This window comes from Nitrogeniibacter aestuarii (assembly GCF_017309585.1).
Taxonomy (GTDB): Bacteria; Pseudomonadota; Gammaproteobacteria; order Burkholderiales; family Rhodocyclaceae; genus Nitrogeniibacter; species Nitrogeniibacter aestuarii.
Window position 1 is genome coordinate 2,352,160 of sequence record NZ_CP071321.1, and the last position, 113,964, is coordinate 2,466,123.

Annotated in this window: 106 protein-coding genes and 1 pseudogene (2 of these 107 cut by a window edge); 59 read left to right on the forward strand and 48 right to left on the reverse strand. The window is 61.3% G+C overall.

Going from position 1 to position 113,964, the window contains the following annotated elements:
* Positions 1 to 1,551, forward strand: the end of a protein-coding gene (gene purL / locus J0W34_RS10755) for a phosphoribosylformylglycinamidine synthase (RefSeq protein ID WP_230968797.1). The gene continues 2,373 nt to the left of window position 1, outside the view; only the last 1,551 of its 3,924 coding nucleotides appear in the window; its start codon lies off the left edge, out of view; it ends in the stop codon at positions 1,549 to 1,551.
* Positions 1,552 to 1,609: 58 nt separating this feature from the next.
* Here purL and J0W34_RS10760 read toward each other — a convergent pair whose 3' ends face one another.
* Both J0W34_RS10760 and J0W34_RS10765 read right to left on the reverse strand, forming a co-directional pair.
* On the reverse strand, positions 1,610 to 2,125 hold the full coding sequence (locus J0W34_RS10760; protein ID WP_227814531.1) for an invasion associated locus B family protein: 516 nt from the start codon (positions 2,123 to 2,125) through the stop codon (positions 1,610 to 1,612).
* A gap of 54 nt (positions 2,126 to 2,179) precedes the next feature.
* Complete coding sequence (locus J0W34_RS10765; protein WP_227814530.1) at positions 2,180 to 3,823, reverse strand: electron transfer flavoprotein-ubiquinone oxidoreductase; 1,644 nt, start codon at positions 3,821 to 3,823, stop codon at positions 2,180 to 2,182.
* A gap of 166 nt (positions 3,824 to 3,989) precedes the next feature.
* On the opposite strand from J0W34_RS10765, the gene J0W34_RS10770 reads away from it, so the two are divergent.
* The 4 genes from J0W34_RS10770 (at position 3,990) to J0W34_RS10785 (ending at position 7,329) form a co-directional block, all read left to right on the forward strand.
* Positions 3,990 to 4,403, forward strand: coding sequence for an acyl-CoA thioesterase (locus tag J0W34_RS10770; protein WP_230968798.1), 414 nt, complete (start codon positions 3,990 to 3,992; stop codon positions 4,401 to 4,403).
* A 30-nt stretch (positions 4,404 to 4,433) separates the two neighbouring features.
* A complete protein-coding gene (locus J0W34_RS10775) occupies positions 4,434 to 6,404 on the forward strand; it encodes an acetoacetate--CoA ligase (protein WP_230968799.1) in 1,971 nt (656 codons plus the stop codon).
* Positions 6,404 to 6,961 (forward strand): isochorismatase family protein, encoded by a 558-nt coding sequence (locus J0W34_RS10780; protein ID WP_230968800.1) that lies wholly within the window; start codon positions 6,404 to 6,406, stop codon positions 6,959 to 6,961. The genes J0W34_RS10775 and J0W34_RS10780 overlap by 1 nt, the downstream gene beginning before the upstream one ends.
* A gap of 98 nt (positions 6,962 to 7,059) precedes the next feature.
* Complete coding sequence (locus tag J0W34_RS10785; protein WP_230968801.1) at positions 7,060 to 7,329, forward strand: hypothetical protein; 270 nt, start codon at positions 7,060 to 7,062, stop codon at positions 7,327 to 7,329.
* A gap of 44 nt (positions 7,330 to 7,373) precedes the next feature.
* Here the strand turns inward: J0W34_RS10785 and J0W34_RS10790 are convergent, their stop codons facing one another.
* Entirely contained in the window at positions 7,374 to 8,114 is a 741-nt protein-coding gene (locus J0W34_RS10790) for a dinitrogenase iron-molybdenum cofactor biosynthesis protein (protein WP_230968802.1), read from the reverse strand.
* A gap of 239 nt (positions 8,115 to 8,353) precedes the next feature.
* Between J0W34_RS10790 and J0W34_RS10795 the strand changes: the two genes are divergently transcribed.
* From J0W34_RS10795 to ftsB, 4 genes are all read left to right on the forward strand, one after another.
* Complete coding sequence (locus tag J0W34_RS10795; RefSeq protein ID WP_227814525.1) at positions 8,354 to 9,994, forward strand: CTP synthase; 1,641 nt, start codon at positions 8,354 to 8,356, stop codon at positions 9,992 to 9,994.
* Positions 9,991 to 10,827: a 3-deoxy-8-phosphooctulonate synthase gene (kdsA, locus tag J0W34_RS10800; protein WP_230968803.1), complete on the forward strand. Its 837-nt coding sequence runs from the start codon at positions 9,991 to 9,993 to the stop codon at positions 10,825 to 10,827. Before J0W34_RS10795 ends, kdsA begins: the two co-directional genes overlap by 4 nt.
* A gap of 50 nt (positions 10,828 to 10,877) precedes the next feature.
* On the forward strand, positions 10,878 to 12,167 hold the full coding sequence (gene eno, locus J0W34_RS10805; protein ID WP_230968804.1) for a phosphopyruvate hydratase: 1,290 nt from the start codon (positions 10,878 to 10,880) through the stop codon (positions 12,165 to 12,167).
* A 101-nt stretch (positions 12,168 to 12,268) separates the two neighbouring features.
* Positions 12,269 to 12,544: a cell division protein FtsB gene (ftsB, locus tag J0W34_RS10810; RefSeq protein WP_227814522.1), complete on the forward strand. Its 276-nt coding sequence runs from the start codon at positions 12,269 to 12,271 to the stop codon at positions 12,542 to 12,544.
* Positions 12,545 to 12,571: 27 nt separating this feature from the next.
* Here ftsB and J0W34_RS10815 read toward each other — a convergent pair whose 3' ends face one another.
* From J0W34_RS10815 to J0W34_RS10830, 4 genes are read right to left on the reverse strand one after another with little or no spacing between them, the layout of a single operon-like run.
* Positions 12,572 to 13,108, reverse strand: coding sequence for a C40 family peptidase (locus tag J0W34_RS10815; protein ID WP_230968805.1), 537 nt, complete (start codon positions 13,106 to 13,108; stop codon positions 12,572 to 12,574).
* 45 nt (positions 13,109 to 13,153) lie between these two features.
* Entirely contained in the window at positions 13,154 to 13,591 is a 438-nt protein-coding gene (dtd, locus tag J0W34_RS10820; protein ID WP_230968806.1) for a D-aminoacyl-tRNA deacylase, read from the reverse strand.
* Positions 13,588 to 13,920 (reverse strand): hypothetical protein, encoded by a 333-nt coding sequence (locus J0W34_RS10825; RefSeq protein WP_230968807.1) that lies wholly within the window; start codon positions 13,918 to 13,920, stop codon positions 13,588 to 13,590. Before J0W34_RS10825 ends, dtd begins: the two co-directional genes overlap by 4 nt.
* The gene (locus tag J0W34_RS10830; RefSeq protein ID WP_227814518.1) at positions 13,913 to 14,692 is read right to left on the reverse strand and encodes an SIMPL domain-containing protein; all 780 of its coding nucleotides are present in this window, start codon (positions 14,690 to 14,692) and stop codon (positions 13,913 to 13,915) included. Before J0W34_RS10830 ends, J0W34_RS10825 begins: the two co-directional genes overlap by 8 nt.
* 68 nt (positions 14,693 to 14,760) lie before the next feature.
* Here J0W34_RS10830 and J0W34_RS10835 point away from each other — a divergent pair, with 68 nt between their 5' ends.
* Entirely contained in the window at positions 14,761 to 15,651 is an 891-nt protein-coding gene (locus tag J0W34_RS10835; protein ID WP_230968808.1) for a DMT family transporter, read from the forward strand.
* A 132-nt stretch (positions 15,652 to 15,783) separates the two neighbouring features.
* Here J0W34_RS10835 and J0W34_RS10840 read toward each other — a convergent pair whose 3' ends face one another.
* Positions 15,784 to 16,338: a gamma carbonic anhydrase family protein gene (locus J0W34_RS10840; protein ID WP_227814516.1), complete on the reverse strand. Its 555-nt coding sequence runs from the start codon at positions 16,336 to 16,338 to the stop codon at positions 15,784 to 15,786.
* 204 nt (positions 16,339 to 16,542) lie between these two features.
* Between J0W34_RS10840 and J0W34_RS10845 the strand changes: the two genes are divergently transcribed.
* From J0W34_RS10845 to J0W34_RS10855, 3 genes are read left to right on the forward strand one after another with little or no spacing between them, the layout of a single operon-like run.
* Positions 16,543 to 17,385 carry a 23S rRNA (adenine(2030)-N(6))-methyltransferase RlmJ gene (locus tag J0W34_RS10845; protein WP_230968809.1) on the forward strand — a complete coding sequence of 281 codons (843 nt, stop codon included), beginning with the start codon at positions 16,543 to 16,545 and terminating at the stop codon, positions 17,383 to 17,385.
* Positions 17,382 to 17,768 carry a nucleotide pyrophosphohydrolase gene (locus J0W34_RS10850; protein WP_230968810.1) on the forward strand — a complete coding sequence of 129 codons (387 nt, stop codon included), beginning with the start codon at positions 17,382 to 17,384 and terminating at the stop codon, positions 17,766 to 17,768. The genes J0W34_RS10845 and J0W34_RS10850 overlap by 4 nt, the downstream gene beginning before the upstream one ends.
* Entirely contained in the window at positions 17,761 to 18,543 is a 783-nt protein-coding gene (locus tag J0W34_RS10855) for a crotonase/enoyl-CoA hydratase family protein (RefSeq protein WP_230968811.1), read from the forward strand. Before J0W34_RS10850 ends, J0W34_RS10855 begins: the two co-directional genes overlap by 8 nt.
* On the opposite strand, the gene J0W34_RS10860 is transcribed toward J0W34_RS10855, so the two are convergent.
* Positions 18,540 to 19,064, reverse strand: coding sequence for a glycine cleavage system protein R (locus tag J0W34_RS10860; protein WP_230968812.1), 525 nt, complete (start codon positions 19,062 to 19,064; stop codon positions 18,540 to 18,542). The two genes, J0W34_RS10855 and J0W34_RS10860, sit on opposite strands and share 4 nt — an antisense overlap.
* A gap of 102 nt (positions 19,065 to 19,166) precedes the next feature.
* On the opposite strand from J0W34_RS10860, the gene J0W34_RS10865 reads away from it, so the two are divergent.
* Positions 19,167 to 19,538 carry a DUF3301 domain-containing protein gene (locus J0W34_RS10865; protein ID WP_230968813.1) on the forward strand — a complete coding sequence of 124 codons (372 nt, stop codon included), beginning with the start codon at positions 19,167 to 19,169 and terminating at the stop codon, positions 19,536 to 19,538.
* Here the strand turns inward: J0W34_RS10865 and J0W34_RS10870 are convergent.
* A complete protein-coding gene (locus tag J0W34_RS10870; RefSeq protein ID WP_230968814.1) occupies positions 19,524 to 20,354 on the reverse strand; it encodes a UDP-2,3-diacylglucosamine diphosphatase in 831 nt (276 codons plus the stop codon). The two genes, J0W34_RS10865 and J0W34_RS10870, sit on opposite strands and share 15 nt — an antisense overlap.
* A gap of 79 nt (positions 20,355 to 20,433) precedes the next feature.
* The gene (locus tag J0W34_RS10875) at positions 20,434 to 21,636 is read right to left on the reverse strand and encodes a BaiN/RdsA family NAD(P)/FAD-dependent oxidoreductase (RefSeq protein ID WP_230968815.1); all 1,203 of its coding nucleotides are present in this window, start codon (positions 21,634 to 21,636) and stop codon (positions 20,434 to 20,436) included.
* A 123-nt stretch (positions 21,637 to 21,759) separates the two neighbouring features.
* On the opposite strand from J0W34_RS10875, the gene J0W34_RS10880 reads away from it, so the two are divergent.
* The 3 genes from J0W34_RS10880 (at position 21,760) to J0W34_RS10890 (ending at position 26,660) form a co-directional block, all read left to right on the forward strand.
* On the forward strand, positions 21,760 to 25,347 hold the full coding sequence (locus J0W34_RS10880) for a DUF748 domain-containing protein (RefSeq protein WP_230968816.1): 3,588 nt from the start codon (positions 21,760 to 21,762) through the stop codon (positions 25,345 to 25,347).
* Positions 25,348 to 25,378: 31 nt separating this feature from the next.
* Positions 25,379 to 25,669, forward strand: coding sequence for a 4a-hydroxytetrahydrobiopterin dehydratase (locus J0W34_RS10885; protein ID WP_227814507.1), 291 nt, complete (start codon positions 25,379 to 25,381; stop codon positions 25,667 to 25,669).
* Positions 25,670 to 25,805: 136 nt separating this feature from the next.
* Positions 25,806 to 26,660: a tetratricopeptide repeat protein gene (locus J0W34_RS10890; RefSeq protein ID WP_230968817.1), complete on the forward strand. Its 855-nt coding sequence runs from the start codon at positions 25,806 to 25,808 to the stop codon at positions 26,658 to 26,660.
* Positions 26,661 to 26,722: 62 nt separating this feature from the next.
* Here the strand turns inward: J0W34_RS10890 and J0W34_RS10895 are convergent, their stop codons facing one another.
* Positions 26,723 to 27,994 carry a bifunctional O-acetylhomoserine aminocarboxypropyltransferase/cysteine synthase gene (locus J0W34_RS10895; RefSeq protein WP_230968818.1) on the reverse strand — a complete coding sequence of 424 codons (1,272 nt, stop codon included), beginning with the start codon at positions 27,992 to 27,994 and terminating at the stop codon, positions 26,723 to 26,725.
* A gap of 298 nt (positions 27,995 to 28,292) precedes the next feature.
* Here J0W34_RS10895 and J0W34_RS10900 point away from each other — a divergent pair, with 298 nt between their 5' ends.
* Positions 28,293 to 28,640, forward strand: coding sequence for a hypothetical protein (locus tag J0W34_RS10900; RefSeq protein WP_227814504.1), 348 nt, complete (start codon positions 28,293 to 28,295; stop codon positions 28,638 to 28,640).
* Between the two features lie 50 nt (positions 28,641 to 28,690).
* Here J0W34_RS10900 and J0W34_RS10905 read toward each other — a convergent pair whose 3' ends face one another.
* The gene (locus J0W34_RS10905) at positions 28,691 to 29,209 is read right to left on the reverse strand and encodes an O-acetyl-ADP-ribose deacetylase (RefSeq protein WP_230968819.1); all 519 of its coding nucleotides are present in this window, start codon (positions 29,207 to 29,209) and stop codon (positions 28,691 to 28,693) included.
* Between the two features lie 99 nt (positions 29,210 to 29,308).
* Here J0W34_RS10905 and J0W34_RS10910 point away from each other — a divergent pair, with 99 nt between their 5' ends.
* Positions 29,309 to 29,977 (forward strand): ParA family protein, encoded by a 669-nt coding sequence (locus tag J0W34_RS10910; protein WP_227814502.1) that lies wholly within the window; start codon positions 29,309 to 29,311, stop codon positions 29,975 to 29,977.
* Positions 29,974 to 30,348: a hypothetical protein gene (locus J0W34_RS10915; protein WP_230968820.1), complete on the forward strand. Its 375-nt coding sequence runs from the start codon at positions 29,974 to 29,976 to the stop codon at positions 30,346 to 30,348. The genes J0W34_RS10910 and J0W34_RS10915 overlap by 4 nt, the downstream gene beginning before the upstream one ends.
* Here the strand turns inward: J0W34_RS10915 and fdhF are convergent.
* Both fdhF and J0W34_RS10925 read right to left on the reverse strand, forming a co-directional pair.
* Positions 30,329 to 33,082: a formate dehydrogenase subunit alpha gene (fdhF, locus tag J0W34_RS10920; protein ID WP_230971664.1), complete on the reverse strand. Its 2,754-nt coding sequence runs from the start codon at positions 33,080 to 33,082 to the stop codon at positions 30,329 to 30,331. The two genes, J0W34_RS10915 and fdhF, sit on opposite strands and share 20 nt — an antisense overlap.
* Position 33,083: 1 nt before the next feature.
* On the reverse strand, positions 33,084 to 34,760 hold the full coding sequence (locus J0W34_RS10925) for an NAD(P)H-dependent oxidoreductase subunit E (protein ID WP_230968821.1): 1,677 nt from the start codon (positions 34,758 to 34,760) through the stop codon (positions 33,084 to 33,086).
* Positions 34,761 to 34,913: 153 nt separating this feature from the next.
* Between J0W34_RS10925 and J0W34_RS10930 the strand changes: the two genes are divergently transcribed.
* Complete coding sequence (locus tag J0W34_RS10930) at positions 34,914 to 35,276, forward strand: translation initiation factor Sui1 (protein ID WP_230968822.1); 363 nt, start codon at positions 34,914 to 34,916, stop codon at positions 35,274 to 35,276.
* Here J0W34_RS10930 and J0W34_RS10935 read toward each other — a convergent pair.
* The 4 genes from J0W34_RS10935 to J0W34_RS10950 are packed head-to-tail and all read right to left on the reverse strand — an operon-like array spanning position 35,251 to position 39,576.
* Entirely contained in the window at positions 35,251 to 35,859 is a 609-nt protein-coding gene (locus tag J0W34_RS10935) for a nucleotidyltransferase family protein (protein ID WP_230968823.1), read from the reverse strand. The two genes, J0W34_RS10930 and J0W34_RS10935, sit on opposite strands and share 26 nt — an antisense overlap.
* Positions 35,856 to 36,881, reverse strand: a complete 1,026-nt coding sequence (locus J0W34_RS10940; protein WP_227814497.1) for an XdhC family protein — start codon at positions 36,879 to 36,881, stop codon at positions 35,856 to 35,858. Before J0W34_RS10940 ends, J0W34_RS10935 begins: the two co-directional genes overlap by 4 nt.
* Positions 36,882 to 36,884: 3 nt before the next feature.
* A complete protein-coding gene (locus tag J0W34_RS10945; protein WP_230968824.1) occupies positions 36,885 to 39,107 on the reverse strand; it encodes a xanthine dehydrogenase family protein molybdopterin-binding subunit in 2,223 nt (740 codons plus the stop codon).
* A gap of 10 nt (positions 39,108 to 39,117) precedes the next feature.
* A complete protein-coding gene (locus tag J0W34_RS10950; protein ID WP_230968825.1) occupies positions 39,118 to 39,576 on the reverse strand; it encodes a (2Fe-2S)-binding protein in 459 nt (152 codons plus the stop codon).
* Between the two features lie 132 nt (positions 39,577 to 39,708).
* Here J0W34_RS10950 and J0W34_RS10955 point away from each other — a divergent pair, with 132 nt between their 5' ends.
* The 4 genes from J0W34_RS10955 to J0W34_RS10970 all read left to right on the forward strand — a co-directional run bounded on the left by J0W34_RS10955 (position 39,709) and on the right by J0W34_RS10970 (position 48,650).
* Positions 39,709 to 40,620: a LysR family transcriptional regulator gene (locus J0W34_RS10955; RefSeq protein ID WP_269144615.1), complete on the forward strand. Its 912-nt coding sequence runs from the start codon at positions 39,709 to 39,711 to the stop codon at positions 40,618 to 40,620.
* A 210-nt stretch (positions 40,621 to 40,830) separates the two neighbouring features.
* Positions 40,831 to 45,402, forward strand: a complete 4,572-nt coding sequence (locus J0W34_RS10960; protein WP_230968827.1) for a PAS domain S-box protein — start codon at positions 40,831 to 40,833, stop codon at positions 45,400 to 45,402.
* 1,547 nt (positions 45,403 to 46,949) lie between these two features.
* Positions 46,950 to 48,041 carry an IS5 family transposase gene (locus J0W34_RS10965; RefSeq protein WP_230968828.1) on the forward strand — a complete coding sequence of 364 codons (1,092 nt, stop codon included), beginning with the start codon at positions 46,950 to 46,952 and terminating at the stop codon, positions 48,039 to 48,041.
* 30 nt (positions 48,042 to 48,071) lie between these two features.
* Positions 48,072 to 48,650, forward strand: a complete 579-nt coding sequence (locus J0W34_RS10970) for a hypothetical protein (protein ID WP_230968829.1) — start codon at positions 48,072 to 48,074, stop codon at positions 48,648 to 48,650.
* A 264-nt stretch (positions 48,651 to 48,914) separates the two neighbouring features.
* Here J0W34_RS10970 and J0W34_RS10975 read toward each other — a convergent pair whose 3' ends face one another.
* The 8 genes and pseudogenes from J0W34_RS10975 to mltG form a co-directional block, all read right to left on the reverse strand.
* Positions 48,915 to 50,648, reverse strand: a complete 1,734-nt coding sequence (locus tag J0W34_RS10975) for an amidohydrolase family protein (protein ID WP_230968830.1) — start codon at positions 50,646 to 50,648, stop codon at positions 48,915 to 48,917.
* 316 nt (positions 50,649 to 50,964) lie between these two features.
* Positions 50,965 to 51,828 (reverse strand): annotated as a pseudogene (locus J0W34_RS10980) (IS3 family transposase); the annotation flags it as partial.
* A gap of 859 nt (positions 51,829 to 52,687) precedes the next feature.
* Positions 52,688 to 53,368, reverse strand: coding sequence for an ankyrin repeat domain-containing protein (locus J0W34_RS10985; RefSeq protein ID WP_230968831.1), 681 nt, complete (start codon positions 53,366 to 53,368; stop codon positions 52,688 to 52,690).
* Positions 53,369 to 53,371: 3 nt separating this feature from the next.
* A complete protein-coding gene (locus J0W34_RS10990; RefSeq protein WP_230968832.1) occupies positions 53,372 to 54,139 on the reverse strand; it encodes a TatD family hydrolase in 768 nt (255 codons plus the stop codon).
* A gap of 5 nt (positions 54,140 to 54,144) precedes the next feature.
* On the reverse strand, positions 54,145 to 54,504 hold the full coding sequence (locus tag J0W34_RS10995) for a PilZ domain-containing protein (RefSeq protein ID WP_227814480.1): 360 nt from the start codon (positions 54,502 to 54,504) through the stop codon (positions 54,145 to 54,147).
* 59 nt (positions 54,505 to 54,563) lie between these two features.
* Positions 54,564 to 55,616, reverse strand: coding sequence for a DNA polymerase III subunit delta' (gene holB / locus J0W34_RS11000; RefSeq protein WP_230968833.1), 1,053 nt, complete (start codon positions 55,614 to 55,616; stop codon positions 54,564 to 54,566).
* Positions 55,613 to 56,245 carry a dTMP kinase gene (tmk, locus tag J0W34_RS11005; protein WP_230968834.1) on the reverse strand — a complete coding sequence of 211 codons (633 nt, stop codon included), beginning with the start codon at positions 56,243 to 56,245 and terminating at the stop codon, positions 55,613 to 55,615. The genes holB and tmk overlap by 4 nt, the downstream gene beginning before the upstream one ends.
* Positions 56,246 to 56,250: 5 nt before the next feature.
* Entirely contained in the window at positions 56,251 to 57,249 is a 999-nt protein-coding gene (gene mltG, locus J0W34_RS11010) for an endolytic transglycosylase MltG (protein ID WP_230968835.1), read from the reverse strand.
* A 103-nt stretch (positions 57,250 to 57,352) separates the two neighbouring features.
* Between mltG and ygfZ the strand changes: the two genes are divergently transcribed.
* Genes ygfZ through J0W34_RS11025 form a run of 3 tightly spaced genes read left to right on the forward strand, consistent with a single transcriptional unit; the run spans position 57,353 to position 59,429 of the window.
* Positions 57,353 to 58,396, forward strand: coding sequence for a CAF17-like 4Fe-4S cluster assembly/insertion protein YgfZ (ygfZ, locus tag J0W34_RS11015; RefSeq protein WP_230968836.1), 1,044 nt, complete (start codon positions 57,353 to 57,355; stop codon positions 58,394 to 58,396).
* The gene (locus J0W34_RS11020; protein ID WP_230968837.1) at positions 58,393 to 58,671 is read left to right on the forward strand and encodes a DUF4936 family protein; all 279 of its coding nucleotides are present in this window, start codon (positions 58,393 to 58,395) and stop codon (positions 58,669 to 58,671) included. Before ygfZ ends, J0W34_RS11020 begins: the two co-directional genes overlap by 4 nt.
* Complete coding sequence (locus J0W34_RS11025) at positions 58,662 to 59,429, forward strand: NRDE family protein (RefSeq protein WP_230968838.1); 768 nt, start codon at positions 58,662 to 58,664, stop codon at positions 59,427 to 59,429. The genes J0W34_RS11020 and J0W34_RS11025 overlap by 10 nt, the downstream gene beginning before the upstream one ends.
* Here J0W34_RS11025 and J0W34_RS11030 read toward each other — a convergent pair.
* The 3 genes from J0W34_RS11030 to tadA are packed head-to-tail and all read right to left on the reverse strand — an operon-like array spanning position 59,407 to position 60,775.
* Positions 59,407 to 59,826: a GNAT family N-acetyltransferase gene (locus J0W34_RS11030; RefSeq protein ID WP_230968839.1), complete on the reverse strand. Its 420-nt coding sequence runs from the start codon at positions 59,824 to 59,826 to the stop codon at positions 59,407 to 59,409. The genes J0W34_RS11025 and J0W34_RS11030 overlap by 23 nt on opposite strands.
* On the reverse strand, positions 59,823 to 60,302 hold the full coding sequence (locus J0W34_RS11035; RefSeq protein WP_230968840.1) for a L,D-transpeptidase: 480 nt from the start codon (positions 60,300 to 60,302) through the stop codon (positions 59,823 to 59,825). The genes J0W34_RS11030 and J0W34_RS11035 overlap by 4 nt, the downstream gene beginning before the upstream one ends.
* Entirely contained in the window at positions 60,299 to 60,775 is a 477-nt protein-coding gene (tadA, locus tag J0W34_RS11040) for a tRNA adenosine(34) deaminase TadA (protein WP_230968841.1), read from the reverse strand. The genes J0W34_RS11035 and tadA overlap by 4 nt, the downstream gene beginning before the upstream one ends.
* Positions 60,776 to 60,938: 163 nt before the next feature.
* Here tadA and J0W34_RS11045 point away from each other — a divergent pair, with 163 nt between their 5' ends.
* Complete coding sequence (locus tag J0W34_RS11045) at positions 60,939 to 64,061, forward strand: PAS domain S-box protein (RefSeq protein ID WP_230968842.1); 3,123 nt, start codon at positions 60,939 to 60,941, stop codon at positions 64,059 to 64,061.
* Here the strand turns inward: J0W34_RS11045 and J0W34_RS11050 are convergent.
* The 3 genes from J0W34_RS11050 to guaB all read right to left on the reverse strand — a co-directional run bounded on the left by J0W34_RS11050 (position 64,045) and on the right by guaB (position 67,326).
* Positions 64,045 to 64,230 carry a DUF6116 family protein gene (locus J0W34_RS11050; RefSeq protein ID WP_227814469.1) on the reverse strand — a complete coding sequence of 62 codons (186 nt, stop codon included), beginning with the start codon at positions 64,228 to 64,230 and terminating at the stop codon, positions 64,045 to 64,047. The genes J0W34_RS11045 and J0W34_RS11050 overlap by 17 nt on opposite strands.
* A gap of 7 nt (positions 64,231 to 64,237) precedes the next feature.
* On the reverse strand, positions 64,238 to 65,800 hold the full coding sequence (gene guaA / locus J0W34_RS11055) for a glutamine-hydrolyzing GMP synthase (RefSeq protein WP_230968843.1): 1,563 nt from the start codon (positions 65,798 to 65,800) through the stop codon (positions 64,238 to 64,240).
* 65 nt (positions 65,801 to 65,865) lie between these two features.
* Positions 65,866 to 67,326 (reverse strand): IMP dehydrogenase, encoded by a 1,461-nt coding sequence (gene guaB, locus J0W34_RS11060; RefSeq protein ID WP_227814467.1) that lies wholly within the window; start codon positions 67,324 to 67,326, stop codon positions 65,866 to 65,868.
* A gap of 82 nt (positions 67,327 to 67,408) precedes the next feature.
* On the opposite strand from guaB, the gene J0W34_RS11065 reads away from it, so the two are divergent.
* Complete coding sequence (locus tag J0W34_RS11065; protein WP_227814466.1) at positions 67,409 to 67,885, forward strand: DUF4124 domain-containing protein; 477 nt, start codon at positions 67,409 to 67,411, stop codon at positions 67,883 to 67,885.
* A gap of 11 nt (positions 67,886 to 67,896) precedes the next feature.
* On the opposite strand, the gene J0W34_RS11070 is transcribed toward J0W34_RS11065, so the two are convergent.
* Entirely contained in the window at positions 67,897 to 68,241 is a 345-nt protein-coding gene (locus J0W34_RS11070; RefSeq protein WP_230968844.1) for an RnfH family protein, read from the reverse strand.
* A 3-nt stretch (positions 68,242 to 68,244) separates the two neighbouring features.
* Positions 68,245 to 68,679: a type II toxin-antitoxin system RatA family toxin gene (locus tag J0W34_RS11075; protein ID WP_227815092.1), complete on the reverse strand. Its 435-nt coding sequence runs from the start codon at positions 68,677 to 68,679 to the stop codon at positions 68,245 to 68,247.
* Between the two features lie 77 nt (positions 68,680 to 68,756).
* On the opposite strand from J0W34_RS11075, the gene smpB reads away from it, so the two are divergent.
* From smpB to J0W34_RS11105, 6 genes are all read left to right on the forward strand, one after another.
* Positions 68,757 to 69,203 (forward strand): SsrA-binding protein SmpB, encoded by a 447-nt coding sequence (smpB, locus tag J0W34_RS11080; protein ID WP_227814464.1) that lies wholly within the window; start codon positions 68,757 to 68,759, stop codon positions 69,201 to 69,203.
* Between the two features lie 18 nt (positions 69,204 to 69,221).
* Entirely contained in the window at positions 69,222 to 71,099 is a 1,878-nt protein-coding gene (locus J0W34_RS11085; protein ID WP_230968845.1) for a sensor histidine kinase, read from the forward strand.
* Positions 71,092 to 72,474: a sigma-54-dependent transcriptional regulator gene (locus J0W34_RS11090; protein WP_230968846.1), complete on the forward strand. Its 1,383-nt coding sequence runs from the start codon at positions 71,092 to 71,094 to the stop codon at positions 72,472 to 72,474. Before J0W34_RS11085 ends, J0W34_RS11090 begins: the two co-directional genes overlap by 8 nt.
* A gap of 222 nt (positions 72,475 to 72,696) precedes the next feature.
* A complete protein-coding gene (locus tag J0W34_RS11095) occupies positions 72,697 to 73,716 on the forward strand; it encodes a TAXI family TRAP transporter solute-binding subunit (protein ID WP_227814461.1) in 1,020 nt (339 codons plus the stop codon).
* Between the two features lie 85 nt (positions 73,717 to 73,801).
* Positions 73,802 to 75,943, forward strand: coding sequence for a TRAP transporter permease (locus tag J0W34_RS11100; RefSeq protein WP_230968847.1), 2,142 nt, complete (start codon positions 73,802 to 73,804; stop codon positions 75,941 to 75,943).
* Between the two features lie 171 nt (positions 75,944 to 76,114).
* Complete coding sequence (locus tag J0W34_RS11105; RefSeq protein ID WP_230968848.1) at positions 76,115 to 76,531, forward strand: VOC family protein; 417 nt, start codon at positions 76,115 to 76,117, stop codon at positions 76,529 to 76,531.
* Positions 76,532 to 76,576: 45 nt separating this feature from the next.
* Here the strand turns inward: J0W34_RS11105 and J0W34_RS11110 are convergent, their stop codons facing one another.
* Both J0W34_RS11110 and J0W34_RS11115 read right to left on the reverse strand, forming a co-directional pair.
* Positions 76,577 to 77,902 (reverse strand): dicarboxylate/amino acid:cation symporter, encoded by a 1,326-nt coding sequence (locus J0W34_RS11110; RefSeq protein ID WP_227814458.1) that lies wholly within the window; start codon positions 77,900 to 77,902, stop codon positions 76,577 to 76,579.
* 323 nt (positions 77,903 to 78,225) lie between these two features.
* Positions 78,226 to 78,693 carry a hypothetical protein gene (locus J0W34_RS11115; RefSeq protein WP_230968849.1) on the reverse strand — a complete coding sequence of 156 codons (468 nt, stop codon included), beginning with the start codon at positions 78,691 to 78,693 and terminating at the stop codon, positions 78,226 to 78,228.
* 439 nt (positions 78,694 to 79,132) lie between these two features.
* Between J0W34_RS11115 and imuA the strand changes: the two genes are divergently transcribed.
* The 9 genes from imuA to J0W34_RS11160 all read left to right on the forward strand — a co-directional run bounded on the left by imuA (position 79,133) and on the right by J0W34_RS11160 (position 87,708).
* Positions 79,133 to 79,858: a translesion DNA synthesis-associated protein ImuA gene (gene imuA / locus J0W34_RS11120; protein ID WP_230968850.1), complete on the forward strand. Its 726-nt coding sequence runs from the start codon at positions 79,133 to 79,135 to the stop codon at positions 79,856 to 79,858.
* An 8-nt stretch (positions 79,859 to 79,866) separates the two neighbouring features.
* Positions 79,867 to 81,273, forward strand: a complete 1,407-nt coding sequence (locus tag J0W34_RS11125; protein ID WP_230968851.1) for a Y-family DNA polymerase — start codon at positions 79,867 to 79,869, stop codon at positions 81,271 to 81,273.
* 100 nt (positions 81,274 to 81,373) lie between these two features.
* Positions 81,374 to 84,526, forward strand: a complete 3,153-nt coding sequence (locus J0W34_RS11130) for an error-prone DNA polymerase (RefSeq protein ID WP_230968852.1) — start codon at positions 81,374 to 81,376, stop codon at positions 84,524 to 84,526.
* Positions 84,527 to 84,756: 230 nt separating this feature from the next.
* On the forward strand, positions 84,757 to 85,500 hold the full coding sequence (locus J0W34_RS11135) for a hypothetical protein (RefSeq protein WP_227814453.1): 744 nt from the start codon (positions 84,757 to 84,759) through the stop codon (positions 85,498 to 85,500).
* Positions 85,501 to 85,502: 2 nt separating this feature from the next.
* On the forward strand, positions 85,503 to 86,030 hold the full coding sequence (locus J0W34_RS11140; protein WP_227814452.1) for a GTP-binding protein: 528 nt from the start codon (positions 85,503 to 85,505) through the stop codon (positions 86,028 to 86,030).
* A 10-nt stretch (positions 86,031 to 86,040) separates the two neighbouring features.
* Positions 86,041 to 86,430 (forward strand): roadblock/LC7 domain-containing protein, encoded by a 390-nt coding sequence (locus J0W34_RS11145; protein ID WP_227814451.1) that lies wholly within the window; start codon positions 86,041 to 86,043, stop codon positions 86,428 to 86,430.
* 7 nt (positions 86,431 to 86,437) lie between these two features.
* Entirely contained in the window at positions 86,438 to 86,815 is a 378-nt protein-coding gene (locus J0W34_RS11150; protein ID WP_230968853.1) for a roadblock/LC7 domain-containing protein, read from the forward strand.
* A gap of 44 nt (positions 86,816 to 86,859) precedes the next feature.
* Positions 86,860 to 87,219 carry a hypothetical protein gene (locus J0W34_RS11155; RefSeq protein WP_227814449.1) on the forward strand — a complete coding sequence of 120 codons (360 nt, stop codon included), beginning with the start codon at positions 86,860 to 86,862 and terminating at the stop codon, positions 87,217 to 87,219.
* Positions 87,220 to 87,399: 180 nt separating this feature from the next.
* Positions 87,400 to 87,708 carry a hypothetical protein gene (locus tag J0W34_RS11160; RefSeq protein WP_227814448.1) on the forward strand — a complete coding sequence of 103 codons (309 nt, stop codon included), beginning with the start codon at positions 87,400 to 87,402 and terminating at the stop codon, positions 87,706 to 87,708.
* Between the two features lie 33 nt (positions 87,709 to 87,741).
* Here J0W34_RS11160 and J0W34_RS11165 read toward each other — a convergent pair whose 3' ends face one another.
* The 3 genes from J0W34_RS11165 to J0W34_RS11175 form a co-directional block, all read right to left on the reverse strand.
* Positions 87,742 to 88,050 (reverse strand): hypothetical protein, encoded by a 309-nt coding sequence (locus J0W34_RS11165; protein WP_227814447.1) that lies wholly within the window; start codon positions 88,048 to 88,050, stop codon positions 87,742 to 87,744.
* 161 nt (positions 88,051 to 88,211) lie between these two features.
* On the reverse strand, positions 88,212 to 88,994 hold the full coding sequence (locus tag J0W34_RS11170) for an immunoglobulin-like domain-containing protein (RefSeq protein ID WP_227814446.1): 783 nt from the start codon (positions 88,992 to 88,994) through the stop codon (positions 88,212 to 88,214).
* Complete coding sequence (locus tag J0W34_RS11175) at positions 88,991 to 89,599, reverse strand: hypothetical protein (RefSeq protein ID WP_230968854.1); 609 nt, start codon at positions 89,597 to 89,599, stop codon at positions 88,991 to 88,993. Before J0W34_RS11175 ends, J0W34_RS11170 begins: the two co-directional genes overlap by 4 nt.
* A 563-nt stretch (positions 89,600 to 90,162) precedes the next feature.
* Here J0W34_RS11175 and mfd point away from each other — a divergent pair.
* Entirely contained in the window at positions 90,163 to 93,597 is a 3,435-nt protein-coding gene (gene mfd / locus J0W34_RS11180; RefSeq protein ID WP_230968855.1) for a transcription-repair coupling factor, read from the forward strand.
* Here the strand turns inward: mfd and J0W34_RS11185 are convergent, their stop codons facing one another.
* Positions 93,598 to 94,395 carry an AraC family transcriptional regulator gene (locus J0W34_RS11185; RefSeq protein ID WP_230968856.1) on the reverse strand — a complete coding sequence of 266 codons (798 nt, stop codon included), beginning with the start codon at positions 94,393 to 94,395 and terminating at the stop codon, positions 93,598 to 93,600.
* Positions 94,396 to 94,496: 101 nt separating this feature from the next.
* Here J0W34_RS11185 and J0W34_RS11190 point away from each other — a divergent pair, with 101 nt between their 5' ends.
* From J0W34_RS11190 to pabB, 4 genes are all read left to right on the forward strand, one after another.
* Positions 94,497 to 95,033 carry a peroxiredoxin-like family protein gene (locus J0W34_RS11190; protein ID WP_230968857.1) on the forward strand — a complete coding sequence of 179 codons (537 nt, stop codon included), beginning with the start codon at positions 94,497 to 94,499 and terminating at the stop codon, positions 95,031 to 95,033.
* 106 nt (positions 95,034 to 95,139) lie between these two features.
* Complete coding sequence (locus J0W34_RS11195) at positions 95,140 to 96,219, forward strand: 3-deoxy-7-phosphoheptulonate synthase (protein ID WP_227814441.1); 1,080 nt, start codon at positions 95,140 to 95,142, stop codon at positions 96,217 to 96,219.
* Entirely contained in the window at positions 96,216 to 97,046 is an 831-nt protein-coding gene (serB, locus tag J0W34_RS11200; protein WP_230968858.1) for a phosphoserine phosphatase SerB, read from the forward strand. Before J0W34_RS11195 ends, serB begins: the two co-directional genes overlap by 4 nt.
* A gap of 5 nt (positions 97,047 to 97,051) precedes the next feature.
* A complete protein-coding gene (pabB, locus tag J0W34_RS11205; protein WP_230968859.1) occupies positions 97,052 to 98,809 on the forward strand; it encodes an aminodeoxychorismate synthase component I in 1,758 nt (585 codons plus the stop codon).
* 108 nt (positions 98,810 to 98,917) lie between these two features.
* Here the strand turns inward: pabB and J0W34_RS11210 are convergent, their stop codons facing one another.
* On the reverse strand, positions 98,918 to 99,844 hold the full coding sequence (locus J0W34_RS11210; protein WP_230968860.1) for a LysR family transcriptional regulator: 927 nt from the start codon (positions 99,842 to 99,844) through the stop codon (positions 98,918 to 98,920).
* A gap of 119 nt (positions 99,845 to 99,963) precedes the next feature.
* Here J0W34_RS11210 and J0W34_RS11215 point away from each other — a divergent pair, with 119 nt between their 5' ends.
* From J0W34_RS11215 to J0W34_RS11240, 6 genes are all read left to right on the forward strand, one after another.
* Entirely contained in the window at positions 99,964 to 100,800 is an 837-nt protein-coding gene (locus J0W34_RS11215; RefSeq protein ID WP_230968861.1) for a DODA-type extradiol aromatic ring-opening family dioxygenase, read from the forward strand.
* Positions 100,797 to 101,351 (forward strand): cytochrome b, encoded by a 555-nt coding sequence (locus tag J0W34_RS11220; protein ID WP_227814436.1) that lies wholly within the window; start codon positions 100,797 to 100,799, stop codon positions 101,349 to 101,351. Before J0W34_RS11215 ends, J0W34_RS11220 begins: the two co-directional genes overlap by 4 nt.
* The gene (locus J0W34_RS11225) at positions 101,348 to 101,917 is read left to right on the forward strand and encodes a YceI family protein (protein ID WP_230968862.1); all 570 of its coding nucleotides are present in this window, start codon (positions 101,348 to 101,350) and stop codon (positions 101,915 to 101,917) included. Before J0W34_RS11220 ends, J0W34_RS11225 begins: the two co-directional genes overlap by 4 nt.
* 49 nt (positions 101,918 to 101,966) lie before the next feature.
* A complete protein-coding gene (locus tag J0W34_RS11230) occupies positions 101,967 to 102,539 on the forward strand; it encodes a YceI family protein (RefSeq protein ID WP_227814434.1) in 573 nt (190 codons plus the stop codon).
* Positions 102,540 to 102,602: 63 nt separating this feature from the next.
* A complete protein-coding gene (locus tag J0W34_RS11235) occupies positions 102,603 to 103,553 on the forward strand; it encodes a glutathione S-transferase family protein (RefSeq protein ID WP_230968863.1) in 951 nt (316 codons plus the stop codon).
* 173 nt (positions 103,554 to 103,726) lie between these two features.
* Positions 103,727 to 103,999, forward strand: a complete 273-nt coding sequence (locus tag J0W34_RS11240) for a hypothetical protein (RefSeq protein WP_227814432.1) — start codon at positions 103,727 to 103,729, stop codon at positions 103,997 to 103,999.
* A 20-nt stretch (positions 104,000 to 104,019) separates the two neighbouring features.
* Here J0W34_RS11240 and J0W34_RS11245 read toward each other — a convergent pair whose 3' ends face one another.
* The 6 genes from J0W34_RS11245 to J0W34_RS11270 all read right to left on the reverse strand — a co-directional run bounded on the left by J0W34_RS11245 (position 104,020) and on the right by J0W34_RS11270 (position 109,310).
* Positions 104,020 to 104,259: a thioredoxin family protein gene (locus J0W34_RS11245; protein ID WP_230968864.1), complete on the reverse strand. Its 240-nt coding sequence runs from the start codon at positions 104,257 to 104,259 to the stop codon at positions 104,020 to 104,022.
* 11 nt (positions 104,260 to 104,270) lie between these two features.
* Positions 104,271 to 105,257, reverse strand: a complete 987-nt coding sequence (locus tag J0W34_RS11250; protein WP_230968865.1) for a permease — start codon at positions 105,255 to 105,257, stop codon at positions 104,271 to 104,273.
* Between the two features lie 170 nt (positions 105,258 to 105,427).
* On the reverse strand, positions 105,428 to 105,766 hold the full coding sequence (locus J0W34_RS11255; RefSeq protein WP_227814429.1) for a BON domain-containing protein: 339 nt from the start codon (positions 105,764 to 105,766) through the stop codon (positions 105,428 to 105,430).
* A 219-nt stretch (positions 105,767 to 105,985) separates the two neighbouring features.
* Positions 105,986 to 107,392, reverse strand: coding sequence for a sigma 54-interacting transcriptional regulator (locus J0W34_RS11260; protein ID WP_227814428.1), 1,407 nt, complete (start codon positions 107,390 to 107,392; stop codon positions 105,986 to 105,988).
* A gap of 16 nt (positions 107,393 to 107,408) precedes the next feature.
* Complete coding sequence (locus tag J0W34_RS11265; RefSeq protein ID WP_230968866.1) at positions 107,409 to 107,933, reverse strand: hypothetical protein; 525 nt, start codon at positions 107,931 to 107,933, stop codon at positions 107,409 to 107,411.
* A gap of 3 nt (positions 107,934 to 107,936) precedes the next feature.
* On the reverse strand, positions 107,937 to 109,310 hold the full coding sequence (locus tag J0W34_RS11270) for a sensor histidine kinase (RefSeq protein ID WP_230968867.1): 1,374 nt from the start codon (positions 109,308 to 109,310) through the stop codon (positions 107,937 to 107,939).
* 386 nt (positions 109,311 to 109,696) lie between these two features.
* Between J0W34_RS11270 and J0W34_RS11275 the strand changes: the two genes are divergently transcribed.
* From J0W34_RS11275 to J0W34_RS11295, 3 genes are all read left to right on the forward strand, one after another.
* Entirely contained in the window at positions 109,697 to 110,320 is a 624-nt protein-coding gene (locus J0W34_RS11275; protein WP_227814425.1) for a bactofilin family protein, read from the forward strand.
* A gap of 154 nt (positions 110,321 to 110,474) precedes the next feature.
* Positions 110,475 to 112,139: an energy-dependent translational throttle protein EttA gene (ettA, locus tag J0W34_RS11280; RefSeq protein ID WP_230968868.1), complete on the forward strand. Its 1,665-nt coding sequence runs from the start codon at positions 110,475 to 110,477 to the stop codon at positions 112,137 to 112,139.
* 196 nt (positions 112,140 to 112,335) lie between these two features.
* A protein-coding gene (locus tag J0W34_RS11295) for a TonB-dependent receptor plug domain-containing protein (RefSeq protein WP_269144616.1) crosses the window boundary here: on the forward strand, positions 112,336 to 113,964 show its 5' portion. 366 nt of this gene lie beyond the right edge of the window; only the first 1,629 of its 1,995 coding nucleotides appear in the window; its start codon is at positions 112,336 to 112,338; its stop codon lies beyond the right edge, outside the window.

Sequence of the window (113,964 nt, forward strand, 5' to 3'; positions counted from 1 at the left end):
CCACTGTCGCTCATCGTGACCGCCTTTGCGCCGGTCCAGGATGTTCGTCGCACGCTGACGCCTCAACTGCAATTGGGCCACGAGGATACCGAGCTGGTCCTCATCGATCTGGGCAACAACCAGAACCGCCTGGGTGGATCGGCTCTCACGCAGGCCTACAACTCGGTTGGCGAGCACGCGCCTGACGTGGATGCGCGACAGCTGGCGGTCTACTTCAACACGATCCAGCGTCTGCGCAGCAGCGAACTTCTGCTGGCGTATCACGATCGTGGCGACGGTGGTCTGTGGGCCACGGTATGCGAGATGGCCTTTGCCTCGCGCTGCGGCATTTCGCTGACGCTCGATACCGTCTGCTACGACCCGTGGGCGAATGATGTGGACGGGCTCGAGAAGAAGCCGGATACGCTCAAGGGGCGCTTCAACGACATGGCGTTCGCCGGGCTGTTCGCGGAAGAACTTGGCGCCGTCGTGCAGATTCGTCGCAAGGATCGCGAGCATGTCACCGAGCAGTTGCGCGAGGCCGGTCTCGTGTATCACTTCATTGGAGAACCCAACGACAAGAACGAAGTGCGCGCGTGGCGCAATGCCAAGCTGCTCTTCGGCGCGCCGGTGTCGGAGTTGCTCCAGCTGTGGTCTGAAACCAGCTATCAGATCGCACTCCTGCGTGACGACGCGAGCTGTGCGGACGAAGAATTCGCCGCGCTGGCAGAGACTGACGACCCGGGCCTGTCAGTGCGTCTGAGTTTTGATCCGTCGGAAGACGTCGCGGCGCCCATGATCGCCACTGGCGCGCGGCCACGAGTGGCCATTTTGCGAGAGCAGGGCGTCAACTCCCATGTGGAGATGGCGGCTGCCTTCGAACGGGCCGGCTTCGAACCGTTCGATGTGCATATGTCCGACCTGCAGAATGGACGGCGCAAACTTGAAGAGTTCATCGGTCTGGCCGCCTGCGGGGGCTTCTCGTACGGAGACGTGCTCGGTGCCGGTCAGGGCTGGGCGAAATCGATTCTGTTCAATCCGCGGCTGTACGACATGTTCAGCGCCTTCTTCCAGCGTGACGACACGTTTGCGCTGGGTGTTTGTAACGGTTGCCAGATGATGTCGCACCTGGCGCCGATCATCCCCGGTGCTGATGCCTGGCCAACGTTCCAGCGCAACCGCAGCGAGCAGTTCGAGGCACGTTTCAGTCTGGTCGAGGTGCTTGAGAGTCCGTCGATCTTCTTCCAGGACATGGCGGGCAGCCACATGCCGATCGTGGTGTCGCACGGCGAGGGGCGTGCCGTCTTCCGTGAAGGCACCATGGAAGCGGTCCGGCGTGCCGTCCGCTATATCGACCATCACGGCAACGCGACTGAAGCCTATCCGCGGAACCCCAACGGCTCGCCTGAGGGCATTACCGGTGTAACGACTCAGGATGGTCGCTTCACCATCATGATGCCGCATCCGGAGCGCACCTTCCGGACCACCCAGATGTCCTGGTCTCCGAACACGCTGGGTGAGGATTCCCCCTGGATGCGAATGTTCCGGAATGCCCGCCGTCAGGTGGGGTAAAAAAAAAGGGGCGCCAGACTGGCGCCCCTTTTTACTGAGTACCGAGCTGGTCGATGACTTACTTTTCGACCGACTTGAGTGCTGCCGTCAGGCCTTTGAGCGAAACGGGCACATTCAGGCCCTGACGCTTGAGATTGCCGAAGGTCACCGTCATGGCGTTACCCATCTTGAGCTCTTCAAGTGAAGCCGCGTCGAGTTTGACGGCAGCCTGACAGCCGTTGTTGTTGCAGACGTTGAAGGCGATGCCCTTGGGCTCCTTGTCGTCGATCTTGATCTGAACACCCGCCTGAAGGGCGACGCCCAGCGGCGTGGTGAAAATGGCGATCGGATCCGGCTGGTCAGGCGGATAGCCGATGGCCACATGCAGCACCCGCTTGTCCGAGTCCTTCATGGTGACCAGTTGAAAGGCATGACACAGCTCGGCCGGAGCGCCTTCCTGTTTTTCGCACTCGATCTTCCAGTCGTCGAACGTATCGCCGCTCTTGGCGGCGAAGGCGCCGGAAGTGAACAGCGTTGCGGCAGCGATGCCGGCAACGAGTGAGGCGCGTGCAATGAAGCTACGGTTACTGACCACCCTGAAATCTCCTTAGATCGAATGAAAACGGCAGGCCATGCCTGCCGTCCTATTCTACATGCCTTGGTAGATCGGTCCTTCGCCACCTTGGGGGACAACCCAATTGATGTTCTGGGTCGGGTCCTTGATGTCGCAGGTTTTGCAATGCACACAGTTCTGCGCATTGATCTGCAGGCGCGGATTGCTGCCCGATTCGTCCTTCACGATTTCATACACCCCTGCAGGGCAGTAACGCTGCTCTGGGGCGTCGAACCGGGCGAGGTTGATCTCGATCGGCACGTCGTCGTCCTTGAGTTGCAGGTGACACGGCTGCTCTTCTTCGTGGTTGGTGTTCGACAGAAACACCGACGAGAGCCGGTCAAAGGTCAGCTTGCCGTCAGGTTTCGGGTAGTCGATCGGCGTGCATTCGGAGGCGAGTTTGAGCGTCGTGTGATCAGCCGAGTTGCTCAGCGTCCAGGGGACTTTTCCGCCAAAGAGCTTTTGATCGATGCCGAACAGCAATGACCCCAGCACCAGGCCTTTTTTCATGTACGGCTTGAAATTTCGCGTCTTGTGGAGCTCTTCGTGCAGCCAGCTGTTTTCGAAAGCTTCCGGATATGCCGTCAGTTCATCTCGCTCACGCGCCTCGGCCAGGGCCGCAAACGCTGCTTCGGCCGCAAGCATGCCGCTCTTGATGGCGGCGTGGCTCCCCTTGATGCGTGCCGCATTCAGGAAACCGGCGTCATCGCCAATCAGACCACCACCGGGGAAGGTGAGCTTGGGCAGGCTTTGCAGGCCGCCCGCCGTAATGGCGCGCGCACCGTAGGCGAGGCGCTTGCCACCTTCGATGTAGCCGCGAATCATCGGGTGCGTCTTGTAACGCTGGAACTCTTCAAACGGCGAGAGGTACGGATTGCTGTAGTTCAGACCCACCACATAGCCAATGGCGACCAGGTTTTCTTCCAGGTGATAGACGAAGCCGCCGCCGTAGGTGGCGTTGTCCATCGGCCAGCCTGCGGTATGGACGACCAGTCCGGGCTGGTGCTGCTCCGGGGAAACCTCCCACAGTTCCTTGATGCCGATGCCGTAGGTCTGCGGGTCGGACTCCTTGCGCAGCTCGAATTTCGCCTCCAGCTGTTTGCCCAGATGCCCACGACAGCCCTCAGCAAAGAGCGTGTACTTCGCGTGCAACTCCATGCCCGGCTGGAAGTTAGGGCCTTGTTCCCCCTCGCGGGTCAGGCCCATGTCACCGGTGGCAACGCCTTTGACCGCACCGTTCTCATCAAACAGGATTTCGGCGCCGGCAAAGCCGGGATAGACCTCAATCCCCATGGCTTCAGCTTGCTCGCCAAGCCATTTGACGACGTTGCCCAGGCGCACGATGTAGTTGCCGTGGTTGACGAAGCAGTCGGGCAGCAAGGCGTTGGGTGTCGCGCGGCCGCCGGTTTCGGTCAGGAACAGCACCTTATCTTCGGAAACTTCGGTATTGAGCGGTGCGCCTTTTTCCTTCCAGTCGGGAATCAGCTCGGTCAGCGCGCGCGGATCCATCACGGCACCGGACAGGATGTGAGCACCGATTTCGGCGGCCTTTTCGATCAGACAGATAGCGAGCTCGGTGCCGGCGGCGTCTGCCATCTGTTTGAGCCGGATCGCGGCAGCAAGGCCCGCTGGCCCACCGCCGACAATCAGCACGTCAAATTCCATGGACTCGCGTTCCATTCGAGATCTCCTTCACCGCTTGGTGTTGTGTGACGCCCTTTTGCGTGTTGCAGAAGTTGGGGCGTACCCTGTTATCGAAAGCAGAATTTGGGGGTAATGCCCAACATACGGTAGCGTATGTTACCCAACCCGTTCAAAAAAGAGAATAGTTTCTCCGGAGCACGCCATGTCGGACACGCCTCGTACCCTGTTGCACACCACCTCATTCCCCGTTCGGTGGGGCGACATGGACGCCTATGCCCATGTTAACAACACGGTGTACTTCAGGTATTGCGAGCAGGCGCGTGTCGAATGGGTCGAGGCCCTCGGTTTTCCTGTCCACAGTGAAGCCGGGCAAGGCCCCGTTATCATCAACGCGGCGTGCACCTTTCTTGTGCCGATCACATACCCTGCGACGGTGATCGTCAAGCTGTATGCTGGCGATCCCGGTCGCAGCAGCGTGATGACCTGGTATGAGATTCTGGTCGAAGGCGATGACCGGATATTCGCCGAGGGCAGTGCAAAGGTGGTCTGGATGGACCATGAGACGGGCCGCTCGGTGCCCATTCCGGATGAACTGCGGCACACACTCGTTGCCTGAGATTGGAACTGTGTAATTTCGGAGCTGAACATGGCGGAAGCAAGAAACCTCGATCAACCCCTGTGGAGCCCTTCGGCCGAGCAGGTGGCAGCAGCCAATATCACGACCTTTCGTGAGCAGATCAATGCGCAACTGGGTCTTGAACTGCAGGATTTCGCTCAGCTTCACGAATGGAGCGTCGCACAGCCTGAACACTTCTGGCGTTCGCTGTGGGACTACGGCGGGGTTATCGGCACGCCGGGCAATGTGGTGCTCGAAGAGCGGGAGAAGATGCCCGGTGCCCGCTGGTTTCCGGAGGCCCGGCTGAATTTTGCCGAAAATCTGCTTCGTCGGCGTGACGCGGAAGATGCGTTGGTGTTCTGGGGCGAAGACCATGTGAAACAGCGCATGACTCATGCCGAACTCTATCGGGAGGTCGCCCACCTGGCGGCAGCACTGCGGGATATGGGGGTCGTCCAGGGGGATCGGGTGGCGGCCTACATGCCCAACATGCCACAGACCATCATCGCCATGCTTGCGACCACGAGCATCGGCGCGATCTTCACATCGGCCTCGCCGGACTTCGGCACTCAAGGGGTGCTGGACCGCTTTGGCCAGACGGAACCGAAAGTCCTGATCACCGTCGACGGCTACTACTATGCGGGCAAGCACGTGGACATCCGCGACAAGGTCGCCGAAGTGGCAGCCGGCTTGCCCTCGCTCAAGCGTGTCGTGGTCGCGCCATACCTGACCGCGCATCCCGATATCTCGACCATCCAGCATGCCCGCGTCTGGGGTGATGTCGTTTCGCCGTTCGCGCATGTCACCGAGATCACGTTCGAGCGTCTGCCCTTCGATCATCCGCTGTATGTGATGTACTCGTCCGGCACCACGGGCGTGCCCAAATGCATTGTTCACTGCGCCGGTGGCGCCTTGTTGCAGCATCTGAAAGAACACAAGCTCCACAGTGATGTCAGGCCGGGCGACCGGGTGTTCTACTTCACCACCTGCGGCTGGATGATGTGGAACTGGCTGGTTTCCGGCCTCGCCGCTGACGCGACCCTGCTCCTTTACGATGGCTCGCCGTTCGTGGGCGAAGGCGACATCCTCTTCGATTTCGCCGATGCCGAGAAAATGACGCATTTCGGCACCTCGGCCAAATTCATCGATCACCTCGGCAAGCTCGGCCGGCGGCCGATGGATACGCACAATCTGTCCACGGTGCGGGCCATGATGTCCACCGGCAGCCCGCTGGTCATCGAGGGCTTCGAATACGTGTACGACGCCATCAAGAAGGACCTGTGTCTCTCGTCCATCTCCGGTGGGACAGACATTCTGTCGTGTTTCGTGCTCGGCAACCCGGTGCTTCCTGTCTGGCGTGGAGAAATCCAGTGCAAGGGCCTCGGGATGGCGGTCGAGATCTACGACGACGACGGCAAGCCGATTCGGGGTGAGAAGGGCGAACTGGTGTGTACGAAACCCTTCCCTGTGATGCCCATCGGTTTCTGGAATGATCCCGACGGCGAGAAGTATCACGCGGCCTACTTCGATCGCTTCGACAACGTGTGGTGTCACGGTGATTTCTGTGAAGAGACGGACCACGGCGGATTCATCATTCACGGACGTTCCGACGCAACGCTCAACCCGGGCGGCGTGCGCATCGGCACGGCAGAGATCTATCGCCAGGTGGAAAAGCTCGATGAAGTGCTCGAATCGCTTGTGATCGGCCAGGATTGGGACCACGACGTGCGCGTGGTGCTTTTCGTGAAACTGCGTGAAGGCTTGAGCCTTGACGATGCACTCGTCGACAAGATCAAGAAGACGATCCGCGCCAACACCACGCCGCGCCACGTCCCGGCGAAAGTGGTCGAAGTGCAGGACATTCCGCGCACGCGCAGCGGCAAGATTGTTGAATTGGCGGTTCGCAACGTCGTTCATGGTCGGCCCGTCAAGAACGTCGAGGCGCTCGCAAATCCAGAGGCCCTTGACCAATACCGCGCCCGAACGGAGCTTGACGGCTGATGAAACACTCGACATTGCTTGTGGATGCGCAGCGAAGTGCGCTGTTGATGGTCGATCTTCAGGCCGGGCTGCTCCCCGTGATCGAAGGCGCTGAATCGGTTGTCGCCGCAGCACGCAAGCTGCTTGGCGCAGCCGGGGAACTCGACATACCGTGCGTGTTTTCGGAACAGTATCCGGATGGCCTGGGGCATACGGAACCGAAGGTGATCGAGGCCGCTCGCCATCCGCGCGTCGTCGGCAAGATGCACTTTTCGTGTGTGGCCGACGGATGCCTCGAGGGGACGGCAATCGACAGCGCCGACCAGGTTGTCGTTTGCGGCACCGAGGCCCATGTCTGCGTGCTGCAGACGGTGCTTGATCTGATTGTTGCCGGTAAGCAGGTCTTTGTCGTTGCCGATGCGGTCGGCTCGCGCGTCGAGGCGAACAGGCAGCTTGCGCTCACGCGCATGCAGCAGGCTGGGGCGCAGATCGTGAGTGTGGAGATGGTGATCTTCGAATGGCTTCACGTTGCCGGAACCGACCGGTTCCGGCAGGTGCATAAAGCCTTTCTCCGTTAACCCGCAGCGCTTGGCATGCAGATTGCACCGGATGAGCCGAAGCGCTTGTTGTGTGACCAATACGACAAGCAGCCCCCCCAGACCGATGGAGATTTGCCATGCCCGCTGCTTCACTGCTCAGCACGAAAGATCACAAAGGCCGCCCGGTCATGGCCGGCGATGAGATCCGTATTCTCGATGTCACGCCGGACCCGGACATGGACGAAGACGACCTGGACATGTTCATGGGTATGGTCGGCTCAACCTGTGCGATTGACGCCATCGACCATGACGGCCTTGCCTGGGTGACGGTGTGGTGGAACACCGGGGAGGGGTCGATGACCACCACGGTCGGGCTCGATTCCAGCCAATTCACCCGTACGGACTGAACGACAGCAACGCCCGGGCCGTCCGGGCTCGCTGTCCGGGTCTTTCAGTCATCGAGATCCGAAGCGTCGTAGTTTCGCAAACGTTTTTCGGCCGCGACCCCGAGGATCTTCAGCAACCATGGGGGCGGAGAACTGGTCATCGCCTGTTGGAACCGCGCCAGCACCTCAAGTGCCGGCCCGCCTTCTGGCAGTTTGATGGGGTAGATGTCCTGGCGAATCACCTTGGCGGCGGCCGGACCGCCAATGGAGACGAAATAGGCGACATGACAGTCGCCGATCAATCGCGCCCGCCACAGGTTCTTGTCGTCGGAAAACTCCGCGTCCATGGTGTCGCGAATATCGACCAGCCGGATCTCTTCCGGACTGACCTGATACACAAGAAAGCGCAGACAGGAGCCGAAGTGGCCTGAGAGGGTGTCGCCCTGGTCAGAGGCCACCGCCACGCGCACGGATCCGGGCATTTCGCCGTCGGTGTACGGATGGATGCGCGGCAGATCATCGTCACCCTGGCTATCGCCCCAGAGGATGCGCACGGCCAGTTTCATTGCCTCAAGACCGATCCCGATATCCTCTCCGTCCTCTTCGCCGTCAGCACTCTGGAAATCGGTCTTGAGCATGGTGACGGTCACCTGCTTGAGCTTGTCTTCGTCAATCTCGTCGCCGAGGCGTTGCTGGAGCAGTTCAAGAAGCCGCGGCAGTGTCACCGTCGGCATCGCTCGCGCTGCCAGCGCGACACGAAGGGCGGCTTCACGCGTGATCGGGGGGGCATCCACAGCTGCATTCATGAGGTCTCTCCATTGAGGTTGTGTATGGGTATGTCTTGAAGTGAGCAGATTGAATGCCAGCTCGGGACGATTGCCAAGTGATTGTTTTTTAAGAGTTCCTCTTCGCCAACAGTCTTGTCCGGCACGGCCTTGTCGGTAAACCGACGCCGATCCGGCATCATTCGCCCAAAAGCGTGTCGGCGCGTTGAGGCCGGGGCGGGAGTTCGGGTATCATTGCGCTTTCCCGCTCCGCATTTCTCATGACTAAGTACGTATTCGTGACCGGCGGTGTCGTGTCCTCTCTGGGCAAAGGCATCGCGGCGGCCTCGTTGGGGGCCATCCTGGAGTCGCGCGGTATTCGCGTCACCCACCTCAAACTCGACCCCTACATCAACGTCGATCCGGGCACCATGAGCCCGTTCCAGCACGGTGAAGTCTTCGTGACCGAAGACGGCGCTGAAACCGATCTGGACCTGGGTCACTACGAGCGCTTCACCAGCGCCAAGATGTCCAAGCGCAATAACTTCACCACGGGGCAGATCTATGAATCCGTGCTGAAGAAAGAGCGCCGCGGCGAATACCTGGGCAAGACGGTCCAGGTCATCCCTCACATCACCGACGAGATCAAGACCTTCATCAAGCGTGGTGCCGAAGGCGCCGATGTCGCGCTGGTTGAAGTGGGCGGCACCGTGGGCGATATCGAGTCACTGCCGTTTCTCGAGGCCATCCGTCAGATGGGTATCGAAGAGGGGCGCAACTCGACCTGCTTCATTCACCTGACGCTGCTGCCCTACATTCCGACTGCCGGCGAACTCAAGACCAAGCCGACCCAGCACTCGGTCAAGGAACTGCGCGAGATCGGTATCCAGCCAGACATCCTGCTGTGCCGCGCAGACCGTTCGATTCCGGCCGACGAGCGTCGCAAGATCGCCCTGTTCTGCAACGTGATGCCCGAGGCGGTCATCGAGGCGCTCGACGCCAGCTCCATCTACAAGATTCCGGGCATGCTCCATGAGCAGATGCTTGATGAAATCGTCTGCCACAAGCTGGGGATTCTGGCCAAGGCGGCCGACCTGTCGGTGTGGGATCGCATCATCAACGCGCTTGAAAATCCCGAGCGCGAAGTCGATGTCGCGTTTGTCGGTAAATACGTCGATCTGACCGAATCCTACAAATCGCTCATCGAAGCGCTCAACCACGCGGGTCTGAACACCCGCAGCAAGGTGAACATCCACTACCTCGATTCGGAAGAAATCGAGCAGAAGGGCTGTGGCGTGCTCGCCAAGATGGATGCCATTCTGGTGCCCGGCGGTTTCGGCAAACGCGGCACGGAAGGCAAGATCATGGCCATCCAGTATGCCCGCGAGAACAAGGTGCCTTACCTGGGCATCTGCCTGGGCATGCAACTGGCCGTGGTCGAATACGCCCGCAATGTGGCAGGCATGAATGGCGCCCACAGCACCGAATTCGATGACAAGACCCAGTTTCCGGTGATCGGTCTGATCACCGAATGGCTCGACCGTACCGGTCAGGTGGAACGTCGTGACGACAGCTCCGACCTGGGCGGCACGATGCGTCTCGGCGGTCAGAGCTGCGAACTGGGCGAAGGAACGCTTGCGCGTGACATCTACGGTCAGGCGAACATCATCGAACGTCACCGTCACCGTTATGAAGTGAACAACACCCTGCTGGGCAAGCTTGAAGAGGCTGGCCTGCGTGTGGGTGGTCGCGCACCCGGGACCAACCTGTGCGAGATGATCGAGCTACCGGACCACCCCTGGTTCGTGGCCTGTCAGTTCCATCCCGAATTCACCTCCAACCCGCGTCATGGCCATCCGCTCTTCACGGCATACGTGAATGCGGCGCTCAAGGCGCGTGAAGGCAAGGGGAGTCAAGCGTGAAACTGTGTGATTTCGAGGTTGGCCTCGACCAGCCGCTGTTCCTGATCGCCGGCCCGTGCGTGATCGAGTCCCATCAGATGGCGCTCGACACCGCTGGCGCACTCAAGGAAATCTGTGCCGAGGTCGGCATCCCCTTCATCTTCAAGTCGTCCTACGACAAGGCCAACCGCAGCAGCGGAAAGTCCTACCGCGGGCTCGGCATGGAGAAGGGGCTCGAAATCCTTGCCGATGTGCGCACGCAACTCCAGGTGCCGGTGCTCACCGACATCCACAGCATCGACGAAATCACCCCTGTCGCCAGCGTCGTCGACGTGCTTCAGACTCCAGCCTTTCTCTGCCGCCAGACGGATTTCATCGAGGCCGTCGCCCAGTGCGGCAAGCCGGTGAACATCAAGAAAGGGCAGTTTCTTGCCCCGGGCGACATGAAGAACGTGGTCGACAAGGCCAAGGCGGCCAATGGCGGCGCAGACAACATCATGGTCTGCGAGCGTGGCGCTTCATTCGGTTACAACAATCTTGTCTCCGACATGCGCTCGCTTGCGATCATGCGCGAGACCGGTTGTCCGGTGGTTTACGACGCCACCCACTCGGTGCAGTTGCCGGGCGGGCAGGGGACGGCCTCGGGTGGCCAGCGTGAGTTCGTGCCGGTGCTGGCACGTGCGGCCGTGGCCGCCGGTGTGGCAGGCATCTTCATGGAAACCCATCCGACGCCGGAAACGGCCCTGTCGGACGGCCCCAATGCCTGGCCGCTCCCCAGAATGAAAGCCTTGCTCGAAACGCTCAGAGACATGGACGCGCTGGCCAAGCGCTCCGGCTTTCTCGAAATGAACTGATCCGACTTCCATTCAACGAATCCAACCAATCGATACAAACAGGAAATCCTATGAGTGCAATCATTGACGTCATCGCCCGCGAAGTCCTCGACTCGCGTGGCAATCCGACCGTTGAAGCCGATGTGCTGCTCGAATCCGGCGTCATGGGCCGTGCAGCAGTTCCGTCCGGCGCCTCCACCGGCGCACGTGAAGCCATCGAGCTGCGTGACGGCGATGCCGCCCGTTATCTGGGCAAGGGCGTCGAAAAGGCGGTCGAGAACGTCAATACCGAGATTTCCGAGGCTCTGATCGGGCTGGACGCCGAAGAGCAGTCCTTTATCGATCACACCCTGATCGACCTGGACGGCACCGAGAACAAGTCCCGCCTGGGCGCCAATGCCACCCTGGCGGTCTCCATGGCCGTGGCCAAGGCTGCCGCTGAAGAGGCCGGCCTGCCGCTGTATCGTTATTTTGGCGGTTCCGGCCCCATGGCCATGCCGGTGCCGATGATGAACGTCATCAACGGCGGTGCGCACGCCAACAACTCGCTGGATATCCAGGAATGCATGATCATGCCGGTGTCCATGACCAGCTTCCGCGAAGCCCTGCGTTGCGGTGCCGAGATCTTCCACCACCTCAAGAAGCTCACCGATGCCAAGGGCTACCCGACGACTGTCGGTGACGAAGGCGGCTTTGCCCCGAACGTGGGCGGCACAGACGAAGCCCTGAACATGATTCAGGAGGCCATTTCCAACGCTGGCTACGAGCCGGGAACCGACGTGGTGCTGGCCCTCGACTGCGCTTCATCCGAGTTCTACAAGGATGGCCAGTATGTGCTCTCCGGTGAAGGCCTGACTTTGGATGCCTCCGGCTTTGCCGACTACCTGGCGACCCTGGCTGACCGCTTCCCGATCGTTTCGATTGAAGACGGTATGGCTGAAGACGACTGGGCAGGCTGGAAGCTGCTGACCGAACGTCTGGGCAAGAAGGTCCAGCTGGTGGGTGACGACCTGTTCGTGACCAACACCAAGATCCTCAAGCAAGGCATCGACCAGGACATCGCCAACTCGATCCTCATCAAGATCAACCAGATCGGTACCCTGTCCGAGACCTTCGCCGCCGTTGAAATGGCCAAGCGGGCCGGCTACACCGCCGTGATCTCTCACCGCTCGGGCGAAACGGAAGACTCCACCATCGCCGACATCGCCGTGGGTCTGAATGCCATGCAGATCAAGACCGGTTCGCTGTCTCGTTCCGACCGTATCTCCAAGTACAACCAGCTGCTTCGCATCGAAGAAGATCTGGGCGATACCGTCACTTACCCGGGTCTGGACGCGTTCTACAACCTGCGCCGCCGTTGATCGGCGGCTTGCGTGAGCCGGGCATGCTGATGCAGTATGCCGCTCAGCAGCCCTGACCCTGCGGGCCGGCTTGAAGTCGGCCCGTTTTCACACCAAGACCCATGCGCTGGCCCATACTCATTCTGCTCCTGCTGGTGGTAGCGCTCCAATTCCCGCTCTGGTTCGGCAAGGGAGGGTGGTTTCGCGTCTGGGAGGCGGACCGCGACCTTGGCGAACAGAAAGTACTCAATCAGAAACTTGAGCAGCGCAATGCCGGCCTGGAAGCCGAGATTCGCGACCTCAAGACGGGTAACGAAGCCATCGAGGAGCGTGCACGCTACGAACTCGGTTTAACCAAACCGGACGAGGTGTTTGTCCAGGTTCCCCAGAAGCGCTGAAATGACGGAGCCGCCGGCGGTCGGCATTCAGCCTTCGGGCTGAAGCGTCCGTGCCCCGTCGAATGCGCGTGACCAGTAACGGTTGGCCAGGCTGTCGATACGTACTGAACCGCGGCTGTTTGGCGCGTGCAGGAAGCGGTCGTCGCCAAGATAGACACCCATGTGGGAATGCGGCCGCTTGAGTGTATTGAAGAACACAAGGTCGCCTGGCTGAAGCGCTCCTCGCTTGATCGGGCGAGTGGTCTGTGCGATTTTCGCGGCGTTGTGGGGCAGGCGTTTTCCGCTGACCTGTTCGACGATGTACGACACCATGCCGCTGCAATCGAGCCCCGCCTCTGGATTGCGGCCACCGAACTGGTAACCCGTACCGATCAATCCGTAGGCGTACATGACGAGCTGCTCTGCCTCGGTCGGGTGATTCAGCGTGACGTATCCGCCGCCGTACGCCGGAGATACATCCTCGATTCCACCAACGCGTGGCGTTGAGACCGGTGTCGTACCACAGCCGGCAATGCCGATTCCGACAAGGATACCGAGAGCAGCGAGAGAGAATCTGATTCGCATGAATTGGTCGCGGTGCGAAATTCGGTCAAGCTTAGCGCAGTGCCGTCAGGCTTCCAACCAGAATGTCACAGGCCCCTGGTTGGTCAGACTCACATCCATGTCTGCTCCGAACCGGCCCGTCGCAACGTCTGGATGCACCTGACGCGCACGATTCGCCAGGTAGTCGAAGAGGGCGCTGGCGCGTTCGGGTGCCGCGGCCGTGCTGAATCCGGGGCGCGTCCCTTTCCGGGTATCGGCTGCCAGCGTGAACTGCGGTACCAGCAACAAACCACCCTGAATGTCCTTGAGCGAGAGGTTCATCTTAGCGTTCTCGTCGGGGAACACGCGGTAGGTCAGGATGCGTTCGAGCAGCCGCTCAGCGCGTTTCTCATCGTCGTCAGGCTGAACACCGACGAGGGTCAGCAGACCACGTTCGATATGACCGACCGATTCACCCTCGACATGAACCGAGGCATGTGTGACACGTTGAATGAGACCGATCATGTGCGCTGGCGGACAGCCGCGCAGCGAAGGGGAGGTTCTTCACCCGATGCGTTGACTTCAACGATGTCAGCAGCAAGGTCGACACTCAGAAACTGGTCGGCATAGCGCCCCGAGGCACCCGCCGGCGTCAGCGTGAATACGCCCGTGCTCGTCCGGGCACGCACGCTGTCACCGCTTGGCGCGAGGAATACGCGTTCGCCGTTAGGGCACAGAAATTCGGCATCTAGATCATCCTGGCTGGATTTGACGATACCAAGGCTCAGGCCGGCGACTGCGACGATCGCAGTCAGGCCAAACAGAATACGGGTTTGAGGCATGTGTTCAGTCAATCAATTCGATGGTGCCATTGACTTCGATGGAGACATCGCTGTTTCCTGCCTGGATGGGCGCAGGTTTCATCTCCATGGCCGCGCCACGCATGGCGGCGGCCACCGGAAAGCCGACGTTATGGCCGCCAATGTTCAATTCTTTGATTCGGTAATGTTTCTTCAGCGTCTCGGACACCAGTCGGGCACGGGCTTCGAACGCGGCAAGCGCATCCTTGGTGGCGGCGTCTTCTGCTGCTGCACGCGTATCCGGCGAGGGCATGAGCACGAGGCTTTCGACTGCGAGACGGTCTTGCAGCTTGCCCACCAGCTCGGACAAAGCCGGGATGTCGTTGCTTTCCAGGGTGATGGAACTGCGCATACGCCAGGCGGATATCGTTCGTGAATCCTTGGCGTAGACGGGCCAGGTATTCGTCGCACCGGTTCGGGTACGGACACTCGGGTAGGATTTGGCCAGGGCCAGCGCGCCTGCGATCTGTTCGTTGACCTGGGCTGCAACATCGCGTGGCTTTCCGCCGGTGATTTCGGCATAAGCCGTCGCCTGGGCAAGATCGTTGGCCGCTGATGCAGCGCCGGAGGCCGAGAAACTCACCGTTGGGAGATCGTCCGCCTCGGCGAGGGCGGCTTGGCTGGCACCCAGCCCCGCCGCAGCAAATACCAGGATCAAGGCGGTTTTTGACAACGATTCGAAACGAGACATGCGACAACCGTGAAAAGAAGACAGCCCCTTATACCCGAAGCGCTTCCAGTACGCGAGCCCCTGCTGTAACTTCATGCGAACTCACCGGCAAATCGTTCAATGAGCGCACAGAACTGCGAACCGCCATCCGGCACGTTTCACTCATGACACCGCGGATTCGAGCCGCAATTCTGGTCGCGCTCGCCGCCGCTTGCTTCGGCGCCATGGCCGTATTTGCACGCCATGCGTATCGCGTCGGCGTCGATCCCCTGGCATTGCTGTTCATCCGGTTTGCACTCGCGGCGGCCGTTCTGGTGCCTGTCATGGCGGCATACCGCACACCATGGCCTCAGGGGCGCGCGCTTGGCGCGCTGGTCCTCATGGGGGGGCTGGGCTACGTGAGTCAGTCGCTGAGTTTCTTCTCGGCGTTGCAGTATGCGCCGGCGGCACTGGTGGCCCTGTTGCTTTACCTGCACCCGGTGCTGATTGCTTTGGCCGGGCGCTACCTGAAGGGCGAAGCGATGGGATTTCACCGCGCCGCCTCCATTGCCGTGGCCCTGATCGGCACCGCGTTCGTGCTCGGGTTCAGTCATAGCGCCCAATGGCAGGGTTACGCCTTGGGGGTCCTTGCGGCGGTGCTGTACTCGATCTACCTCATGACCGGGCAGTCCGTCCTCGTGCGGGTCGCACCGTTGGCTGCAGCAACGACAGTCATTGTGTCGGCGGCCGGCGTTTTCGGGGTGCTTTGCCTGGCGACAGCGCCACAGTGGCCAACCACGCCCGAGAGCTGGGGGGCCGCAGTAGCCATTGCCATCGTGTCGACGGTGTTCGCCATCTTGTTGTTGTTTGCCGGCATGCGTGTGCTGGGCGCTACTGATGCCGCGACCATTTCCATGCTGGAACCGGTTGTGACGGCTTTCCTGGGGTTCTGGCTGCTGGGTGAGTCCCTCAGTGCCTTTCAGTGGATCGGGATCGGACTGGTCGTGACGGCTGTGATCAGGCTGGTCCGTCATGGGGCACCACGGCCGACAGAGGTCAGCGCAAGCGGAGAATAAAGCGGCGCGCAGGTTGTGCGCGCCGAAAGAGACAATGTCTGGAGGAGTGTGGGAAAACGAAGAGGCAACCCACGAGACGCAGTCTAGGCCAAACGCTCGTTCGAAAAATTGATTTGGCGCAAGCCTGCAGGGTCAGTCAGCCAGAAAACCGTTATCGGACGGGGGGTCGATCCGACGAAGCCCGTCGCGATGCTCATGCAGATGGCGCACGTAATTGATGGCATTGTCCTTGAGCGATGCGATTTCTTCTTCGGTGAGCTGGCGAATGATGCGACCCGGCGAGCCCACCACAAGCGATCCATCGGGAATCTCCCGGCCTTCCGGAATCAGGGCATTTGCACCGATCAGACAGTGCCGGCCGATCTTTGCGCCATTGAGGACGATGGCGTTGATACCGATCAGCGTCCCATCGCCCACCTCGCAGCCATGGAGCATGGCCATGTGCCCGACCGTGACATCCGCGCCCACCGTGAGCGGGACGCCTTCGTCGGTGTGCAGGATCGAGCCTTCCTGAATATTGCTGTTGTCGCCAATCGTGATCGGGTCGTTGTCGCCGCGCAGCACCACGCCATACCAGATACTGACCTGCTTACCCAAAACCACATTGCCGATCACGGTCGCGTTGTCGGCGACCCAGCTTCCTTGTCCCAGAACCGGTACCCGGCTGTCGAGCGCAAAGACTGCCATCCCTATACCCTCATCGATCGCTGGGCATCTCCGTGCCCATGATGGCCCTGTTGGCCGCGAAAAAAAGCGCAATCATATCAATCATATGTTGCGCCGCAAACTCTATTTTCAATGGCGCGTCCCTTGAGGTTTGAAGCCAAACGGGCGTTCGAGTGCGGCCGGGTGATACGATCAGTATCCTCCAATCCGCTCCAGACCGCGTCAATGCTCAGTTATCGTCATGCCTATCATGCCGGCAATCATGCCGATGTCCTCAAGCATTTGATGCTTGGAGAAGTGATTGATTATTTCAATCGCAAAGACGCTCCGTACTGGTATGTGGATACTCACGCGGGTGCCGGAAAGTACGCCACGGACAGCGATGAAGCCAACAAGGTGGGCGAAATCCACGAGGGGCTGGGCCGATTGGCCGGATGGCAGGACGCGCCGGCCGCGATTGCGCGATACCTGAAACGGGTCAATGCCGAGGCCGGCATCGGGCGGTTTTATCCGGGGTCGCCGGAAATTGCGTCAAACGAGATGCGCCCTCAGGACTGTCTGCGGCTGTTTGAACTGCACCCAGCCGACTCCCAACGGCTTGAAAGGCATTTCGAACGCGAAGGCAAGCGTGTCCAGGTCAAGGCGCAGGATGGTTTTTCCGGTCTCAAAGCCGTGCTGCCGCCACCGACGCGGCGCGGCATCGTGCTCATTGACCCGTCTTACGAGATCAAGGATGACTACGACACGGTGATCAAGGCCGTTGACGATGCCTTGAAGCGTTTCGCCACGGGCTGTTTCATGGTCTGGTATCCGGTCTTGCCGCGCGTGGAGTCACGCAAGATGGCCTCAAGACTCCAATCGGCATGTGCCGATTCGCATAGCTGGCTTCACGCGCGGCTCGACGTGCGGGACATGCAGCCCAATGGCGGCATGTCCGGTAGCGGCATGTTCGTGATCAATCCCCCGTACTTGCTGCGTGACACCATGGCCGAGGTTCTGCCCGCGCTGGTCGAGCGGCTCGGCACCGACGAGGGTGCCACCTACGTGCTTGAGGGGCACCAGCGATGACGAATGACAACGCCGGGACGGATACGCTCATCGATCTGCGTGATCGCCTCAGGGCCTTTGCGGACGAGCGTGACTGGGCTCAGTTCCATACCCCCAAGAATCTGGCCATGGCGCTGGTGGGTGAGGCGGCGGAGGTGGTCGAGCATTTCCAGTGGTTGACGCCTGAAGCCTCGGCCGCGCTGCCTGAGGCAACACGTGTCGAAGTCAGTCACGAACTGGCTGACGTGCTGCTCTATCTGGTGCGCCTCGCCGACCGGCTCGACATCGATCTGGGCGAAGCGGCGCTGGAGAAGCTGGCGATCAATGCACGGAAGTATCCGGCCGAGCAAGCGTATGGACGTGCCGATAAATACACACGTCTGGAGGGCGGCAAGAATGAGTGATTTCGTGCAGATCGAGCGTCAGGAGGGTGTCATGACCCTCACCCTGAATGCCCCCGACACCCGGAACGCACTGAGCACGCCCGAGCAATGGCAGGCACTTGTGGACGCGTGCAGGTGCATCGAGCATGACGATTCGGTGAGAGCCGTGGTCGTGACCGGGGCGGGGAGCGCATTTTGCGCCGGTGGCAACATCAAGGATTTTCGCGATCGCACAGGGCTGGCCGAGGGCGACCCGATGCAGGTGCGCGAAAACTATCGTCGCGGCATTCAGCAAATCCCCCTGGCATTGTGGCAGCTGGATGTGCCCACCATTGCCGCAGTCAACGGCCCGGCGGTGGGCGCCGGCTGCGATCTGGCCTGCATGTGCGATCTGCGTGTTGCCGGTCGATCCGCGCGCTTCGCCGAAAGTTTCGTGAAACTCGGCCTGATTCCCGGTGACGGGGGCGCCTGGTGGTTGCAGCAGGCGGTGGGTTATCAGCGTGCGGCGCTCATGAGCCTGACCGGCGAGATGATCGACGCGCAGACAGCGCTTGACTGGGGGCTGGTGGTCGAGGTGGTCGACGATGACGTCTTGCTCTCGACTGCGCAGGAACTGGCCGCACGGATTGCCGCGAATCCCGCAGGTGCCGTGAGAATGACGAAGCGTCTGTTGCGCCAGGCGCAGACCCAGCGGCTCGATGACGTGCTCCAGCTGGCGGCCGCTTTCCAGGCCATTACGCACAACAGCGACGACCACACACGTGCGGTGGCCGAATTTCTCGCGAAAAAGGCCTAGATCGACACCAGTTCGTCGAGGGTGATGTCCACGATCAGATCGTTCGAGAGCGCCTCAAGATCCTGTTTGAGCGCACCGGCATCCAGCCCGCCCCCCGCCTGCAGACTGGCCTTGGCGTGAAAGAGCGTTTCACCGGACATGGGAGCGGATGAGGTAATGGTGTTGAGTTCCTCGACATTGACTTCATGTCGCGCCAGCACCTGTGACACTTCGCGCACGATGCCCACCCGATCCTGCCCCACGAGAGACAGATGCAACTTGCGGGTATAGCCACTGTCTCCCGAAGTTTCGGTGGCATGGGTGACGGTAATCTTCAAGGCTTCGAACGCTTCAAGGGCCGCCATCAACGCGTCGGCATCAGCATCCGCGACATCTACGCGTAGAATGCCTGCGAATTGCCCGGCCAGTTGAGCCATGGACGACTCGAGCCAGTTGCCGCCCTTGCTGCTGATGAGGGTGGCCAGGGCTTCGACCAGACCGGGTCGATCACTGCCAATCGCAGTCAGAACGAGGCTTTGCATGCTGATTTTCTCCTCTCGAAGGGTGTCGATGCGCGGTAACACGAAGGCCGTCCCGGGCATTGTAGGGCAAGCCGTCCGTGACCGCTGCGCCGGAGATGTGTCGTGATCACGCCTTGGGACCTGTTGCCACTGCTGCTCATTGCGCTCGTGGTGTGGTACTGGATGGACTCACTCAAGACACGCGAGATTGCGTTGAGCACGGCGCGTCAGGCCTGCGCGCGCGGGGGGTTCCAGTTTCTTGACGAAACCGTCGCCACCGACATGACGCGTCCGGTGCGAAACGAACAGGGGCAGGTCTGTCTGCGGCGTGTCTATCGATTCGAATATTCCGACACGGGCGACAATCGCCATCGAGGCGCCGTGATCATGATGGGGCGATCTGTCGAAGCGGTACAGATGGCCCGCATGCTGGAACTGGTGATCACCAACGCGCCGGACGAGGGCAAGGATCCGGAGCGTTCAAGACTCCATTGAGGTGCGTGCCACCGCGGCTTCGACCGCCTCGTCTTCGTCGACGGGTGAGGGGAGCGCCAGTGGCGCGCCCTGGGTAGCCGGGTGGCCCATCCACTCGATCAATTCAAGCCGCCCGTCCATGTGCTCGACGATACCGGTGCAGCTGTCGACCCAGTCCCCGCAATTGACGTAGGTGAGGCCGTCGATCTGCTTGATGCTCGCCCAATGGATGTGACCGCAGATCACGCCATCGACACCACGCTCTTTCACCGCGTGAATCACCGAATCCTCAAAGTCGAAGATGAAGCTCACTGCGGTCTTGACCTTGCGTTTGGCGTAGCCGGCCAGTGACCAGTAACCCGGTCGCCCGAGACGGCGGCGGATCTTCGACAGATAGGTGTTGATCCAGACCAGCGTGTTGTAGGCGATGTCGCCCAGCACGGCGACCCACTTGTGGTAACGGGTGACCTGATCGAACTCATCGCCATGCAGGATCACGAACCGGCGCCCGTCGGCGGTCACATGTAAGGTCTCGTTCTCAAGCTGGATTTCGCCGAACTCGATGCCCGCGTATTCGCGCAGCGCCTCATCGTGGTTACCGGGAACAAAGATGACCCGACACCCTTTGCGCGCGCGGCGCAGGACCTTCTGAATCACGGTATTTTGCGCCGCAGACCAGTGAATGCTGCGCTTCATGGCCCAGAAGTCGACGATGTCTCCGACCAGATAGAGGTAGTCGGATTCGTAGTGGCGCAGGAATTCCAACAACTGGTCTGCCTGACAGCCACGTGTTCCGAGGTGAATGTCGGAAACGAAAATGGCGCGAACCTTTTGCATGCGTTCTTGAACCGCGAGGCGAAAACGCTGCCAAGGCTAGACCCTGTCTGTGACAGGCCCGTGACGTTGTCACATGTCCTTAAACCGACTGGCCCGCTGCAAAACCGGACGACCAGGCCCACTGGAAGTTGTACCCCCCCAGATGCCCGGTCACGTCCACGACCTCGCCAATGAAATACAGGCCCGGTTGCTGGCGTGCTTCCATGGTCTTGGACGACAGGGCGTTGGTGTCGACGCCACCGAGAGTGACCTCTGCCTTTGCAAAGCCCTGCGTCCCCGAGGGGCTGAGTGTCCAGTTGGCGAGGGCATGGGCCATGTGCGTGATGGCCTTGTCGCCGAGTTGGGCCAGCGGCACCTCGAAACCATGCAATTCGGCCCAGGCACGGGCAAAGCGCTTGGGCAGACGCTCGGCGAGCAGATTGCCCGGCAGGCTGTTGCTGTGCCGATGTGACTGGAGCCATTCAAGCGTATCTTCGCCCGGCAGCAGATCAAGCACGATCGGCTCCGGCGCGCCCAGAGAACACGCCGCCTGCCAGTAACTGGATATCTGAAGAATGGCCGGCCCGCTCAAGCCCTTGTGCGTGACCAGTGCCTGCTCACGAAAGGTGCCGCCCGCGCTTCGCGCCTCCACCGCAAACGAGGCGCCGGCCAGCGGCGCGAGCCCGTCCAGCGTTTCCCGATCCAGCGTCAGCGGTACGAGGGCAGGGCGGGGCTCGATGATGCCAAGTCCGAACTGTCTTGCCAGGCGGTAGCCGATATCGCTGGCGCCAATCTTCGGGATCGAGAGCCCGCCCGTGGCAACCACCAGTGCCGCCGTATCAAACTCGCCCCTGTCTGTACTCACCAACCATCGACTGTCGGCACTGCGCTCGACATGCGCCACCGAGGCGGGCTGAAGCCAGTCGACCTTTCCGTCCTCGCACTCGGCCTCCAGCATGTCGATGATCTGCGCGCTGCTCTCGTCGCAGAACAACTGACCGAGCGTCTTTTCATGAAAACGGATGCCGTGGCGCTGGACCATGGCGATGAAATCGTGGGGGGTGTAACGCGCCAGCGCCGAGCGACAGAAATGGGGGTTGCGCGACAGATAGTGCCCGGCCGTCACATCGAGGTTGGTGAAGTTGCAACGTCCGCCGCCCGAGATGCGAATCTTCTCGGCCCGCTTCTGCGCATGATCGATCAGCAGGACGCTGCGTCCGCGCTGGCCGGCCTGCGCGGCGCACATCATGCCTGCCGCGCCCGCGCCGAGCACGATCACGTCATAACGGGTGGAGTGGGGCATGTCGGGTTACGCCGGCTGGACAAGGACGCCGGATTTTCCGCTCCTGCGGGCGTCCGCGCAAGGCGCGTCACGTTCACACGAAACGAGCCGGCTGATAAGCTCGACGGCAAAGGAGAGGGCTCGATGAAGGAATACCACACGCCACCTGAAGCAAAACCGCTTCGCCGGTGGGTCTGGCTGAGGCGTCTGGCGCTCGCCACCGCCCTGTATGCCCTGTTCGGGTTCGTGTTGCTGCCGGCCTTGATTGAGTGGCAGTTGCCCAAGCGGGCCAGTGAGCAACTCGGCCGCCAGGTGACCCTCGACAAGGCCCGCTTCAATCCTTTCTCTCTGACGCTTCGTCTCGAAGGGCTGACGGTCAAGGAAGCGGACTCGAGTACCAATGCCTTGGCCATTGGTGCGGCAGAAACCGATCTGCAGTGGCGTTCGATCATTCACTGGGGGCTGGTGTTCTCGCGCCTGGAGATCGAAGCGCCGCGTTTCTCGTTGATTCGCCTCGACGAGAAGACCACCAACTGGTCAGACGTCATTGCGCGCTTTGCTTCAAGCGATCCTCCGCCGGAGCCACAGGATGACGGGCCCCTGCGCTTTTCCATCAACAATATCCACGTCGCAGACGGCGAGGTCGATATCGACGACCGCGTCGCCGGCCTCATTCATACGGTCCGCCAACTCACGATCGGCATTCCCTTCATTTCGGCTTTTCCGGCCGAGGTCGAGCATTACGTTCAGCCGGAACTGTCGGCACTCATCAACGATGCGCCTTTCGAACTCAACGGTCGCACCCGTCCGTTCGATGAGCAGCAGACGACCGTTTTCGACCTTCAGCTGGCACCGTTCGATATCGCGCCGTTCCTGGCCTATCTGCCGTATGAGCCGCAGTTCCGTATCGTGCGCGGGCAACTGGCTACGGCACTGGAACTGGCCTTCGAGCAACCCGCCGACGGTACGCCTCGCCTGACACTGGTCGGTACAGCGCGTCTGATCGACCTGGCCACGACGGATCTGGACGACAAACCGCTGGCCTCGCTCGAACAGCTCAAGCTCGACATCGGCGAATTCGACGTCTTCGCAAACCATCTCCACGTGGTCGAAGCGCGCCTGACCGCGCCCGACGTGACCTTGGCACGTCTTGCCAATGGCAGCCTCAATCTCGATGCGTTCTCCCCACCGACCACCGTATCGAAGGCGGCGCCCGCCCCAAGCGATGACGTTCCACCGGCAACGGCAGACGCTGAAGATGCGGGGCAGGGGGGATTTGCGTTTTCTGTCGATCGCATTCGTCTGGAGCGTGGCCGCGTCGCGTTCTCCGATGCAGCAGCGCCGGCAGGCAAATTCGCCACCGTATTCAGCCCGGTGGAAGCCTCCATCGATGGACTGGGTAACGCGGGTGAATCAGCGCCGGTCAAATTGACGTTTGTCTCCGATGCCGGTGAATCCGTGACTGCCGAAGGTGCGCTGGTGCTGGCGCCGTTTTCGGCGACGCTCACGGTGGCGGCTGACAAGCTCCCGCTCACGCGTTATGCCCCGTATTTTGCCAATCAGCTCAAGGACGCCGCCATCACGGCAGGGGTCGCCAGTGCCAACGTACCCATCGCAATCGACGCCGACGGAGTCAAGGTGAGTGATGCGCGACTCGACCTGTCGGATTTTGCATTGAAGCTGGCTGACGCCAAAGAGCCTGCAGTGAGTCTCAAGCAACTCGCGCTGACTCAGGTGACTTTCGACAGCGCAGCGCCAAGCGCGGCAGTGGGCGTCATCGATGCCAGCGGCGGCGTGCTTAGACTGGTGCGCAGCCGTCGAGGTGAGATCGATCTGGCGGGTATCGCAGCGACATCTTCCGACACGGCGGCGCCCTCCGAGGAAGGCAAGCCCATGTCCATCTCGCTGGGTGCCATCAAGCTGTCAGATTGGTCGATTGCTGTTCGGGATGAAGGGGTCAGACCCGCAGTCAGTACCACACTGGATCAGCTGGTGCTGACGACGGGTGCCATCAAACTGGATGCACTCGGCGACACCAGTGTTCAGCTGAAGTCGCGCCTCAACGGCAGTGGCGGCATTGCGCTCAAGGGCAAGGTGAACCTGGCCAGTTTCGATAGCAATCTGCGGCTTGACCTCAGTGGGCTCGACCTGCGTCGCTTTTCCGCCTACGTCCCCCAGGCGGCGGCCATTGACATTCGCTCAGCACGGCTGGGGGCGGGCGGACAGCTCAGCCTGAGCGCCCTGAGCAGTGCCACGCCACGGATTGTTTATCGCGGTCGTGTCGGTCTTGACGACCTCGTTGCGCGCGACACCCTCAACGACACCGACTTTCTCCGATGGAAAAAACTGTCGATCGACGGCATTGACGTCAACACCGAGCCGCTGTCAGTCGGCATAGACACCATCAGCCTCAGCAATTTCTACTCGCGGCTCATTCTCGACGCCAAGGGGCGCCTCAACTTCCGCGAGCTGACCGCGGTTGAAGGCGAGGCGACGGAAAACGCGAAAGGAGAATCGCAGGCGGTGGTGGACGCACCACCGGCGGCGCTTCCGCCAATCCGGATCGGCAAGATTCAGGTGGATCAGGGCAATGTGCAGTACAGCGACCGGTTCATCAAACCCAATTACGATGCCGATCTTCAATCGGTGTCAGGCTCGCTGACCGATCTTCGGTCCGAGCCCGACAGCGTCGCCACCCTGTCGCTGACCGCCGCGCTCGACCATGGAGCGCCGGTGGAAATTACCGGCCAGCTCAACCCGCTCCGACAGGATCGGTATCTGGACATTCTGGCCACCGTCCGTGATTTCCAGCTCCCCACCATTTCCAGCTATTCGGGCAAGTACGTGGGCTACGGCATCGCCAAGGGCAAACTCTCGGCCGATCTTTCGTACAAGATCGAGGACCGTGTCCTCACCGCCAAGAACGATGTGCTGCTCGACCAGCTCACCTTCGGACAAAAAGTCGAGAGTAAAGACGCGGTCAACCTGCCGGTGCAGTTGGCGGTCGCCTTGCTCAAGAACAGCAAGGGCGAGATCGATCTGTCGGTGCCCGTCAGCGGGACGCTCGACGATCCGCAGTTCAGCATTGGCGGTCTGGTCTGGAAGGCGTTTTTCAACCTCATCGTCAAGGCGGTGACATCGCCGTTCGCTTTGCTGGGCTCGGCATTTGGCGGTGGCGAAGAACTCGCCTATGTCGAGTTCGCCCCGGGCACTGCGCAGCTTTCGTCGGCCGAGCGTGAAAAACTCGAAACCCTGGCCAAAGCACTCTCCGAGCGTCCCGCGCTCAAGCTGTCGATGACCGGTTGGACCGACCCTGTGTCTGATGGCGAAGGCCTGCGCACACGCTGGATCGAAGACCGCATGCGCGAACTTCTGCGTCAGGAGCTGATCGACGAGGGGAAGGCGCCGCCCGCGCTCGAATCGATCAACATACCGCCCGATCGCCGTGCCGAACTGCTTGAGGCCGTCTACGATGAGGCCGAGATCAAGAAGCCGCGCAACGCCATCGGATTCGCCAAGAGCCTGCCCCCTGAAGAAATGACCGCGCTACTCAAGGCGGCAGCGCCTGCCGGGCCAGAGGCCGTGGCAGCGCTGGGCAAACGGCGTGCGCAGGTGGTACGTGACTGGCTGGTGGGAGAGAGCAAGGTCAGTGCATCGAGAATCTTCCTGGTGGCGCCCGATGCCATTGGCGAGGCCAAGGCGGAACCGAAAGTCGAATTTTCACTCAAGTGAATTCATGACCCAACATGCGAGGTGCGAGCAAATGAGCAAGAAGCTGACTGATGGCGTACTGATGCAGAACCTTTCCGGTCTCGAGGGCTGGAAACTCAACGACGACAAGACCGCCATCTCGCGAAGTTTCAAGTTCGCCGACTTCAACGCGGCCTTCGGTTTTATGACCCGGATCGCGCTCAAGGCCGAACAGCTCGATCACCATCCCGACTGGCACAACGTCTACAACACCGTTGATATCACGCTGAGCACCCATGACGTGGGTGGCCTCAGTGATAAGGACATCGTGATGGCCCGGTTCGTCTCCGCGCTCGCAGGCTGAGACACCCGTACAGCATGGCGCGGAGATATTGCGCTGCGCCATGTTTTCCCCTCTGCCGGGTGATAGAGTGACCCCACAAGTCACACCATCACTTCAGTACCCGACATAAAAAATACAGGGCCTGGCAGGAGAACCAATGAAGCAGATGGATTGGCGCCCGTTTCCCTACGGAGACCGGGCGTATCGCTACACGGGCATGGCATTGTCCGATCAGTGGCAGCGGCTCCACCGGGGAGATCTGGAGCCGTACCCGACCGCCGACCGCATTGCAGACCAGATTGACCGTTGCGGGCCTGCGCTGGCCACTGCGCATGACCCGGCGCGGCTGGCTGATGCGCTTCAATCGGCATGGCGCGACTATCACGCAGGCGATTTCGGGGCGGCGATCCGAACGGCCGCGGCGCTCGGTCCCATTGGCGACGTGGTGGTTGCGCGGGCCGAGGTGGCCTATGCCACTTACCTCGAGAAGGATGATCGAGGTGCGCTGACCATGCTGTGCGACGCTGCGCGCCGAAGTGAATCGCTCGCACGCATCGATCCGGCCTGTACCAATGCCTGGTTACTGCATGCCATGGCACTGGGGCGTTACAGTCAGCGGATCTCGGTGGTCAAGGCACTCGCGCGCGGTCTTGGCAGCAAGATCCGGCAGAGTCTGCTCACCGTGCTCGCGCTAGAGCCCGAGCATGCCGCGGCGCTGGCGACCTTCGGTGTCTATCACTTCGAAGTGATAGACAAGGTGGGTGCGGTGGTCGGCAAGATGACGCATTCGGCGACGCGGGAGGAGGGTGTGCGTTGTTTCGAGCAAGCCCTGAGCATTGATCCGGACAGCCCGATCACCCGCATGGAGTATGCGCGGGCGCTTGGCCTCGGGCGTGGTCGTGACGTCCCGGCAGCCGAAAAGATCATGAAACGCGCGGCGAGCTGCCACCCGTGCGACGCACTGGCGCGGCTGGATGTTGAAAGGGCCCGCCTGGCGCTCAATTTTTCCTGAACATTCACCGGACATGAAAAAGCCGGCGTGATGCCGGCTTTTTCATTGCACGTCCGTTAGTCTCAGACCGCGGCGAGCGCCTGCTCGAGGTCGGCGAGGATATCGTCGATGTGCTCGATCCCGATCGACAGGCGAACCATGTCTTCGGAGACGCCCGCTTTTTCGAGTTCGGGCCCCGAAAGCTGGCGATGGGTCGTGCTGGCGGGGTGGCACGCCAGTGACTTTGCATCGCCGATGTTCACCAGGCGCGTGACGAGCTTGAGCGCGTCCTGGAAACGTGCGCCGGCTTCAAGGCCCCCCTTCACACCGAAGGTCAGAATGCCGGATGCGCGCCCCCCCATGTATTTCTGGGCCAGCGCATGGTCAGGGTGGGAACTCAGCCCGGCGTATTTCACCCACTCGACCTTGTCATGCCCGGAGAGATACTCGGCCACGCGATTGGAGTTCTCGCAGATGCGATCCATGCGCAGCGCAACGGTCTCGATGCCCTGAAGGATCAGGAATGAATTGAAGGGGCTGATGGCGGCCCCCATGTTGCGTAGCGGAACAACCCGAGCGCGCGCAATGTAGGCAGCGGCGCCCAGTGCTTCGGTGTAGACCACGCCGTGGTAGGACGGGTCCGGCTCGTTCAGCCGACGGAAGCGCGCCTTGTGTTCCGCCCAGGGGAATTTGCCGGAGTCGACGATGACGCCGCCGATCGAGTTGCCGTGCCCGCCCAGATACTTGGTGAGCGAATGCACCACGATGTCGGCGCCGTGTTCAATCGGACGGCACAGGTAAGGGGTCGGTACGGTGTTGTCGACGATCAGCGGAACGCCGTGGCGATGCGCCACCTCGGCCAGTCGTGCAAAGTCGGTGATGTTGCCCAGCGGGTTACCGATGGACTCGCAGAAGATCGCCTTGGTGCGGTCGTCGATCTGGCGTTCGAACGCGTCGATGTCATGCGGATCGGCAAAGCGTACCTGGATACCGAGCTGCGGCATGGTGTGCGCAAACAGGTTGTAGGTGCCACCGTACAGCGTTGCCGACGAAACAATGTTGTCGCCCGCCTCGGCAATGGTCTGGATCGAATAGCTGATGGCGGCCATGCCCGAAGCCAGCGCAAGACCGGCGATGCCACCTTCCATCTCGGCAATGCGAGCTTCGAGCACGGCCGAGGTCGGGTTCATGATGCGCGTGTAGATATTGCCTTCGACCTTCAGATCGAAAAGATCGGCGCCGTGCTGCGTATCGTCGAACGCGTATGAAGTCGTCTGGTAAATCGGTACTGCGACCGCCTTGGTGGTCGGGTCGGGGGTGTAGCCACCGTGAACGGCCAGCGTTTCAAGTTTCATTGTATGGGTCTCCTCGCTCATCGTGACGTTTGATCAGGCAAGGGGGGCAGTATAGCCCGCGGCCCTGGAAAACTTCGGGCCGACAAGCGGCAATCTGCTGCCAAGGCCTGTCAAACCGCGGTCTGGCGTGGTTTCGCGTACAAGTCGTTACACCTTGACCGGCGCATGCACGATGGGTGATGTTGACTGTGACGTATTTCACGACTAGAAAAATAGTTCAATAAAAATAAATGTTTGTTGCGCCGCGTATGCCGACGCCATCGGCATCTCCACGGCGCTCAGAGACGGAGGAGACGACATGATCGCCTCGATTGAGCGACGAGCCAGCTGGCTCGATATTGCTGCCGCACCTATCTGGAAAACCACGCGTCCTCGCATCTGCATCCACGCGATGTGCGTTCACAACAGCACTTGCCACGCCATATCACTTGATGGTCGCTGGATCTGCTCCACGGACGGTAGTCTCAGCGTGTTCGAGACGCGCCGTTCTGCAGAGCATTTCCTCGAGCTGGCTCACGTCGAAACCTTTGAGGAGGGGGAAGACGCGGAGCTCGCACCCGGGTGTGACTGCCACACCCATTGCATCAGCTTCCGGGAGCGGCAAGGCCTTGCTCCCTGCGAAGCCACCTGCAGTGAGACGCACTGACTCCGCAAGGTCGTTTCACTGAGTACTTCTGACCTGACACGTTGGCCGGATCAGCACGATTCGGCCAACGCCTTTTTCAGGACATCACCCATCGTCTCGTCGAAGGCGACCAGGCGAACGGTCTCAAGCGTGCCGAAATTTCGCAGGGCCCGCAGACATTCGTCGACCGCAATGCGCGCCGACGCCGCGGGCGGGTAGCCGTACACACCGCAACTGATGGCAGGAAAGGCGATTGATCGCGCGCCGGCATCAACGCCAAGCTGGCAGCTACGCGCGTAGCAGGCGTGGAGCAGTTCGGGCTCACCTGACAGGCCGCCATGCCACACCGGCCCCACGGTGTGGATGATCCACCTGGCGGGCAGGTCGAAGCCGGGGCTCATTTTGGCATCGCCCGTATCGCATCCGCCCAGCGTGCGGCAGTACTCGAGCAGTGCCGGCCCGGCAGCGCGATGGATGGCTCCATCGACACCACCCCCACCAAGAAGGCTGTTGTTTGCCGCATTGACGATCGCGTCGACGTCCAGCGTGGTGATGTCGCCGACCCAGACGCTCAAGCCTTTCGCATTCATCGCATTCGCTCCATGAAAACGGTGTGACCCTGTCATCAAGACAGCGTACCGCGTGGGATACAATCGACCAGTTTAGACCCAAGGTAACAAGGACGCCGGATGGCCCGTGGCCCCATCATCACCCTGGTGTCGCAAAAAGGCGGCGCAGGCAAATCAACCATCACCATGCAACTGGCTGCGGGGCTTGCCCGACGCGGACGCAAGATCGAAGTCGTGGACCTCGATGCCCAAGCGTCTGCAACGCGCTGGGCGGAAGCGGCCAGCGAAGCCAATCCCTTTCCGGCAAGGATGCACCGATTCACCGGTGAGCCCATCGAACTGCCGGCCAAGCTGACCAAATGGTCGAATCGGGCCGACGCCGTACTGGTCGATTGCCCGCCGGCCCTGGATCATCCTCGCACGCTGGCTGCGTTGAATCACACCGATCTGGCGATTATCCCGGTGGTGCCGAGCCCCACCGACCTGTGGTCGACGCGCGCCATCGAGCGAATCATTGTCGATCTGCAAAAACACCGGCCGCAGCTCAAGGCCGTCCTGCTGCCGAACCGGGTGTCGCGCACGGCGCTGGCAGCCGACGTGATTGAAGTCATGCATGATTTCGAACTGCCTGTGTTGGCGGCGGCCATCGCCCAGCGTAATGCGTACGCCCAAAGTGCCGCCATTGGAGGCTCGGTGTTTGATCTGGGGAGTGCGGCAAAGCCTGCGCAGCTGGAGATCCTGCGTCTGGTCAGTGCCGTGGCAAAGCGTCTTGGAGAACTTGAACTGTGAGCGTGACCCGAAACCAGCTGAAGGATGCGCTACGCGCCAGCATCGAAACCGAAGACGACGCCCTCAAACAGCGCAAACCGCCAACGCTGACCCGCCGCAAGGCAGCGATCAAGTCAGGTATCAAGGCCGCGCGCAAGGCGGCAGGGATAGATGTCGAGCCGGTGGCATCGGGCAAACCGCTGGAGGTGCCGCTGAGCAAAGCCGAACTCGCCCTGATCAAGCAGGTGCGAGACCAGCTCAAATCGAGTGGCGTCACCGCAAGCAAGAGCGACGTGTTGCGACTCGGGCTGATGCTGCTGCAGGAGGCGCCGGCCGATGTGCTGGCCGACGCCTGTGCGGCATTGCCGAAACTCAGGCCGGCAAAGGACTGACTGCTTCGGCCGGCTCGCCTGCCTCGATACGGATCGCACAGAACTTGAACTCGGGAATCTTCCCGACCGGGTCCAGCGCGTCGTTCGTGAGCAGGTTGGCGGCAGCCTCCCGGAAACAGAAAGGCATGAAGGCTTCCGTCGGGCGCATGCCCCGGTCGGCCCGTGTGCGCGCCATGAGCTGCCCGCGGCGGGAATTCATCGCCACCCAGTCACCCGGCTGGATGCCCAGTGCGTCCAGCACTTGCGGGTGAAGCATCACGATCGGTTCCGGTTCGATGGCATTGAGCACCGAGGCCCGTCGGGTCATCGAGCCGGTGTGCCAGTGTTCGAGCACGCGGCCGGTCATGAGCACCATCGGGTAGTCGGCGTCGGGGGTTTCCGCCGGCGGTATCACCGAGGTCGGTACCAGTCTTGCCTTGCCCGATTCGGTCGGGAAGCGGTCTTGGAAGATCACCGGTTGGCCCGGATCGTCTTCCGTCGCGCACGGATAGATGACAGAGTCTTCACGGTTCAGGCGTGCCCAGGTGATGCCCTGAATCGAGGGCATTGCCGTTCGCATCTCTTCATACACCTCGCCAACATCCGCGTACTTCCAGTCCAGCCCCAGTCGCGACGCCATCTGTTCGATGATCCACAGATCCTGGCGTGCCTCACCGGGGAGCGGCACCGCCGCCCGGCCAATCTGCACCCGTCGGTCGGTGTTGGTGAAGCTGCCCGTCTTCTCGGGGAAGGCCGAAGCGGGGAGCACCACGTCGGCAAATGCCGCGGTCTCGGTAAGGAAAATATCCTGAACCACGAGGTGATCCAGCGACGCCATGGCGGCGCGGGCATGCTCGAGGTTGGGGTCGGACATGGCCGGGTTTTCACCCATGATGTACATGCCCCGGATGGCACCGGCGAGCACTGCATCCATGATCTCGACCACGGTCAGTCCGGGCTTGCCATCGAGCGTGGTGTTCCACAAGGTTTCAAAGCGAGCACGGGCCTCATCGCTGTCGACCCGCTGATAGTCCGGAAACACCATGGGGATGAGCCCTGCGTCCGAGGCGCCCTGCACATTGTTCTGTCCGCGCAGCGGGTGGAGCCCGGTGCCCGGCCGGCCGATCTGGCCGGTAATGAGCGACAGCGCGATCAGGCAACGCACGTTGTCGGTGCCGTGCACATGCTGCGACACCCCCATGCCCCAGAGAATCATGGCCCCCTTCGAGGTGGCATACAGTCGGGCCACTTCGCGCAGCGTGGCCGGATCGATGCCGCAGATCTCGGACATGGCCTCGGGGCTGGCGTGTTGCACCTGGGCCTTGAGCGCTTCGTATTCGGTCGTTCGCTCGTTGATGAAGGCTTCATCGACCCAGCCGTTTTCAATGACCGTGTGAATCAGGCTGTTGAACAGCGCCACATCCGAGCCTGGCTTGAACTGAAGGAAGTGGGTCGCGTGACGCGCAAGCTCGGTGCGGCGCGGATCGATCAGCACCAGCTTCTTGCCTTCCTTGACGGCATTCTTGATGAAGCTGGCCGCCACCGGATGATTGGCGGGCGGATTGGCACCGACGATGACGATCACCTCGGCATCGGCCACATCGGCCACCGGGTTCGACACGGCGCCGGAGCCGACACCTTCGAGCAGCGCCATCACCGATGAGGCATGGCACAGCCGGGTGCAATGATCCACGTTGTTGGTCCGGAAGCCGGTACGCACCAGTTTCTGGAACAGGTAGGCTTCTTCGTTCGAGCCTTTGGCCGAGCCAAAGCCGGCCAGCGCATTACCCCCCAGGCGATCACGGATGTCGGCCAGGCCACCCGCAGCGACATCGAGTGCTTCTTCCCAGGTGGCGCGGCGGAAGGTGGCGTCCGGATTCGACGGATCGAATCCATCAAGCCCCTTCGCAACACCCGGCTTGCGGATCATCGGGTAGGTGATGCGATTGTCGTGGGTGATGTAGTCGTACCCGAATCGGCCCTTGACGCACAGCCGGCTGAGGTTGGCAGGGCCGTCGCGGCCTTCGACCCGGATGATCTGCTCGTCCTTGACGTGGTAGGTCAGCTGACAACCGACACCACAGTAAGGGCATACGGAATCGACCTTGCGATCGGCTTCGACATCCAGCCCCTTGGCCGGGAGCAGGGCCCCGGTCGGGCAGGCCTGCACGCACTCGCCGCAGGCAACGCAACTGCTGTTGCCCATGGGGTCGTCCATGTCGAAGATGATGTGGGCGTGCGAGCCACGCCGCGCGTAGCCGATCACGTCATTGACCTGTTCTTCACGACAGGCTCGCAGGCAGCGGGTGCACTGGATGCAGGCATCGAGTGCCACGCGCATGGCCGGGTGGCTCAGATCTTGGGCCGGTTGATGGCGCATGGGAAAGCGCGGCGCGGTGACCTCAAGCGCATCTGCCCACTGCTTGAGCTGGGAGTCGCGGCTTTGCACCTCGGCCGGCGCGTCCGACATGAGCAGCTCAAGCACCATCTTTTGCGAGCGCCTTGCCCGCTCGGACTGGCTGGCCACCTTCATGCCCTCGGTGGGCATGCGGCAGCACGAGGCGGTCAGCGTGCGCTCGCCGTCCACTTCGACCACGCAGGCGCGGCAGTTGCCGTCTGGACGCAGATGGTCGCTGTAGCACAGGTGGGGGATGTCGGTCCCGGCACGTCGGGCGGCCTGAAAAATGGATTCGCCCGGCAGGGCTTCGACTTCTTTGCCGTCCAGCGTGAAGCGAACGGTCTTTGCATCACTCATGTCACTCATTGCTGAACTCCTCGGGGAAATATCGCATGGCGCACTCCATCGGGTTGGAGGCGGCTTGCCCCAGGCCACAGATGGACGCGTCCTTCATGGCATCGGACAACTCCTTGAGCAGCGGCTGGTCCCAGACGGGCTGGGCCATCAGCATCGCGGCCTTGGAGGTGCCGACACGGCAGGGCGTACATTTTCCGCAGGATTCATGCGCAAAGAAGCGCATGGCGTTGAGTGCCAGGTCGCGTGCGCGATCCCGGTTCGAGAACACAACCACCGCCGCCGAGCCGATGAAGCAGCCGTGCTCGTGCAGGGTGTCGAAGTCGAGGGGAACGTCCGCCAGTCGTTCGGGCAGGATGCCGCCGGACGCCCCTCCGGGGAAGTAACCGTACAGATCATGCCCCGGCGCCATGCCGCCGCAGTATTCATCGACCAGCTTGCGCAAGGTGATGCCGGCCGGCGCCAGCACCACGCCCGGCTTGGCCACGCGGCCACTGACCGAGAAGCGACGCAAGCCTTTGCGGCCGTTTTCGCCATGCTGGGCAAACGAGGCGGCGCCTTGTTCGACCAGATCGCGCACCCACCACAGGGTTTCACCGTTGTGGGCCAGGGTCGGGCGTCCGAACAGACCGAGCTGCGCCACGTAGGGCGGGCGCAAGCGTGGCATGCCACGCTTGCCTTCGAGCGATTCGATGAGGGCGGATTCTTCTCCGCACACATAGGCACCTGCACCACGGCGCAGATGAATCTCGGGCAGCGGGGCAGGCGGGTTCGCCTCGAGCGCTGCCAGTTCGCGTTCGAGCAGGGCCCGGATGCCCGCGTATTCGTCACGCAGATAGATGTAGATGGCGTCGCAGCCAACCACTTGTGCGGCAATCAGCATGCCTTCGAACATGCGATGCGGATCGGCCTCAAGCACCACGCGGTCCTTGAAGGTGCCGGGCTCACCCTCATCGAGGTTGATCGTCATCAGCCGTGGGGCGGCTTGCTCGCGCAGGATGCGCCACTTGCGCGCGGACGGAAATCCGGCGCCGCCCAGGCCGCGCAGGCCGGCTTCGTCGAGCGTATCGATGATGCTGTCACCGAGCGCCGGGTCGGTCATGACCCGCTTGAGCAGCTGATACCCCCCGCCGGCGCAATAGGCCTGATAATCGACCGCGTCGGGGATGGGGGCCTGGGTGGATCGTTTCTCCACCAGTTGCGCCACGGCTTCGGGCGTTGCCGCGCCGATGGCATTCTGCCCCACGACGGCGACCGGCGCTTCGGCGCATCGTCCCACACAGGGAACACGTTGCACGCGGACCGCACCCTTGGGCATGGCCGCTTCGAGCGCACCGGCCAGTTGTTCGCCACCGGCCATGGCGCAGGACAGGGAATCGCAGACGCGGACGGTCAGTGGCGCAGGGGGGGCATCGTCCCCGGTGACGAGGTCGAAGTGGTGATAGAAGCTGGCCACCTCGAAGACTTCGACCGGAGACAGCCGCATGAGGTGTGCCAAGGCCACGAGATGCGGGCCTTGCAGACAGCCTTCCGCATCCTGGAGCACATGAAGGTACTCAATCAGTTCATCGCGCTTGAGTGATCGGTCTCCGACAAGATCACTCACCCGGGCCAATGCGCGCGGGTCCACCTGGTGCCCTTTGGGGAAGGCGCCAGATTTCTTCTTTTGGCCACGGGTCATTACGGTTTCTTTTGTCATACCGTTTATTCCCGGGGATAAATTTTATGGGGTTGGTGTGCTCTAACGGCACTGTCTGTACGTTAGCCAAGTGTGACCCGCAGCACAAGCCTGATCACGGTAAACTTGACGGACGTAGGGTTTGGATCTTGAACGATGAAGAAAAACAGAGGGCAGGGCGGTCTGGTCTATTCAACCGAGGCCGGACGGATGTGTCCCGATTGCCGGCAGCCCATCGACGCTTGCACTTGCTCGACCCGATCGGTGCCCCCGGCGGCGAATGCCGTGGTGAAAGTCTCCCGCGATCGCAAGGGTCGCGCGGGCAAGACGGTGACGGTGGTTCAGGATATTCCGCTCGACCCGCTATCGATTGCCAAGCTGTGCCAGACACTCAAGAACGGATGCGGTAGCGGCGGGACAACCCGCGGACAGGGCATCGAGATTCAGGGCGATCACGTGGACAAGATCATCGGCCTGCTCGAAAAGGAAGGCTTCAAGGTGAAGCGGGTGGGCGGCTGACGTCCCCGGGCCTCAAGGCCAGATCGGACGGTTGGTCGATATCGAACCTGCACCCCGGATCGTTCACCTCGATCCAGCGTACCTCATCACGTGAGAGCAGGTGACGAGGGCCACGATCTGCCTCGAGCGCACGCAGTTCATCGAACCAGCGAGCGCCGAAACCCACCGGGTGACCCTGAGCCCCATCAAAGCGTGGCGCCACGATGGCATCGGCCGTATCGAGACCATCACGCATCCGCGCGATGGTCTCGACGCGCACAGCCGGCATGTCACCGAGACACACCAGACAGCCGTCAACACCCCTCAGCGCTGCCACGCCTGCGCTAAGGGCGGCCCCCATGCCCAGATGGGCGGATTCCGACACCACGACGCGGATACCCAGACGCTCAAGCCACGCCTGTCGCAGTTCGTGCTCGGGTCGCACCACGGCCACGACCTGCCTGACCGCCGCCAGCACGTTCGACGCGCTATGCCACAACACGGGCTTGCCGTCGTGCCACGGGGCAAGCAGCTTGTCGGATCGACCGGCAGGATCGAAGCGACGGCCCAGCCCCGCGGCCAACAGCACGGCGGCCACGTTCATGGATCGATGCGGCAGGCCGACAGGGTGTCCTGCGCCCGCTCCAGCGCGGCCTTGGCTTCACCGACCGGCAGCACCCGCTCCGGCGCGACGCCGTTCTTCACCGCGACGAGTTCCGCAGCAATGGACACCGCGATTTCCGCCGGCGTTCTGCTGTCGATGAACAGGCCTGCCGGCCCCCGAAGGTTGGCCACCTGCTGCTCGTCGAGATCGAACTCGCGCAGGCGCTCACGCCGGGCGGCATTGTTATGCCGGGAGCCAAGCGCCGCCACGTAGAAGGCCTCCGTGCGCAGGGCTTCCATCAACGCCAGATCGTCAAGCTTGGGGTCGTGGGTCAGGGCAATCACCGCCATGCGGGCATCGGGTTTCATGTCGATGACCAGATCGTCCGGCATCTGCCGCGACAGGGTGGTGCCCGGCACCGCCCATTCGTCCGCCCATTCCGCGCGTGGGTCACACACCGTGACGGCAAAGTCCAGCGCCAGGGCCATGCGGGCCAGCACCGAAGACAGTTGCCCGGCGCCGATGATCAGCAGCCGGTAACGCGGCCCGAACACCGAGACCAGGGTCTCGCCGTCGAAGCGCAACCCTTGCTCAGGGTGGCCACGCTGCAAGCGTGCCTGACCGGTGCGCATGTCGAGCACACGCTCGATCAGCTGTCCTTCGCCGATCGCGCCGAGCAAGGGGTCGAGGGTGGTCGCGTCGCGTAGTGGTTCGAGCGTGAGCACCATGGTGCCGCCGCAGGGCAGGCCGAAGCGTCGCGCCTCTTCAGCCCCCACGCCGTAGCTGACTTCACGAGGCGTCGCGGGCATGCCTTCCTTGCGCAGACGATCCATCAGGTCATCTTCAATGCAGCCGCCACTGACCGAACCCACCGCACGACCGTCTTCACGCATGGCCAGCAGCGCACCCGGGGGTCGGGGTGACGAGCCCCAGGTGCGCACCACCGTCACCAGCATCACTTCATGACCTTCAGCGAGCCACTGGCGGGCACGCTGAAGGACGTCGAGGTCGAGGCTGTCCATGCCTCAGGCCTTGAGCTGCTCGCCGATCGGCAAACGTGTAATCGTCTTGCCCATGGCGTTCACAATGGCATTGGCGACGGCCGGTGCCAGCGGCGGCACCCCCGGCTCGCCCACCCCGGTGGGTTTCTCCGCAGAGGGCACGATGTGCACTTCGATCTTCGGCATCTGGTCGATACGCAGCACCGTGTAGTTGTGGAAATTGCTCTGCTGGATCAGGCCGTCGTCAATCGTGATTTCGCCAGACAATGCAGCCGCCAGCGCAAAGCCGACCGAGCCTTCCATCTGTGCCTTGATCACGTCCGGATTGACCGCGATGCCGCAATCGACGGCCACCACGACGCGGTCCACCGTGAGGGTGCCGTCATCCTTGATGCTGACTTCGGCGACCTGACCGACATAGGTGTTGAAGGACTCGTGCACCGCGACCCCACGGCCACGCTTGACGCCCTCTGTCTTGCTCAGCGGCGCGTCCCACCCGGCTTTCTCGGTGGCGAGCTTGAGGACCCCGGCATGGCGCGGATGCTTCTTGAGCATGGCCATCCGGTAGGCCACCGGATCCTGCTTGGCCGCACGGGCGAGCATGTCGATGAAGACCTCGGTCGAATAGGCGGTGTGAGTCGAACCCACCGAGCGCCACCACTGCACCGGCAGCGGCACCGAATCATTGGTGGTGATCAGATCGACGTAGAGATCCGGAATGGCATAGGGGAGGGTGGCGGCACCTTCAACCGAGGTGACATCCACGCCATCCTTGAGCAGCATGGGTTCGAAAGGCGAGCCGACCACGATCGACTGCCCGACGATCCGCTGCATCCAGGCCGCCGGCATGCCGTCATCACCCAGGGTGGCGCGCAGGCGGTGGACGTACAGCGGACGATAGTAGCCGCCCTGCATGTCATCTTCGCGCAGCCAGACCATTTTCACCGGTGCGCGGCCACCGATCGCCTGGGCGATCGACGCCGCTTCGAGCAGATAGTCCGACGTCGGAGATGCGCGACGCCCGAAACTGCCGCCGGCGAACAACATGTTGAGTTTGACCCTGGACGGGTCGATCCCCAGCAGTTTGCCCAGCGCAGCCTGATCGCCTGTATGCAGTTGTTCGCCATTCCAGACCTCGCATTCACCATCGCGAAGCTGGACGACACAGTTGAGCGGCTCCATGGCGGCATGGGCAAGGTAGGGAAAGACAAAGTCCGCCTCAATCAAATTGTCCGCCTTCCCGAGCGCGCCCAGTGCGTCGCCATCGTTACGTGCAACGGCGCCCGCTGTGTCGAGCTGCTTCGTGTAGTCGGCAATCAACTGCTCGCTGCTGCCACGCCACGCACCGGTTTCGTCCCATTCGACCTTGAGTGCATCGCGTCCGCGTTTGGCTGTCCAGGTGTCCTTGGCGAGCACCGCCACACCGGTGGGGATTTCGACCACATCGTCGACGCCGGCGATCTTCTTCGCCTCGGTGGCATCGAAAGATTTCACCTTGGCGCCGACGCGCGGCGGATGCGCGACCACGGCGACCAACATGCCCGGCAGTTGGACGTCCTGGGTAAACTTGGCTTGCCCGGTGCTCTTGGCATGACTGTCCTTGCGCGGTGCGGACTTGCCGATCAGCGTGAAGTCCTTCGGATCCTTGAGCTTGGGGTTTTCCGGCACGGGTTGCGAGGCGGCGGCGTCCGCCAGTTCTCCGAACGTGGCCGACTTCCCGGACCCATGCGACACAATGCCCTTGGACACTACGATCTCGCCCGCGGGCACTTTCCATTGCTCGGCAGCCGCCGCCACCAGCATGGCGCGAGCGGTGGCACCGGCCTGACGCATCTGCATGAAGGAATTGGCAATCGCCGTACTGCCACCCGTCCCCTGGTTCGGGCCCCAAAGGGTGTTTGCGTAGCGCTTTGCGTCAGCCGGTGCGCCCTCGACAACGACCGTACTCCAGTCGGCGTCGAGTTCCTCGGCCACCAGGGTGGCAATCCCGGTGTAGGCGCCCTGGCCCATTTCCAGGTGCTTCGAGATCACCGTGATGGTGTTGTCCGTACCGATGCGGACAAAGGCGTTGGGGCTGAACAGGCCTTCCACGGGCACGCCGTCGCCGGCTTTGCCCGGGCCCGACATGGCGGCGGCGAGTGCTTTGTTCATGGCACCCGGCAGCATGACGCCGACGGTGAGGCCCGCGCCCTGCTTGAGAAAGTCCCGGCGGGAGACGTTGGCAACGCGATGGTTGATGGTTGTCATGTCAATTCCCTCAAGCCAGCGTGCTGGCAGCTTCGTGAATGGCGGCGCGAATGCGAACGTAGGTGGCGCAGCGGCAGATGTTTCCGGCCATGGCCGCATCGATGTCTTCGTCCGTCGGCTTCGGATTGCCCGCCAGAAGGGCCGTGGCCGACATGATCTGGCCGGACTGGCAGTAGCCACACTGAACCACGTCCAGCTTTTCCCAGGCCGCCTGGACGGCGGCGCCGACCTTGTCTTCACCCACGGTTTCGATCGTGGTGATCCGCGTGCCCGCCACGGCGGACAGCGGCGTTGAACAGGAGCGGATCGGCTGCCCATCCATATGCATCGTACATGCGCCGCACAGGCCCATGCCGCAGCCGAACTTGCTGCCGGTCATCTGGAAGCCATCTCGAACGGCCCACAGCAAGGGGGTGTCTTCGGGGAGATCGGTTTTCACCGGCTTCCCGTTAAGGGTGAATTCAATCATGTGTGTTTCTCCGGGGCGTCAGGATTGCCAGCCAATGTGGGTGGGTTGACGCTGTGTTGCCGACAAGGGTTCAACGAATTTAAGGGCAAAGCGTATTAAGATTGAAGAAACAATCAATACAGGCCTGTTTAGATGAGCTTCACAATAGACCCTTCGTTGCTGCCGGCTCTGGCTTCCTTCGAGTGTGTGGCTCGACATCAAAGCTTCAGCCGCGCCGCTGAAGAGCTTGGTATCTCAACCTCGGCGCTCTCCCAGACGATTCGCGGCCTCGAAACCCGGCTGGCCATGCGGTTGCTCGCCCGTACCACGCGTCGGGTCAATCTGACCGAAGAAGGCGCAGCACTGCTCGTGGGGGTCAGGGAAGGGCTGGCAAGCCTCTCGGCCGCGCTCGATCGGGCCGAGGCGAGCACCGGACGCCCCTCCGGGAGCATTCGTATCACCTTGCCGCGTCTGGCCTATTTCAACTGGTTTCTGCCCAAACTGGCCAGCTTCAGGGAAACGTATCCGGACGTTGAAGTGGAGTTCGGGCTTGATGACCATCTGGTCGATCTGGTGGCCGAAGGCTTCGATCTCGGCGTCCGGATCGGCGAGCAGCTCGATGCCGACATGGTTGCCGTACCGATGGGCGAACCAGTGACGCTCGTCACCGTGGCATCGTCGGCCTACCTGGCCCGACACGGCACCCCTGCATCTCCCGAAGACCTTCAGAATCACGAGTGCTCACGCTATCGATTTGCAACCAGCGGACGCCTGTCACCGTGGATGTTTCAGCGCGATGGCCAGCCGCTTGAGGTGTCTGTGTCGGGCAAGCTCATCATCAACGACCTGTCGGGCGAAATTGCATTGGCCAAAGCAGGGTTGGCGGTTGTGCAGACGGTGGCATCGGTGGTGCGCGAGGAGATTGCCCGGGGTGAGCTGGTGCGCATTCTTGCCGACTACGAGGTTGTGCTGGGGCGGATGTATCTGTATTTCCCGAGTCGAACGCACATGCCACTGCGGGTCAGGGCGTTCATCGATCACTTCCGCGACAACCCCATGAAATGACAATCAAATCAGTGCAGAAAATTGACGTCTTTTTGCCCGATTCGACTTAAGTGTTTCCGCGCAGGGCCGTAACCAGTGGAGACATGTTATCGGGTCAGGAATGATGTTTCGACGAGCGCTCACTTACTCGCAAGAACGGCACAAAGTTGGCACCTGCCGGCGAACGTTCGGACCCGGTTGGTTTGATCAATTGCCCCCCCGATTGGCCCAGTGACCGGATTCTTCTCTGCCACCTTGCTGCAGGCCGCACGCACGTTGCTCGTGCTTGGCGTCGCATGTCTGTGTCAGCTGAGCGTGGCAGGTACGGTGCTTGCGCAAGATACCGTTCCCGCGCCGAACGGGCGCGCCCTCGTTGTGGTGGCAGACCAGAACTACCCGCCCTACCTCTATCTGAATGAGAAGGGCGTCGCCGATGGGTATCTGGTTGAGTTGTGGGCGCTGTGGTCCGAAAAGACCGGCATCAAGGTGGATCTTCGCCCCTTGCCGTGGGCCGAGGCTCAAGCGCATATCCAGGGCGGTCGCGCCGATGTCATCGACACCATCTTTGTGATGGACTCACGGCGTGGCACCTATGAATTCGGCGAGCCCTACGCTGACATCAACGTGTCCCTGTTCACCGACAGGCATCTGGGCACCCTGGGTGAGCTCGGCGCGCTTCGTGCCTTCAAGATCGGTGTGCAAAGTGGCGACGCCTGTATCGACCATCTTCGCCAACATGGTTTCGACCTGTTCGCCGAGTATCGTAACTACAGCACGGTCATCGATGCGGCAATCCGCCAGGAAGTGGCCGCATTCTGCATGGATGAATCCTCGGTCGACTACTACCTCTATGCGCGCGACGCCCGACAGGACTTCGTCAAAGCCTTCGACCTGTACGCCGGTCAGATGCGCTTTGCCGTCCTGAAAGGCAACTCAGGCCTGCTCGAACAGGTTCAGGCGGGCATGGACATGATCCCGGAAGCCGAAATCGCCGAACTCAAGGAGCACTGGTTCGGTACCCAGCGGGATTGGTCCTCGCTGTTACGAACGGCGGGTTGGGCTGTGGCAGCGGCTGCCGTGGTCGCCGCGCTCATGGCAGTGTGGATTTTCACGCTGCGTCGCGCCGTGGTGACGAAGACGAGCGAGCTTCAGCGCGAACGCGCCAGCCTGCAGGAAAGCGAAGAGCGGTTCCGGTGCCTCTTTGAAGATTCACGCCAGCCAGCCGCGCTGCTTGAAAATGGGCGTTACATCGCAGCCAACCGGGCCGCCCTCGACATGTTCGGCGTCGACAACGAGGCCCGGTTCATCGGATTGACACCACTGGACATATCACCCGACGTTCAACCTGATGGGTGCATTTCCCGGGATGCAATCGAGGAGATTCAGGCACGCCTCAACGAGCAGGGGTCACAAGCGTTCGAATGGGCCTATGTGCGCCCCGACGGGCGCCCGATCAATACCCGCGTGCTACTCACCCACATACTTATCGGTGAGCGGGCCGTCCTGCATGTGATCTGGAACGACATTACCGGGCAGAAAGCCGCAGAAGCCGAACTGGAGCGGGAAAGAGCCAGCCTGGCGGCCAGTGAGAGTCGATTCAGACGTCTTTTCACCGAGACGCATCAAGCCACCTTGCTGCTGGCCGATGGCTATTTTGTGGACGCCAATGCGGCGGCGGTTGCCTTTCTGGGTATGAAAGAAGCCAACGACCTGGTGGGCTTGCGGCCTCGTGACATCTCACCTGCGCAATTGCCCGACGGTCGGAATATCGATGTTGAAATCGAGCAGATCATCACCTCGGCCACCCGCGACGGCGCGTGTGAATTCGAGTGGCAACATCAACATGTCGACGGTCATCTGATCGACACCCGCGTGATGATGACCGAATTCACGTTCGACGAACGCGTGCTGTTCCACGTCGTCTGGACCGATATCAGTGCCGAGAAGAGGGCGATGCGCGCACTGGAGCACGAAAAGACCAGTCTTTCCGAGAGTGAAGAGCGCTTTCGTCGTCTGTTCCAGGACACACGCCAACCCACACTGCTGATGGAGAACTGGCGCTTTACCGAGGCGAACAAGGCGGCGCTTGAATTGATCGGCTTCGAACGTGAAGACGAGCTCGTCGGCCTGGGCGCTTCGGACATTTCTCCGCCGACCATCAACGGTGTACCGTGCCAGGAGCGGATCGAAGAACTCATTCGCGAGGCCCAAGGCAAGCGCGCCTGCGAATTCGAATGGGTCCATCTGCACCGCTCGGGCCGTGAGATACAGGTTCGTGTGGGGCTGACCCCGATCCGTATCGCGGGCCACGAGTACTACCACATCGTCTGGACGGATATCACCGAAGAGAAGTCTGCACTGAAGAAACTCGTGGCCAGCGAGGAGCGGTTTCGTCGATTGTTCGCCGACTCCATGCTCCCATCAGTGCTTGCAGTGCTTGAGAACGAGAGCCTTCGCTATGTGGATGTCAATCGGGCGGCTTCCGATCTTCTTGGAATGGCGTCCCCGGAAGAGATGATTGGTCACGATGTGCTGGATTTCACCCCCGCTGTGTTTCCAGATGGCGAATTGGCAACGGAACGATTGGTACGGATCGGGGAGATGTCGGACTTGAACGGAGCGGCTACCTTCGAGTGGACGCATCTGAAGAAGGACGGCACACCCGTGGAGCTGCGCATTCTGGTCACCACGATGCAGATGGGCGGGCGTACGATCCGGCATGCCTCATGGATCGATATCACGGCCGAAAAGAAGGCGCAGGCTGAAGAGCGCATGCTGCGCAAGGAGCTGGAAGCCCGTGTGGCGACGCGTACCGCGGAGCTGGCGGAAATGACCGAAGAGCTGCGGCAGGCGAACAACGAACAACAGGCCATTTTCGACGCGACACAGGTGGGCGTCGTATTCGTCGTGGAACGCAAGGTGCGTCGCTGCAATCGCGCGATGGAAAGCTTGCTGGGCTACAGCATTGACGAAATGCTGGGCAAATCGACACGGCTGTTCTACGCCTGTGACGAGGTGTTCGAGGCCGTTGGCGAACTCATCGAGGAGACGGTCAACAGCACCGGCGCGCTACGTCAGGAAGTGGACCTGCGTCGCAAGGACGGGAGCATCTTCCCGGGGCGGGTCACGGTTCAACGCGTCTCGGAAGGCAGCATCGATGAAGGCGTCGTCGCCATCCTTGAGGACATGACGCAGTCACACGAAACCATTCGAGCCATTCAGCGTGCCAAGACCATGGCGGAACAGGCGGCGGCGGCAAAAACCGACTTCATGGCCAACATGAGCCATGAAATCCGCACGCCCATGACCGGCATCCTTGGCATGACCCACCTCTTGCTTAATGATGCGTCGCTCACCGATGGTCAGCGTGGTCAGCTCGAAAAGATTCAGGGGGCAGGGCAGCACCTGCTGGCCATCCTCAACGATGTGCTCGATTTTTCGAAGATCGAAGCCGGCAAGATGATCATCGACAAGGTCGATTTCATGCTCGGTGACGTCCTCGACGATGTTGCCGCCATGGTCGGCAGTGCCGCCAGCGCCAAAGGCCTGGCGTTTTCGCTGGCTGTGGAGCCGGATGTACCGGCCTGTCTGCGCGGTGACCCGATGCGCATTGCCCAGGTGCTGACCAACTACGCCAACAATGCGGTGAAATTCACCGAAGCGGGCCGCGTCGATATCAGGGTCGCCACAGCCGGGTCGAGCGCGGACGGGCTCATGCTGCGTTTCAGTGTCAGGGACACCGGGCCGGGCCTGAGCGAATCCCACCAAGTGCGCTTGTTCCAGAGTTTCGAACAGGCCGATACCTCCATCACCCGCAAGCACGGCGGCACGGGACTCGGCCTCGCGATCTCGAAGCAGCTCGCCGAACACATGGGCGGAGAAGTCGGCGTCAACAGCATTGAAGGTGAGGGCGCCGAGTTCTGGTTCACCGTACAGGTCAAAGTCGGCAACAAGGAGGCCACCAAACGCAAAGGCCGTGCGTCGAGTCGTTTGACAGCACCGGCCGGCATGACGGACGTATCTGTGCTACTTGTTGAAGACAATCCACTCAATCAGGAGGTCGCGCTGGCCATGCTTGCGCACTTCGGCGTCAAGACGACCCTGGCGACCAATGGCGCCACTGCGCTGCAGATGGCACAACAGCGGCCCTTCGATGTCGTTCTCATGGACATGCAGATGCCGATCATGGACGGACTGGCGGCCACACGGGCCATTCGCGAGCTACCGACCCTGAGGCGGCTGCCCATTATCGCCATGACGGCCAATGCCATGGCCTCCGACAGACAGAAATGCCTCGATGCGGGTATGAACGACCATCTGGGCAAGCCGATTGACCCGGAAGAACTATTGGGAAAGATCATGAAATGGACCAAGGCGAGCGAAACCCCATCGGAGCAGGACGCCTCCACCAACGTCACCACAGCCTCGGCTGACGGTGCCGTCCTGGACGTCGAAGCGGGTCTGAAACGTTGTATGGGGCGCGAAGCGCTTTACGCCCGAACGCTGACCAGCTTCCTCAAGCATTTTGAGGGCAGCATCGACAAGATTCAGGGCGAATTCAACGCCGGCGACATGAACGCCATGAGCCTGGCGTCCCACAGCCTCAAGGGCGCGGCGGGTCAGGTCGGCGCAGTCCAGCTGCAGGAGGCGGCACGCATCTTCGAAGCCGCCGTCAACGAAGAAGCAGACGAAACTGTGCTCGCGTCACACCTTCAGACGCTTGACTACGCCATGCAGGCCGCTGCTGCGGCCATCAAGGCGAAACTCGAGCATCTGCAATCCGGCTCGGTCACGAAAGCCTAAGTCGTGCTGAGTCCTTTTCTCCGATGTAGCAGACAGCACCAGAAGCACGGGGCATCGAATGGATGTCGCTGCGAACGGCCTTGGCATCAGCACATCCATACAGCGCCAAGCTCAGGGCGCTGGAGCCGGATATTTAGTGCGCCTTACTGATTCCTCTCCGTTTCGAAGTTGCTAACCCCCTGTTTTTATTATGCTGCACTTCTGATGCAGCAAGATTCAGTGAACTGATCGGTCCTTGGAAGACGCGTTGCGTGGAAGGTTAGGACTAATTGTTGTCACTTTGCGCACCACCGCTTGCAGCTACGGACTAAACCTTGTCGCAATGAGTCCTGTGGCAGGTTCGACTGGTGATGATCGAGCAGAACGAAAATGGGCACCGACAGGTGCCCATTTCATTGGCGGAACCGCTTCCGTGGGGCAGCGTTCGGCTAGGAGCGGTCTACGACTGTCGTCCAAGCTACGGCAACTTTGAAACTGGAACTGACATTTGCTTGACGCCCGAGAGAACACCCTCTAACCATAAAAAAATGACAATGCGTATTCTAAAATTGCTAATCGAGTTGCGATGATCATAGTAACGAGAGCAGGTTTCTCCATTTCGTCACAAACCATATTAAATTGAATGAAGGGGTCCATTCTTAGTCACCGTGACAGGAGCTTTTGGGAGCTAGGTTGGTTAAACAGCAGTGTAGTATATTTCAATTTTGTAAATTATATCAATCTTGATGTTGTCAACATGGCGCTAACTTATCTGTCTAGAGTTTTTTTGTTCAAGATAACTTTCACCATTTTCTTCTGGTGCACGCCCTTAATTCTTTTCCCGCCATCACTTCTAACTTCGATAGGCTTACCGCAACAACCGACTTACATGTTCATCCGTTTGCTTGGTTTGGCATATGTTGCCCTATGCGTCGGATATATCGTTGGCCTTCAATCCGCACTATCTGGCCAGCGTGCCATTGGTGCCATATGGTCCGGAATTGTGAGTAATGGTGGCGCATGTCTCCTATTGGCGTTTTATGGGATTAGCGGCGCGTGGAATGATTGGGAAGGCTTCGCTAAATATTATCTTTGGGCGTCTGGCGTGGCCACTGGATTAATTACAGTCGGACTATTCCGATTTGGCGTCCGAGGCGCTCACTTCGATTATTCAGTTTGTATCGATAAAAAAGATACCAGGGTTTTGAGGGACTAACATAAGGGCTGCCTATATGGAATCGACAAATTTTGAAGAGGAGAAATATTATGTATCTTATTACTCTCTTCGAATTGCAGTTGGTATTACAGGTTTGTTAATGCCAATTTTAGTAAGAATAGGTGCTTGGCGTTTTGAAGGAATTACAGATCTAAGCACTATTAGCGCACACTACTACACGGGAATGCGTGAAGTGTTCGTTGGAACGTTAGTACTTTGCGGAGCGATGCTCGCGTGTTATAGAACGCCTAGTGTCGTTGATCTATGGCTAGCAGGTTGATGCAAAACCAAGTGAACGCCCAGAGTTGGCGATTGTCATAGTAGTACTCCCGAAACCCTTGTCCTGACTACGATGCGCGGCCAACTCGATCCCCAGTCCTCGATGTTCCACTACTTCTCTGCCGAGTCGCGCGTACCTGCGGATCATCCGCTGCGAGCGGTCAAGCAATTGGCGGATCGGGCGCTTGACGCCATTTCCGGGGAATTGAACGCGCTGTACTCGAGCGTCGGTCGCCCGTCGATTCCGCCGGAACGTTTGCTCAAGGGACAGTTGCTCATTGCGCTGTATTCGATTCGCTCCGACCGTCAGTTTTGCGAGCAGCTCGATTACAACATCCTGTTCCGCTGGTTTCTCGACATGAACCTTGAGAGCGCCAGCCTGGATCAATCCAATTTCAGCCGTTTGCGCGAGCGCCTGGTCGTCACCGACATCGCGCGCCGATTCTTCGATGAAGTCGTCTGCCTTGCGCGCCGTGAGCGCCTGTTGTCTTCCGATCATTTCACCGTTGATGGCACGCTGATCGATGCGTGGGCCTCGTTCAAGAGTTTCAAGCGCAAGGACGGCGAGCCGCCCAAGGATGGCGGCGACGGCACGGGCATGGTCGATTTCAAGGGCGAGAAGCGCTCGAACGCGACGCACCAGAGCACGACCGATCCAGAGTCCCGGCTCATGCGCAAAGGCAACGGACAGCCGGCCAAGCTCAGCTACGGCGGCCATGTGCTCATGGAGAACCGCAACGGCTTGTGCGTGGACATTCTGGTGACCGAATCGACGCAAGCGGAGCACCGTGCAGCCAGTCAAATGCTCACTCGCGCCCGGCGTCGCCGGATTCACCCCAAGAGCCTAGCGGCGGACAAGGGCTATCACGTGAAGGACTTCGTTTCGCAGTTGCGCGAGCATGAAATTCGACCGCACATTGCGCGAATCGAGAATCGAAAAACACCAGGGCTCGACGGCCGAACGACGCGAACCGAGGGCTACAGAAGTAGCCAGAAGAAGCGCAAAAGGGTCGAAGAGATATTTGGCTGGCTCAAGACGATCGGTGGAATGAGAAAGAGCCGCTTCGTCGGACGGGCGAAAACCCAGATGGCCGCGTTCATATCGGGCGCGGCATATAACCTGCTCAGAATTGCCAAATTGAGCCATTCGGGGGTACCGGCATGAAGCGGGCGCCGAACATGGGTGCTGAACCGCATGTCGCCCTTCGCTTCGGCAAATCGAAGCGAATTGAAATTCCGAATCTTTCGACCAAGTCGCCATGAAATCCAAATCCGACCTCAGTGCTGGCGCAGCATCTGGCGCTTTTGCATCACCTTGCTAGGCGTCATAGCAGGTCTGTCAGCAATCGGCATCGCAATATTTCCCATGGACCCTACGTTTGGGAGAATAGTCACAGAATCAATCCCGGCCTTAAAAAACGGCGAATGCTTACGTGATGGAACGTGCTATTTTCCTCACGGAATCCTTGGCCTTCACCTTTATTTTGTTGCCACGTTTTTCACGGTCGTTTTTGTTTTGATGTGGTTTCGCTTTTCGGCATTCACTCCGACAAACCCAACGCCACAAAAGCGGATTCGAAATAAGGTTTATAGAATTTGTGCGATTGTCATGGCCGCTTCTGGCGTAGCGATGTGGTGGTTTTCAAAAATCAAACTTGCGCAAGGAATGTTCTGGTCAGAATCGCTCGCGGTTATGGCATTTGCGGGCGCATGGCTTGTCAAAGGTCAGCTATTTCTTCGCGACCGCCGAAAACTATCGACTCTTTCGAACTGAAATTAATCGCCCCAGGTATCTCGGAGGCTGTTTTGTTTGAGTCAGACCCTTTGTGCTTGCTCACCCAGTGACTGGTCGTATCATGCCTCATCCTCTCAAGAGTTGGAGCCTCTGCGATACCTGGGGTGATTAAGTATTGAATCTATATTTTTAAAATTTCCGCATATAGAAATAGTACAGTCAGGCGACAAACCAGTTCGGCGTTTCATGGCGAGCTTATGTCTGACAGGTGCGTTTCCCCATTACCTTTGTAACTTCTAACGGTCACATCCATCCTGGCAAGGTTCGGCCCGGCTTGGTGTAATACGCCGTAACGCGCTGCATGTTCTGCCGCTTTGAGTTCTGGGCGAGCCCGTAGAATTGCAGCACGTTGCTGCCGAGGATTTTCCGGGCAGCGAAGCCACTTGTGTCGTAATTTTGAATGACATTGGCGACGCCTTCGGGATAAGCTTCCCAGCCCGGAACTTGGCTGAGCATGAGCCAATCGGTGCCGAACATTGTCCGGTCGGCTACGGTTTCTTGCCCGACCGGTAGCAGCAGGTTTTCTCGCAGGCGGTCGCGAGCGACTTGAGATTCCAAAAGTTCATCCCAGTACCCAAGGTCAGCGTAAAGGGTAAGCTTCTCTGCTGAGTTCATAAGATATACAAAGTCTGCCGTCCAGTCACCGTCGTCGCGAGCGTGTGCACCACCGAAGTGTCCAGCATTTACGTACAACGACTTTAAACCGGGATAGCTGTCCAGGAGTTCCCAGCCCTTCACTCCGGCAAGCTTGTCGTGCGAGGAGTCCCGACCGTTTGAGGCGTTGGCGTGGGCCATTACCGGAACATCCAGTTCTTCGCACTTAGTGAAGAACTGGATAAGTTTTTCATCGAGCGCCCTTGGATGTGGGCGCGGATCACTTGACCCGTTGATGGGATTTCTTTCATTCCCAAAGGGATAGAAGCCCATCGGTGGGTATATCTTGACGCCAACACAACCGTGCTCTTTTACCGCCCACTCAACAGTCTTCAGGCTTGCGTCATTTTCTTGAATATCTACCCATGGATTGTAGGCCACCAGTGGCATCAAGAAACCGTTCGACAGCAATGCCATCTGCTCGTGAATAAGCACTTGGTCTCGCATGGTCGAGGCCTTCGCCGGGGAATCGAGCCAATAGTTGAAGTCGACCATCGCGCCAAAGCAGCCTGAAAGCGGCAAACCTGGAGATCCTTCAGAGAACCGCTTGATATAGCTGCGCAGGTTGTGATGCCGCGGCGACAACATGAATCCAACGAATTGGAAAACATTCTGGATGGATGCGAGGCTGGCTTCCTCGGTCACGAGCCCGAGTTTAAACATGGGACGGATTCGGCCCGACGGCGCATCGACACGAGCAGACCCTCGGCGCACGCTCTCCTGTACGAAGTCGCGACTGAATCCCGGCGGATCGAGGAGGATGGACTCGGGCCGAATGTCTCGCGTCTTCTGGACCGCATCGTTGACGATGGCGGGGATGCGTGTGTCGCGCCGCAGTATTTCTTCGAAAAGCGCATTGCCGACAGCGCGTTGATTCGCTTCGATAGCGGCATCTAGGCTAGCAGAGCGAGCCTTAAGCGCCATGGCCGAAGTCCCTTCTGCTGCGCCGCACAGGTCGTCAATCTCTCTTTTCGGGGACGGAGCGAAGGCCTTGCCAATGAACTCGGCGATGGGCGCGAGAGCAATCACCAGTTCGCGCAGCCGCGCGTCTTTAAGCGAGTGGGCGACCGACTTGGACAGGAATCCAGCAACAGGTACGTCAGCTGCGTTGAAGAAGTGGGAATGAGCGTCGAAGTACCTTTCACTCCTGGACCACGCATTCAGGGCTTCAGCACCAGACAAATATTGGCTTGTTCTGTCTGAACAAAGCCTTGGAATCTCGGATGTTGGGGCAGTGCTGCACCCCGTGGCGGCAAGTGAAGCTATCGACGCACCTCCTAGCAATAGCTTACGACGCTTCGTGTCGATACCGGTCTCGTGCATGACAGGTGCCCCCATCGGCAATTTATTCAGTAGACCTTGGCGAACGCTCGTTGCGCCCACCGTTCTGAAGCAACAGTAAGTATGGGGTTGCGATGCCGAAATGCCAATGTCGAACTTCGTACGTTAATTTCGTGCCTGAAACGTAGCTGAGACAACAAACCGAGACTAAATCCAATCGGCTCTGCGCCGCAGGGGCTACGTCATGCCTTGGGCCAACAACAGGAGCAGTGCTCGGTGGATAACACGCACTCAACCCGAAGTTCCTAACCTACTGGTTTTATTGGGCTGGAGTTCCCAGGATTCTGTGGACACCGAGCTACTTGCGGGTTGCTGCGGCTTCAAATTGTTCGGGGCTGACTCCCGATAAATGCTTGTGTCTTCGCGTTCGATTGTAGAAGCCATCAATGTATTCCGCGATATCTTCGGTCGCTTGCTGACGCGTGTTGTAAATGCGTTTCTTGATGCGCTCCTTCTTCAAGCTCGAGAAAAAGGATTCGGCGACGGCATTGTCCCAGCAGTTGCCTCGCCGGCTCATACTGGGCCGTAGACCATTTGACCGACAGAAACGACGCCAGTCGTCGCTGCCGTATTGCGAGCCTTGGTCGGAGTGCACGATTGTGCCGTCTGGCTCGCGCTGACGCACGGCGATCATGAGAGCGTCCAAGACGAGCTCTCGATGGATGGATTGGCGAGTGGCCCACCCAATGACTTTGCGCGAGAACAGGTCCAGTACAACTGCCAAGTAGAGCCAGCCCTGCCAGGTCCGGATATACGTGATGTCGGTAACCCAGACTCGGTTGGGCTGTGAGACGTCAAAATTGCGCTTGACGAGATTGGGGATCAGCTCAGCTGACTTGCCACCAGCAACGTAGCGACGGGTCCGGTAGCCGCCTTTCGCGTGCATCCCATTCTCTTTCATCAGCCGAGCAACACGATGCTTGCTGCACGTCTCGCCAGCCTCTCTAAGATCGAGAAAAACGCGTGGAGCACCGTATACACCTTGGCTTGCATTGAACGATGCTCGGATCAGGCCGATCAAACGTCTGTCTTCGCGAGCCCGATCAGAGACCGGCTTGGTGAGCCACGCGTAGTAGCCGCTCGGCGCTACATTCAGCAAGCGGCACATCATTTGAACGCTGTACTCTTTCTCGTTGTTCTTGATGAACTCGTACTTTCGCCGAACGGCGCTTGTATGTGGTTTGTTGGGCACTTGTTACCTCCGGCGTTTCGTTCGCCATCGTCACAGTGTCCACAGAATCCTGGGAATTCCAATTTCCGAATTCGAGGTTTGCAAACGATGACGATGGTCAGCGGATTTTAAAGAGGCCTGTAACTCCCAAGAGTATCGGTTTTTGCGCGTGGGAATGTTTGCACTTCATGTCGGCCGAACGTCCGGGGAGCGGCCCAGTGCCGCCTGTTTTCATCGCTCAGGACACCGGCCGCTCAGGCCGATTTCTAGACGCTCCCTTGCAAGCGTCCCGACCCGTCCTGCAAAGAGGGTCGCATCCGGGGGAGGGCGCGTTTGGGATTGTGTCCCCAGACGTGGCGTAAGAAGCGCAAGTCGTTAATTTCGGCAGGTCATCCGCTTCGGTTTGGAAGGAGCACATGTCAGGCAGCTACGGCGGGCAGACTGACATTTGGATTGTCTCCAAATTCGGCGACCGTCACGACGATTGCACGGCGTCGCTTTTACTCGCGACTTACACAAGCAAATGGAGGGTTGCGCCAACGAGTGACGTGTTTGGCTCTCTAGGGCCTGCACATGTTTCAGTGCAAACGGAGCAACGTCAACGGCTCAGTGGTGGCACTAATAGTTTGACGTTTGTAAGCAGCTCAATTTTTTTGCTGACTAAATTCTACGGTTCTTAGCCGATGCACCGAAGTGGGGCAGAAATCGTACGAGATTCTCCAAACCCGTCAATTTTTAGTACGGCGGACTTATTTTCAATTCCTCGAACCTGCATTCTTGTGTTTACATAATCTTAATTATCGCTGTTTTATATCACGATGGAAGGGACATCATTGATGTCCCTTCTGGCTTACTTGATCTCGATGGTCAAAGGCTTGGGTTTGATGCCGCGTGCTTTGAGGTTAGCGTCAATCAGACCGGCCGCATCGGTGTTCGACTTTTCCAGGGCCCAACTGCGCGCGGTCCGGCCCTGATCGTTTTCGAGCGTAGCATCCGCGCCCTTCGACAACAGGTAGCGAACAACTTCGGTATGGCCGTTGCGTGCGGCCAGCATCAAGGCGGTGGCCTGGTTCGGTGCGCGCTGGTCGATGACCGCACCGCGATCGATCGTCCGTTTGACGATCTCGAGATGACCGTTGAACGCCGCATAGATCATCGGCGTCCAGCCCGTGTTGCCGATGGGTGCACCGGCGTTGAGCAGCATGTCGACGATTTCGGTGTGCCCTTGAAGTGCGGCCAGTGAAAGCGCTGAGTCACCGGCCGGATTCTGGTAAGCGACCTGAGCGCCCCTTTTGATCAGCAGATCGACAATCTCGACGTTTCCTTCGCGTGACGCGAGGATGAGCAGTGAATTGCCGTTTTCATCGACGGTGTCCGGCAACAGCCCCTGGTCGAGCAACGACGACAGTTCGCTGGTATTGCCCATGCGTGCGGCGTTGATGGAGTCGTCGTAGGCTGCGGCCAGTGCGTGGTTGCTCATGGCGAGCGCTACGGTGACGGCGACGGCGACGGCACCGATCAGTGATTTCATGACTCAGAGTCCAATACGAAAAAGTGTCTTGAAGTTCTCGCTGGTGCGCTCGGCGACAGTCTCGACGTCGATCCCGCGCAATTCAGCAATATGTTCTGCGACATGTTTGACGAAGCCAGGTTCATTCGTCTTGCCACGGAACGGAACCGGTGCGAGATACGGCGAGTCGGTTTCGATCAGCATGCGGTCGAGCGGCACGTACCTGGCGACTTCCTTGAGCTCTTTCGCGTTCTTGAAGGTCACGATGCCTGAAAACGAAATGTAGAAGCCGAGGTCCATGGCGGCGCGGGCGACCTCTTGGCTTTCGGTAAAGCAGTGCATGACGCCACCGGGCACATCGGCGCCCTCTTCGCGCATCAGGCGCAAGGTGTCGTCGGACGCACTGCGCGTATGAATGACCAGCGGTTTGCACGTTTCCCGTGCCGCTCGAATGTGCACCCGAAACCGATCCCGCTGCCATTCCGGCGCATCCTTGTGCCAGTAGTAATCGAGGCCGGTTTCGCCAATGGCCACGATCTTCGGGTCATTGGCCAGTTCGACAAGACGTGCGACGTCCGGCTCGTCGACGTCCTCGTTGTCCGGATGGACGCCGACCGAGGCGTACAGATGCGCGTGCGCTTTGGCCAGTGCCAGCACGTTGGGAAACGTTTCAAGCTTGACGCTGATGCACAGCGCTGTATCCACTTGATTTTCTGCCATTTTTGCAAGGATCTCATCCTTGCGTTCGACAAGCTCGGGAAAATCGAGATGGCAGTGACTGTCAATGAACATGAAATCTACAGGGTATGTGTTGGTCGATTTGAGCCCAGATGGCCCGCAAGAATGTTCTCGATACGGCCGCGCAGCACCTTGCTTGCGTCGTCGTCTGCGAACTGGATGCCCACGCCCTGGGTCTTGCCGCCCTGGGCGCCGGCAGGCGTGACCCAGATGACTTTGCCGGCCACGGCGTGCTTGGTCGGGTCTTCCATGATCTGCAGGAGCATGAACACCTCATCGCCCAGCTTGTACTCACGCCCGGTCGGCACGAAGATGCCACCGTTGTTGATGAAGGGCATGTAGGCGGCGTAAAGGGCCGACTTCGAGTTGATGTTCAGCGACAGAACGCCTGGGCGGGCTGCGGCGGCGGGTTTGTTCATCACCTTCTCCGTGCTGGGGCGCGGTCCACGCGCCCTGCTGTTTTCATTCGAACACCGTGTTAACGCGCAGGTTGGGCCCGGACTTGAGCCGGACGTACCGCCTTGGCGTAACGCATCAGCAGGTCTTCAAGCACAAGGCGAAAATTCAACGGGTGGCTGGCCGCCCGATGAATCTGAACCAGTGCATTGTAGCAATCGACCAGCGCACGCTCGTCGGCGCGTGCGACCACCGCCTGCATCTGGTCTGCACAATCCGGAAAGAATCGCGCATTGGCCCCGAGTGCCAGCGCCCCCAGATCCCACACCCAGCGATGAACCCAGTCGATGAGCATGGGCAGATCGAAGCCGGCGTCGGTTGCATTCTTCGAGCGCAGCCAGGCATCCCAGTCACCTGCCACCATGACCGGATCGTTCGGCGGCATGCCAAGCAGGTCCTTGATCAGACGGCGACGCAGTTCATGGCCCTGCATGTCCGCGATCCTTTGGGCGGCCAGCGGCATCCCCCCTGCCAGCGCCAGCAGTGCGGCACCGCCCTCCCCGATCGATTCCTGCAACCAGGCGCTCGACGCATTGGCGTCGGGCCGCGGGAAAAACCATTGCTGGCAGCGGCTGCGTATGGTCGGCAGCAGGCGGCGCGGCGCCGAGCTGATCAGCAGGAAGAGGGTTTCGGGGGGCGGCTCCTCAAGTAGCTTCAACAGGGCATTTGCGGTGTTGGTGTTCATCGCCTCGGCGGGATCGATGAGCACCACCCGGGTGCCGTTCTGGTGTGCCGTAACGCCCAGCTTGTCGCGCAAGGCCCGAATCTGGTCGACCACGATCTGCGTCGACGGCTTGGTCTTGCCCGAACTCTGTTGTTCTTCCGGCAATTCCGCCTCGGGTACCACGCGAATGAGGTCAGGGTGATTGCCTGACATGCGCAAGCGGCATCCCTCGCATTCGCCACACGCCTCGCCAGTCGCGTTTGGCTGAGCACACAGCACCCGAGCGGCGTAGCTTTCAGCGAAATCCCGTTTGCCCTGGCCTGGTGCGCCGCTCAGGAGCAAGGCATGCGCCCGTCGGCTTTCGCCCTGAACCACCTGACGCCACAAGGGGGCGAGCCATGGATGAATCATGCGCCGAACCGCTCGATAAGCGCGCGTTCGAGTGCCAGGCCGATGGTGTCCGGATCGAGCGAAGCATCAATGACGCAGAACCGGTCCGGCGCCGCCTCGGCGCGCACAAGATACGCGTTGCGGACACGGGCGAAGAAGTCTGCTTTTTCTCGCTCGAAACGATCCGGCGCCTCGCCGGTGCCGGCAAGTCGTTGCGCCGCGACGGCCGGGTCGAGATCGAACAGAAAGGTGAGGTCGGGCTGCCGGTCCGCATGCACCCAGTGCTCCAGCACGTCGAACTTGGCCACGTCGAGTCCGCGCCCGCCGACCTGGTAGGCGTAGGTGGCGTCAGTGAAGCGATCGGACACGACCCAGGTGCCTTCTGCGAGCTTCGGTTCGATCAATTCGGCCAGGTGTTGCTTGCGTGCGGCAAACATCAACAGGGCTTCCGTTTCGAGATCCATGGACTCGTGAAGCAGCAAGGCGCGCAGCTTTTCACCCAGCGACGTACCGCCGGGCTCGCGACTCTGGACAAATGGATGATCATTCGCTGCAAGCCAGGCGCAGCAACGTGCAATCTGGCTGCTCTTGCCGGCGCCGTCGATACCCTCGAACGTAATGAATCTGGCCCTGGTGGCGGTTTCGCTCATGAGTCTCAACGCTTGAGTTGGAATTTGCGTACGGCACGATTGTGCTCGGCGAGGCTTCGAGAAAACTCCGACGAGCCGTCACCACGTGCGACGAAATAATAGTACTTGGACTCGGGCGGATTCAGCGCCGCCCGCAGTGATGCCAGACCGGGCATGGCAATCGGCGTGGGTGGGAGGCCATTGCGGGTGTAGGTGTTGTATGGCGTGTCGCGCGTCAGATCATTGCGACGCAGGTTGCCATCAAAGCGCTCACCGATGCCGTAGATTACGGTCGGATCGGTCTGAAGCAGCATGCCGACCCGAAGCCGGTTGATGAACACCGACGCAATCATCGGCCGATCTTCGGCCTGCCCGGTTTCCTTCTCGACGATGGACGCCAGTATCAGGGCCTCATAGGGAGACTTGAGCGGTAGGGAGGTATCGCGCCCGGCCCACTGTTCCGCAAGATGCGTCTGCATCTGCTCATAGGCACGCTTGAGCACGTCGATTTCGGAGTCGCCCCGATGGAAGCTGTACGTATCGGGAAAGAACAGACCTTCGGGATGCGATTCCTCGGCACCGATGCGCTTGAGAATTTCAGCATCGGTCAGTTGAGCGGTTTCGTGCGTGAGATCCTCATTCTGCTGAAGCGCCTGACGCACCTGGCGGAAGGTCCATCCTTCGATCAGGGCGACCGATCTAAGAATGACGTCCCCGCTGACCAGCTTGTCCAGCAATCCACGAGGCGAAATGCCCGACCTGACTTCGTAACTGCCCGCCTTGATCTGGTGCGCCTGGCCGCTCAGCCGTGCCATCCAGTAGAAAAACCGGGGGTCAATCTCAACGCCCGCGTCAGCGACAAGCTGGGCGACGTCGCGCATGGAGGCGCCTTTGGGGACGGTCACCTCGGTCACCCCCTGGTTGACCTCAAGCCCGGAATCGGCCTTGTTTATGGCCCACAGCGCAGCACCGGCCACGAGGAGGATGGGAACAATCAGCAGGACAATGAGAAATCGTATTTTCATCAAGGCGAAAAAGAGAAGTCAGTATGCGTCGGGCGCGAACGCCGACGCGCAGCGGGGCTTATAATAGCCGATCACCTCTACCCCTGATTACGACCTGACTGTCATGACTATCTGGAACACTCTGCTCGACGGCACCAGCCTGCGTGTCGAAGGCAACCGAATCGTATCCGACGATGCTTCTGCCGACGTGGCCAATGTGCGCAAGGGCGCCGTCATGGTCCCGCTCGTGCACCTCAAGGGTATCGAAGCCCAAGGTGAAGAAGTCACCGACTTCCTCCACAATCTTTTCTCCAACGACGTCAAGAAGCTCTCGGCGGACTCGGCGCAATGGACAAGTTTCAACAGCCCGAAAGGCCGCATGCTGGCCAGCATGCTGCTGTGGCACGCCGATGGAGGCTATCGGCTGGCGTTGGCGGCAGACGTGCACGAAGGCATTCTCAAGAAACTTCGCATGTTTGTTCTGCGCGCCAAAGTGGCGCTCAAGGACGGGACCGAGGACCGGGTGTTGCTGGGTGTGTCCAGCGACGTGCTCGCCGAGTGCTTGGCCAAGGCCAACCTGCCGGTCCCTGCAGCGCCCATGAAGTGCGGCCAGCGCAATGGCGTCTCGGTGATCCGCCTCGATGCGAAACGCGTGGTCATCGATGCGCCGACCGGTGCCATGGCCGACATCTGGTCACAGCTGCAGGCCCAGTCCGTGGCCCCGGCGGGCACCGCCGCCTGGAACTGGCTCGACGTTCAGAACGGCATCCCGCTGGTGACCGAGGCCACCCAGGATGACTTCGTCGCACAGATGCTCAACTACGAACTCATCGGCGGGGTCAGCTTCAAGAAAGGCTGCTACCCGGGCCAGGAAATCGTCGCGCGCACGCAGTACCTCGGCAAGCTGAAAAAACGCATGTATCACCTGCAAGGCCCGGGCAATACGGACGCCAAGGTCGGTGACGAGCTGTTTGCCCCGGCATTCGAAGATCAGGCCATCGGCAAACTCGTGACGGTGGCCCCCGCCCCCAATGGCGGCGTGGAGGCACTGGCCGTACTGCAGATCCAGGCGGCTGAAGAAGGGCAGATCTTTCTCGGCTCGCCCGCCGGCACCAAGTTGCGACTCGCCGCACTGCCCTACTCCCTGGATGTCGCACAAGGTCAGTGAGTCAGATCTACGTCTATTACAAGGTGACGGCGGCCAATCGTGCCGCCGCCCTTGCGGGCGCGAAAGCGCTGATTGCCCGGGCTGCTGCCGACGTCGGTGTCGATGGCGCACTTTCTTGCCGGGCGGAAGATCCGCTGACCATCATGGAAGCGTATGACGCCGTACCCGACGCGCAGGCCTTCATGGCCTGGCTTGACGCGGCAGTGTCATCCGGTGGCTTGCGCTCCCTGATCGAGGGGGATCGTCATACGGAGCATTTCGTCCCGTGTGCCTGATTGCACTTGCCTGGCAGGTCCATCCCCGCTATCCGCTGATCGTTGTTGCCAACCGGGACGAGTTTTTCGAGCGCCCGACAGACCTGGCCCACTGGTGGCCAGATCATTCGTCGCTGTTCGCGGGGCGCGATCTGGAAGGCGGTGGCACATGGCTGGGCGTAACGCGTGAGGGGCGCTTTGCCGCGCTGACCAACTTTCGAGATCCGACACGGAATTCGCCCGACCGACGCAGCCGCGGGGAGCTCGTCGTCAATGCGCTCACGGCAGACGACGAACAATCGTGGCTCGGCCGGCTTGAAGCGACTGCAGCGGCATACAATCCGTTCAACCTGCTTGCCGGCAATCTCGATCAGCTCTTCGTTTTTGCAAGTACAACGCTCAAGCTCCGCCCAGTGCCGCCCGGGATTCACGGGCTGTCGAATCACTTGTTCAACACGCCCTGGCCAAAGCTGGAGCAAGCCCGCAAGGCACTTGCCGACGCGATCGATGGCATCGACACCCCGGCCGATCTGCTCCAGTTGTTGAACGACGACACGCCTGCCCCTGACGCGGACTTGCCCGTCACCGGGGTGCCCCTGGAATGGGAGCGCAGGCTATCGAGTTGCTTTATCCGCGCGCCGGGTTACGGCACTCGAAGCACGAGCGTCGTGATGTTTGACCGGAACGCTCAGTGCGAGTTTGCCGAACAGACCTGGAACCCCGACGGAACGCCATCTGGGCGGGTGTTCGAACGCTTCAGTCTGTCTGGCGTGTCATGAGCTGGTGGGCAATGCCCGCCTCCATGAACACGTCCCCCTCTGACTGGAAGCCGAATTTTTCGTAGAACGGCAAGGCCGAAGTTTGTGCATGCAGCGCAAGTGCCGCCGTGCCACGGTCGCGGGCGGCAGTGATGAGATGTTCGAGTATTGCGCCCCCATGGCCCTGCCCGCGACAAGCTCGATCGACGGCAATCCGCCCAAGATGGCCGTCTGGCAGCAAACGACCGGTGGCGATCACCTCCCCTGACGCGTTCTCGATCCAGGCGTGCAGGCTGATCGCATCGTGTTCGTCCTCTTCCATTTCGATGGGGACGCCCTGTTCATTGACAAACACGGCGATACGTAGCGGCAAGACATGTGGTCGTGCCTGCAGCCAAGCCCCGCTCAAGACCTTCATTCGACGATCTCGATATGTAGACCCGCTTGGACAAGATCGAACAGTTCGATCACGTCATCGTTGCGCATGCGGATACAACCATGGGATCGTGCCACGCCCATGGGCTCCGACTCCGGCGTGCCGTGAATGTAGATATAGCGACGCATGGAATCGCAGTCGCCGAGGCGGTTGCGTCCGGGCTCGGTGCCCGACAACCACAGAATCCGGCTGAGAATCCAGTCGCGCCCGGGCTGTGATGCATCGAGTGTTGGCGACCAGACCTCGCCGGTGGGCCGACGCCCCCTGAACGCCGCGTATTTGGGCTGTCCGCGACCGATGAGAGCGCGCACGATGTGATGTCCGCGCGGCGTACAACCCGATCCGTTCTGCTCCCCCGCACCATTCAGTGCCGTTGAGACCGGGTAACGCCGAAACAGGGTGCCATCGTCGGCAAAGAGATCGAGCTGCTGGCGGCCGAGATGAACCACTGCTTTCATTCCATCTCCTTCTGCCTTTTGGCTGCTGCACGGCGATGAGCGAAAAATGACCTCAGCTGCTCGGCGCAGGCGTCGGCGAGCACGCCCCCTTCAATCCGTGCGTGGTGGTTCAGGTTTGGCACCTTGTACAGATCGAGCACACTCCCGGCGACGCCCGTCTTGGGATCGGGCGCACCGAACACGACACGGCTGATCCGGGCGTGAAATATGGCACCCGTGCACATCATGCATGGCTCCAGTGTGACGAATAACTCGCAGCCAGGCAGCCGATAATTGCCCAGGCGCCGCCCGGCATCGCGAAGGGCGACAACCTCGGCATGCGCCGTGGCATCGTTGAGGCTGATCGGCTGGTTGAACCCCTCCCCCACGATTTTCCCGTCGAAAACCACCACGGCACCCACGGGCACCTCGCCTTTCGATGCGGCCAGGTGCGCCAGTTCAATGGCACGGGCCATGAAATTTTCGTCTGTCATGCCTCAAGTCAATCGCCTTGGAAGCCGCATTTTATCCGTGTAGGGGAAGTTACGCGAAATACGGCGCCGATACATTCCAAAGCGCACGCGCAGCCGATAGACTTGTTAAAACTTATAAATTGCACCCTTGGCAATACATCCACACACCATCGCGAAAATCGCAGTGCTCTGCGCCTGGCTTGTCTGGCTGGGCGTGCAGGCGTTCGCCGACGCGCCGTGGAATGTGCTCAGCGCAGTGTTGCCCATTCTTGCCACTGCCCTGGTGTGGCGAAGGCACGCAGTCCGACGAACCGGATTGCATTCAGACGAAGATGACACCCGCGACGCAGCGTTGCCTCGCTGGCGACTGACGTTCGCCGGCGAGCGCGCCACACTGCGTGCACTCAACGTCAGAGCCGAAGAACTCAATGCGTTGATCCCGGAGCGGGAAAGCATCCACTGGAAGGCGCTGGTCGAGCATCAGGCCCCCTTGATCGTTGGCGCCATTGATCAAGCGTCGGGCGCATGGGCACTGCACACCGACACCATGTCCGGCAACGACGTCACGATTCTGGGCGTGCCTGCCAACGATCAGGACACCTGCCGTCGCGAACTCGATGCGCTGCATCAGAAGATCGCTGATGCACTCAGTTGCAGCGTTCACGTTCTTTATCGGCTGGACTACAAACGCAAGGCCTACGAATACATCTCGCCTGTCGTTGCACGCGTGTGCGGGGTTTCCATCGAGCAACTGCGAATGGATGATGGTCTGCTGGCGCTTCACGCACGAATCCCGCCGGACGATCTGGAGCGAAATCGCGAACTCATCCAGGCGGCCATCGCCAATTGCCGACGAGAGTACGCCGACTGTAATCTGGAATACCGGCTGCGCGACATCAAGGGCAGAACGCGCTGGTTCCGTGATTCGATGCGCATCTTTCTGGACGCCGAGAAAAACATTGCCTATCTGAACGGTGCCATTCTCGAAATCACGGAAACCCGGATGACGAGTGAGCATTTCCGGGTCACTTTGCACTCCATTGGCGACGGGGTGATCACCACCGACGCTCGCGGTCGCGTATCACTGCTCAACACCCAGGCCGAAGTGCTTACCGGCTGGTCACAGGCGGATGCACTGGGTGAGCCGGCTGATCGCGTCCTCCGATTGCGCGACGCGGACGATGACGCTGACCTGGTGTGCCCGGTCGCAGAGGTACTCAAGAGCGGTAAAACGGTTCGCAACGACGGCGCACTCAATCTGGAACGTCGCGACGGCGCCCGGATTGCGATCACCGTCAGCGCAGCACCCATCTTCGGTTCGGGCGACGGCGCCACCCAGGGGGTCGTGGTCGTGATTCGGGATGAACGCCAGACACGTGAGTCTCTCGAGCGCCTGCACGAGAGCGAATCGCGCTACCGGACACTGGTTGAGAGTTCGCCGGTCGGCATTTTTCACTATGACCAGGGTTTGCGCATCACCTTCCTGAATCAGCGCTTTGCGGAGATTCTGGGCAGTACGCAGTACGACCTGATCAACACGCCACTGGCCACGCTGGCAGATCAATCCTTCATGCCGACCATTCGTGCTGCCCTGTCGGGACAACCGGGGCGCTACGAGGGCGAGTACCTGCCTTCCGACGGGAGCGCTCCGATGCGCCTGTCCATGCGCACGGCGCCCGCCCTTGGCGTGACCGGTGAAGTGCTCGGTGGTGTCGCCATCGTTGAAGACAACACCGCGCGCTATGAAGCGGAGCGCAAGTTGCGTGAAAGCGAAACGCGATACGCACTGGCCATGCGCGGCACCAACGAAGGGCTGTGGGACTGGAATCCGGTGTCCAAGGAGTTGTTCCTGTCTTCGCGTCTGATGGTGCTACTGGGCGAGTCGGCCGAATCGATCCGGACCACCAGCGACGCCTGGCTAGCCCGCCTTCACCCCGACGACCGCGAGATTTACTACGCACGCATGGTGGCGCACCTGAAGGGCGAGACGAATCACTTCGAGTTCGAGTTCCGCCTGGCCACGCATTCCGGCGATTACCGCTGGTTCCGATCTCGTGGTGTGGCGCAGCGCGACGATAACGGCACGGCCTACCGGATGGTCGGTTCGATCGGTGACATCACGGCGCGCAAACGCGCCCAGATGCAGTTGAACAACGAACTCACATTCTCGCGCACCCTGGTCGACAGTCTGCCCGTCGGACTCTGCGTGACCCGTCGCGATGGCACCATTACCCTGATCAACCAGCACTTTTCGCGCATGGTGGGCCTCGCCACCCGGGACCTGCGAGAGTTCAATTGCGTCGAACTGGTGGTCGAAGAGGACCGCCCCTTCATCTATCAGCGGATGGAGCGCGCCTTCGAGGACGGACTCGCCTGGGCCGAAACAGCCCTGATCAATCCGGATGAAGACCCCCTGCCCGTCAATTGGCTCGTGCGCCGGGTCAAACTGTATGACAGCGACCAGTTGCTATGCATCGCCACGGACATTTCCGACCGCAAGCGCGCCGAAGAACAGATGCGCAACCTCAATCGAGAGCTTGAGCTCCGGGTCGAGGACCGGACCCAGCAGCTTGCGGCCGCCGTCAAGGAGCTCGAAGCGTTCAGCTATTCGGTGTCGCATGACCTGCGAGCCCCGTTGCGCGCGATTGACGGCTACTCGCGCATCATCCGCGACGACTATCGCGAGGCATTCAACGATGAAGCGCACACGCTCTTCGACCGCATGCTCGCGGCAGTCGCGCGAATGAGCGAACTGATCGACGATCTGCTCGAGCTCTCGCGTGTGTCACGCCGTCCGCTCAAGCGGCGCCTGATCAACATGAGCGCTATGGCTCATGTCATTGCCGACAACCTTCGTCATGCCGATCCGTCACGTGAGGTGAGCTTTGACATCGAGGACGGCATGGAGGTCATTGCGGACGAAAATCTGCTCAAGATCGCCATCGAGAATCTGCTCGGCAACGCCTGGAAATTCACCTCCAAATGTGACCAGGCGCGGATCCGCTTCTACCGTCAGAGACGCCCGGACGAGATCGCCTATTGCGTGGAGGATAATGGCGCGGGTTTCGACATGCGCTATGCGGACAAACTGTTCGGTGCCTTTCAGCGACTGCATACCGACCGCGACTTTGAAGGGACAGGGATCGGCTTGGCCACCGTCGCGCGCATCATTCAGCGCCATGGCGGAAATGTGGACGCCGAAGGCGCCCCGAACGAGGGCGCCAGATTCTACTTCACGTTGGGTGAAAGCGATCTGGCCGGCAGTGAAAACACCTCAACCGAGCGGGAGACTAACGACGCTTCGTGAGATTGGCGAGCAACAAGGTGGCCAAACCCAGCAACAGCTCATCCGCGAGCGGGATGGGGTCCGGCACGAACAGATCGAGTATGAAGAGCCCGGCTGTCAGGGCCAGCAACTGCGGGAAGCGCAATCGACTGGCCCAGTTGAGCACGGCGGCAATCAACGGTGTCTGCACCGAAGGATCATTCCCACTCGATGGTTGCAGGTGGCTTGCCGGAGATGTCATAGACCACGCGGTTGATACCGCGCACTTCGTTGATGATCCGGTTGCTCACCTTGCCCAGCAGCGCATGCGGCAGCTCCGCCCAGTGCGCGGTCATGAAATCCTGGGTTTCCACGGCCCGCAAGGCCACCACATACTCATACGTGCGGCCATCACCCATGACACCCACGCTCTTCACGGGCAGGAACACGGCAAACGCCTGAGACGTTTTGTCGTACCAGCCCGAAGCGCGCAACTCGTCGATGAAGATGGCGTCTGCACGGCGCAGCAGCTCGGCGAACTCGTGCTTCACTTCGCCCAGAATTCGCACGCCCAGACCCGGCCCCGGGAAGGGGTGACGATAGACCATGTCGTGCGGCAGGCCGAGTGCAATCCCGAGCTCGCGCACCTCGTCCTTGAACAATTCACGCAGCGGTTCCAGGAGCTTGAGATTGAGCGTCTCGGGCAAGCCCCCAACGTTGTGGTGGCTCTTGATGGTGTGGGCTTTCTTGTTCTTTCCACCGGCCGATTCGATCACATCAGGGTAGATCGTGCCTTGGGCCAGCCACTTGGCCTTCGGGAGCCTGGCGGCTTCAGCCTGGAAGACTTCGACGAACTCGCGCCCGATGATCTTGCGCTTCTGTTCCGGATCGCTGACGCCTGCCAGATGGCCCATGAACTGCGCCGTCGCGTCGACATGAATGACCTTCACGCCCAGGCTGCGTCCGAAGGTCGCCATCACCTGCTCGGCTTCATTCAGACGAAGCAAGCCGTTGTCGACAAACACGCAGGTCAGCTGATCGCCAATGGCCCGATGGATGAGCGCAGCAGCAACGGAAGAATCCACACCGCCGGACAGACCGAGAATGACCTCTTCATCGCCCACTTGCTCGCGAATGGCTGCGACGGCCTCCTCGACGTAATCCGGCATGTTCCAGTCGTGTCCGCATCCGCAGATGTCGTGAACGAAACGACCGATGATCTCCTTGCCCTTGATGGTGTGGGTCACCTCGGGATGGAACTGCACGCCATAGAAGCCGCGCTCTTCGTCCGCCATGGCGGCAATCGGGCACGACGGATTACTACCGATCACCTTGAATCCAGGCGGCAACTCGGTCACCTTGTCACCATGGCTCATCCAGACGTCGAGCAGACCGTGGCCGTCGTCGTTGGTACGGTCCTCTATGCCATTGAAGAGTTTCGAATGACCCCGCGCGCGCACTTCGGCGTAACCGAACTCGCGGCTGTCCGAGCCCTCGACCGTGCCGCCAAGCTGGTCGGCCATCGTCTGCATGCCGTAGCAGATGCCGAGCACCGGCTTGCCAAGCTGAAACACGACTTCCGGGGCCGACATGATTTCGGAGTAAACCGAGTTCGGGCCGCCCGACAGAATGATGCCGTCCGGCGCGTAATCACGAATGAACTCTTCGGTCACGTCGCAGGGATGGATCTCGCAGAACACCTGATGCTCGCGCACACGGCGCGCGATGAGCTGGGTGACCTGGGAACCGAAGTCGAGGATGAGAATTTTCTGGTGCGCCATAAATCTACTCGGCCTGAAAAAGGAAAAAAGGCGGCCAGAGCCGCCTTGGATACTGAGCGCCCCGCTCAATCAACGTGATAGTTGGGGGCTTCCTTGGTGATTTGAACGTCGTGCACGTGGGATTCGCGAACGCCCGCGGAAGTGATCTCGACGAACTGCGACTGCGTGCGCATGTCGTCGATCGAGGCGGCACCCACATAGCCCATGGAGGCACGCAGGCCGCCGACAAGCTGAGTGATCACCGCCGTCACCGGCCCCTTGTAGGGAACGCGACCTTCGATACCTTCGGGCACCAGCTTGTCCTGATTGGACGCCGGATCCTGGAAGTAACGATCTGCCGACCCCTGCTGCATGGCGCCCAGCGATCCCATGCCACGATAGGACTTGTAGGAACGCCCCTGGAACAGCACCGTTTCACCCGGCGCCTCTTCGGTACCGGCAAACAGTCCGCCGCACATGACGGCATTGGCGCCCGCCGCAATGGCTTTGGCGATATCGCCCGAGAAGCGCAGACCACCGTCTGCGATCATCGGCACGCCCGTCCCCTTCAGGGCTTCGCTGACGTTGTTGACCGCCGTCACCTGCGGCACACCGACACCGGCAATGATTCGGGTGGTACAGATGGAGCCGGGGCCGATGCCGACCTTCACGCCATCCGCGCCCGCATCGACCAGCGCACGAGCCGCATCCGCAGTGGCAATGTTGCCGCCGATGACCTCCACCTTCGGAAAGTGCTTCTTCACCCAGGCAACGCGCTCAAGCACGCCCTTGGAATGACCGTGCGCGGTATCGACCACGATGACGTCGACGCCCGCAGCAACCAGCAGTTCGACCCGCTCTTCGGTACCGGCACCAACACCCACGGCAGCACCAACGCGCAAGCTGCCGTGTTCGTCCTTGGCGGCGTTCGGATGCTCCGTGGCCTTGAGCATATCCTTGACGGTGATGAGGCCGCGCAACTCGCCTGCGTCATTGACCACCAGCACGCGCTCCAGACGGTGCTTGTGCATCAAGGCCTGGGCCGTATCCAGGCTTTCGCCTTCCGGGACGGTGATCAGACGCTCTTTGGGCGTCATGATGGCCGAAACGGGTTGATCGAGATTGGTTTCGAAGCGCAGGTCGCGGTTGGTCACGATGCCGACCACCTGTTCGCCTTCGACAACCGGAAGACCTGAAAACTTGTTCTGACGCGTCAGGGCCATGACTTCGCGCACGGAGATTTCCGGCGAGATGGTCATCGGGTCCTTGAGGACACCGGATTCGAAGCGCTTGACCTTGGCCACTTCGGCCGCCTGTTGCTTCGCGGTGAGGTTCTTGTGAACGATGCCGATGCCGCCTTCCTGTGCCAACGCAATGGCCAGGCGCGATTCCGTGACCGTATCCATTGCAGCGGATACGAGCGGAATGTTCAGGCTGATGTTGCGGGTCAGTTGCGTCCGGAGGCTGACGTCCTTGGGCAGGACGTCCGAACGCGCGGGGACAAGAAGGACATCGTCGAACGTCAGCGCCTTCTGAATCACACGCATGACTTTAATCCTTTCGACCAAATCCGTATTATACAGGCGGAAACGGAGCCCGCAAAACTCCGTATAGCGAGGATCTTCCCAGATGCAAGCACGATATGCCTCACTCATGATCGCCCTGCTCTTGCCCGCGTTCGCCTTCGCGGCACAGGTGTATGAGTGGAAAGATGCCAGCGGCAAAATGCACTACTCCGACCGCCCGCCACCGGGGGTCGATGCCAAGCCGACCGGCATGACAACAGGCAAGCGCTCAGCGCCGTCTTCAGCCCCTTCCGCACCGCTGTCAGTGGCGCCCAAGTCGAGCCAGCCGCCGGAGACGCCCGAGCAGGCTCAGGAACGCGAAGCCCAGGAGGAACAGTCACGCCAGCGGGCAGAAGTTGAACAGGAGCGAGCCAAGACCTGCGAGAGCGCCACGCGCCAACTCAAGATGCTGGAAAGCGGCCAGCGAGCCCAGACCATCGGCCCCAACGGAGAACCTGTCGTGCTCGACGACAGCGGTCGCCAGCAAGCGATTCAGCGTGCGCGCGAAGTCGTCATGAAAACCTGCCAGGTGCCCAACTAGGCACCTTCAAATCATTCCGAAGCGGCGCCCTCATCGGTGTCCGCTTCGCCGCCCCCCTTCTTCATCACCTTGCCTTCCTTGGCCCGTTTGCGGCGAACCTCTTTCGGATCCGCGATCAGGGGACGATAGATTTCAATCCGGTCGCGATCACGCACTTCCGTGGTCAGCGGCGCCAGTTTGGCGTAGATCCCGACTTTGTTGCCGGTCTTTTCCAGGCTGATTTCCGGATATTTCTCCATCAGACCCGACGCCTCGACGGCATCCTTGATGGTCGCGCCCTTGGGTAGGTTGACCGACGCAATCTCCTGGCGGTCTTTCAGCGCATAAACGACTTCAACACCGATCGTCTCTGCCATGGTTCAGCTCCGGTAAATGTCTTCGGCGCGCTTCACGAAGGCGTCCACGAAGGTATTGGCGATGTGACTGAAAACCGGCCCGAGCGCCTTGTCGAGCAAGCGGTTGGAGAACTTGTAGTTCAGTTCGAATTCGATCTTGCAGGCCGAATCACCCAGGGCAATGAATTTCCAGCCACCGTCAAGATGGGAAAAAGGCCCTTCCTTCAAGCGAATGTGCATTTCGCTCGGCCACACCTTGGTATTCACTGTCGCAAATTCGGTCTTGATGCCGTGGTAGTTCACACGAAGTGAGGCGGCGGTCATGCTTTCGGTGCGCTCGTGCAGTTCGGTACCACCACACCAGGGCAGGAACTTGGGGTAATCCTCAACCTTGTCCACGAGCTCGAACATCTGCTCGGGAGTGAATTCGATCAATACGACTTTCTTGACAGCGGCCATGGGTGATTGCATTTGAGCGGAACTGCTAGAATGCCCGATTCTACCGCATGCCACCGCGCCACGCTGACTCCGACACCATGAGCATTATCGATAATCGCAAAGCCTTCCACGACTACTTCATCGAAGAGAAAGTCGAGGCCGGGCTCGTGCTCGAAGGTTGGGAGGTCAAGGCCATCCGCGCCGGCCGCGTGAACATCAAGGAATCCCACATCCTGATGCGCAATGGCGAGATCTTCATCATCGGCATGCATCTGACACCGCTGCAATCGGCATCCACCCATGTCTTGCCTGATCCGACACGCACACGCAAGCTGTTGATGCACGCACAGCAGATCGACCGGCTCATCGGGCAGGTTGAACGTGCGGGCTATACCCTCATTCCGCTCGATCTGCATTACAGCAAGGGACGGGTCAAGGTCACGGTGGGTCTGGCCAAGGGCAAGAAGCAGCACGACAAGCGTGAAGTGGCCAAAAAACGTGATTGGGAGCGCGACAAGGCGCGACTGATGCGTCAGAAGGTCTGACCGGTTCCGCCCGTGCGCGTGGCAGCGAGTCGACAATCGACCCACTCTGCTCACGACCTGGTATCCGCACGCCCCCTTTCGACGGACGACATCGCGACGGCCCAGGCCCGACGGCTCCGGGCCAGCTGGCTCAAGAATCATGCGCGTACCGTTTACGTGCTCGTGGGTCTGCTCTGTGCCATTGTGGCCATCTGGCAGTCATGGCGAATCAGTGAATCCAATGCGCTCGCCGAAGTACGACGGGTTGGCGCTGAACGTCTGACCCTCTATGCGAGTACGGTCGACGGCGCACTGGATCGTTATCGCTATCTGCCCTTTGTGCTTGCGCTCAACCCGGCGGTCAAGCAGCTCGTCGCCGAGGGCGGGGCGCGTGGCCGTGTGAATGTGTATCTCGAAACGGTCAATGCCCAGGCCGGCGCGGCTGCCCTGTTCGTGATGAGCGCCAACGGTGAAACGCTTGCCTCCAGCAACTGGTCAGAACCGCTTTCCTTCGTCGGCCAAAATTACGCGTTCCGCCCCTATTTCCGCCGCGCCATGGCCGGCGAATCGGGTGAGTTCTTCGCCATCGGGGTCACCACGGGCCAACCCGGCTATTTCATGTCGGCCCCCATTCACGGCCCACAAGGCATTGTCGGCGTCGCGGTGGTCAAGGTGGATCTGGACCGTCTCCAGCTCGACTGGGCCGAAGGGGGCGAAAACGTCATCGTCCGCGACGAAAACGGTGTGATCTTCCTCTCCAGCCTGCCGGCATGGAAGTACCACAGTCTCGGTGTCCTAGACGAGGCCGCCATGGCGCAGATCCGTGCCCGACGCCAATACAACAACATGCCGATCCCGGCGCTGCCCTTCAAGCGCCCGCGACTGGGCGTCCCCGATCTGGTGAACATCGACGGACAGAACTTTGTCGAACATGCCACCGCCCTCAAACAGGCGGGATGGACCATGCATTACCTGACGCCGATGGCCCCCATCCGGGACCAGGTCGTCGGCGTCGTTGCCATGGTGACGGTGTCATCGTTTCTGCTCATTGTCTTTCTGCTTTATCTGCGCGAGCGTCGCGAGCGGCGGCGTGCCCGCGACGCTGCCGACGAGGCAAAGGCATTGAGAGTGCTCAGCCGCCAGTTGCAGCTCGAGATCGATGAGCGAAAGCGAACCGAGGAAGAGCTTCGCTCGACGCAGAACGATCTGATTCAGGCCGGAAAACTCGCGGCGCTCGGGCAGATGTCGGCCGCCATCGCCCATGAACTCAACCAGCCCATCACCGCGATCCGCACCTTCGTGGCCAGCGGCCGACGCCTGCTGTCACTCGATCGCAAGGACGATCTTGACCGGAATCTGGCTTCCGTCAGTGGCCTGACCGAGCGCATGGCGGTCATCACCGGCCAACTCAAGACGTTCGCACGCAAGAGCGAGGGGCGAAATCGACCGGTCAGGCTGGACGAACCGGTCACCGCCGCGTTCGCGCTGCTTGACGGTCAGATCAAGGCGGCCGGGGTTCATGTTGTGCGGCACACCGCCGATGCCGCGCTCGTCGTGATGGGCGATCCGGTGCGCATCGAACAGGTGCTGATCAATCTGGTGAGCAACAGCCTCGACGCCATGCGCGAGGTCGAAGCGCCAGTGCTGACGATCGACATCCGTGCAGAGGGAGACGAAGCAGTCCTCACCCTGAGCGATTGCGGCCACGGCATTTCGCCCGAGGTTCAGCATCAGCTGTTCGATCCATTCTTCACCACCAAAGAGGTTGGCGAAGGCGTCGGGCTTGGCTTGTCGATTTCCTACGGTATCGTGGCCGATATGGGTGGAACGATTCGCGCGCACAACAATCCGGATGGTGCAGGCGCCTGCTTTACCGTGCGCCTGCCCGTGGTCACCGAGGAGCCTTCCCATGAATGAAACCGCCGGTCAGGTGATTCTGGTCGACGATGAGCCCGCCATGCGCGCCGCGACCGCGCAGTGGCTGGAACTCGATGGCTATCAGGTCACCAGCTTCGACAGCGCAGAGCAGGCGCTCCGATCCCTTGAGCACACGTTCGACGGCGTCATCATCAGCGACGTGAAGATGCCGCGCATGGACGGAATCAGTTTTCAACAACACGTCGCCGCGCTCGACGCTGCGATCCCCGTGGTACTCGTCACCGGCCATGGCGACGTGACCATGGCGGTCGAAGCGATGCGCAACGGCGCCTACGATTTCATCGAAAAGCCGTTTGCCCCCGAGCGTCTGCTCGACATCGTCCGCCGTGCCTGCGACAAGCGCCACCTCGTACTTGAAAACCGGGCCTTGCGTCAGCAACTGGCGGCGGGAACCGGGCTTGAGCGCAGCCTCATCGGCAATGCGCCGGCCATCCGGCGCCTGCGCCAGGAAATCACCGATATCGCCGATACGCCGGCCAGCGTTCTCATCGAAGGTGCCACGGGGACCGGCAAAGAGGTCGTCGCGCGAGCACTGCACGACCTGAGCCGTCGTCGCAACGCGAATTTTGTGGCGGTCAATTGCGCGGCCATTCCGGAAAACGTTTTCGAGAGCGAACTGTTCGGCCACGAAGCCGGCGCATTTACCGGCGCTCAGAAACGACGTATCGGCAAGCTTGAACACGCCAGCGGCGGCACCCTGTTTCTCGACGAAGTGGCCAGCATGCCCATGCAGATGCAGGTCAAGGTGCTTCGAGCCTTGCAGGAACGCGAAATCGTGCGCCTGGGTGCCAACGACCCGGTGGCGGTCGATATCCGCATCGTGGCCGCCAGCAATGAAAATCTCATCGACGCAGTGCAGGACGGCCGTTTTCGCCCCGACCTCTACTATCGCCTCAACGTGGTCTCGCTGCGCCTGCCTCGCCTGTGCGAACGCGATGGCGATCTGCCGCTGCTGTTCGACTATTTCGCCCAGGAAGCAGGCCGAATCTACGAGCGCCCTGTCCCGGCGTTGTCCCCGGCGTGCATTGCGGCGCTCGGCGCGCATACCTGGCCCGGCAACGTCCGTGAATTGAAGAATATTGCCGAACGCTATGTGCTCTCTTCACTGCCACCCCACGAGCGGCTACCACACATGCTTGGACTGCTGCCCGGATCGTCCGGCATGTTCGATGCCACGTCAGGGCGCTCACTGGCAGAACTCACCCATGATTTCGAACGCCGCATTCTCGAAGCCAGCCTGCGAAAGCATCAGGGCAACATTCAGGACGTGATGGACGAACTCGGACTGCCACGACGAACCCTGAACCAGAAGATGGCCAACCATGGTCTCGAACGGCGTCAATTCGTCTCTTGAAACGCCCCGTCGGCAAGATATTGCCGATATTTGAGGTGCCTTGAGCAAGGCTGTGCCGACGTCGATTTGCCATGTGCGACCGCAACAGCCACAGCTTCCACTGTGCAGGGCAAATACGACATTTCCTGCTGCATCGCGCAAGTGGCACCGTGCTTGCAAATGATCCTCCAGGCCCGCCCGAGTGGCCGCACACAACATGCCATCGTGCACATGGAGGATTCAATGAAACGCACTCGTCTGAGTTATCTCGCCCTGGCTGCGGCCATGTCGGTCGCAGGTATGGCTGGCACTGCACAGGCACAGGAAAGCCGTGACTATCTGCTGGCCACCGCCAGCACGGGTGGCACGTACTACCCGGTAGGTGTCGCCCTGGCCACGCTGACCAAGGTCAAGCTCACGCCCACGGACAAGATCGGCATGTCGGCGATCAATTCGGCCGGCTCGGCGGAGAACGTCAAGCTGCTGCGCGACAACGAAGCTCAGTTTGCCATCCTCCAGGGGCTCTACGGCTACTACGCCTGGAAGGGTAAAGGCCCGATCGAGGCCGACGGCCCGCAAAAAGGCCTGCGTTCAGTCACCATGCTGTGGCAGAACGTCGAGCAGTTCACCGTCATGTCCGAATACGCCAAGACCGGCACCATTGCCGACATGGCGGGCATGAAGGGCAAGGGCTTCTCGATGGGCAAGAAAAACTCGGGCACCATCGGCTCGAACGAGACGCTCATGTCGAACATGGGTATCGATATCAACACCGACTATGATCTGGTCTATGTCGGTTACGGCCCGAGCGCCGACGCCATGCAGAACGGTCAGATTGCCGGCATGAGCACGCCGGCAGGCGTCCCCACCGGAGCGGTGACCCGCGCCTTCGCCTCCATGGAGGGCAAGGTCACCATGCTCAGTTTCACCGACGAGCAGATGAAGCAGGCCGACGGGGGGCTTGAACTGTGGACCCGCTACACCATCCCGGCGGGCACCTATCCGGGTCAGGACAAGGACGTCCAGACCATCGCTCAGCCCAACTTCCTCGCGGTGCGTGCCGATCTGGATGAAGACGCGGTCTACAAGATCACCAAGACCATCTACGAGAACCTCCCCTTCCTGAACGCCATCCACAAGGCCACTGCGGCCATGTCGCTGCAAAAGGCACTCGACGGACTGCCCATGCCGCTTCACCCGGGTGCCGCCCGGTACTACAAGGAAGCCGGACTCAACATTCCCGATCGTCTGATCGCGAAGTAAGACACCCGGTTTCGTCGGTGCGCATCCGGACTCCCCGGATGCGCACCCAAAGCGTGACTACGCCCCACACCCACAGGATATGCCCATGCAGCCGGCAGGAAGCCCCACACCCATCGCCCCCGAGAAGGACGAACACGACGCCCCCGTGCGCAGCGAGCATGGGCTGATCGGGAAGATCCTCTTCGTCCTTGGCATCGGCATCGCGCTGATGCACATCTATTTCAACATCCTGACGGTGATGCCCAGTCTGTGGCAGAACGCATTGCATTTCGCCGGCTTCGGCCTGATGTGCGCCCTGCTCTTTCCCTCACTGCGCCAGACCGGCGGTGCACGCGACACGGTGGTCCTTGCTGTCGACGTGGCCTTCGGCTTGCTGGTCGCCTTTGCCGCGGTCTTTCTCATTGCCCAGGAAGACGCCATCTACGCCCGCGGTGTTCATCTGACACCCATCGAATGGGCGGCGGGCATCGTTCTGATTCTGGGTGCCATCGAATTCACACGCCGGACCACGGGCTGGATCATTCCCGTGCTCATCGTGCTTGCGCTCACCTATGTGGGTTGGTGGGGGGAGCACGTCAGCGGCGTGTTCCGCTTCGCCGGCCTGTCGGCCGAGACCATTCTGTTCCGCAGTATTTTTGGTGACGATGGCCTGTTCGGCAACATCGCACTCATCTCGTCCACCTTCGTGTTCATGTTCATTCTGTTCGGCGCCTTCCTGCTCCGATCGGGGGCCGGCGATTTCGTCATCGACCTGGCGCGCTCGGTGGCGGGCAAAACCACCGGAGGGCCCGGGCTGGTGGCCGTGTTTGCCTCGGCACTCACCGGTACCATCTCCGGCTCGGCGGTCGCCAACACCGCCTCGACCGGCGTGATTACCATCCCGCTCATGAAACGCGCCGGGTTCCCGCCCAAGTTCGCCGCCGCCATCGAAGCGGCGGCATCGACCGGTGGCCAGCTCATGCCGCCCATCATGGGCGCAGGCGCTTTCGTGATGGCCAGCTACACCCAGATTCCCTACACCACCATCATCGGGGTGAGCGTCATCCCCGCCATACTCTATTTCGCGTCGGTGGCCTTCTTCGTCCGCCTGGAGGCCAAGCGCAGCGGGGTCAAACAGATGGAAGATGGCGCGCCGAGCGCGCTCGAGGTCATCAAGCGCGGCGGTCTGCCCTTCCTGCTCCCGGTGGCTGTGCTCATCGGCTTGCTGGTCGTCGGTTTCACCCCGACTTACGCCGCCGGAATCAGCATCCTGGCGGTGGTGGTTTCCTCTTGGCTGACGCCCAACAAGATGGGCCCCAAGGCGATCCTGGAAGCGCTCGCGCTGGGCGCACGGAACATGGTCATGACCGGGGTGCTGCTGTGCGCCATCGGACTGGTGGTGAACGTCATCGCCACGGCCGGCGTCGGGAACACCTTTTCGCTGATGATCACCGAATGGGCCGGCTCGAGCCTGATCATCGCCATCGTGCTGATTGCCCTGGCATCGCTGGTGCTGGGCATGGGGTTGCCGGTCACCGCGTCGTACATCGTCCTGGGCACCTTGTCTGCGCCGGCGCTCTATAACCTCATCGCCGACGCGCAGGTCGTCGACGCCATCGCCCGCGGCGCGCTCAGTGACGAGGCCAAGGCCGTGCTGATGCTCGTTGCGCCCGATCAGATCGCCGCGCTTGGCAGTGCCATGAGCATGGAGGCGGCCAATGCCATCTTTGCAATGGTGCCGATCGACCTGGCAGACGCACTGCGCACGTCGGTACTCGATCCGGCCACCCTCACCTTCGCGCTGCTCTCGGCACACATGATCATCTTCTGGCTCAGTCAGGACAGCAACGTCACGCCGCCGGTGTGCCTCACCGCCTTCACCGCCGCCGCCATCGCCAAGACGCCGCCCATGGCGACCGGCCTTGAATCCTGGAAAGTCGCCAAAGGGCTTTATGTGGTGCCCTTGCTCTTCGCCTATACACCTTTGCTCGGTGGGGACTGGATCGAGATTACCGAGCTCGGTTTCTTCGCGCTGATCGGTCTTTACGCCTTCTCTGCCGGATTGCAGGGCTATCTCGAGCACCGCTTGAGTCCGCTCATGCGACTGGTGCTCATTGCCAACGCCATTCTCTTGCTTTGGCCACTGCCGATGTGGGTACACGGCCTGGGTGCCAGCCTTTTCGTCACCCTGTTCGTGTTCAGCCGGCGGCTCGGCAAGCGTGAAGCGGCCGGTGTGGCAGCTGCCTGATTGCGCCATGCCCACTCAGTCAGACCACCCGGCAGCCGCGACGCCCGCAAACCCGGTCAGGGCACGCCTGACCGGCATTGAGCCCGGAGTCAGAGGCAAACGCATTGCGACGGCGCGATCTTCCTGCATGCACCATACTGACCACAAAGACCATGGCATGGAAGTCAAAACGTGACGCTGACCCCTTTCCATCTGGCCTTTCCGGTGGACGACCTGATGGCCGCGCGACAGTTCTACGGCGGCATACTCGGCTGCCCGGAAGGGCGCAGCGCCGAGCAGTGGATCGACTTCAACCTGTTCGGCCATCAGATTGTCGCGCACCTGTCGGACGCAGCCGGGCAAAGAAGCACCAACCCGGTTGACGGTGACGACGTGCCCGTGCCGCACTTTGGCGTGGTCCTCTCACTGGCGGATTTCAACGCCATGGCTGCGCGCCTCAAGGCGGCGGGCGTCAAATTCATCATTGAACCGCACACCCGCTTCGCTGGCCAGCCGGGCGAGCAATCCACCATGTTCTTTCTCGATCCAACGGGCAACGCACTTGAGTTCAAGGCCTTTGCCAGCCTGGATCAACTCTTCAAGAAATAACGGCAGCGGGCCGAAGCGCGCTGCCTTTGATTTGATGGAGGAAACTCAGGCGTGCGGATGGGGCTTGGCCGCTTCGGCAAGCGCCTCTTCGGCGGCCGGATCGATCTCCAGTTCATCTTCCGTGGTGCCGGCATCCGGGTTGTCGTAGACCGCGGTATCGAGCTGCCCTTCACCCTTGGCGACAATCGTGGTCACCACCGCATCACCGGTGATGTTCACCACCGTCCGGATCATGTCCATCAGACGATCAACGCCCAGAATCAGCGCAATCCCCTCCACCGGCAAGCCCACCTGGCCCAGCACCATGGTGAGCATCACCAGCCCCACACCCGGAACCCCGGCCGTACCGATCGAGGCCAGCACAGCCATGCCGATCACGGTCAGATAGCCCCCCAAGCCCAGATCGACGCCGTACACATTGGCCAGGAACACGGTCGCCACGCCCTGCATGATGGCCGTGCCGTCCATGTTGATGGTCGCACCGAACGGAATGCTGAATGACGCCACCGAATTGTTGACCCCGACCCGTTCGGTCACACATCGATAGGTCACCGGAATGGTGGCGTTCGAGCTGGCCGTCGAAAAGGCAAAGATCTGCGCCGGGCGGATCTTCTTCATGAAGGTGAGGGGGTTGAGCCCGCTGAAGGCCTTGAGCAGCAGCATCAGGGTCACGAACAGATGCAGGAACAAGGCACTCACGAGGGTCAGCACGTAGGCCAGCACCGGCACGAACAACTCGATGCCCTGCTCGGTAAAGGTCTTGGCGATCAGGCAGAACACGCCGTACGGCGCGGCCGCCATCACGATGCCCACCACCTTCATCATGAGCTCGTTCATGTATTCACAGGCTTCTGCAAACTTTTTGGACGACTCACCGAGCATCAGGGCGGCAATCCCGACCACGATCACGTAGAAAATGATCTGCAGCATTTCGCCGCTGGCCATGGCGGCGATCGGATTGGTGGGCACGATGGCGGCAAACACGCTCCACACGCTGGGCGCCTCCTTGCCACTCACGCTGCCAACGTCCACCCCTTCCATGTTGAAGCCCGAGCCCGGCGCAATCAGCACCGCGATCCCAATGGCCACCGCAATGGCGATCGCGGTTGTCATCAGATACAAAGCGAAGGCCTTGCCCCCGACCCGCCCAAGAATGCGGATGTCACCGATGCCCAGCACGCCGCAGATGAGCGAAAACACCACCAGCGGCACCACGAGCATCTTGAGCGCATTGACGAACATCTTGCCCACCATGCCGAACAGGCCGGCCACGATGTGCGTATTGATGAACGCAGAGTCGATTTGATTGAAGATCAGGCCCACCACGATCCCGGCACCCATGCCGATCATGATCTTGGTGGTCAGAGACATCTTTCCGGATTCACTCGCCGCCATGAATTTCCCCTTTTTCTGACCGATCCGACACGCCACCTGCCATGGCATGCCGACAAGAGAATCAATGACTTGGCCCTGTCCAGCCCGGAAGAACGACCCCCGTCGCCCGCAACGACCCGACCCTGCCATTGCCTACGCTACCTTGAAAGGTGACAGCCCCGTGACAACAGGGTTCCGCAATGCAGCACGTTTTCAGCATAGACGGAATCAGGCGCGGTGCTTCGCGGTCGAATCAAGCGGTGAATACCTGGATTTCACCAAGAGGCATGATCACCCCCTGCTCGAACCTGCAGAGGCTTCTAAAGCCACCGATCAGGCTGTGCACGGGAACGGCTCGCTCGATAAACCAGCGCGCTCAGCCCGCCTCCGGCAAGCGACAGCAAAAACCACGCTTCATCGCGACTGCCTGTGAGCAGAAACCACAGCATGCCGACCCCAAGGCCGAGCAAAGTGCCCACTGCGGTTGCAAAACCGAGCCCCTTTTTCCAGAGCCATGTCAGCCCAAGCCCGGCAACAAACATGAGGATCGAAGTAAACAGAAACGCGACAGGCAACCTCACCAGCGTCTGAAGGTGCCAACGAGTGTCAGGCGCCGTAAGGGTGACGTCGGGCATGAGATCAAGCAAGACCGGGGGTGTCAGCCACAGCGGTGCGGAAAGCCAGACAGCCTGCCCCTTCGCGTCATCCATTGTCGCGACGTGAGTCATCGCGGCAATACAGTGCGCGTAATACAGCACAACAAGAAGCAGCCCAAGTCGATTGCGCATGGCGCCCTCCGAAAAACCCGGTCGCGTTTTCACACAGACCGATGACCCGAAAGAACACTGTCACGCCGGGCAGAGCAGCATCTGCAGTGGCTTTTTCATGGACAGGCATCCGGATTGGGTTGATCAGGCCATCTGAGGTCGCAGCACGGATGGCCGGCTGACGGGCATGATTGCATTGACTTCAGGACCTTGTCATTTTTGTCGTACCGGCACTGACCACTCGCACTCACAAGACCGGCTTCCTGCGCCTTGCGGACACTGTCCGAGCATCAGCCCCGAACACCCCTGGAAATAATCACCACGTGCGTCGGCGCATCCATGTGCGTCCACCTGAACACCATGGAGCCGACCAAGATCATTCAACCCTTCACCGTGCACGTCGCCCATCAAAAGTGACTTGACTCTGCCTGAAAGCTGTAAATAATTACAGCAATGATTCATGCTTTTTCAGGCCCCCATGTCCACCGTTCAACCCCTGTCGCTCGATGCCCTGTTGACCCGTGCCGATCTGTGGCGCGGGCAGGATGCGGTACGGTCTCAAGGGCCGAGGGTGGCCAGCGGATTTGCACCGCTCGATGCCGCCTTGCCTGACAAAGGCTGGCCTTGCGGTTGTGTGAGCGAGATTCTCAGTTCGGGGCGCGGCCTTGGTGAAGTGAGTCTGGTGTTGCCGGCCTTGCGGGCGCTGGCGCCCGAAGCGGGGTGGATCGTGCTGGTGGCGCCCCCCGGGCGGGTGCATGCCCCGGCGTGGCTGGCGCGCGGGGTTGCCCTGTCGCGTCTGCTGGTGGTGCAAGCCAGCGGACAGGATGCCGCCTGGGCTTGCGAGCAGTTGCTGGGCAGCGGTGCCTTGGCCGCCTTGCTGGCCTGGTTGCCGGGCAGCCACCCGCGCCAGCTGCGGCGCCTGCAGGTGGCTGCCGGCAAGACCGAGAGTCTGTGCATGGTGTTTCGCCCCACCTCGGCCGCCCGCCACCCCTCCCCCGCCCCTTTGCGCATTGCCCTCAGTGGCAGCCCCCGAGGGTTGATGGTGGACATTCTCAAGCGTCGCGGGCCACCGCTGTCGGCTCCGCTCAATCTGGCCATCGAGCGCCCCCTGCCCTGGCAACGGCTGGCCCGGCGCCATGTCACGCCGACACCGGTGCAGACGCAACCGGTTCGCGTGGACGCGTGAGCTCACCCATGGAACCACTCTGGCTTGCCATCCACTTTCATCGCCTGCCGGTCGAGGTGCTGGCCCTGCCAGCCCCGGCTGCGGTCATTGCTCGTCAACGCATCGTGGTGGCCGACACCCTGGCCGCCCAGGGCGGTATCAAGGCCGACATGCGCCTGGCGGATGCGCTGGCCCTGGTGCCCGGTCTTCGCCCCCACGAACGTCAGCCCGAGCTCGAGGCCGACGCCCTGTCGGCCCTGGCTTGCTGGGCCGGCAACTTCACCCCCATGGTGAGTCTGGAGGGCACCGACACCTTGCTGCTGGAGATTGGTGGTTGCCTGCAGTATTTCGGCGGGACAGACATCATTCTGGGACTGGTACGCCAGGGCGCGATCGACCAGGGGCTGAGCGTGCGCCTGGGGCTGGCCCCCACACCGCGGGCAGCCCACTGGCTGAGCCGGGTCGACCACACCGATGGCTGCTGGGAGAGCCGCCTGGCCGAATTGCCGGTCGAGGCCTTGCCTTTGTCACAGGGCGCCCATGAGCGCCTGCACGCCCTGGGGCTGCACACCCTTGGCAAGCTCTATCCCCTGCCCTCGGCCACCCTGGGTCATCGCTTTGGCGCCGAATTGCCCGTGCTGCTCGGTCAGGCCCGCGGACAGCTGCCCGACCCGCGCAAGCCTTTCGACTTTCCCGAGCAATTCGCCCAACGGCTCGAATTGCCGGCCAAGGTGGAACATGCCGAACGCCTGCTCTTTGCCGCCCGCCGTCTGCTGCTGGCCCTGGCCGGCTGGCTGGAAGCACGGCAGGCCGGCATCAGCGAGTGCACGCTGATACTGGCGCATGAAGACCTGCCGCCCACCCGGTTGGTGCTCGGCTTTGCCACCCCAACCCGCAACGCCGAGCGCCTGCTGCGGGTCACCCGTGAGCAACTCGAGCGGCACCAGTTGGCCGCCCCTGCCATCGAGCTGTTTCTCGAGGCCAATGCCCCTCAGGCCCTGGCGGGCACCAATGGTCGCCTGTTTGGCCAACAGGACGACGGTGCCATTGCCCCGGTGGTGGAGCGCCTGCGCGCCCGGCTGGGAGACGATGCCGTCCATGGCATCCGCCCGCTGGCCGACCATCGCCCCGAGTGCGCCACGGCCCCCGTGCGCTGGCCCATCGAGCCCGACACCGGCGTGCCACAACGCGCCCGCCCCCTGTGGCTTGAAGAACCGCCCCGCCCCTTGCGCGAACGCGCCGGTCGTCCCACCCACTCGGGCGAGCCCCTAAGCCTGCTGAGCCGGGGTGAACGACTGGAAAGCGGCTGGTGGGACCAGGGCGAAGCCGCTGGCGACATGCGCCGCGACTACTTCGTGGCCAGCACCCCCGAAGGCGCCTGGCTATGGGTCTTCCGCGACCCGCAGGGCTGGTGGCTGCATGGGTATTTTGATTGAGGCCATGCCCACAGAAATCATCACCATGGAAAACATCAAACAGCGATGTCGATGGCGCCCGCCCGCCTGCGGGGCCGCCCCCACGGGGGGCCGCGAGTAAATGCGAGCCTGGGGGCAGTCACCTCCCCGCTACGCCGAACTGCACTGCCTCTCCAACTACAGCTTTCTGCGCGGTGCGTCTCACCCGGAGGAGCTGGTCGCGCAGGCGGTGAAGCTCGGTTATGCCGGGCTGGCAATCACCGATGAGTGCTCGCTGGCCGGTGCGGTGCGCGCCCATGAGGGGCTCAAGGAAGTCGCCAGCCATCTGGGTACAACTCCCGAGGCGCTCGACTTCACGCTCATCTACGGAGCCGAGTTCACCCTGAACTGCGGGCTCAAACTGGTGCTGCTGGCCTGTGATCGGGCCGGCTACGGCAATCTGTCGGCGCTCATCACGCTGGGGCGGCGGCGGGCACCCAAGGGGGAATACGTGCTGAGCCGTGGCGATCTGGAGCGCCTGGCGCCAGCGCCGGTCATGCCGGGCTGTCTGGCCCTGTGGGTGCCCCATGACGAAGCGACCGGGGCCGACGCCCGCTGGTTTGCCGAGCGTTTTGCCGGACGAGGCTGGGTGGCGGTGGAGCTGCTGGGCGGGCCGGATGATGGTGGCCAGCTCAGTCGCCTGACATCATTGGCTGGGTCGGTGAACCTGCCCTTGATGGCGGCCGGTGATGTACACATGCATGTACGCGGTCGCCGCCCCCTGCAGGACACCCTCACGGCCCTGCGCCATCGCTGCTCGGTCTTCGAGGCCGGGCACCGCCTCTTCCCCAACGGCGAGCGTCATCTGCGCCAGCCGCTGCGGCTGGCACGTCTGTATCCGTCCGCCCTGATTGCCGAGACCGGCCGCCTGATCGAACGCTGCCACTTTTCGCTCGACGAGTTGCGCTACGAGTACCCACAGGAGGTGGTCCCCCAGGGCGAGACACCCACCAGCTATCTGCGCCGGGAGACTGAAGCCGGGCTGCAGCGCCGCTATCCTGACGGCGTGCCCGGGACGGTGCGCGAAACGGCTGAAAAGGAACTGGCGCTGATTGCCGAACTCCAGTACGAACCCTTTTTCCTCACGGTCTATGACATCGTCTGTTTCGCGCGACGTGAAGGCATCCTCTGCCAGGGGCGCGGCTCGGCGGCCAACTCGGTGGTGTGCTTCGCGCTGGGCATCACCGAGGTGGACCCACAGCGCGCCGCCCTGCTCTTCGAGCGATTCATCTCGCGCGAGCGCAACGAGGCTCCGGACATCGATGTGGATTTCGAGCACGAACGGCGCGAGATCGTCATCCAGTACATCTACGGCAAATACGGCCGCGACCGGGCCGCGCTGGCAGCGACGGTGATCCGCTATCGCACGCGCGGCGCGGTGCGCGACGTGGGCCGGGCGCTGGGCTTCAGCCTGGAGCAGGTGGCCGCCCTGACCCGCTCCATGGCCTGGTGGGACAAGCGCGACCAGTTGCCCCAGCGGCTGCGCGAAGTGGGGCTGGACCCGGACAGCCCGCGGGTGAGCAAGTGGCTGGCGCTCACCGAGCAGATCATCGGCTTTCCACGCCATCTGTCGCAGCATGTGGGCGGTTTCATCATCTCCGAAGGGCCCATCGCCCGGCTGGTGCCGGTGGAAAACGCCGCCATGCCCGATCGCTCGGTCATCCAGTGGGACAAGGAAGACCTGGAATCCCTCGGCCTGCTCAAGGTGGACGTACTGGCGCTGGGCATGCTCTCGGTCATTCGTCGGGCACTGGTCATGGCCGGGGAAAGACGTGGGCATCCACTGGGCCTCAAGGACATCCCCGATGGCGACAGCGACACCTTCGACGCCCTGTGCGCGGCGGACTCCATCGGCGTGTTTCAGGTCGAATCGCGTGCGCAGATGGCCATGCTCCCCCGCCTCAAGCCCCGCCAGTTCTACGACCTGGTGGTGCAGGTGGCCATCGTGCGCCCGGGGCCGATCCAGGGCGACATGGTTCATCCGTATCTGACCCGCCGCAACGACCGCGCCGCCGCCGAGCGCGAACTGGCCCGCCTGCCGCCACCGGTGCGCACGGTCCTGGCGCGCACACTGGGCGTGTCGATTTTTCAGGAACAGGTGATGAAGCTGGCCGAAGTGGCGGCCGGCTTCACCCCCGGCGAGGCCGATGAACTGCGCCGCGCCATGGCCTCGTGGCGGCGCAAGGGCCACATGCAGGTGTTCAAGGACCGTCTGCGCGCCGGCATGGCCGAGCGTGGTTACGATGCCCACTTTGCCGAGGCCTTGTGCCGACAGATCGAAGGCTTTGGTGAATACGGTTTTCCCGAATCCCATGCCGCCAGTTTCGCCCTGCTTGCCTACGCCTCGGCCTGGCTCAAGTGCCACGAGCCCGAGGCCTTTCTGGCCGCACTGCTCAACAGCCAACCCATGGGCTTCTACCGGCCAGCCCAGCTGATTCAGGACGCACGGCGTCACGGCGTCCGGGTGCTGCCGGTGGATGTCATCCACAGCGGCTGGGAGAGCCATCTGCACTTTGACGGGCGCGAACGCCCGGCCGTGCGACTGGGCCTGCGGGAAATCCATGGTCTGGCGCAGGCTGCAGGCGAGCGCATCGAAACCGCCCGCCAACACGCGCCTTTTGCCAGTCTGAGCGATCTGGCCACGCGCGCCGATCTCAGCCGGTCGGAACTGGACCGCCTGGCCAGCGCCGATGCGCTCAAGTCGCTCAGCGGACACCGGCGCGAAGCCCTGTGGGCCACCAGCGGGCTGCATCGTCAGGGTGACCTGTTCGATATCGCGCCGCCACAGGAAACCGCTGTGCGCCTGCCGGCGCAATCCGAAAGCGAATCGCTGGTCAGTGACTACGCCACCCAGGGCTTCACCCTGGGCCGGCACCCACTCGCCCTGCTACGAGGACAACTGACTGAGCGCCGCTTTCTCAAGGCCAGTGACCTGCTGGTCACCAATCACGATGCGCTGGTGCGGGTGGCCGGCATCATCACCTGCCGCCAACGTCCGGGCACGGCCAGCGGTGTGGTGTTCGTGACCCTGGAAGACGAAACCGGCATGAGCAACGTGATCGTCTATGCCGGACTGGCCGAAAAGCAACGGCGCGAGCTGCTGGGAGCCCACTTCCTGGGGGTTTATGGTCAGCTCCAGCGCGAAGGTTCGGTGGTTCATGTGCTGGCCAAACGGCTGGTGGACCTGAGTGAATGGCTCAGTGAAATCAGCACCAGAAGTCGTGACTTTCATTAAAGTGGTAATTTCACTCAAGCTTGTTCGAGTCTTGCCGTAATCACCTCGATGGGCCAATATTTTTAATTTCTAATCGTTTGATTTGTAACAACTAATCGCCGTCTCGCAATCAAATGTAAAACGCGACATTTTTTACGAAACAAACGACCGTATGAAGTTAGGATTCGAATCGAACGCACGTCCCAAGCAGACGCGCACACGATGGCAGTCATGACTCCAGGCCCGACCCCATGAACCAGGCAAGTCCAAACCAAGCGACCGCAACCACGAGTGCATCACGCCCACTCCGGCTGGGGGCCTATGGACTCAGTGACGCTATTGTTCGTCATCTTGGTGTTCTGCTGCGTTTTCTCGAGCATCAGAACACCCACCCGTGGCAACTTGTCGATCAGCCACCGATGGATCTTGTCGTCACCACGCCAGAAGCGCGCCCTGACTTACCTGCTGCACTGAGCGAAAACGCCATTTCGATCGTCGAATACGGTCGCGAGGCTGACCACGCACGCTCGGCCTATGAACTGCCGCGCCACTTCCGCTCCAGCCACCTTGAAGATGTCTTGAGGGTAGTCGAAGCCGCTGTGGGCGAACGTCAGGTCAGCCCCGCGCAGGCACCGGTTGCGAAAAAGCCCCCGGCAATCGAAACGAGACCGAAAGTCGAGGTGGCTCCCATCGCCTCGTCCAGCCTCTTCAGACTGCTTCGGTGGCCCCCGGCGGCCATCGTGCGGCGCGATCCGGTCAGAACCCGGCTGGCATCCATGCTCACTCGCGCCCCGATCAGTGTCGAACAGATGGCGACTCGCAGCGGCCAGCCGGCACAGGTGTGCCTGGATTTCATCCACGCCCTGCAGTCCGTCGGACTCATCGAAACCACCCAGCAAGGACAGCTCGAACAACAGCCTGTCCCACGACAGCGAAAATCACTCGCCGCGGGCTTGATCAGCAGCCTGCGCCGACATCTCGGACTGGCTCGATAACAATGGCAGAGTACAAGATCCTCATTACCGGCACCGTGGGTGCCGGCAAGACAACCGCAATTTCCGCCGTCGCTGACGGCCCGGTGGTGGATACCGATGTCAGGAATTCGGACCCGAGCGTCAGCAAGGCAACCACGACAGTGGGGCTGGATTTCGGCGAGATGACGCTCGATAACGGTGATCGGATCCGCCTGTTCGGCACACCGGGTCAGGCTCGATTCGACTTTCTGTGGCGCTCACTGTCCGAGAACGCGATCGGCATCATCATTCTGAGCGACAACTCCCGGCCCGATCCACTGGCCGATGTCGCCGCCTATCTGGATGCGTTCGCCGACCAACTCAAGAGCGTGCCGTGCACCATCGGTGTCGGCCGGATGGACACCCATCCCCACCCGTCGCTGGACGACTACGTCGAACTGGCCACCGCGCGTGGCGCCATTCTGCCCACACTCGACGTCGATGTTCGCAAACGCGACGACGTCGCCCTGCTGATCGATACCTTGCTGGCCCAGGTCAGCACCGAAGCCTGAGTTCAACTTCATGAGCCCCTCCCCCATATCCAACGATGTTCGCCAACAGGTCTTGCGCGTCATCGACGAGACCTTTGCGACAACCAAAGGTATTCGCGCCGTCGTGGCCGCTACCGCCGATGGTTTCGACGTGGCATGCATCGCCCCGGGTGGCGCCAATGCAACCCGGGTTGCAGCCACCGCCAGTTCGATTGCAGCCATCGGCCAGGCGGTCGGGCGCGAGACCGGGCTCGGCGCAAACCGCTCGGTCACCCTCGACTGTGCCGACGGCTATGTCGTCGTGGCATCGACCCAACATGCCGGATTCGATCTGGTGATCAGCGTGGTCACCACCCGGGACGCCCTTCTGGGCCAGATCAACTATCTCATCACGCAGATGAGTCAGAAATTGCTGGGCTGATCTTCGCATGGACAAGAAACTCAACCGCATTCTCACCGACATCGATGCAATGAACGGCGTCGAAGGCTCGGCGATCGTCGATTTTCGCAGTGGCATGGTGATCTATACCTCGCCCGGTTTCGACGACGAGGCCACACCCCTGGCCGAAGCCACAAGCGACTACTGGCGCCTTTACGAGCGTCAGTCGGGGGCGTTCAACGCACTCGGCCCTTTGAAGATCTCGATCATGATCCACGAGAAGAAACGCCTGACCATGCTGCCCTGTGGCGAGGGGCTGATGTGTCTGGTGCAGACAGCCAAGGTCGACGATATCGACTGGCTCGAACTGCAACGCAAGGTCCTGTGCTTGCATAACACCTTTCTTAATGGCCCCAGCGGTGGCTGACCGGCCGATTCTGAATCACTGACTGAATATCCAAGGAAACCGACATGGCAAACATCCAGAATTCCCTTGAAACCATTCTTGCTCTCGACGGCGCCATGTGTGCCGCGCTGGTCGATTCGAACAGCGGCATGATCCTCGGCGAGGCCGGCTCCGGCATTGATATCGAGGTGGCAGCTGCCGGCAATACCGAAGTGGTGCGTTCCAAGATGAAGACGATGGCGGCCCTGGGCCTGAACGATCGCATCGAGGACATCCTGATCACCCTGGGCAAGCAATACCACATCATTCGCCCCTGCCAGAACCATGACGGCATCTTCATCTATGTGGTGCTGGACAAGCAGCGTTCCAACCTCGCCATGGCACGCCGTAAAACCCAGGACGTGGATGGTTCGCTCGAAGTCTGAGCCTGACACCACGCTGGTTCGATCCGAGTCAAAGCAGTATCTGACGGCCCTGAGGGGCCGTTTTCATTACGGGGTTTGTCGCCAAATAAAATAGTTATTGATGTTTTTGACGAATTTCACAGCAACCAGGGCAGATCCGGGTTAACTTTCAGTCACACCCGGAAGACAGCAGGCCCCCCGATGAGACTCAACAGCAACCTGATCGAAGCCAGTGTGTTCGACAAGACCATCGATCACTATCGCCTGACCGCGTGGCCATCCGACGCGTTTCTGATCGGCTCGCCCATTCGCGCGCTGCTCACAGGACTACTTGAACGTGAGCCACTGACCGTTGGCCGACTGGCCACCCTGAGCGGTGAAACCGTCAACAGCTGCCGCGACTTCCTGCTGGATCTCGAACACGAAGGCGTGGTCGACATCCTGAGAGAAGAAGCCACGCTCAGTGACTTTCCGCCACTGATCAACCCGGTCAAGCTCAATTCACACTAGAAAAAAGGCGCCGAAGAATCGGCGCCTTTTTCATCAATGCTCATCGGGACGTCGCTGACGCCCATCACCCGGCATGTCTTCGACTTCGCCCTCGCGAAGGATCTCGCCTTCGATGACGAGCCCCTCTGCACCAGGCTCGGCCGAGGCTCCCTGCCCCTGCCGTTGACGCTCCATCTGCTCGCGCATCTGTTTGCGCAAGTCCCGCGTTTTCCACCAGACCCAGCCCCAGACGGCGAGACCGACGGTTGCTACCACGGCAAACAGCACCACCGAAAACATCAGCGCCAGCACGAAAATCCCCGCGCCGGCCACACCGGCGAGCAATTTCTGCCAGGTGCTCATGGGCCTCACACGGCGACGGGAAAATTGTTGAAAGTAACGAACCTGCTCGGGGTCTATCGGCATTGCCCTTCCTGAAAGACGAAAACCATGCGCTTAACGCTATCACCCTTTCAAGATGGGTGCGTTCGGGCCGAATTCAAGACGAAGGCGCATCACCTCGTTCAGGGAATGACTCGAAGCTCGACATGGCGCCCCTCGGCATCACGCCCGCTACCCTGCGTCTGATGCGGCTTGTCGAGCATTACGCGGCTGACGTCTACTCCCTTCGCCACCAGATGGTCACGCACAGATTCGGCCCGGGCCCGAGCCAGTTGCTGGTTCGAGTCTGGATCGCCGGTAGCATCGTTAAAACCCGCAACGACCACCGTTGCACCCTCGTCGGTGAACAGCCGCTCGAGAATCGGTGAGAGCGTACCGCCAACATCGGCAGGCACTTCGGTACGACCCGGCGCAAAATAGACACGAACCGTCGACAGTCCCGGAGCGCTCGCCACACCTTCCGGCAAACCCTCCGCGTCAACGATCACCAGACGCGTCAGCGTCGAGGTGTTTCCAGCCTGATCCGTCGCGCTGTACGTCAGGGTGTAACGCCCGGGCGTTGCGCTATCGACCTTGCCGGAACTTCCTACCGGGATCTCTCCGTCCGCGTCATCCACGGCACTCACGCCTGCTTCGTCGTAAGCCTCACCCTGCTTGAGAAAGACCGGGTTATCGCCATGCAGCGACAAACTCGGCGCCTGCAGATCGTCCGTGGCACCCGGGATCGGCAACGGTGCCAGAGCCGGGCCACAATCCGTCAACGGGCAGTTGCGTCCGCCCGGCCCGAAGCCGAGCACGGCCAAAAACACCAGCATCAGGACCAGAACGATGGTGACCACCATCCAGATCCGTCGGAACCATCCCCAGTTGGGGGCCAGCACCCGATCCTGCTCGACCGTGTTCATGACTGCTCCTCCTCGCCACCGTCCAGCACGTCTTGCCACGCTTTTAGGGCCACCCAGTGATTGTGTGCCGCCAGCGCGGCCTGAGCCGGCCAGGTTGACAGTCGCGCATGTGCGACGGGGTCTCCGGCCACCTTGAGCATGTCCAGCAACTGGGTTGCATCCACCCGCGCCAGATCACTGAAGCGACGCACACCGGCAGCATGAAGCACCTCGCAGATCTTCGCGTCGATGCCTGTGATGACCGTCAGATCGTCCGCATCGGCATACGTATCGAGCGAAAAGCCCGCCGCGGCGGCCTGTGTCGTGTCAAGCAGCGGCCCTGCGCGCAGCGCCGAGAGTTCAGCCTCCAGTGCGGCGGCGTAGGCGCGTGATTCACTCAAGGCCGTGGCCACATCGGCATCTGTGCCGGAGACCGCCCCTAACGGAAAGTCGCTCTCCGTCAGGGCCGAGCTGTCGACCTCGACGATTTTCTCAACCACTTTCTCGACGACCCGCTCTCGCGGCGGCGGCTGGTATTTGAGCTTGTGAGCCATCCGGCCGCAGACCAGCCACGCCACAAGCCCACCTGCCAGATATGGCCAGAGGGAGCAAAGAAACCAGAACATCAAGTAGTCCTCCCTGAAGGTAAATTTTCACCTCCGGGCAGGACCGAAACCCGATGAGTGATTCTGTTGCGGCAACCAGCATGCGTCCCGGAGCGTGAATCGGCTCGATGATGACACCTCATCAGTGACGCTCTGTCGAGCACCCCCTCTCCCGGTTGCCTTCCAGGGCTGGGCGCACACCGCGCACCGGATCGGTTTCCCGCAGCACGTAAGCCCGTTCGCGTGAGCCGACTGACCGAACAACGATGAGCCACGTTCGCCACAGCGACAGCGAAAAGGAAGCGACCGGACGCACTCGGCACCCAGACCCGCTCCAACGCGCCTGACGCAAATTCCATCCATCTCACCTTCCGGGCGTCGGGCCGTGCACAACGGCGGACACAGGGCGCATTCATGGTCTGACCTGTTTTTGATTTTTTCGTATCGTCGCCACAGCACGGCCGTACGTCAATGAATTTAATGCGACAAACACTCTCCAGCGTGAAGCATCGAACCACCGGGCAAGCCGAGGGCGCACCGGTCCCTTATAATCGTCCGCCTTGAACCGCCATATGCCGCAAGACATGCCCCGTTCGTTGCTCACCCACCTGCCCGCCACCGACAAGCTCAAGCCGGGCCAGCGCCTGGACTTGCCCAGACTCGCCGGTTCTTCCGACGCACTGGCGTTGGCAACGCTGGCACATGGCCGGATGCAGGTGATCGTGACCGCCAACCCGATCGATGCGCTCCGTCTGAGCGACGAGCTGGCGTGGTTCGCGCCGGACGTAAGGGTGTGTGTGCTCCCCGACTGGGAGACGCTGCCCTACGACGCCCTCTCCCCCCACCAGGACCTGGTCTCGGAGCGCCTTGCCACGCTCTACACGATCAGCCGCGGAGAAGCGGATGTGGTGCTGGTGCCCGCCTCGACCGCACTGTATCGTTTGGCGCCACCGTCCTATCTGGCCGCGCACACCTTCTTCCTCAAGCGCGGTGAGACGCTCAATGGCGAGGCCTTCCGCGATCAGATGACCACCGCCGGCTACGAGCATGTCACCCAGGTGGTGCGCCCGGGCGAATACAGTGTGCGCGGGGGCCTCATCGACATGTTCCCGATGGGCTCGCCACTGCCGTATCGGATCGATCTGTTCGATGACGAGGTCGAAACCATTCGCACCTTCGATCCGGACACCCAGCGCACGGTTTACCCGGTCGATCAGATCCGCCTCCTGCCGGCGCGCGAGTTCCCCATGGACGACACCGGTCGCACCGGCTTCCGGAGCCGTTTTCGCGAGCGATTCGAGGGCGACCCCAGTCGCGTGAGCCTGTACAAGGACGTCTCACACGGCGTTGCACCGGCCGGTGTCGAGTACTTCCTGCCGCTGTTCTTCGATGAAACGGCGACCCTGTTCGACTACCTGCCTGACGATTCTCAGGTCGTGCTGCATGGCGATGTTCCCCATGCCATCGACGACTTCTGGCGCGACACGCAGTCACGCTACGACCTGCTCAAGGGCGACCGGTCACGCCCGGTCATGCCGCCGCGGGAGCTGTTCCTGGATCAGGAGCTGTTCTTCAGTCAGTTGGGCCAGTACCGGCAACTTCGCCTCGGCGCAGACACCGACGCGGTCGCCACCGCTCCGATTCCGCCGATCGCCGTCGAACGCAAGGCCAACGACCCACTGGCGGCGCTCAAACGCTGGATCGACGACTTCGGCGGCCGCGTGCTGTTGCTGGCCGAGTCCGCCGGACGCCGCGAGACCATGGCGGAGTACTTTGCCGAATACGGGCTCAAGTACGCCACCTGCGACACATTGACCGACTTCCTGTCCGGGAAGGACCGGGTGTGCCTGTCGGTCGCACCGCTGGTCACCGGCTTTGCCTTGCCCGAGGCCGGCATCGCACTGGTGACGGAGACCGAGCTTTATGCCCACACGGCGCGCACCAGCCGACGCCGGGACAACCGGCGCGAAGCGACCATGGAAGGCTGGCTGCGCGATCTGTCGGAACTCAAGGTGGGCGACCCGGTGGTTCACGTCTCGCATGGCGTGGGTAAATACCTGGGTCTCATTCACATGGATCTGGGCGAAGGCGACACCGAGTTCCTACACCTGGAGTATTCCGGCGGCGACAAACTGTATGTCCCGGTCTCGCAACTGCACGTCATTACCCGTTATGCCGGCGCCGACCCCGAGGCCGTCGACCTGCACCGCCTGGGCTCCGGGCAATGGGAAAAGGCCAAGAAGAAGGCCGCCATGCAGGTGCGGGACACCGCCGCCGAGCTGCTCTCGCTCTACGCCCAGCGGGCGGCCAGACCCGGCCATCGTTTCGACTTCAAGCAGCATGACCTGGAGGCCTTTGCCGAAGGCTTCGGCTTTGAAGAGACCCCGGACCAGATGGCCGCCATCGAAGCCGTGGTAAGCGACATGAAGTCGGGCCGCCCCATGGATCGACTGGTCTGCGGCGACGTAGGCTTCGGCAAGACCGAGGTGGCGCTCCGGGCAACCTTCATTGCCGTGGCCGACGGCAAGCAGGTGGTCGTGCTGGCCCCGACCACCCTGCTGGCCGAGCAGCACTTTCAGTCCTTCTCCGACCGCTTTGCCGACTGGCCGGTGCGTATCGCCGAGCTGTCGCGCTTTCGCAGTGCCAAGGAACAGGCGCAAGCACTCAAGGAACTGGAAGAAGGCAAGCTCGATATCATCATCGGCACCCACCGCCTGTTGCAGAAGGACGTGAACTTCAAGCGGCTCGGGCTGGTGATCATCGACGAAGAGCACCGCTTCGGCGTGCGTCAGAAGGAGGCGCTCAAGCAACTGCGTAGCGAGGTGGACATCCTCACCCTGACCGCCACACCGATCCCACGGACGCTCGGCCTGGCCATGGAAGGGCTGCGCGAGTTCTCGGTCATTGCCACGGCGCCGCAGAAACGCCTGGCCATCAAGACCTTCGTGCAGCGCCACAGCAAGGGCATCGTGCGCGAGGCGGTGCTGCGCGAGTTCAAGCGAGGCGGCCAGGTCTACTTCCTGCACAACGAAGTGGACACCATCGAGAACATGCGCGACGCGCTCACCGAGCTACTGCCCGAGGCGCGCATCGTGGTCGGTCACGGGCAGTTGCCCGAGCGCGAGCTGGAGCGCGTCATGCGCGACTTCACCCAGCAGCGCGCGAACCTGCTGCTGTGCACGACCATCATCGAAACCGGTATCAACATCCCCACTGCCAACACCATCATCATCAACCGGGCCGATCGTTTCGGTCTGGCCCAGTTGCACCAGTTGCGTGGCCGGGTCGGGCGCTCGCACCATCAGGCCTACGCCTACCTGCTCACCGACGCGCATGCCAAACCGACGGCCAAAGCCATGAAGCGGCTCGAGGCCATCAGCATGATGGAAGATCTGGGTTCGGGCTTCTTCCTGGCCATGCACGATCTCGAGATCCGGGGCGCTGGCGAGGTCCTGGGCGAGAGCCAGTCCGGCGAGATCCAGCAGATCGGCTTCTCGCTCTATACCGAGATGCTCAAGCGGGCCGTGAAGGATCTGCAAGCCGGTCGAGAGCCGGATCTGACACAGCCCCTTGAAGTGGTGTCGGAAATCAACCTGCACAGCCCGGCCCTTCTTCCCAACAACTACTGTGCCGATGTTCAGGAACGCCTGACGCTCTACAAGCGCCTGGCCAACGCCCGAACCGATGAGGCGCTGAGCAGCCTGCGTGAAGAACTGGTGGATCGCTTCGGCGAGATGCCCGAGCAGACCGTCGCCCTGATTGAAACCCACCGATTGCGCGTCGCCCTGCAGGAGCTGGACGTGATCAAGCTCGACGCCTCCGAAGCCCAGCTGACCATCCAGTTCGGTCCGCGCACGCCGGTCGATCCGATCACCGTCATCGAGCTGGTGCAGAAAGAAAAGAGCACACGCATGGCAGGCCCCGACAGGATATCGCGCAAGATCGACGCGCCCGGCGTCAAGCAACGCACCGCCGCCGTGCGCGCCTTGCTCAAGGATCTGAAGCTCATCAAGGTGTGATCACACTCGCGTGCGCGAGAGCGCGCGCGACAAGGCGGCCGGACTGGCATACCCCGCCACCCGGGCCGCGTGCTTGAGCCCTTTTTGCTCGTCGATGACCTTGCGCGCCAGCATCAGGCGGAAGTCCGCCAGGTAGCGTTTGGGCGTCGCCCCCATGACCGTCCTGAAGCGGTTCGCGAACACCGTGCGGGACATGCCGGCGGTTTCAGCCATCAGTTCAAGCGTCCATGCGCGTTCCGGGGCTTCGTGCAGCGCAATGAGCGTTCGCGCCAGACGCGCATCCCCGAGCCCCGCCAGCACCCCTGAAGGCAAGGCACGCACCGCCACCAGACGACGCAGCACCCCCACCAGCAAAATCTCGGCCGCGTGATCAAGCACGATGCCCAGGGCACAGCGCCGGGCATCCACCTCCTGCGTGATGAGTTCGACAATGCGATGGAGATCATCCTGTTCGGCCAGCACGTCGATGCAATACGGCCGCGCGTTCTCGCCAAAGATCATCGGTGCCGCCGGGCCGCAGAACTCGACGCGCATGCTGAAAACGACCGTGGCTGCTGAGTCGGGGTTCAGCGAATGCGCTCCCTGCGTCATCGTGACGAACACCGCTGGCGCGCTCACCGCTTGCTGCCCGTTCGAGCAGTCAAGTGTCGCCGTGCCATGCAGCACGAGATGCAGATGCATCGCCCCCGAATCCGCCGCATCGCAGATCAAAGGCGTGCTCAGTGGCCCGGCCAGCAACACGGTCGCTTCAGGGGCGAGCCCTCTGAGCAAAGCGGTCAAGCGGTCGATACTTTCCATTTTTCAGGCCATTCTCGTACGAAGTGCAAATGTTTACGGACAAATAATTGCACTACGTACGTCAAGCTGCAAGAACTGATTGAACCCAACCGGAGAACACCATGTTGATGCCCCGCCAGGCCGTCCCGGGCCTGAACCTTCCACTTCACGGTGGCGGTCACTTCGACCTCGCCGAAGCCGGTGAGCACCGTTTCACGATGCTCGTCTTCTACCGTGGTCTGCACTGCCCGATCTGCGCCAAGTACCTGAAGGAACTGGCCGGCATGGCCAGCCAGTTTGCCGAACGCGGCGTCAGGCTGGTGGCAATTTCGAGCGACAACGCAGAACGCGCTGCCGAGATGGTCGAACGCATCGGCGATACCCCGCTTCCAGTCGCGCACAGTCTGCCGCTGCAACTGGCCCGTGACTGGGGGCTGTATCTGTCCACTTCCCGGGGCAAGACGTCGATCGGCATCGAAGAGCCCGCCGTTTTTTCGGAGCCCGGTATCTTCCTGGTTCGCCCCGACGGCACGCTGTATTTCGCTGCCGTACAGACCATGCCATTCGCGCGGCCAGACTTTGCCGACCTGCTCGGTGCGATCGACTTCGCCATTGCCAAGGACTACCCGGCCCGAGGTGAATACACCGGCGCCGTCTAGTCACCAGCGATGGGCGCGGTCCGCCGCGCCCGTCCTGCGCTTTTTCTTAGGTTTGTCGCGCAGTCGCGCTAAAATATCGGTCTTTGCAAAACGCCAGAGCGCCATCATGACTGTCGCACAGACCGAAAACCTCAACATCATCGCCCAGGACGACATGCCGTCGCCGGCCCAGATCAAGGGCGATCTGCCGCTGAGCGAAAACGCCTCGAAGACGGTGATCGAAGGCCGGCAGGCACTTCAGGCCATTCTGGACCGTGAGGACCCGCGTCTGTTCGTCGTGGTCGGCCCCTGCTCCATTCACGACCCGATTGCCGGTCTCGACTATGCCAAGCGACTCAAGGCGCTGGCCGATGAAGTGTCGGACACGCTGATGCTGGTGATGCGGGTCTATTTCGAAAAGCCGCGCACCTCCACCGGCTGGAAGGGTTACATCAACGACCCGTACATGGACGACTCCTTCCGCATCGACGAGGGCATGGCCAAGGCGCGCCAGTTCCTCATCGACGTCAATGAGATCGGGCTGCCCGCCGCCACTGAGGCGCTTGACCCCATCGCCCCCCAGTATTACGGCGACCTGATCTCGTGGACCGCCATTGGCGCCCGTACGTCCGAATCGCAGACTCACCGTGAAATGGCATCGGGCCTGTCAACGCCGGTGGGTTTCAAGAACACCACCGACGGCTCCCTCGACGCGGCCATCAACGGCATCAAGTCCGCCGGCAACCCGCACAGTTTCCTGGGCATCAACGCCCAGGGCCGCTCCGCCATTCTGCGCACCCGTGGCAATCGCTATGGTCATGTCGTGCTGCGCGGCGGCGCAGGTCGGCCGAACTACGACACCGTGTCGGTGAACCTGGCCGAGCAAGCGCTCGAGAAAGCCGGCGTCGCCAAGAACATCGTGATCGATTGTTCGCACGCCAACAGCTGGAAGAATCCGGAATACCAACCGCTGGTCATGCGCGACATGGCGCACCAGATCCGCGAAGGCAATCGCTCCATTGTCGGTGCCATGATCGAGAGCTTCATCGAAGCCGGCAACCAGAAGATTCCGGCCGACCTGAGCGAACTCAAGTATGGCTGCTCGGTGACCGACGCCTGCGTGAGCTGGGATACCACCGTCGACATGCTGCGCCAGACCCGCGACATGCTGCGCGACGCCATGCCCAAGCGGACTTCCATGGCATGAACCTTGTCGTTCTCGGGCAGGATATTGAAACGCGCCTGCTCAAAACCCTGGCCAAACACACTGGCGCAGAACGCATCGAACAGATTCATCCGACCGCTTTTCGCATTGTCGGCGCGCTGACCCGCGAGGGCGTCGCCCCGCTGTGCGAAGAGGCGAGTGTCGACTTCGCCTTCGTGCCCAGCGGCCGGCGTCTCGATGATTTCGGCCTGTTCGTGACCGACATGGACTCGACCCTCATCGACATCGAGTGTATCGACGAGATCGCGTTCGAATACGGCAAGAAAACCCAGGTGGCCGAAATCACCGAAGCCGCCATGCGTGGGGAGATGGATTTTCGCGAATCGCTCACGCGCCGGGTCGATCTGCTCACCGGGCTGGACGTGTCGGCACTCGAAACCGTGTTCGAAGAGCGGCTCAATCTCAATCCGGGCGCGCATGAACTCATGGCCGGCTTGAAGAAGGCCGGCATTGCCTCGATGCTGGTCTCCGGCGGCTTCACCTTCTTCACGGAACGGCTGAAGGCAGATCTCGGATTCGACTTTGCCTACGCCAACGAGCTGGAAGTGAGCGACGGCAAGCTGACCGGTCGGGTCAGCGGACCGATTATCGACGGCGAGGCCAAGGCCGCACATCTGGTGAGGGTGCGTGACGAGATGGCACTGCCGGCCGATCGCGTCATCGCGGCCGGCGACGGCGCCAATGACCTGCCCATGTTCAGAGCCTCTGGCTTCAGTGTGGCCTTTCGTGGCAAGCCCGTTCTGCGCGCCGAAGCCGATTGCTGCCTCAACCATTCGGGCCTGGACGCCATTCTCGATCTTTTCGAGTAAGTCGCGTGTATCGCAGCGACACGCCACTCGCCCTCTTCGACAGCAATCTGGACGGCGGGCGCGCGATTCGGCTGAAGCGCTGTGTCGAACACCTGCGCTGTACCGAACCTGCCCAGCTGGATGACGCCTTTGCACGTATCGAGCGCGCGGGTCGACACGGCCACTGGGTAGCCCTGGCCGCGGCCTATGAGCTGGGCTATGTGCTCGAAGACAAACTCGAAGCGCTCCGTCCGCCCGACACCACCCCTTTGCTCGAGGCCTGGATATTCGCCGACTGCGACTCATTGACCGAAGACCAGGTGGAGCAATGGCTTGCTGAAACACCAGGCCCGGCCGGCTTGCGTGACTTCGGACCCGCCCTTCAGATGTCGGACTACCTCGCTGCAGTCGATTCTGTGCGCGACTATATCGACCGGGGCGATTGCTACCAGGCCAACTTCACCTTCCCCTGCCATGCGCACGCCTATGGCGAGCCCAGAGCTCTGTATCGCCAGTTACGGCATGCCCAGCCGGTGCGCTACGGCGCATATATCGAGCACGGCAACGGCGTCCTGCTTTCGCGCTCGCCCGAGCTGTTTGTCGAGCGGATCGGTCAGACACTCACCTGCCGGCCAATGAAAGGCACGGCCCCCGCCACGGCAGCGCCCGAAGCACTCACCCGGAGTGCCAAGAACCGGGCCGAGAACGTAATGATCGTGGACCTGATCCGCAACGATCTGGGCCGGCTGGCACCGGCTGGCGGGGTGTCCGTCCCGCGGCTTTTTACCGCCGAACGCTACTCCACGGTCTGGCAGATGACGTCCACAGTGGAAGCCAGGCATGTCCGCGCTGGTCTGAAGGCAATCTTCGGCGCGCTGTTCCCGTGCGGCTCGGTCACCGGCGCACCCAAGATTCGCGCCATGCAGATCATTCGCGAGCTCGAGCGCCGTCCGCGCGGGGTGTATTGCGGCGCCATCGGCTGGATCGCCCCTAACGGTGACTTCGGATTCAACGTGCCAATCCGCACGCTTGAAATCCAGCCATCAGGGCAGGTCCGCTACGGCACCGGCAGCGGCATCGTCTTTGACTCGGACCCGCTGGGCGAATGGCGTGAATGCCAGCTCAAGACGCACTTTCTTCAGGACCTTCCGGAAAAGATCGGCCTGATCGAGACCATGCGCTGCCATGGCGGCATGCGCGAGCCGGTGCCCTGGCTGCAAGCACACATGGCTCGCCTTGATCGCAGTGCACGCGCACTGGGCATCGCAATCGATACCGACGATGTCGCATCGCGCGTGATGGCGCTCGCGTCATCGCTGCGAGGCACTCAGCGGATCCGGCTCGAAGTGTCTGGGCACGGCCAGATCGAACTGTCGCACGGCCCCCTCGAACCGACGCCGGTCCGGCCAAGCGTGGTGGTGGCGAAAACGCCACTTGAGGCAGATCTGTCGCTCAGCCGGTTCAAGACCACCCTGCGCCGTCAGTACGACGACACCTTGCGTGAGGTCATGAAGCAAGGACACTTCGATGCCATCTTCACGGGCCATGACGGGGAACTCGTCGAAGGCTGCAGAAGCACCCTGTTTCTGCGGCTAGGTGAGCACCTCTATACCCCGCCGCTCTCCAGCGGTGCGCTCGACGGCATCTGCCGGCAGCACCTGCTCCGCTGCGGGCTGGCACGGGAGCGCAAGCTGACGCTCCCGGATCTGGCGAGTGCGCAGCGCGTGTACATGGGCAATGCCCTGCGAGGCCTGGTTGAAGTGCGCGTGCTCACAGAAGCTTAAGGCAGCGCTTCAACGCCCTCGGGCATCGCAACGTCGGACTCTGAACGGATCTACTGGCAGAAAGTACCCCGAACAAGACCGCGACTACAGCATGCACAAAAGCATGAATCAGTCCGAAGCAGCATGGCCACCTGCACGACTCCACGGTGGCTCGCGGAATGCGTCGGCGAGGAAGTCCACGAGCGCCCTGACTTTGACCGACAGATGCTTGCGCGACGGGTACACCACGTAGATGCCGATCTCTCTACAGCGGAATTGTGGAAACAGGTGCACGAGCCGGCCGGCCGCCAGGTCGTCCGCAACGAGGAAGTCGGGTTCCATCCCGATACCGACGTCATCGAGAATCAGGGACCGGCAGGTATCCCCGTTGTTTGCTCTGGCCCTGGGTTTGGTGTTCACCTCAACGACGCCCTCGGTATCGGACTCGAATCGCCAGACGTCGCCGGACGCGGCATAGGCGTAGCCGATCATCTGATGGCCATCGAGCTCCTCGGGATGGCGTGGCAATCCGTGAGCCTGGATATAGCCCGGGCTGGCAACCGCGATGATCTGCGTGGTCGCCAGCTTGCGATGCACGAGCGTGGAGTCCACGAGACGACTGATCCGGATCACTGCGTCGAAGCCCTCGTCCACCACATCGACAATACGATCGGACAGATCGATTTCCAGCTCCACGTTCGGGTAGCGCTTCATGAAACGCCCCCAGACCGGGGACAGATGGCGAATGCCGAAGGACACCGGGGCGTTGATACGCAGTTTGCCGACGGCAGTGCCGGTCACGGCGCCGACGGCACTATCGGCCTCATCCAGTTCCGCCATGATCTGTTTGCAGCGATCGTAGTAGGCGCGACCGGCCTCCGTGATCGACAGTCGCCGGGTCGTGCGCTGGAGCAATCTGGCCCCCAGCCGCTTCTCCAGCTCAACCACGGCGCGCGAAACCGCCGCCTTTGAGACATGAAGCGTATCGCCCGCGGCGACAAAGCTGCCTTCTTCGACAACGGTAACAAACGCCTCAATTTCTTTGAATCGATCCATCTTCGCCTCGTTTGTTACGCAATACGCAACAATACATCAAACCAAACACGGTTTTTTCTTCCAGGAACCTTTCCTAAGATGGCTCCATCGAACAACGCTAGAACCCACTTGGTATCGCCATGACATTTCCCAGTCTATTCGTCTCACATGGCTCGCCCATGTTCGCGCTCGACCCGGGCGAACTGGGTCCCAAACTCACGGCTTACGGTCAACGCCTCAAGCGCCCTCGGGCAGTGCTCGTCATGTCGCCTCATTCGATGGCACGGACACCCACGATCACCAGCGGCCAGGTGCTTGAGACCGTCCATGACTTCGGCGGGTTTCCGCACGCCCTGTATCGGGTCCGGTACGACGCTCCCGGCGCCCCCGAAGTGGCCGCCGAGGTGGCTACCCACTTGCGTGGTCTGGGCCTGCCCGTGCAGGAAGATCCGAGTGCCGGCCGCGACCACGGTGGCTGGGTGCCGATGATCCACCTCTTCCCCGAGGCGGACGTGCCCGTCATCCAGATCACGCAACCGGCTTCACCGTCGCCACTCGCGCACTTGGAACTGGGCCGGGCTCTTTCGCCCTTGCGTGAACGCGGCATTCTGATCGTCGGCTCGGGCAGCCTGACCCACAACCTTTACGACATGGGCGCCGGCCCGTCGGCTGGCGACTACGCGCAGAGCTTTGCCGGCTGGGTCTTTCGCACCCTCGCCGACGGCGATCTCGAAGCCCTGCTCAACTACCGCACCCAATGTCCGGATGCCCGACGAGCGCACCCGACGGATGAGCACTTTCTGCCGCTGTTCTTCGCCATCGGCGCGGCTGGGGCCGACTGGACACATGTCCAGCGCATCGCTGGCGGCATCACCAACGACGTCTTGAGCATGGACAGCTTCGTGTTCGGCGATCTGGAAAACCGGGTTGAGCAGCTCGATCAGGTCAAGCTCGACTTTTCGGAGATCGACGGATGAACGCCAAATACACGCGCACTGCGATCGGCCTTCACTGGCTGATCTTTCTGGCGATCTCGGGCACCTTCGCGCTGGGGGTGTATATGCACGAGCTGCCCCTGTCGCCAGACAAACTCAAGCTCTATTCCTGGCACAAATGGGCCGGCGTGAGCATCTTCACGCTGGTCCTCATCCGCCTCGCCTGGCGTATCACGCACCCCGCGCCGCCCCTGCCGGCACACATGCCGCCGCTCCAGCGAAAAGCGGCCCAGGGGGCTCACTGGGCCTTGTACGGGCTGATGTTCGCCATTCCGCTCACCGGGTGGCTGATGAGCTCGGCCAAGGGCTTCCAGACCGTCTGGTTCGGCGTCATTCCCCTGCCCGATCTGCTGGCGAAAGACAAAGCACTGGGCGACGCGCTGGCCGAGGTTCACGAAGCGCTGAACTTTACGTTGCTCGGCCTCGTGATTCTTCACGCCGCAGCCGCGCTGAAACACCACTTTATCGATCGCGACACCGTGCTGACCCGGATGCTGCCGGGCCGGCACGCCCCCAGGAGTCAGTCATCATGAACAAACCCATCATTCGCGTTTGCCTGGCCGCATTACTCGGTCTGCCCATGGCAGCCAGCGCACAGAACTATGCCGAGCTCGATCAGGCGAACAGCACACTGGGTTTCACCTATACCCAGATGGGGGTCAGCCTCGACGGCAAGTTCCCCCGCTTCGACGCCTCGTTGACCTACGATCCGGCTGCCCCGGCCTCGGCCACCACCCGGGTCGTCGTGCCGTTGGCGCCCATCGACACCGGCTCTGCCGAGGGGGATGCCGAAGTACAGGGCAAGGACTGGTTCGCCACCGACACGCACCCCACGGCGAGCTTCACCTCGACCTCGGTCGAAGCGAAAGGACCGGGCCAGCTGTTGGTGACCGGCACGCTGTCCATCAAGGGAAATGATCGCACCGTCTCCGTCCCGGTCAGCGTCACCGAGGCGAACGGCACGGCCACCTTTGACGGCACGCTCAAGATCAACCGGACCGACTTCGGTGTCGGCGCCGGCATATGGGGCGACCCTGAGGTGGTCGCCCACGAAGTCTCCATCTCTTTTCATCTGGTGGCTGCGCCCGCAGCGCAGTGACCGCACTCACGTTCAACACGACATTTCGACAAACCCAACGAGGACCAAAATGAAACAGACCATCGCTGCCGCCATTCTCGCTTCGACCTTCGCCTTGCCCGTGTTCGCCGAACCGGTCACCTACACGGTCGATACGCACCACACCTACCCGCGCTTCTCCTACACCCACCTGGGTTTCTCCAAGCAGATCCAGCGCTTCGACAACACCACCGGCACGGTGGTGTATGACGCACAAGCCCGGACGGCGACGGTGGACATCACCATCGACATGACCTCGGTCGACACCGGCTACGACACCTTCGACGGTCATATCCAGGGTGAAGACTTTTTCGACACCGCCAAGTATCCGACCGCGACCTTCAAATCCACCAAAGTGGTGTTCGACGGCGATACGCCCAAAGCCATTGAAGGTGAGCTGACCATGAAGGGCATCACCAAGCCGGTCACGCTTGAAGTCACGAGCTTCAAGAGCACCGATTCGCACCCGATGCTCAACAAGCCGGCCATCGGCGCAAACGCGGTCACCACGGTCAAGCGTACCGAGTTCAATGCCGGCAAGTACGCCCCGGCCGTGAGCGACGAAGTGGTGATCGATATCGCCCTTGAAGCCATCGCCAAATAAATCGAACTACACAAAGCGGCAGGCACGCGGATGCCTGCCGCGCCAACCCCAAGGAGATCGCAAGTGCTTGTAAACGGACAATGGACAGACGACTGGCAGCCGGTGCAGGAGAGCGACGACGATGGTCGCTTCATCCGCCAGCAGTCAGGCTTTCGAGATGCCGTGTCGGCAGACTCGACCAAGGGCTTTACCCCCGAGTCCGGTCGATACCACCTCTACCTGGCCTATATCTGCCCGTGGGCGTGTCGCACCCTCATTGCCCTGCGGCTCAAGGGACTGGGCCGTCACATCAGCGTGGATATCGTCAATCCGACGCTGACCAGCCAGGGCTGGGCGTTCGGGGGCGACTTCGACGGCGTGACCGAGGATACGGTCAATGGTGCGCGTTACATGCACGAAATCTACACCCGGGCCGCGCCGGACTACAGCGGTCGTGCGACCGTGCCGGTGCTCTGGGACAAGCAGCAAGAGACCATCGTCAACAACGAATCGTCCGACATTCTGCGCATTCTCAACACCGGTTTCGGTGAGCTGGCCGACCCCACCCACGACCTGTATCCGGCGGCCCTGCAAAGCGAGATCGACACGGTCAATGAGCGCCTTTACGAGCCCTTCAACAACGGCGTGTACAAAGCCGGCTTCGCCACCCGGCAATCGGCTTACGAAGAGGCCGTCACAACCGTGTTCGACAGCCTGGACTGGCTCGAAGCGCGTCTGGCCGAGCGCACCTGGCTGGTGGGCGATCAGCTCACGGAAGCCGACATCCGCGCCTTTGTGACCCTGATTCGTTTCGAGCCGGCCTACTATGGCGCGTTCAAGTGCAATCTCAAGCCGCTATCGGCTTACCCTGCGGTGCTCGCCTATCTGAAACGGCTGCTGAGCATCCCGGCATTTGCCAAAAGTGTACGGGTGGACCACATCCAGGCAGGGTACTATTCGATCGAAGCGATCAATCCGACCCGAATCGTCCCCATCGGTCCGAAACTCGACTACATTGAAGCCATGGGGTCTTGAGCCGGCTGAAGTTCAGGCATGACACTTGCCTCTAAGCGGCGGTAGCTGCGAAAAACCGGGTTGTTTCCGAGCGGGATGACCACAACGGTACCCAACGCAGTGCATGAAGACCCGACTGACGCACAATGACAGTACGTCAGACATCAGAAGGCGGGTCACCGGAGGAGAGGGCCATGTTGAGCCTGCGCGACTGTCTTGACTTCATCGATCTCGACCAGGAAACGGTCGACATCATTGCCGAACACCAGCATCTGAGCGAAGTGGTGGCCACCGAACTGGGTAACCAGCTGGTGGCCAATCGTGTCGGGCTACTCGTGATTCACGACATGCACCGCGACCTCATCGCGCAGGCGGCCAATCGGGGTCGCCTGAGCCGCGAGCGCGAACTGCGCAAGATCTACGAACGCTTCTGCCGCAAATACCCCATGCCCCACGGACAACTCTGAGGGGGCTCAGGGTCGGGCATTCAGGCCGGCCTGAGCCACGCTTCGATCTGGGCGCGGATAGGCATTGACCCGCTGTGCTTCACCTCGCCGTCAACGACCACACCCGGCGTGCTCATGATGCCGTAGTTCATGATGGCCTCGGGATCGGTTTCTTTCCTGACCGAGACTTCGACGCCCACATCCCGGGCCACCGTTTCAATCAGTTCCGCCGTCTTGGTACATTTCGCGCAGCCGCTGCCGAGCACAATCACTTCCATCATCTTCATCTCCGTCAGAATGTCCCGACCAGGTTGAGAATCCAGCCCACCAGGGTGAATGACACCAGCAACATGGCGAACAGAATGGCCAGCAGTTTCAGTTGCATGGCCTGCTTGAGCAAAATGAATTCCGGCAGACTGGCCGCCACCGTACTCATGCAGAACGCCAGCGTCGTGCCCACCGGCAAGCCTTTGAGCAACAGACTCTCCATCACCGGGATGACACCCGTGGCGTTTGAATAGAGCGGGATGCCGAGCACCACGGCGGCCGGGACCGACCACCACTGCCCGGCCCCCAGGTGCGCCTCCAGCCAACCATCGGGTACGAAGCCATGCAAGCCGGCGCCGATCCCCACGCCGATGAACACCCATTTCCATACGCGCCTGAAGATGTCGGCAAGCTCGGCCTTGGCGAACGCGTGCCGCTCGGCCAGGCTCAAGCGCACGGCCGCCACATCATTCGCCATCTGCGCAGCAGGTCGCTTCGCGTAGGCTTTTGCCGCAAACGGTTGAAGCAGTCGCTCGGCGTGGATCAGATCGAGAAAGAAGCCGCCGAGCATGCCGACGGCAAGGCCGACGCCGATGTAGATGAGCGTCATCTGCCACCCCAGCAGACCGAGCAGCATCAGGACCGCGACCTCGTTGATCAGCGGTGACGTGAGCAGGAAGGCCATGGTGACCCCCACGGGAATGCCCGCCGAGGTAAAGCCGAGAAACACCGGAATGCTCGAACAGGAACAGAATGGCGTAATGGCGCCAAAGCCGGCACCCAGTCCATAGCCCACAAAACGATGCTGGCCCGACAGCACCGCGCGAACCCGCTCCACATTGAGCGATGCGCGAATCAGCGCAATGGCGTAAATCATGACCACCAGCATCGCCAGGATCTTGCTGGTGTCTTCGATGAAGAAATGCAAGGCTTCGGCAGCACGCGTATGCGGCGCCATGCCGAGCAGGCCATAGACGATCAGATCGGCCAGTCGTGAAAAAACGACAAACATGAATGACAGCACCCGTCGCGTGGAGCATCCAGGGCCGGACACTCCGATACCGTCATCACTGTATGCCCCGAGCGCCGGTCACGGATTGACGATTCGCAATCCTGTTGCACGAGGCATAAAAAAACGCGCCGAAGCGCCGGCGCGTTTGGTGTTGTGCCACGAGCCTGCACTCAGCTGCTTCGCGGCACCATGATTTCATTCATCACTTTCTTGACGCCCTCGATACCGGCGGCAAGGCGCCCCGCGGTGGCGCGCTGTCCCGTGCTGGCCACTTCACCGCTGAGCAGAATCACCCCACCCTTGACGTCCACAATGATCTGGGTGGCGTTGAGCGTGCGCTCCGTCGCCAGCGCCGCCTCCACCTTACCCTTGATGGCCGCGTCGCTCGCCGCTTCACTCAATGCGGTGCGATAGAAGTTGCCTTCGGCGCGGACAGTGCTGCTATCTGCCAGCCCGAAGGCCATTGCCGTGGTTGCAATCACGGCTGCGTAAGCCAGTTTGTTGTTCATCTGCGTCTCCGTGCGGGTCGCTGCCCTGTCGTCGTTACGCAGACCCCTTATGCGAATGGCGTGCCAGAAAAGAAAACAACATTGAATTCAAAGCCTTGCGACGATGCAAAGGGAGACATCGACGCTCGGAGAAATCAAAACATCCACCCGGCGTCGCCAAATCACGACTAGGTGGCGTAGCACCTTAAAAACAGTCTTTAAATTCAATAGTTTGTCACGTCACAGATCGGCGACAGTGCTCTGCTGGTCCTCGTGGCGGAACAAGGCCGGTGTGAGGCTATGGCGTTGCAAGAGGCGATAGAACTCGGTGCGGTTTCGGTCGGCCAGACGCGAGGCGTCCGTCACGTTGCCCCCGGTGAGTTTGAGCAGATGAACCAGGTAGTTGCGTTCAAAGCGTTGTTTAGCTTCGGCATAGGTCAGAATTTCATCACTGGGCACACGCAGGGCTCGCTGAACGAGCGCCGCCGGCACGATTGGCGTCGTGGTCAGCGCGCACACCTGCTCGACCACATTGAAGAGCTGACGCACGTTACCCGGCCAGTGGGCCGCCGTGAGCATCTCGAGCGCGTCAGATGCAAAGCCATGAATCGACTTGCCGTACTTCTGGGCGAGGCTGTGGATGAAATGCCGCGCCAGCAAGGGGATGTCTTCCCGACGTTCTTCAAGCGACGGCAAGGAGAGCCGCACCACATTGAGCCGGTAATATAGATCTTCGCGAAACTGGCTGGCGTGCATCGCGGCTTCGAGATCGCGATGTGTCGCCGAAATGATCCGCACATCGACCGGCTTGGCGCGTACCGCCCCCACCGGACGCACGGCACGCTCCTGGAGCACCCGCAGCAGCTTGACCTGGAGCGGCAAGGGCATGTCGCCGATTTCGTCGAGAAACAGGGTGCCACCCTCCGCACTCTGAAACAGGCCCTCATGAGCACTGCTGGCGCCCGTAAAGGCGCCTTTGACGTGACCGAATAATTCAGATTCGAGCAACTGTTCCGGGATGGCTCCGCAATTGATCGCCACGAACGGCGCCCTGGCGCGCGCACTGGCCCGGTGAATCGCGCGCGCAAGCAGTTCCTTGCCCACGCCGCTGGCGCCGCGAATGAGAACGCTGGCGTCGCTGGCAGCCACCAGACGCGCCTCTTCGAGCACCTCCGCCATGCGCGCGCTGCGGCTCACGATCTCGGCGCGCCAGCCAGCGTGTGCTTCGGCATCTGCGGTGACCACGGGCGAGGCAACCTCGAGCGCACGACCAACCTTGTCGAGCAGCACCCGGCTGTCGAAGGGTTTGGTCAGATAGTCGAACACGCCACGCGCGGTGGCCTCGACGGCGTCCGGAATGCTGCCATGCGCGGTGAGCAGGATGACCGGCAGGCCCGGGTGGGTGGTACGGATTTCGTCGAAGAGCGCCAGGCCGTCACGCCCGGGCAGGCGAACATCGCTGATCACCAGATCCGGCGTGACCACGGCCATGTGGGCAAGGGCTGATTCGGCCGATTCGACCGCATCGACCTGATAACCGCTGGCGCGCAGACGGATGGACAGCAGGCGCAACAGGTCGGGGTCGTCATCGACCACCAGCAAGCGTGGCTCGATGGTCGGAAAGGTGGCGCACGTGGCCAGATTCATGAATGTCTCCCGGGGTTCAGCGTGTTGGAGTGCGCAAACTGCGTTCGATGTCGGTCAACGCATCGAGTTTTTCCTGCAATTCATCCTCTCGCGCCTGCGCCGATTTCGTCTCGCTCAAGAGCCGTTCGTTCTGCCCTTGCAGGCGAACTCGAGCCAGATACTGCGCATGCAGAATCCGGGCCAGCGGATGCAGGGTCACGGCCTCTGCGCTCTTGTCCGCCAGGACTTTTTCAAGCAGCGCAGCGCCCTTGGCGGGATCTGCGTCATTACGGTTCTGACCGTGAATGACGGCAAGCTTCATGAGATTGAGCGGCGTCACCGTATCAGCCTCGATGGCCTTGATGGTGCGGGCCCGTTGGGTACCGTCCACATCCGCCTGCTGGCGGGCATAGGCGAGCACCGCGCGCAAGGTGACGTCGTCGCTGGCCACCGGCGTGCGCGTCAGCCCCTCGTCCGACGGCACCATGTGCTGGCACCCTGTGAGCAACAGCACCAGCAGCATGGCAAACAACAATGCAAGTCGGGAAATCGTGACAGTCATGATTCAGTTCAGGTTGGGAAGTTCGATTCGGAAATGCGCGCCTTTCTCGGCCGCGATCAGAGCGACATGGCCGCCATGCGCCTGGATGTATTCGCGCACGATCGACAGCCCCACGCCGGACCCCCGTCGCTCGCTGTCCGGCTGGCGCCGCCCCTGAAAGAAAGGGTCGAAGATGCGTGTGGCGTCTTCCGCGGCCACGCCCGGCCCTTCATCAATGCATTCGACGAACACGGTGTCGCCAGTGCGGGACGCACGCAGCGTGACGGTACCGTGCGCAGGGCTGAATGACACCGCATTCGACAGCAGATTGCCCACGGCAACGGCCAGCTTCTCCCGGTCTCCGTTGATCGTGACCCGCGCCACATCCAGATTGATCGTCACGTCGCGGGCCTGTGCCTGAAGGCGTTGGCCATCAGCCAGGCGGGACATGAGTTCGTTCAGGTCGATCGACTCACGCCGAAGCCGGCGTGCATCGAACACCGCAGCATTGAACCCGAGCAGATCCTCGATACGCCCCTGCAGGACATGCGCGTTGTCACCGAGGATGCCGACCAGCTCACGCTGCCCGCTGGTGAGCGGTCCCGCGACTTCGTCATCGAGCAGCGACACACCTTCACGCAGCGCCGCCAGTGGGGTCTTGAGTTCGTGCGAGACGTGGCGAAGCATGCGCACCCGGTCCGCTTCGAGTTCAATGAGCCGCTGGCGCAACCAGTCGAGTCGCATCCCCACTTCCTGCAGGTCTTCCGGGCCCGACACCTCGATGCGGTCTTCGAACCGGCTCTCGCCGAGTTGCTCGATACCGCGTTCGATCTGCTTGACCGGCCGTGACAGCCACCATCCGAACAAGCCCGCGATGACCACGGCCGCAGCCACTGCGCCCATCACCTCGGTAGCAAGCCGGACACGGTTGGCTTCAAGGGCATCGAGCAGCCCGGTGTTCTGGCGAGAGACCCAGTAACGTGCTTCAGTCGCGAGGCGATCATTGAGGGCGTGGAGCCGGTTCAGTGACTCACGCAACTCGGCGTCGCCGTCGTCGTCATCGAGCGCCCGTTCGGCCTGCTGGGCAGCCGCCCGCCAGGTATCGGCAACCCCCCCGAGGGTCGCCGGCGCGGCGGTGGCGAAGACCCTGAGTGCGCCCTCTGCGGCAATCCGCTGGTCAAGAAAGCGGGCACGCAGCGCCGGTTCGCCCAGCACTCGGTACTGGCGCGCACTGCGTTCCATGTCGATGGTGCGTTCGGAAAGTTTCTGCGCCGAACTGGTGAGCCCGATGGCCATGTCGGCCCCTTTTCGACTCTGGTCGGCAAAAGTCTCGAGCAGGCGCAATCCCTGGACCGCGGCCGCACCGAGAACAACCGCGATCAACAGGAAGCCGGCCAAGAGTATCTGCCGGAAAGACATGCGAGAGAGCATCAAGGTGGCGCTTATGTAACAGGCGTCCACTTTAGGTGACACTTGGACAGACAAGCGTAAGCAAATGCAAATGAAACACACGGGGATTCATACACTTACAGGCGCTTGTCGCCACATGGCGACATGAAAATCCTGCGTTGATTCAGGTGCTTAGCCCTATGCGGGGCGGACCGCTGTCGCACATTGACGACACATCACCACCCTCCGGTTCCCGTGTCACACTGCCTGTGCACGCGAAACCCCCACAACCACGCGGGATGACGTCACCTGGCACGAGGCTTGCGGATGCTGGGCGAAAGTCGGGACGGGCCCTCGGGCTCGTTTCATGTCAAACGTCCTGCCGAGGAGAAGGCATGTTCAATAAATCCAATCTGTTCCACAAACGCGAAGAGACGACTCCGCCTCAGCGCAACACAAGCACCTCTGCATCCACGCCCGTCACCCCGACCGCCCCCGTCAATCGCCCGGCACCCCGTCCGGGCACCTTTGGAGCCAACATGCGAACCCAGTTCGAACCCCAAACCCCCGCCGAACCCGCCGCACAGCGCACCGAGTCGAAGCCGCCTGTCGAAGAAACCAGCAAGGACAGCGGCAGCCGCTTGATCGTTGGCCCGGACGTCAAGCTGCGCGGCGCCGAAATTCTTGACTGCGACACCCTGGTGGTCGAGGGGCGCGTGGAAGCAACCATGGACAGCCGGGTGATCCGTATTGCCGAAAACGGTTCGTTCTCGGGCAAGGTGGGTATCGACGTGGCCGAGATTCATGGCAACTTCGAAGGCGAACTGACGGCTCGCGAACAGCTCATCATCCACGCCACCGGTCGTGTGAGCGGCACCATCCGCTACGGCAAGATCCTGATCGAGGAAGGCGGTGAGGTGTCGGGCGATGTTCAATCGCTCACCAGCGCCAAGAAGAGCGAAACGAACCGCAAAGACAACGAGGAAAAGATCAAGCCGCTGATTGCCTCGAGCAACTGAGGCCGCCGGCTCCGCCGGACCACTTCTTCTGCGCATTGATTCGGGCACCTCGTGGTGCCCGTTTTTATGATCATGCGCCACGGTGCAATTGGCACGAGCCCCGCCGGCTCGGGTAGAGTTGCACCTTTCGAATCACAAGCGAACTCCAGGCACCATGGCTCAGTACGTAATGTCGATGCTCCGCGTGAGCAAGGTTGTCCCTCCGAAGCGACAGATCATCAAGGACATCTCCCTGTCCTTCTTCCCCGGCGCCAAGATCGGTCTGCTCGGCCTGAACGGTGCGGGCAAGTCCACCGTCCTCAAGATCATGGCCGGCGTCGAGAAGGAATACGAAGGCGAGGTCCAGCACCAGCCGGGCGTCTCCATCGGTTACCTGCCTCAGGAACCGGTACTGGACGCGAACAAGACAGTGAAAGAAGAAGTCGAGTCGGCGCTTGGCGAGATCATGGAAGCGCGCCAGAAGCTCGATGAGATCTATGCTGCCTACGCGGAGCCGGACGCCGACTTCGACAAGCTGGCCGAGGAACAGGCCAAGTACGAGAACATCCTGGCGGCCGCCGGCTCGGACGTGGAAACCCAGATGGAGATTGCCGCAGACGCCCTGCGCCTGCCGCCCTGGGACGACAAGGTGGGCAACCTCTCCGGCGGCGAGAAGCGCCGGATCGCCCTGTGCAAACTGCTGCTGGCCAAGCCGGACATGCTGCTGCTGGACGAGCCGACCAACCACCTGGACGCCGAATCGGTGGAATGGCTGGAGCAGTTCCTGGTGCGCTTCCCGGGCACCGTGGTGGCGGTGACCCACGATCGCTACTTCCTCGACAACGCTGCCGAGTGGATTCTCGAACTCGACCGCGGTCACGGCATCCCCTGGAAAGGCAACTACTCCAGCTGGCTCGAACAGAAGGAAGAGCGGCTGGAGCAGGAATCCAAGCAGGAAGCCGCACGCATGAAGGCCATGAAGCAGGAGCTCGAATGGGTGCGTTCCAACCCCAAGGCCCGCCAAGCCAAGAGCAAGGCGCGTCTGGCCCGCTACGAAGAAATGTCGAGCGTGGAATACCAGCGCCGCAACGAGACCCAGGAAATCTTCATTCCGCCGGGCGAGCGCCTGGGCGACAAGGTGATCGAGTTCAACGGTGTCACCAAGGCCTTTGGCGACAAGCTGCTCATGGACAATGTGAGCTTCAGCGTACCGCCGGGTGCCATCGTGGGGGTCATCGGGCCGAACGGCGCCGGTAAATCCACCCTTTTCCGCATGATTCAGCAAGTCGAACAACCGGACGCAGGCACCGTCGATATCGGCAGCACGGTCCAGATCGCCGCCATCGACCAGTCGCGTGAAGGGCTGGAAAACGAAAAGACCGTGTTCGAAGCCATCTCGGGCGGTGCCGACATTCTGACCGTCGGCAAGTTCGAGTTCCCCAGCCGTGCCTACATCGGCCGCTTCAACTTCAAGGGTGGTGACCAGCAGAAGATAGTTGGCAACCTCTCCGGCGGTGAACGCGGTCGTCTGCATCTGGCCAAGATGCTGGTCTCGGGCGGCAACGTGCTCCTGCTCGACGAACCCTCCAACGATCTGGACGTGGAAACCCTGCGCGCCCTCGAAGACGCCCTGCTCGAGTTCGCCGGCTGCGCGATGATCATCTCCCACGACCGCTGGTTCCTCGACCGGATCTGTACCCACATCCTCGCGGCCGAAGGCGACTCGCAGTGGACCTTCTTCGAAGGCAACTTCCAGGAATACGAAGAAGACAAGAAGAAACGACTGGGCGAGGAAGCGGCCAAACCCAAGCGGATTCGCTACAAGCCGATCTCCCGCTGATTCAGCGGTGCTGCGGTCAGGCGGGAGGTCCTGCCACCGCAGCCTGTCACGCACCGATGGGCCGGACTATCAAGTCCTCGACCTGATCTGCCGTTAATCAGACCAGCTCAAACCACCCATCGATTGCGTGCCCCCGATTTCACGACGCCTCCCTGCGCTGTGTGTCCTCGCCATTGCCTTGAGTCCATTCACGGCAATGGGGACATCACTGGACGAACTGCTCGACCTCAGTCTTGAGGAGTTGAGCAACTACACCCTCACCACCATGGCCCGAAAGGCGCAGCGCGTGCGCGACGTGGCCGCGGCGGGCTACGTGATTTCGCGTGAGGACATTCTCCGCAGTGGCGCACTGAGCATTCCCGAAGCGCTGCGCATGGTGCCCGGCATTGAAGTGGCTCAACTGTCGGGCAACCGATGGGCTGTCAGTGCGCGCGGGCTCAACGAGCGTTTTGCCAACAAGCTGCTCGTCCTCATCGACGGGCGCAACATCTACAGTCCGATCTTCTCCGGCCCCCTCTGGGAGGACCAGAATCTGCTCATGGAAGACATCGAGCGCATCGAAGTCGTCCGCGGACCGGGGGCGGCCCTGTGGGGATCGAACGCGGTCAATGGCGTCATCAACATCGTCACCCGCAATGCACGCGACACCGAAGAGACGCTGATCTCCACCCGGGTCGACAACCATGGGGGCGGTCGCATCGCCGGTCGCGTCGGCACGCAATTGGGCGCATCTGAATACCTGCGGGCCTATGCACTCATGCAGAGCGGCGGCGCCCAGCCGAACGCCGATCCGACGATCCGCGACGCATCGGGCTGGCAGGCGCGTCGGGCAGGATTCCGCTTTGACGGGCTGATTGACGGCGCCCAGCTGACGGTGAGCGGAAACGTGTTCGCCAATCGTGCGGGCGACATCTGGCAGGTGCCAATGCCAGGCTCACAGCAGAACCCCTACTTGAACCTGACCGAAAACTCATTCGGTTTCGACACCGGCGCCCGGATCACGACGCGCACAGCGGACGACCACGAGTTATCCGTACAGACCTACATCAATTACAACCGCATGCGGACCGGTGAGCTCCAGGCCGAACGCACAGAGCTGGCGGTCGACGCGCAACTGCGGACCGTACTTGGCCCGCATGATGTGATCTGGGGCCTTGACTACCGATGGCTCGACGACCGTTTCGACACCCAGATGCCGTTCGAAGTCTCGCCAGCGTCGGCCGACTATGGTCGCCTGGGTGCCTTCGTGCATGATGAGATCACCCTGGTGCCCGACGCCCTGAAATGGATCGTGGGCACGAAAATCGAGCAGGATGAACGCAGCGGCTTCAACTGGCAGCCCAATGCCCGGCTGATCTGGACGCCAGCCGAGCACATCACCCTGTGGGGTGCCGTATCACGCGCCGTGCGCACCCTGTCCCGCACCGAAACCGACATGACCCTGGCCATCGAAGGTGTGCGCTCGGGTGCACTCTGGATACAACCGCTCATACGTCGTGAGGGCGGACGCATCTCGCCAGAGAAGGCCACCACCTATGAACTCGGTTTCAGGCAAGAACCCAGTGCTGACTTCAGGTATGACATCGCGTTTTATCACACGCGCTATCACGATCTGCGCACCGTCCATAGTGAAGGGTACTCGTGCCCGGCAGGTGTCGCAGCAATACCTTTCCCTGGCGCCCCTGCCGTTCCGGGCTGTGCGCCAAACACGATCACCCCTTACGTCCTTCTCGAAGCGCATCTGCACAACCAGAGCATCCTTGAAAGCACGGGCATCGAAGCGAGTGCGAACTGGCAGGTCAAGCCCTGGTGGCGGATGCATCTG

Excerpts from the sequence above, each read along its gene's own strand:
- J0W34_RS10765 (WP_227814530.1), bottom strand. The coding sequence starts at position 3,823 with ATGGAACGCGAGTCCATGGAATTTGACGTGCTGATTGTCGGCGGTGGG.
- J0W34_RS10770 (WP_230968798.1), top strand. The coding sequence starts at position 3,990 with ATGTCGGACACGCCTCGTACCCTGTTGCACACCACCTCATTCCCCGTT.
- J0W34_RS10775 (WP_230968799.1), top strand. The coding sequence starts at position 4,434 with ATGGCGGAAGCAAGAAACCTCGATCAACCCCTGTGGAGCCCTTCGGCC.
- J0W34_RS10780 (WP_230968800.1), top strand. The coding sequence starts at position 6,404 with ATGAAACACTCGACATTGCTTGTGGATGCGCAGCGAAGTGCGCTGTTG.
- J0W34_RS10785 (WP_230968801.1), top strand. The coding sequence starts at position 7,060 with ATGCCCGCTGCTTCACTGCTCAGCACGAAAGATCACAAAGGCCGCCCG.
- J0W34_RS10790 (WP_230968802.1), bottom strand. The coding sequence starts at position 8,114 with ATGAATGCAGCTGTGGATGCCCCCCCGATCACGCGTGAAGCCGCCCTT.
- J0W34_RS10795 (WP_227814525.1), top strand. The coding sequence starts at position 8,354 with ATGACTAAGTACGTATTCGTGACCGGCGGTGTCGTGTCCTCTCTGGGC.
- eno (WP_230968804.1), top strand. The coding sequence starts at position 10,878 with ATGAGTGCAATCATTGACGTCATCGCCCGCGAAGTCCTCGACTCGCGT.
- ftsB (WP_227814522.1), top strand. The coding sequence starts at position 12,269 with ATGCGCTGGCCCATACTCATTCTGCTCCTGCTGGTGGTAGCGCTCCAA.
- J0W34_RS10815 (WP_230968805.1), bottom strand. The coding sequence starts at position 13,108 with ATGCGAATCAGATTCTCTCTCGCTGCTCTCGGTATCCTTGTCGGAATC.
- dtd (WP_230968806.1), bottom strand. The coding sequence starts at position 13,591 with ATGATCGGTCTCATTCAACGTGTCACACATGCCTCGGTTCATGTCGAG.
- J0W34_RS10830 (WP_227814518.1), bottom strand. The coding sequence starts at position 14,692 with ATGAAGTTACAGCAGGGGCTCGCGTACTGGAAGCGCTTCGGGTATAAG.
- J0W34_RS10835 (WP_230968808.1), top strand. The coding sequence starts at position 14,761 with ATGACACCGCGGATTCGAGCCGCAATTCTGGTCGCGCTCGCCGCCGCT.
- J0W34_RS10840 (WP_227814516.1), bottom strand. The coding sequence starts at position 16,338 with ATGGCAGTCTTTGCGCTCGACAGCCGGGTACCGGTTCTGGGACAAGGA.
- J0W34_RS10845 (WP_230968809.1), top strand. The coding sequence starts at position 16,543 with ATGCTCAGTTATCGTCATGCCTATCATGCCGGCAATCATGCCGATGTC.
- J0W34_RS10850 (WP_230968810.1), top strand. The coding sequence starts at position 17,382 with ATGACGAATGACAACGCCGGGACGGATACGCTCATCGATCTGCGTGAT.
- J0W34_RS10855 (WP_230968811.1), top strand. The coding sequence starts at position 17,761 with ATGAGTGATTTCGTGCAGATCGAGCGTCAGGAGGGTGTCATGACCCTC.
- J0W34_RS10860 (WP_230968812.1), bottom strand. The coding sequence starts at position 19,064 with ATGCAAAGCCTCGTTCTGACTGCGATTGGCAGTGATCGACCCGGTCTG.
- J0W34_RS10870 (WP_230968814.1), bottom strand. The coding sequence starts at position 20,354 with ATGCAAAAGGTTCGCGCCATTTTCGTTTCCGACATTCACCTCGGAACA.
- J0W34_RS10875 (WP_230968815.1), bottom strand. The coding sequence starts at position 21,636 with ATGCCCCACTCCACCCGTTATGACGTGATCGTGCTCGGCGCGGGCGCG.
- J0W34_RS10880 (WP_230968816.1), top strand. The coding sequence starts at position 21,760 with ATGAAGGAATACCACACGCCACCTGAAGCAAAACCGCTTCGCCGGTGG.
- J0W34_RS10885 (WP_227814507.1), top strand. The coding sequence starts at position 25,379 with ATGAGCAAGAAGCTGACTGATGGCGTACTGATGCAGAACCTTTCCGGT.
- J0W34_RS10890 (WP_230968817.1), top strand. The coding sequence starts at position 25,806 with ATGAAGCAGATGGATTGGCGCCCGTTTCCCTACGGAGACCGGGCGTAT.
- J0W34_RS10895 (WP_230968818.1), bottom strand. The coding sequence starts at position 27,994 with ATGAAACTTGAAACGCTGGCCGTTCACGGTGGCTACACCCCCGACCCG.
- J0W34_RS10900 (WP_227814504.1), top strand. The coding sequence starts at position 28,293 with ATGATCGCCTCGATTGAGCGACGAGCCAGCTGGCTCGATATTGCTGCC.
- J0W34_RS10905 (WP_230968819.1), bottom strand. The coding sequence starts at position 29,209 with ATGAATGCGAAAGGCTTGAGCGTCTGGGTCGGCGACATCACCACGCTG.
- J0W34_RS10910 (WP_227814502.1), top strand. The coding sequence starts at position 29,309 with ATGGCCCGTGGCCCCATCATCACCCTGGTGTCGCAAAAAGGCGGCGCA.
- fdhF (WP_230971664.1), bottom strand. The coding sequence starts at position 33,082 with ATGAGTGATGCAAAGACCGTTCGCTTCACGCTGGACGGCAAAGAAGTC.
- J0W34_RS10925 (WP_230968821.1), bottom strand. The coding sequence starts at position 34,760 with ATGACCCGTGGCCAAAAGAAGAAATCTGGCGCCTTCCCCAAAGGGCAC.
- J0W34_RS10930 (WP_230968822.1), top strand. The coding sequence starts at position 34,914 with ATGAAGAAAAACAGAGGGCAGGGCGGTCTGGTCTATTCAACCGAGGCC.
- J0W34_RS10935 (WP_230968823.1), bottom strand. The coding sequence starts at position 35,859 with ATGAACGTGGCCGCCGTGCTGTTGGCCGCGGGGCTGGGCCGTCGCTTC.
- J0W34_RS10940 (WP_227814497.1), bottom strand. The coding sequence starts at position 36,881 with ATGGACAGCCTCGACCTCGACGTCCTTCAGCGTGCCCGCCAGTGGCTC.
- J0W34_RS10945 (WP_230968824.1), bottom strand. The coding sequence starts at position 39,107 with ATGACAACCATCAACCATCGCGTTGCCAACGTCTCCCGCCGGGACTTT.
- J0W34_RS10950 (WP_230968825.1), bottom strand. The coding sequence starts at position 39,576 with ATGATTGAATTCACCCTTAACGGGAAGCCGGTGAAAACCGATCTCCCC.
- J0W34_RS10955 (WP_269144615.1), top strand. The coding sequence starts at position 39,709 with ATGAGCTTCACAATAGACCCTTCGTTGCTGCCGGCTCTGGCTTCCTTC.
- J0W34_RS10965 (WP_230968828.1), top strand. The coding sequence starts at position 46,950 with ATGCGCGGCCAACTCGATCCCCAGTCCTCGATGTTCCACTACTTCTCT.
- J0W34_RS10970 (WP_230968829.1), top strand. The coding sequence starts at position 48,072 with ATGTCGCCCTTCGCTTCGGCAAATCGAAGCGAATTGAAATTCCGAATC.
- J0W34_RS10975 (WP_230968830.1), bottom strand. The coding sequence starts at position 50,648 with ATGCACGAGACCGGTATCGACACGAAGCGTCGTAAGCTATTGCTAGGA.
- J0W34_RS10985 (WP_230968831.1), bottom strand. The coding sequence starts at position 53,368 with ATGAAATCACTGATCGGTGCCGTCGCCGTCGCCGTCACCGTAGCGCTC.
- J0W34_RS10990 (WP_230968832.1), bottom strand. The coding sequence starts at position 54,139 with ATGTTCATTGACAGTCACTGCCATCTCGATTTTCCCGAGCTTGTCGAA.
- J0W34_RS10995 (WP_227814480.1), bottom strand. The coding sequence starts at position 54,504 with ATGAACAAACCCGCCGCCGCAGCCCGCCCAGGCGTTCTGTCGCTGAAC.
- holB (WP_230968833.1), bottom strand. The coding sequence starts at position 55,616 with ATGATTCATCCATGGCTCGCCCCCTTGTGGCGTCAGGTGGTTCAGGGC.
- tmk (WP_230968834.1), bottom strand. The coding sequence starts at position 56,245 with ATGAGCGAAACCGCCACCAGGGCCAGATTCATTACGTTCGAGGGTATC.
- mltG (WP_230968835.1), bottom strand. The coding sequence starts at position 57,249 with ATGAAAATACGATTTCTCATTGTCCTGCTGATTGTTCCCATCCTCCTC.
- ygfZ (WP_230968836.1), top strand. The coding sequence starts at position 57,353 with ATGACTATCTGGAACACTCTGCTCGACGGCACCAGCCTGCGTGTCGAA.
- J0W34_RS11030 (WP_230968839.1), bottom strand. The coding sequence starts at position 59,826 with ATGAAGGTCTTGAGCGGGGCTTGGCTGCAGGCACGACCACATGTCTTG.
- J0W34_RS11035 (WP_230968840.1), bottom strand. The coding sequence starts at position 60,302 with ATGAAAGCAGTGGTTCATCTCGGCCGCCAGCAGCTCGATCTCTTTGCC.
- tadA (WP_230968841.1), bottom strand. The coding sequence starts at position 60,775 with ATGACAGACGAAAATTTCATGGCCCGTGCCATTGAACTGGCGCACCTG.
- guaA (WP_230968843.1), bottom strand. The coding sequence starts at position 65,800 with ATGGCGCACCAGAAAATTCTCATCCTCGACTTCGGTTCCCAGGTCACC.
- guaB (WP_227814467.1), bottom strand. The coding sequence starts at position 67,326 with ATGCGTGTGATTCAGAAGGCGCTGACGTTCGACGATGTCCTTCTTGTC.
- J0W34_RS11065 (WP_227814466.1), top strand. The coding sequence starts at position 67,409 with ATGCAAGCACGATATGCCTCACTCATGATCGCCCTGCTCTTGCCCGCG.
- J0W34_RS11070 (WP_230968844.1), bottom strand. The coding sequence starts at position 68,241 with ATGGCAGAGACGATCGGTGTTGAAGTCGTTTATGCGCTGAAAGACCGC.
- J0W34_RS11075 (WP_227815092.1), bottom strand. The coding sequence starts at position 68,679 with ATGGCCGCTGTCAAGAAAGTCGTATTGATCGAATTCACTCCCGAGCAG.
- smpB (WP_227814464.1), top strand. The coding sequence starts at position 68,757 with ATGAGCATTATCGATAATCGCAAAGCCTTCCACGACTACTTCATCGAA.
- J0W34_RS11090 (WP_230968846.1), top strand. The coding sequence starts at position 71,092 with ATGAATGAAACCGCCGGTCAGGTGATTCTGGTCGACGATGAGCCCGCC.
- J0W34_RS11095 (WP_227814461.1), top strand. The coding sequence starts at position 72,697 with ATGAAACGCACTCGTCTGAGTTATCTCGCCCTGGCTGCGGCCATGTCG.
- J0W34_RS11100 (WP_230968847.1), top strand. The coding sequence starts at position 73,802 with ATGCAGCCGGCAGGAAGCCCCACACCCATCGCCCCCGAGAAGGACGAA.
- J0W34_RS11110 (WP_227814458.1), bottom strand. The coding sequence starts at position 77,902 with ATGTCTCTGACCACCAAGATCATGATCGGCATGGGTGCCGGGATCGTG.
- J0W34_RS11115 (WP_230968849.1), bottom strand. The coding sequence starts at position 78,693 with ATGCGCAATCGACTTGGGCTGCTTCTTGTTGTGCTGTATTACGCGCAC.
- imuA (WP_230968850.1), top strand. The coding sequence starts at position 79,133 with ATGCTTTTTCAGGCCCCCATGTCCACCGTTCAACCCCTGTCGCTCGAT.
- J0W34_RS11125 (WP_230968851.1), top strand. The coding sequence starts at position 79,867 with ATGGAACCACTCTGGCTTGCCATCCACTTTCATCGCCTGCCGGTCGAG.
- J0W34_RS11130 (WP_230968852.1), top strand. The coding sequence starts at position 81,374 with ATGCGAGCCTGGGGGCAGTCACCTCCCCGCTACGCCGAACTGCACTGC.
- J0W34_RS11135 (WP_227814453.1), top strand. The coding sequence starts at position 84,757 with ATGAACCAGGCAAGTCCAAACCAAGCGACCGCAACCACGAGTGCATCA.
- J0W34_RS11140 (WP_227814452.1), top strand. The coding sequence starts at position 85,503 with ATGGCAGAGTACAAGATCCTCATTACCGGCACCGTGGGTGCCGGCAAG.
- J0W34_RS11145 (WP_227814451.1), top strand. The coding sequence starts at position 86,041 with ATGAGCCCCTCCCCCATATCCAACGATGTTCGCCAACAGGTCTTGCGC.
- J0W34_RS11150 (WP_230968853.1), top strand. The coding sequence starts at position 86,438 with ATGGACAAGAAACTCAACCGCATTCTCACCGACATCGATGCAATGAAC.
- J0W34_RS11155 (WP_227814449.1), top strand. The coding sequence starts at position 86,860 with ATGGCAAACATCCAGAATTCCCTTGAAACCATTCTTGCTCTCGACGGC.
- J0W34_RS11160 (WP_227814448.1), top strand. The coding sequence starts at position 87,400 with ATGAGACTCAACAGCAACCTGATCGAAGCCAGTGTGTTCGACAAGACC.
- J0W34_RS11165 (WP_227814447.1), bottom strand. The coding sequence starts at position 88,050 with ATGAGCACCTGGCAGAAATTGCTCGCCGGTGTGGCCGGCGCGGGGATT.
- J0W34_RS11170 (WP_227814446.1), bottom strand. The coding sequence starts at position 88,994 with ATGAACACGGTCGAGCAGGATCGGGTGCTGGCCCCCAACTGGGGATGG.
- J0W34_RS11175 (WP_230968854.1), bottom strand. The coding sequence starts at position 89,599 with ATGTTCTGGTTTCTTTGCTCCCTCTGGCCATATCTGGCAGGTGGGCTT.
- mfd (WP_230968855.1), top strand. The coding sequence starts at position 90,163 with ATGCCCCGTTCGTTGCTCACCCACCTGCCCGCCACCGACAAGCTCAAG.
- J0W34_RS11185 (WP_230968856.1), bottom strand. The coding sequence starts at position 94,395 with ATGGAAAGTATCGACCGCTTGACCGCTTTGCTCAGAGGGCTCGCCCCT.
- J0W34_RS11190 (WP_230968857.1), top strand. The coding sequence starts at position 94,497 with ATGTTGATGCCCCGCCAGGCCGTCCCGGGCCTGAACCTTCCACTTCAC.
- J0W34_RS11195 (WP_227814441.1), top strand. The coding sequence starts at position 95,140 with ATGACTGTCGCACAGACCGAAAACCTCAACATCATCGCCCAGGACGAC.
- serB (WP_230968858.1), top strand. The coding sequence starts at position 96,216 with ATGAACCTTGTCGTTCTCGGGCAGGATATTGAAACGCGCCTGCTCAAA.
- J0W34_RS11210 (WP_230968860.1), bottom strand. The coding sequence starts at position 99,844 with ATGGATCGATTCAAAGAAATTGAGGCGTTTGTTACCGTTGTCGAAGAA.
- J0W34_RS11215 (WP_230968861.1), top strand. The coding sequence starts at position 99,964 with ATGACATTTCCCAGTCTATTCGTCTCACATGGCTCGCCCATGTTCGCG.
- J0W34_RS11220 (WP_227814436.1), top strand. The coding sequence starts at position 100,797 with ATGAACGCCAAATACACGCGCACTGCGATCGGCCTTCACTGGCTGATC.
- J0W34_RS11225 (WP_230968862.1), top strand. The coding sequence starts at position 101,348 with ATGAACAAACCCATCATTCGCGTTTGCCTGGCCGCATTACTCGGTCTG.
- J0W34_RS11230 (WP_227814434.1), top strand. The coding sequence starts at position 101,967 with ATGAAACAGACCATCGCTGCCGCCATTCTCGCTTCGACCTTCGCCTTG.
- J0W34_RS11240 (WP_227814432.1), top strand. The coding sequence starts at position 103,727 with ATGTTGAGCCTGCGCGACTGTCTTGACTTCATCGATCTCGACCAGGAA.
- J0W34_RS11245 (WP_230968864.1), bottom strand. The coding sequence starts at position 104,259 with ATGATGGAAGTGATTGTGCTCGGCAGCGGCTGCGCGAAATGTACCAAG.
- J0W34_RS11250 (WP_230968865.1), bottom strand. The coding sequence starts at position 105,257 with ATGTTTGTCGTTTTTTCACGACTGGCCGATCTGATCGTCTATGGCCTG.
- J0W34_RS11255 (WP_227814429.1), bottom strand. The coding sequence starts at position 105,766 with ATGAACAACAAACTGGCTTACGCAGCCGTGATTGCAACCACGGCAATG.
- J0W34_RS11260 (WP_227814428.1), bottom strand. The coding sequence starts at position 107,392 with ATGAATCTGGCCACGTGCGCCACCTTTCCGACCATCGAGCCACGCTTG.
- J0W34_RS11265 (WP_230968866.1), bottom strand. The coding sequence starts at position 107,933 with ATGACTGTCACGATTTCCCGACTTGCATTGTTGTTTGCCATGCTGCTG.
- J0W34_RS11275 (WP_227814425.1), top strand. The coding sequence starts at position 109,697 with ATGTTCAATAAATCCAATCTGTTCCACAAACGCGAAGAGACGACTCCG.
- ettA (WP_230968868.1), top strand. The coding sequence starts at position 110,475 with ATGGCTCAGTACGTAATGTCGATGCTCCGCGTGAGCAAGGTTGTCCCT.